This window comes from Pantanalinema rosaneae CENA516 (assembly GCF_050753385.1).
In the GTDB taxonomy this organism is placed as follows: domain Bacteria; phylum Cyanobacteriota; class Cyanobacteriia; order Leptolyngbyales; family Leptolyngbyaceae; genus Pantanalinema; species Pantanalinema rosaneae.
Window position 1 is genome coordinate 1 of the sequence record NZ_JBLZFZ010000029.1, and the last position, 88,109, is coordinate 88,109.

The following is an 88,109-nucleotide window of genomic DNA, read 5'->3' on the forward strand; positions in this document are numbered from 1 at the left end:
AGATGTGTATAAGAGACAGGGGGAAGATGAGGAGGCTGGGGAAGAGGGGGAGTCAAATGGTTCGAGATGAACTGCTAATCGGATAGAACCGGAATCGGGTGTGAATTTGACGGCGTTGCTGAGGAGGTTGATGAGAACCTGGCGTAAGCGCCGATCGTCTGCCTGAACAGCATGGAGATCATCAGGAATTTGGGTGGTGATTTGAATGTTTTTCTTCAGTGCCAACTCTTTGACAAACATCAGGCTGGCATCACATAGGCTCTTAACCGACACGGGACTCAGTTGTAATTCCAGTTTGCCGGATTCAATTTTGGCTAGATCTAAGATGTCGTTAATCAGTTCTAGTAGATGTCGTCCACTCCGCTCGATCGTGCCTAAGGCTTTAATTTGCTTGGCATTTAGATTACCGAATACCTGATCCTGAAGCCCTTCTGATAATCCCAAAATGGCGTTGAGCGGTGTCCGGAGTTCATGACTCATGTTGGCTAAAAACTCATCCTTCATCCGGGTGGCTCGGGCTAATTCCATATTGGTTTGCGCCAATTGTTCATTTGTGTGCCGGAGTTGGGCTTCTTTCTGTTTGCGATCGGTGATATCTAAAATGGTTCCGACCAGACGCACTAATTGTCCTTGGGAGTTCAACACCGGTTCACCCCGCCCCTGTAAGTAACGTAACGTCCCATCAGAGTGGTAAACCCGAAACTCAATCTCATAGGATTGTTGGCTGGCAACGGCGGCATGAACGGCTTGGTCATAGTGATGGCGATCGTCCGGGTGAACGGCTTGTTGTACCTCGGCAAATGTGGGATTGCCTGCGGCTAAATCTCGTCCGAACAGGCGAAACACTTCTTCTGACCAGAGCACTTCTTGAGTCTGTAGATCAAACTCCCAACTCCCAAGATGGGCAATGCGTTGAGCCGCCAACAGGTGGGCAGCATTCTTGCGGGCTTGGGCTTCTAGCTGTTTTTGGCGAGTAATGTCTTTGGCAATCCCGAGAAACCCAATAATTTGGGCTGTGGCATCGCGTAATGCGGTTACAGATAGCAACACCGGAAACCGAGAACCATCCTTGCGGATATATGTCCATTCTGCCTCGCTGGTGATCCCTCGCTGAGCTTGAGCCACAAACACCTCAAAGCCTGGTGGAATGGTTGTATTTAACTCGGCGGACAGTAGATCTGCCCGTTGCTCCACTTCCTGGGAATCATGGATGCGCTCCGGCGTGATTTGACCAATCACTTCATCGGCGGTATACCCCAACATTTTTTGAGCCGCCGCATTAAAGGTCTGAATGGTGCCGTTCGGATCAGTCGAGATAATTGAGTAATCCGTACCATCGAGAATTGCCTGTTGCAGACTGGTAATGGCTAGTAGTTGGGCTTGGCTCTCCTGTAGGGCGATCGTGCGCTGTTCAATGCGGGCTTCCAGGTCTTGATTTAATTCGTGAAGCGCCTGTTCGGCTCGAACTTGCTCCGTAATATCGATCGCGACTCCCCCGACTAAACACTGTCCAGATAACGTCTCGATCGGAAACTTGTAAACCAAAAATTGCCCGATCGTGCCAGCTTGAGTTGGGGCTAACTCGATCGCTTTTAGGACTGACCGACTTTGCACCACCTGTTGAATATTTTGCAGATATTGTTGCCTCAGGTCGCTGGGATAAAGCGTGACATCCGTTTTTTGGGGCACATAATCCGCCGGAATTTGAAACACCTGGGAGTAGGTCTGGCTGATATAAACCAGTTGCCCCATCTCATTAGTAATCCAGGATGCTGTGGGGCTATTGTCCATAAATGCCTGAAACCGGGCTTCACTCTCCCGTAACGCTGCTTCAGTTTTTCGCCGTTCCGCAATTTCCGCTTCCAGGACTTGATTTGTAACAGCTAAACCAGGTAGCACCAGAGCGTGAGGAATTAATGATACCAATGCGATCGCCGTATACACAGACACGAATGCTGTAACGGCTTTGCTTAATCCCGATAGCCAATAGGTAGGATGCCAAAGCGTCCAAATTTCCAAGACATGGGTGATGCCACAACTAATAATAAAGCTACTAAATAACAGAAGTATGCCGTTAAAAGGAACATCACGACGTTTATGGATGAAATAGAGCAGGCTGAGCGGAATCGAAAAGTAAGCCAGGGCGATCAGGCTATCCGCTAACAAATGCAGCCCAACTAAACCGGGCTTCCACAGGTAGCAATGTCCATGGGGAATAAATGCATCCGAATTAAACAGGATTTGCAAAAGCTCTAGCATATCTCTCTAGCCTGTTGTCCTGAGCAGGACACGCCAAATGAACTCCAGTCGATCGTAGATAGTTTGCTGATTAGCCACCAATAAAATTCCAGTTCAAGAACGATCGCCTCCAGCTCCGTAAAGTTGCTGAAATAGAAAATTCAGTGAAACTTCTAAGAAATTTCTAAATAGATATCTCTATAGTGCCCAGATTAACTAGAAGCTACGTGAGCAAAATTTTTCTTATAAGAAAATTTATATACACCATCTGTCCCAGTGGGGCATGACTCGATGGTATTGGGTCAGACAGGGGAACCTGTGGTCAACTTGGGGGAAGAGAAATCCGTTGAAAGGCTAAGATAGGGCATACACTCAACCATTTGCCTGATCAAACACGCATGGCTGCAAACCCTAACTCGCCGGAGCCAGGTTCTCCAGAATCGGCGGCAGCACATCAAGCGGCTGACCCTGTTGTCCCAGGAAACGACCTGACGAGTAACGATGGAAATGGACAATCCCGATCGCCATCGTTGGCATCCCGCCTCGCCGAGGCATCGGTTCTAACATCGGAAAAAACGGTTTCCCGCTTGCAAAGTCGCTTGTTGCGGCAAGCTTTGTCACCGAACAGTGATTTGGCTCGATCGACGGCGAATCAGTCTCCCCAATCCCTCATCCTGCTGGTTGCGATCGGGATTATGGTGGTCGGACTGGTGCTCAATAATGCTTGGCTGGGGCTGGCTGGGTCGATCGTGGCACTGCTGATCTCCTTACAATTGCTCTGGCTACCCTTTCGGCAGGTGCTAGAAACCATTCCTATCCAGGAACGCGGCATTCTCTTAGGCAGCACGTGTGGTCTGCTGGCAGCCTTAGGCTTACTCAGATTCCTGGGGTTTTATAGCTGGCTGGGACGAACACTAGGCCCACTCGATTGGGATGTGGTGGGAGCGTTGGGGGATGTTCTGGGTGCCCTGGGACAAATTTTGATCGCTGTTCTCGCCGTCTATATTGCCTGGAGACAATACGTGATCTCCAAAGATCTGACGATTCAACAAAATACGATTACTCAACAACAAACGATCGATACCTACTTCCAGGGAGTGTCTGACCTGGTACTGGATGAAGAGGGACTGCTGGAGGACTGGCCCCAGGAACGGGCGATCGCGGAAGCCCGAACGGCTGCCATTATGAGCAGTGTAGATGCGGGGGGCAAAGCCAAGATTATCCGGTTCCTCAGTCGGGCTCGGTTATTAAGTCCCCTCAAGCGCGATCGGCGGTTAGGACGGGCAATTTTTGATGGCACAGGTGGCTATGCGGAGGATCGGCTGTATGGGGTGCGGGTGATTGATTTGGGCGTGATGTTGGCAGGGGCTGACCTGTCGGGTACGGATCTGCGGTGGACAGACTTAAGTGATGCTAATCTAATCCGAGCCGATCTGAGTCGGTGTGATTTGGTTAAAGCCAATTTAGTTCGCACAATTCTGTGTGATGTCACTTTGCGGGGAGCTGATTTAAATGGAGCCAAGTTCTTCTATGGCAAAGCTCAGGATGCTACCCCCCGCAGCCGGACTGAACTACCAGATTATCAGCGTGGCATCCACACGGGAGCCGTGATCGAAGGCGCAGACTTTACCGGAGTCTTGCAACTCTCGGATGAACAACGGTATTACTGCTGTGCCTGGGGTGGTGCTAAAACCCGACGCACGATTCCCGGTGGGTGTGAAGGGATCCCCAACAAATTGGGACGTTAATCGACTCATGCAACTGCGAGAGAAGATTGGGTTTTATCTGAACGATATTGATACGCCGCGAGGTAGGGCAGTTGATATTACCATCACTGGGTTAGTCTTACTATCCTCCGCTATTTTTGTTGCCCAAACCTACAGTTTACCCGACTCAATTCGCCTGACGCTCGACTGGATCAATCAAGCGATTCTGTGCGTATTTGCGATCGAATATCTCCTCCGACTCTGGTGTGCTGACCACAAACTGCGTCATCTGGTTAGCTTATATTCAATTATTGATTTGCTGGCAGTGTTGCCCTTTTTCATTGGGGCATTAGATACCACGTTTATTCGAGTATTTCGCTGGTTTCGGATTCTCCGCCTACTGCGGTTTATTGAAGGTAAAACGATTGTCGGTTATGTCAGCCGCGAAGATAGCGCGATCGTTGCTCGGATTTTACTTACCCTATTTATCATCATCTTTGTGTTTTCGGGACTGATTTATCAGGTCGAACACCCTAAAAATGCCGCCGTTTTTGGCACGTTTCTGGATGCGGTCTACTTTTCGGTTGCCACCATGACCACTGTTGGGTTTGGGGATGTGACACCAATCTCGCAGGCTGGACGACTGCTGACGATTTTGATGATCCTGACGGGAATTGCCTTAATTCCCTGGCAGTTAGGTGATCTGATCAAACGGCTGGTAAAAACGGCAAACCAGGTAGAAATTACCTGTACTCAATGTGGTTTAGCGTTCCATGATGCCGATGCCCACTTCTGCAAAGCCTGTGGTCAGGCATTAGAAACCTCTCAATCTTCCCAGTGATGCTGGAACAGCAATCATATCGCTATACCACTGGACGGGCATCTGGTTCCCATACCCAAAGGCAATACCTCTGACTGGTTTGAGTCATCACCGCTGCATCCCCTCGGCGTTGCAGTTTGCTCCCAAGTTCCAGAGCGTGTTGGCGAGTTTCCGTGATTTTGAACAGACTATAGTACCGACCATTGTAATGGATCGCCTCTAGGCGATCGTCGAGATCTGCCACCCGAATATAGCAAGTTTGATATTGACCTGGAGGCACAAAACTGTCACTGCGTAATTCCGTCGCCGCCGATCGCGGGGCTTGTAAATGCTTCTGGGTGCGGGAGTCCACGATCGCATCGGGTTCATACATCCAGATCGCGACTCCTTTGGTGGTTTTAGTAACAACAAGCTGCCGACCTTTGGCAATCATCAAATTACAAATTTTCAGCGCCTTCTGTGGTTCTTTGACAATTTTCAGTAGGCTATAGAATTTGCCCTCGACCAAAACCGCTGCCATGCGGTGATCATCACCGGGTAAGCGAATATGGCAAGCCCGATATTGATCGCGAGATGCCAACACTTTCAGCATGGAAGGGGAGGAATTGCCGGTTGAAGATGGCACAGTGGAGAAGGACATGGCAGATCTCGGGACGATACTAAAAATTAATGTGACACATCTATGATTATTTCGGCAAAGAATCTGGGTTGCAGAACCCGCTGAGCAGCAAGACTGGATGAGGCAAGTCTACAGGTCAATACTGCCGCGATCGAACAGTTGCTCATCCGTCCCCACAGCCGTCACTTCGATGAAATCGGGATATACTTCCAGCACTGTAAATCCATATCGTGATGCTGCCCGTTCTGTCCAGGGCGATCGTCCCACAGACCGTAAGGCGGCTCCAGCATTCCCCACAATCAAATATGTTGTGCCATCAATGGCTTCAGTGCGTTCATAACTATGTTCATGTCCATTGATATAGAGTTGGACGCGATAGGTTTTGAACAGGGGCGTTAAGGCATCGATCAAGGCTGAATTGGAGCCATACCTGCCCGAGGAATAGAGGGGATGATGCCCAAATACAACCTTCCACGGAGCCTGACTCTGACGCAATTCCTGTTCTAACCAGGGAAGTTGATTGTGCCAATCGGCATTCGGGTTAGTATCCAGGGCAAAAAACTGGACTGTCCCGCGACGAAAGGTGTAGTATCGTCCCTGCATATTAAAGCCGGGATAGCGAATTTGGGGTTCTCCATTGGCAGTCCGGATGTCATGGTTGCCCAGACAGGCATGAACTTTCACACCCCGTTGCAATAACGCTTGATAGGGACGCTCAAACACCGCGTTGACTTTCTCAATTTCACCATTGGTATAAATATTGTCCCCCGCCAGCACCACTAAGGGAAACGGCTGTCGTTGATGAAAGCGGGTCATTGCCTCTGCTACCGCATACTGTTCGCTCCCACCCGTTCCGGTATCCGCGATCGCGACAAACCGCAGTAATGGTTTCGTAGTTGCTCTAGAAGGGGGCAGTGGGGTTGCCGCATCACTATTCATCTGATAGGTCGTCAACCATTTCCCTAACCCTGCCAAGCCTAAACCACTGGCCAGCCCCGTTAGCAGCAAAAATTCTCGTCGTCTCAGTCTCATGCATCCTCTCCCTTCAACCTACCGTGTATACACAATTCAAATCGGACTTCGTTTGAGTGCTCTTCGCCCCCTAAATCCCCCAATTCTGGGGGACTTTGAATCCTGAGTTCCCCCCAGAATTGGGGGGCTAGGGGGGCAAGATGCAGAATTTTCAGGTGGTCAAGAAGATGTGTATACACAGTAGCCCTTCAACGAATCCCCCACCGTCGTCGCCAACTTGAGGTTGATTCTAACGTTGACGTTTGTTGTTCCTGATCATGTCGTTCTAGAATCGTCGGGGCTGTATCCTGCAAGGTTGGGTCACGGTAGGGAATGGCCGCCCGTGTGTGTAAATGTTCCTGTTCCATTGGTGACAAGGGATGGAGAGAACTCGACTCAAACGCGGCTACAGTACCATCTGACCACTCATGGGATAGTAGGGTCTGGTCAGCCGATCGCTCGCTCAGTGGAATTGTGCCAATCTTGAATCCCGCCGCCAGCATGGCCGATCGCACACAGGCAGATCGGGAATAGGTTGCTAATTTTCCAGTCGGTGATAGACAACGGGCGACCTGCGTGAAAAATTCGACCGTCCATAACTGGGGACAACGGCGGGGCGAAAACGGATCAAAGAAAATCGCGTCAGCTAAAAACCCAGATGTCGCCAATGCTTGAATCGTTTGACGGGCATCCCCCAGGAATAACTGCGCCTGGAGGCGAGGAGTGGTGCAGTGATGTTCCAGGGCGATCGTCCTCAGAATGGCTTGAGTGGTTGGTGTCCAGGCATCGATTAACGGTGGCACGATCGCCGCTCGGGGAACGGTGGCATCTAACTCTAAGCCGACCACTTCTACCCGACAATCGGGATTAACGCTCCAAATGGTTTCTAGTGCGGCGGCAGTGTTATAACCCAAGCCATAACACACATCCAGTAAACGGAGGGAGTCCTGCTGTGATCGGTGGGCTAACTCAGTTGCCTGGGCAAATTTGAGTAAGGCTTCCGATCGTGCGCCCTGATCACTATGAAAGGTTTCGCCAAACTCGGTGGAGAACAGGGTAAACGAGCCGTCTTCGGTTGGCTGGGGTGTCCAGGTGAGTGTGTCTTCTATCGCCATGCCAACTATTGCAAAAATACAAACTTGCCATTCTTCCCATCCGGATTCATCCGAATTTGCGCCACATAGAATTTTTCCTGTACCACTTCACCCACTGACGTAAACGCAATTTTACCCAAGGGCGTATCGTAGCGACTCGCCAAAATTTGTTGATTTAAAGCCGTTCGCAGTTCTGGCAACGATAACTGACGCAGCGATCGCTGCTGATCAACTGCCTTTAAAGCTTCCACCATCACCTGAACGGCTGTAAATCCCTGGGCACTAAATTGAGGCGGATCTTTTTGATATTGCTTGACGTAAGCCTGCCGAAACGATCGATTGATCGCATTGTCATGTTCGGGACTGTATGCCTGGGCAACCAGCACACCATCACATAGCTGTTTGCATAAGGGAAAAATATTTGGCGTGTTGAAACCATTGCCCCCGACGATTAATCCGGCGTAACCCAATTCCCGGATTTGCCGCACTAAATTGCCGCTATCGGCGGCTAGACCAGAGATCACCAACAAATCTGGCTTCAGGTTGATCGCAGCCGTTGCCTGGGTTTGAAAGTCAGCATCCGTGGTTTGAAATTTCTGCACCGTAATAATTTCTAACCCTTGTTCCTGAATGGCTTGCTGGAAAATTGCTGTTTCCGATTGGCTAAACGCATCATTCTGCGCGTAAAACACAGCCACTCGACGAAGGTTAGGCTTGAGTTTAAGCGCTGCCTTGAGGGAATTGGGTGCCAACACCGTGACCGGGGAGGCAACCCGAGTAATGAACTCGCCAATTTCCGGCACTCCCTTCGCAGTATTCGTCGGTCCAACGACAGGAACTTGGGCACGATCGGCGATCGGATTAGCACTGAAGGCTTGCTGTGAGGAAGACGGCCCAACAATACCGACGACTCTATCTTTAGTAATTAAGGTTTGAAACGCATTAATGGCTCCGGCTTCATCGCCACCGGCATCCTGAAAAACTAGCTTAATCGGTGTACCCCGAATGCCACCCTGAGCATTAAAGTATTGCTCGGCTAACCTGGCTCCATTGACGGACTCCTGCCCTAACAATGCCAGATTACTCGTTTGCGCCAAAGCGACCCCGATCGGAATCACAATCATTCCCTGACGGGTCGGACTTTCAGTTTGGTTTCCTGGCAAGGAGGCTCGATCTCTACAGGCGGTGAGTAGCAGACCAGCCAGCGCCGATATCACTAAACGGTTCATGGTTGAGAGCAGAGATCTTCTGTATCCTACAGAAAAATCTGCCTAACAAAAATAATTCTCTACTCTCAAGCTTGGGATTGTCTGGTGGGGTAGCGATCGCTCAGCCAGGTAAAGATACGGTCTAGTTGAGATAGGGTGACTAGACGATGTTGCCAAAGCACTACCGGGAGGCGATGAGGAGTTTTAGCACAATGTTGTAAGACCAGGGGAATCGAATCAGCCGGAATTGCTAGTTCTTCTTTGAGAAAGTGTCTTAATTGCGAGTGGATAGCTTCTGATGCGATTGCCATAGTTCAGTCCAAATTATCTTTAAATTGCGATTATTGCGATTATTGCGTCGTTAGCGTGACAAAGCTGGGGACAGATCATGGATCAATGAATAGCTCTTTATGCGTAGTGTTTTTAACGATCGAGGCATCAGCAGTGAGGTGAATCAAGTTCATTGTGACAATTCGTAAACTCCATGTTAGTAATATCACCTGTTTCCTACCGAATTTCGGTCATCCCTAAGACCGATTTGCAGCCAATAGAAGTTAGATTTCTCAGTAATCCAGATCACAACCTTAAGAAAAAATAAAAGCCAAAGAAGGTCACTTCCCTGGCTTGAGGTGATTCAGTCGAGTTTTAGGCTAGATGTTGCAGCTACTACCCTCAGCTTGGCGAATTGCCCCTAACAGCGTTGCCACGATCGCACAACGCTTGGTGCCATCCCCCGGAGCATTTGCCCGCGAAATGGTGATGGTAAAGTTGGCAGGTTGACTGGCATTGACCGTTGGCGGTTGGGCGATCGAACCATCACTCTCAATCACTATCTGACTGGGGCTAGTGCTAGTCATTTGAATCGCTCCCCGCTTAATATCGCCATTGCCTAATATCCGCCAGTTACCAACGTTATTAAGGTTCAATGGTAAGGACGGACGGGGATCGGTGGTGGGAAATGGCACATGCGCCACGCGAGGCACACCATTCGGGTTAGGGTCAAACACGACTAATCGTGGGGTTTTGCTGGTTCGGGCTTCGCTCTGAGCCTGTCGAATGACCTGCACGACCTGTTCCCGCGCCGTAGATACGCGCTGACGGCTAATGATGGCATCCCAACCGGGAGCCGCGATCGCAAACAATACGCCAATAATGATCATTAACACCAGCATCTCAAGCAGGGTAAAACCTGCCGTTGATTGCCGCCGTTGCATCTTTCGCCACATTCGCTTGTTCATCGTCTCCTCTCCGGACAGCAACCTTACATCAGGCAAACCAACTTATCTCGGTGTTTTATTGATAATCCCTCGAACCAGGACTCGGGTTTGAATCGGAAATAGTCGGGCTTGATTGGTGGCGGTATTAAGCGGAAAACCCGCCCGTCCTGCCACATTGCCAGTCAGCACGAGTAATACTTCCTGGTTGGTTGGTTGAGCTTGCGCCGCAACACTTGCATTACTGACACAGCCATAGAAGGCTCGATTCGTAGCTGCACTAGGAGTGATTACCGTATTGCTGGGATTATCTGCAACACCTGTCGTATAACAGATTGGTACTGGTTGAGCCGGATCACCAGTGCGAGGGGCATCCACGAAATCGACCAGAGCTACAGGCGCTCCCGTTGGACGGGTTGATTGACCATTCGACACGGTGTTCGTGGAAGAATTTTGAATAAACGGCCATTGGGTAAACTTGGAAGTCGGACGCGACAGAGGATTGACCCAACCCGGTGTTTGGGCAGGATTGGTCGTACCGGTGGCGGGAGCCGAATTATCTGGATACTGGCTTAACTTATAGCGCACCAGTCTGGCTCGTCCCTGCCATTGATTACCTGCGTTCTCTGTATCGATCGCATAGACCACTAGCGAATAGCTATATCCAGCGATACAAGGCACTCCATTCTGAATCAGGGCATTAATTTGAGTCGTGTTATTCACACCGGCGGCTGTTCGGCACAGTCGAGCAATGCCATCGGGTAGGGGGTCAGCCCGCCAGAAGGCTAAGACAGGAGTTGTATCAGCATCACTCAGGGTCGCAGGGACATAGGAAAGTACCCCTGGACAGTTGCTGTTGAAGTTTGCGGTGGTTAAGCCAGAGCTATTTCCTTGTAAGCAGGTGCCATCATACACATAAACGGCTCCCCGCAAATCCTGGCTAATATAGTCCAGAGCCGCTTGCATATCGCGCTGAGTCTCAGTCCGTCCCGTGTCCTTCAGGTTAACATCCGTCAGATCAACCACCAGGGATAACAGTGCCACGGTAATTAGCCCACCAATGACAATGGCGACCAGTAACTCAATCAGAGTAAATCCAGCATTGCTTCGTCCTCTCAGGGTTGCCCAGAGTCGCCGCTTCAAATGGGATACGGAAAAATGTCTAGCCATCGGTTTTACCATCGGATGAGCAAAAAGGAGCAATTAGCGCAGCAAATCAAGGGTACGACTGGAATCATTCCGAGCCACTTTGGAGTACAGCACTGCTAACGGACGACGAAGATTGACTCCAGCATCCCGCCGTCCGGTGCCCATGACTAAACTGCTCCGTTGAGTTCCTAAGGTGGGTAGCGTTTCTCCGGGAGAATAGGCATAGACCCGTACCCCGATATCAAAGGAGAAGGGTGGGTCGGCGGCAGAGGGGGCTAACCCCGTTGTCCGAAACACCTGCATGACATACTCAGGAACGCAATCTCCATTTACATCCACCCGGATCAAGGTGGTGGTGGGTGTGGGAGTCGCCGTCGGATAGCGAGTTGCACAGTTTCCTGGGGAGAGGACTGGTCCACTCAGGGCAGTGGCAGGGCTGGCAGCCGCGATCGCTGTGATCGCTCCAGTCGCCGCCGCCGGGAGTTCGGTAGTGGTGTAATTTCCCCGTTCCACAATCACCCGGATGCGATCGATCTCTCCTTGGGCAATCTGATTCGCCTGCTCTGCCCGTCGGGACTGAATCCGAGTCGCTGTAGCCAGAAAGATTGGGGGAGTAATGGCAACCACCGTAATCGAGATAATAATGATCGCCACTAAACATTCAATCAGCGATAAGCCAGCCTCTGGAGCCTGGACGCGATCGCTGCCTCGGATACGTTGAGCCAGCAGCAGCAACCCGATCTTAGACAGAATCGGCGGTTGGCAAGAACGGGGGAGACGGGCAGACATTGAGACAGTTCCTCCAGAGGATGACGAGTTCAGTACGGACGAAGGCAGACAACACTAGGTAGGACATCTCAGATTCGCCAGGTTAGTTCCAGCCGGAGGATTACTCCGAATTGCCTGACACAGGTTCTTCATATATGGATCGCTGACGGCGGGTTCATTGTAGAACTCGTTGCGCTGCTTACTGGGGGTGACAAATCGGTTCGCCGCCGGACCTGCCGGAGCTAACTGCAACGCGACATCATACCCCCACAGCCGGTTGGGCGGAGCATAATACCCAATGATCTCATTATCAACCGTCGCTTCACCCGGTTCCCAAGCATCGGCATCAAAGGGAGAGGTGGCGTAGTTGCTGAAGTTCAATTGCAGGAAGGCTCCAGCAAACCACAGACGCGTCCAGGTTTCTAAGAAGCGTGGGAAGTTGTGCAGCCCACCGTAGGACTGCCGAGCCTGGGAGGGCACCGAACCACTGATGACAATACTGTTAACCCGAGTATCTTGGGCATTTTGGAGGGGGCGATTATTGTTGCCTGGATCTGAAGGACTGTTCCGAATGTTGTAGTAGGCAGTCGATGGATGCTCCGTCGGTCTGACGGGCTTCTGCCAGAACAGGGTGTCGGTTGCAGTTGATGGGGCGGTCGATCGCGGCGCTTGCTCAATAATCCCATTACCATTCCGAGACACCTGGATCGGCGTGAATTTATCGGTTGGGTTTTCCCGGAACCAGCGTGGGAAGTCAGCACCATTAGGTCGGGGATTCGTAGAGGGGCGATTCTGATTTAAGAACGAGGTGCGACCTGTGGTGGTGCAACCGGGACCAAATAGTGCAGCATTCGTATTGTTATAAACGGCACCGCCGCCAGTATTGCCAGTTGACGGTTGATACACCCCCCGGATGACATTGAGCGGTGCAGAAGCCGGACGACTTTCATTCGGATCCGTTGTAGTACTGAGTGAAGCACCAGAACCGTTCCCTGCCGTCATAAAGCCATCCATGATACTGCCATCACAGAAGGTATCCGACAGGATCGAGATCGCATCTGCCAGGATTTCGGAAGGTCGCCAACGATCCTGGGTCGGGTCGGCAAAGCGGTTATCGATCGTCGAGCGGTTATAAAACTGGGCTTCAGTGTAAGCCGCATTATCCGGCAGGGTTTCTAGAAACTCTTCTAACCGGGTTCCGACGACATCCTCACCACCCGTCTGATGCAGGTTGTAGTCACCCATAATGTAGACCGGGTTGTCTGTAAACAACGACAGACCGCGGACATTATCCGTATCGGGGATTGCCATATCACTATGGCGCTTTAACTGGGTGCCGTTGCGTAACCGGAACCCGTGGGGACGACGATCGGGGTCGGGAATAAAGTCTACCGACTTGGTGGAAATCCCGCGAGTTCCAGTGCTAGTCACGGCTGGATCGGTTTCGGAACCGGGGACTCTGGCGTTGGTAGCAGTGCCACTCGCCGGACGGGCGATCGCATCTTCGCGGGTGGCATCTTCCCGGAAGGCATAGACAATCCCACTTACGGGCAACCAAACATCATTCGGGGCGTAGTTATCGCCATCACCTGCCACCTGGTTGGCGGGACGGTTCCGCCGCAGCATCCCTAAATCAATATCCAGTACCCGAGTCGGTAGCCATTCGCGACCGTTAAACAGGACGCGATCGAGGAAGGGAATCACCGCCACTGTGCCTGTGACGTTAGCCCCGTTGGGTGCCATAATCCGGTTCGGTGGGGTGTTCTGCGCTGGGTAAGAGCCACTTAAGGTGGTGACAGGCAACTGCCAGGTGGGGTTACTATCCAGGAACAGCGGATTGTTGAAGGCTCCAGGTAGCTTGCGGGGGCGCAGTGCCACACCGGACAGAGAGCTTTCAGCCACCGGAGCCGTATCAAAGGTCTGATAGTTGAAGGTGATCAGATTGCCAGCGTTATTATTAAAGTTGGCGCTAACGCCTGAGGCGGGATAGCCTGTAGCGAGCAACGGGTCAGCGATCAATGGAGCCGCTGAGTTCACAGGCTCGTAGGTCACAGATCCGTTAGCCGTTGTGACATAGCTATCGGTGATGTAAGGTTCTGCCCAGGGCTGGAACGCCGCAATTTCAGTATTCCCCGATTCTGCACAGCCTGTGACTGCCCGTAAGCTGCCGTTGGGCTGACGATGATCGACACAGACTCCCCCAATAGTTTCAATAGTCCCAGCATGACGATGGGAAAAGTTGGGGAAGAGATAGTACAACGAGGGCCACTTCGGGGCGACGGTTGCCTGCACATAGGGACGCGCGTTGTAAGGTGCAACCGTGACATTCGTTGGACTCGTTTGCCGGAAAACCTGCAAAAAGCCAGCAGGTGCCTTGTCTGCATAGATATCTTGAGGGCGAGGTTCGTAGGTGTTGGGTGTAGGGGCGGTATTAATTGGAATAAAGGTGGTTCCGGTAGGATTGTTATTACTGCCAGCACCAGTGACATTATTAACGTTGTTGCTCCGAGCCGGAAGATTGAGATCGCCGGGGTACTCGCGGGTGGCACCGGGAGGAATCACCGTACCGCACAAACGGGAGAATGCTAACCGCATTCGATTGACGGTCTGATCGCCACCCGGTCTACCTGGGCTACCTGTCACCGCACCTGCCGCACCTGTTGTCCGCGCCGCCGCATCGACATTTAAGGCAAAGAGGTTGGGATCACATGCCGACGACCAGAGCTGCACCTTACCAAAGAAATTAGTAACATAGGGGTTATAGTTCCAGGTATTGGCAGCAGGAGAAGCCCGGAAACCATAGGTACGATCGCGCCGGATCTGGAAGTGGGTGTAGATTAACTCCGCCATCCGAATTTTAGGATCGTTGGGAGAACCGCCGTCAGCAATAATTTGTTCCCGCAGTGCCCCCAAATAAGCTTCCGCCGGAACGCGATCATAGTCCCGCGGCTCATAGTTACTGAACTGAAAAGTTCCACTATTACTGTAACCATAGGTTGCCAGACGGTCTCTAGTCAGCACTTCCCCATCACTGACATCCCCATTCATCAACCGGATCAAGGAATAGTACAGATCCGTCATGACATTGGAGCTATCATTGCGCCAGTTGCGCGGATCAAATTTATCGGCTTGCTCCACGTTGTATGCCAGCATCCCCAGGGTGCAGCCTGCCGTTTGCAGATAGGTTTTGTCGGCAATACTTAAATTGGTGTAGCCTGTGCTATTGAGCCGAGCCAGAGTCCGTCGGAGATTCGAGAAGTTCCCCCACATCGTCAGTTCTGGATCGGGGTGAATCTGTCCTGCTTCCTGGGTGGGGGGAAAGGCGCCTGTCCGCGCATCACTAATATGATCTCCAGCGAAGTTTGCCAGGTTTTGTAAGGCAATTCGCAGGGAACTGGTGGGACTACTGATCGCAGCTTCAAATCCAGCTTGCGTCAACCCTGGCGTTTCAAATTCCCAGCCATTGGTACCCCGACCATTAAAGAAGTCAACCAACAAGCCAGTGGTAGCAGCGCTATTAATGCCACTGCCGCCGGCGGTGGCTGGAGTGCTATCAATAAACCGAGTCGGCACAAAGTTGATCGATTGCCGCAGGGTAATGGGTGAACCAGGGTGAGTCGTGGAGGCAATACAGGCGATCGGGTAATCGCGATTCACGGCGGCATGATAAACCGCTGTCGCTTGCACCGCCGCCGGGTTATCCCGAAGCGCCCGTCGCTGCCGCGCCTCATGGGAAACCTGAGTAGTTCCATAGGGTGGATAGAGGGGATCACCTTCGTTGTCGCTGGCATCAATATCGATCGCGGCTCCAGTCGCCCCCGTAGCATAGACTCTGTTTCGTACAGTCGTGTACGTTTCCGTCGCCGTTGGGGCAGGTTGTGGATAAGCCTGCACAAAAGCAGCATTTGCGGCAGGGTTATTAAGTGGACCGGAGACGGGTGCTGGTTTGCCTGTACGGGATTGGGGGGTCACCCAGCCATAGCTATTACCCAGTTCCAGGCGTTGACCCACGAGAATTCGTAAGCCCTGGTTGCGGGCTCGTCGTTCCCAGTAGCCGTCTAACCCTAACTGCGAGGCATCTGCCCCCGCCGCCGTATTTGCGACCAACAGGGTGTTACTACTCGGAATCAGATCGCCGACCTGACCACTAGACGGAATTTCCCCGTCCGGCGTACCGTCCCCGTTATCATCCGTTGTGTTGTTCTTGTAGATTGGTTTTGGGCCGTAGCGATCGTCGGCTCGGTAGGTATCATCCACATACGGGGCTGGTTCATAACTCGCCCGGAACCGCCCCTGGAACGTTTGGTTAACCGTTAAATTACTGGAGTTATCCGGATCCGCATTTCTAGCCACATAGCCATCACGGGTAACAATCTGAACCGGATCCAGGGAAATACCCAGTGGAGTACTGCCTGTTGCCCAATCGTTTGCCGAGGTCATGGCAATCCCAGTCCCGATCGGGTTGTTCCGGTGGGGATAGATCAGAGCGCTACCACCATAAGCATTGTTATTCACCCGACCGGCGGCAATCACCCCATAAAATGGGTTGCCATTATTGGGCGGACTGGGATTCGACGGACTCGGTGCTGTCGGTTCTAGCTGAGTCACCGTAATCTCAGAGGCTGACTCAATATACAGACAGGAGGCAGGGGCACTGATCAGGTAAGCACTAAAGGCGGTGTTTCCCAGGATCAGGCTACCTTCTGTGTGCATCGCCCCATTCCACTGGAAGGCAGGACCCGGAAAGATTTCTAAGTCATTGCGGAACCAGGCTCCCCATTTGTTGCCCCGGTCTAACTGGCGGTCTTGCGCGAACTCCAGGGTGGTAAAGTTGCTGGCGGCTCCCGGATTGCCCGCCGTATTGGGAATTACCAGCGCATCGACCTGGAAGCGTTTCCGCAGAATAGCGGTGTTTGTGGCATCTTCGTACCAGCCCCCTTCCACGTTGGTCTGCCCTGTGGTGTTCCGACCGCAGGTGACGGCGTTGGCATTACTCAAAGGCCCGGTTCGGACTAGGGGAAATGACTGACTATCCGTTGCCCCAGCGACAGTGCTTCTCACCCCATTTGCTTTGGTGGTGTCAGTTGCCTCAATTAACTTTTGCCAACCTTTTTTCGCATTTGCCCCAGTATCATCCGGTGGGGTCATGAAGTTGACTGAGTAGATTACCGTGGAGTTGGTATTGGCATCCTGATACCGCCACGCATTATCAATTACCCCATCCCCGTTAATATCGACCCGAGTCTCATCCGCCAGGGTATAAGCATCTCGCCCACTAATTAGCAGTGGTGCCACCGATCGACCCCGGACTGTAGCCCCATTGTTTAGCATCATTGACGCTAAAACGTTCTCGGATGGCACACCACCGGGATAGCGGTTATCTTTTTTATCGTCAAACAGGAATTCTAGTTTTGCCCGCGCTCGATCGATCGCTGGAGTAGCGGCATTATAAATCACCCGATTCTGGGTTTCAGAAATGGTGCGGGTGCTGCTGTTGAAGGCTCGGAAGGTAATGGCTCCCGCCGTTAAAGCGACGACCAGAATCAGCAAGATGGTTGTGGGCAAGACAAAGCCTGCGATCGCCCGACGATCGCGGCGCTGAACGACTAGCATTGTCCGCAAAAGCCAGGTGATCACGCCTTTGCTTAAGCTTCGATAGAGCCTGCCGATTTGTCTAAATAGGATCTGAGCGGCTTTGGCAAGTTTGCGGTCTGACATGGCTGCTTCCTGATTCGATACGGGATGAGCGAGGAATCGCAAAGTGGCAACGGGACACACCTGAGAAACGGGACTCTCGGTTTCCCGCTTCTAGATGAATTATGATCCACAACCTCTAGAAAGGTTCACAAACTTCTAATAATGCGTGGATGCTCACAGTGCTAACAACTCAACCAACCAACCATCAACAGGGAAGTTACCAGTTCTGTCCGTCCAACCGTGAAAAGTATTCAGAAGATTAACGGATAGCCCAGATAAAGAAATGACGTAGACGGGTACCGGAATCTGTAAAAATACTCCCTAATAGAGGAAATCACGATCGCGCGGAGCATTTACGGATATTTTACTGATGGGTGTCTGCCGGATCACCGGACGCTAGCGATTTAACTGTAGCTTCACGTATCTTACGTTTTGTGTACCTTTCATGAAGTTGCTGCTCCAATCTTACCCACTTCCTTCATAAGACCTATCAAGGACGAAAAAAATTTCTTACTGGGTACAGAGGAACCCCGTAATTACAGAGGTGACTGGAGACAAGCACATCTATTTTAAGAGCGAATTTTTTTTCATTCCACAGCAGGTATGGCAACCACACAAAAGTTCTTATAAAACCTGAAGCCACAGCAAATAGGGGCGTTGCGAACAACGTCCCTACAAAGAGGTAAAACCTAGAAGGACAGAAAATATCTCGATCGCGCTTACAGGCGATTGAGGTCGATTCCAGCTTCCCGCGCAAAGGCTTCCAGGCTCTTTTGCTCCAGAGTTTTAATCGCTTTCGTGGAGAGCCGGAGTTTGACCCACCGTTTACCCTGTTCCCACCAAACCCGTTTCCATTGTAAGTTAGCTTCTTGCAGCTTTTTGGTGCGGCGGTGAGAGTGGGAAACCGCGAAGGCATTATTTGCCTGCTTCCCGGTTAATTGACACTTGCGAGCCATGATCGTCTCCAGATGGTATGCGGTTCTTTTTTCCAAACCCCTATTGTAAGCGAATCTGTCGTTTCTAGAAATACTATGTCTCTGCAAGTCTACGGCATTCCTAACTGCGGCACCTGTAAGAAAGCCTTCAAGTGGCTACAAGACCATCACATTGCCTACGAATTCATTAATACGAAAGAGGCTCCCCCCAGTCGGGAGCAGATCCAACAGTGGGTGACGGAGCTAGGCGCTAAACCGATGCGAAATACCTCTGGGCAATCCTATCGGGCATTAGGAGAGCAAAAACATACCTGGACAGAGGCAGAGTGGATTGAAGCGTTTAGTCAGGATGCGATGTTGCTGAAGCGACCCTTGTTTGTGCAGAACGGTACAGCCGTGATGGTGGGATTTAAAGAGGAGACAATTCGGCAGCAGTTAAATTTGTGATGGGGCTAAAACAGTTGCCATTCTGGCGATCGCAGCATTTTTAGGTGTTCAATGCGGGATTGAAAATAGCTCCCATCCAGGCGGCTATAGTCATAGCGCTGAGTGTTGTTTAAACAGATTGCCCATGCCCAAATATGAGCGACCTGGGTAAAGGCTTGCAAGGAGGCAAGTTCATCCTCCAGTAAGGGGGCAACGGTTTGATAACCACTAATAAACGCTTCCCGCACTTTTGCTCCCAAGCCTGAATGTAGTGCCACCTGAAGAAATTTAGCAATTTCAAAGATGCGCCAGCCATAACCACATTGATCAAAATCAAACAGGGTCATCTGTTGTTCGGGCGTGAAATGCACATTACCACTATGGGGATCGCCCCAACAAATTCCCCATAAGGGCGGTTCCATTGGGAAGGGATGCAATTGTGAATGAAGTTGTTCTACCACATCGGTCAAATAGGTCAAATCCGCCGATCGCTGCTGTAAAAAAGGGGCGATCGCATGGAACGAATCATGCAGTAAATAATCCAGAGTCAATGGTTGTCGATGGGCTTGGGTAGTAAAACCTGCCGCCGTTTGATGCAATTTAGCTACTGTTTCCCCCAGGCTAAAACTCTGGGTTGGGTTTAAATCTCCTACAGCGATATTGCCCGGTGCATACACAAATAGTGCAGCATATCGTTGACCTTCTAGGGCATTAATTGCGATCGCAAGTTGTCCGGTTTGAGTCCGGAGGGGATAGGCAACTGGAATATAGCGTTGATGTAAGAAATCCAGTAATTCTAATTCAAAATCAATCTCTGAGCGCGATCGCCAATGGGCATGGGAAACCCTCAAGACATATTGGCGATCGGCCGTCTCAACTAAATAGACATCACTTAAACCCCGATGCCAAAATTGGCAACTTGTCACCGTACCAATGGCATATTGATTAAGCACTTCGGTAATCAAAGCACTGCTGGCAAGAACGGAATAGACGACTGGAAACATCGTGTCAGCCATGAGTTCGCTCAATCACATGACTATTGCCAACAGCGTGATTAATCGATCGCCTAGACAACCTGCCTAAACCATCAACATGCCGTTAGGGGATCAAGTACACCATTCAATGCAATGGCATATATTGTTAAATCTACTACTAACTAATTGGCTTGCAAGCGATCGTCAGCTTTTGCTGATAATTATGGTGTTTTAACATTTAGTTCCCGTTGCAAATTAAACTAAATCCTCACCCCTACTGCTTAATAAACCGCGATCGTTTGAATGAGTAAGCGAAATTCACCGGGAGTGAAGTGAGGATTTAACGCTCCATCGTATTCAAATTTGCTCAACATCAGTTGTAACGATCGAATTTGAGCCGGGTTCAGCGATCGACCCGAATTGACGGTTTTGGCTCGAAACACCGGAGTCATTTGGGCAAACGGAACCTGGATTGTGATCCATTGCTCGGCAACCGTATCAAAGGAATAGGCGTAAGCTACACTATCCCAACTATCTTCATCTCGAATCAAAAACTTATATCGCTGCCCGTCGCCCTTAACCCGCAGTTCAATCCCCGTATGCCCCGATATATTCAGAGGTGGCTCAAAGTTACGGGTACGCACCGACGCGAATCCACCGGAATTGGCAGTAGAGACATTGCCAGTAAATAGAGCTACATTGCCCTGAGCTTGGAAGGAACTGGCACTAACACCGCCCATCACCACATCATCCAGGGCTCCCCAGGTTTGATCGAGTGTCGTTGTCGAGTCAGTAAAGTCAAAGAGAATCCCAGCTTGGGGTTGCGGAGGTGGCGGGGGAGGAGTAGAACCAAACATGATTTTCTGGAGCCAGCTAACAATCGGAATCGTTTCAAAATAGGTAAGGGTGTGGAAAAAGCGTCCCACATCCCAGGGCGAGCGATCGGATGAAGACATTGGAAATTTTCAGTAGAGTTTAGATAGGCATCAGCCAGGATGGTTTACCTTGATTCTAAGCAAATCCTATTGGCTTCGCTGGAGTTGGACGATACAGAGGCGCGATCGCTGTTACAACCAACTCTGCAAGAATCAAAGGGTCATATCACTTATGTAATCAGGTATACCTGTAGAAAACAGCCATGACAGAAGCGAGAAACGTATTGGGAACTCCGTTAGAAACCTGTTGTACGGAGCCTATGACGGGGTTTTACCGGGATGGTAAATGTAATACAGGCGCTGGAGACATGGGGGCTCATGTGGTTTGCGCTCAAGTCACCGCCGAGTTTTTGGCGTATACCCAAGCTCAAGGGAACGATCTATCTACGCCTGCCTTTGGGTTTCCAGGGTTGAAACCCGGCGATCGCTGGTGCCTATGTGCATCTCGCTGGAAAGAAGCGTTAGATGATGGCGTGGCTCCCCCGGTGGTACTAGCCGCGACCCATGCCTCCGCCGTGGAATATGTCACGTTGGCAGAACTAAAGCAACACGCGATCGACCATCCCACCTAATGCTATAACCCTGATTCTGACTTGGAGTGCCAGTCACCCTCGTTGCCTTTCTCATATTTATGTTTGACCGCACTCCAGGCAACCCGGAACGCCCGTTCCTCATCCTGATATTCCTGCTCAGCGCTATTAAAAGCCGCTTGAAAGATTTCCTGAGCATGTTTGGGTAAGTGATGCTTAACCGCATCCGGTAGATCTTGCAGATGTTGATAGGGCATAGGACAACTAAAGGCAAAAGTGTATTGCAGCTTACCCACGATCGTAGAAGCCTGGGCATTGGTGTGCCTCTTTCAAATGCAGGATCATAGGGGTTAAGTGCGAATCGAGTAACTATTATTTTATTTTTATATAAAAAGCCTCTAATTGCATGTAGCAAATAGCACCCTTTAGCGATCGGTAGCAGACTTGGTTTTTGTGTCCCTTGTAACTTAACTACCTATAGCAATAGAGGCAATTGTTATCCCCCTTCTCTCAGGTCGAGATGCTGTCTACTTCTAGAGGCACAATGCACTTAGAGCGATCGCTTCAATTACGGTCTTAAGTCAAAAAAAGTACTAACTTCATCTCAGGGTGCGGATAACCCTACCGTAAGAGGTAGAAACATCCACATTGACGAAAGTATTTCGTTTCATTAAATTTCCATCAAGCTTTCTAACTTAGTTCTCAAGCGAGATGAATTTCTAGAAAGTTTTCTGTACAAGGATATAGGCGGTCTAAACCCATTTAATCCGATCAGGAGGTTCGTTATGCGAATTGCTCAGATTGCCCCCTTGTGGGAAACAGTACCTCCCCCCGCCTATGGGGGAACTGAGCTAGTTGTCAGTCTATTGACTGATGAACTGGTTCGACGAGGTCATGAGGTAACTTTATTTGCATCGGGTGATTCCACTACCCTTGCCAATCTTCAAGCAGTTCATCCTCGGGCTCTGCGGCTTGATCAAAACATCAAGGAATACGGCATTTATGAAATGCTGCATTTAACGAATGCCTATGAACGAGCCGATGAATTTGACATTATTCATTCCCATGTTGGTTGTGCAGCATTGCCCTATGTCAAGCTAGTCAAAACGCCAACGGTTCACACGCTGCATGGCATCTTTACCCCCGATAACGAAAAACTATTTACTCACGCCAAAAATCAACCTTACATCAGCATTTCCAATTCCCAACGCAATACTACTTTAGGGCTGAATTATGTAGCTACCGTCTATAACGGGATTAATGTTGATAGCCATAAATTCTATCCTCAACCCTTAGATCCTCCCTATCTGGCATTCTTGGGTCGAATCTCGCCCGAGAAAGGAGCACACCTCGCGATCGAGATTGCCAAACGTTCCGGCTGGTGTTTGAAGATGGCTGGTAAGGTTGACGTGGTCGATCGCGACTACTATGAAACTGAAATTAAACCTCATATTGATGGTGAACAAATTCAGTATCTTGGTGAAGCCAATCATATTCAGAAGAATATGTTAATGGGGAATGCGGCAGTCACGCTATTTCCAATTACCTGGAAAGAACCCTTTGGCTTGGTGATGATTGAATCGATGGCGGCTGGAACTCCTGTAATTGCGATCGAATTAGGCTCTGCCTCTGAAGTCGTAGCCGATGGGCAATCTGGGTTCCTCTGTCATAGTGTGGATGAGTGTGTCGCTGCGATCGATCGGGCTACTCAACTCAGTCGTCAGGGCTGTCGGGAGTATGTGGTCAGTCGGTTTAGTGCCCAACGTATGGTGGATGGCTATGAAGCGGTCTATCAAGATATCCTAGCCCAGCGCTTTGCTCGGAATGGTCATCTCCGCAGTCCAGTGGCTAGCCACAATTAACCAGGGGGTGTCAAGGGTTCGGTGTTGCTGAATGAATCGCAGTGTGAATTGCCAGATCTGTCCTCACCCTAGCCCTCTAGCCAGAGAGCGGGAATAAAAGCTGGCTCGGTTCCTTTCTCCCCAGGGAGAAGGGTTGGGGATGAGGGCAAATTATACTTGTACTTGCATTCAGCAACACCAATTTGCTTTCGATCACAATTTAATCGAAGTAACAAATTTAAAGTTAATCATTAGAAACTGCGATCGAGGGGCAGATCTAAAATTAGCGAATTAAGATTAAACATAACAGCAAGGATGAAACAGAATTAAAAATTACCCGTAGTCGCTATGCCAGAGACAGTCAAACTGGATGGTAGAGTTTTTGTGCCTGTAGACCAGTTACCGATGCCGGAATGGGCATGTGTCACCAGCGAACGTCCTCAACCCACCCTGACCCTCAAAGATGATGATCTGTTTTTAATTACGGATACGTTAGGGAATATTTCCGGTTGTTCAGGAGACAGCGTTAACGCCAGTTTAGGATTATTCTGCCGTGATACTCGGTTCCTCAGTCGCTTAGAAGTTCAGATCGATGGACGATCGCCGATTCTCCTCAGTAGCAATGCTCAACGGGGCTTTGCCCTATCGGTGTTATGTGCCAATCCCCGGATCGACGATCGCATTCCGGCTGAAACGATCGGGATTCAGCGAGAGATGGTGTTAAATGGGGGACTATTTGAAGAGTTAACGCTCACCAACTACAGCACCAAACCCGTTCAGTTTGAACTTAGTCTCAGCTTTGATGCTGACTTTGTTGATTTGTTTGAAATTCGGGGATTTAATCGCAAGCAACAGGGACGCTTACTTCGACTCGTGCAACCGATCGCGCCACCAGATCCAGTCGAAGCTACCAGTGAAATAATCACAGATACCGACTCATCCACTCCCTATGGACTGCCAACGACGACAAATGAGCTAGTCATGGGTTATCAGGGGCTAGATGGGATCATTATGGAATCCCAGATTCAGTTTTTACATCATCCTCCCAGCCACCTCAAAGGCTATACCGCTCTCTGGGAAATTGAGCTAGAACCACATGAAACCCGCCAGTTAGGTTATCGCTTACACATGCTGGCAAATAATCAGCCGGTGTCAACGGTTCATGCACCCATGACTTTGATGCAGGCAAAAGCGGCGGAATTGATGGAGGAACGGGAATGGCAGTCGGCTATTACCCAAATTCGGACGGATAATAAAACCTTCAATCAGGTGATTGAACGGGCTGAACAGGATGTTTATTTGTTACGCCAAACCTTTGGCAAAGGCAAAGCCCTTTCGGCGGGGGTTCCCTGGTTTTCTACCCTGTTTGGTCGCGACTCCATTATTGCCGCGTCCCAAATTTTGATTCTCGATCCGACGATCGCCCGAGAAACCCTGACCATCCTGGCGCAATATCAGGGCAAGGTCGATGATGAATGGCGGGATGAAGAACCCGGAAAAATTCTGCATGAATTGCGGTTAGGGGAAATGGCGCGATGTAATGAAGTTCCCCATACTCCCTACTACGGCACTGTAGATGCCACACCCTTGTGGTTAATGTTGTATGCCGAATACTACGCCTGGACGCATGATCACGAAACCCTCGATCGTCTGTGGGACAATGCTTTAGCCGCAATGGCATGGATCGATCGCAGTTGTCGAGCAACGGGCTATCTCAGCTACGATCGACGCTCGGCTAGAGGCTTGGTGAATCAAGGCTGGAAGGATTCGGGAGATTGTATTGTCGATCGGCAGGGACACTTAGCCACCGGGGCGATCGCGCTCTGTGAAGTCCAGGCGTATGTCTATGCAGCCAAAATTCGGTTAAGCGAAATCGCGCGGATGAAGAAACGGATTGACCTGGCAGATCAATGGCAAGAGGAAGCGAGAGATCTGAAAAATCGGTTTAATCGCGATTTTTGGGTGGCGGATCAGGATTACTGCGCCCTGGCATTGGATGGGGATGGCAAACCTGTTGATAGTATTACCTCAAATCCCGGTCATTGCTTAAATTTAGGCATCTTGACCCCAGAAAAAGCCCGTTCCGTGGCTGAGCGCTTGCAGGCTCCAGATATGTTTAACGGTTGGGGGATTCGTACCCTCAGTAGTCAGTCGCCTGCCTATAATCCGATGGGCTACCATGTTGGCTCCGTGTGGCCCCATGATAATGGGCTAGTTGCCATGGGCTTACGATCGCTGGGCTTAGTCGATCAGGCATTAGAAGTCGCTGAAGGCATTATTGACATGACCCTGGAACAACCCTACCAACGACCACCTGAACTATTCTGTGGCTACTCGCGGGAAAGTGGCGATCGACCCATCCAATATCCGGTGGCGTGTTCACCTCAAGCCTGGGCAACGGGAACGATCTTTCAACTGCTGCAAATGATGGTGAATTTGGTGCCGGATGCGCCGGGTAACTATCTCCGGATCATTGATCCCGCTCTCCCCGAATCAATTCATGAATTATCACTGCATAACCTGCGAGTCGGTTCCACACTGCTGGATCTGGAGTTTGTGCGGGAATCATCACTATCGACCGATCGATCGGGGGCGACTACCGCTTGCCGAGTCACCCGGAAACGGGGCAACCTGCGAGTGGTGATTGAAGCCTAAAAGTAATCATCAGTGGAACATATTTTGCGATCGCGCGGTGACTTTTCTACCGCAAGGTTGGAGCAGAATTGCGTCAGGGCTTGTAAGGTGATTAATCGATCGCCATCACCAAGCGAATGGGAGAATGTATGGAAATTCAGACACCAGATTGGGTTAAACACGCGGTTTTTTATCAGATCTTTCCCGATCGCTTTGCCCATAGCCAATTCACGCAACGGCAATTTTTGAAAAACCACCAATGGGAACCCTGGGAGGCTCCACCCACCCTTCAGGGCTATAAGGGAGGGGATCTCTGGGGTGTGGCAGAGAAATTAGATTATCTGCAAGATTTAGGGATTAACGCGATCTATTTCACTCCCATTTTTCAATCGACGTGTAATCACCGTTACCATACCCATGATTATTATCGGATTGATCCGATTTTGGGGGGAAATGCGGCGTTTCGTGACCTACTAGATGAAGCCCATCGTCGCAATATCAAAGTGATTTTAGATGGTGTATTTAATCATGTCAGTCGCGGCTTTTTCTTCTTTAATGACATTCTGGAAAATGGACCGCATTCCCCCTGGTTAGATTGGTTTCGGATCGAAGGGTGGCCCCTCGCACCCTATACGGGTGATCAACCCGCCAATTATGTCGGGTGGTTTGATAATCGCGCTCTGCCCGTGTTCAATCATGACAATCCAGAAGTGCGGTCTTATTTAATGGAGATTGCCGAATTTTGGATCAATTTCGGCATTGATGGCTGGCGATTAGATGTGCCGTTTGAAATTAAAACTCCCGGCTTCTGGCAGGAATTTCGGCTGCGGGTCAAAGCTTTAAACCCAGAGGCGTATATTGTGGGAGAAGTCTGGCAGGATGCCCGCGAATGGCTGGATGGCACCCAATTTGATGGGGTGATGAATTACCTATTTGCCGCCCCAACGATCGCATTTACAGCCGGCGATCGCGTCATTTTAGACATGGTGGAAGATCGATCGTATGATCCCTATCCGGCACTATCCGCCGAAGGGTATGCTGAAAAAATGGATAATCTACTGAAGCTATATCCCTGGGAAATTCAACTGACGCAATTGAATTTGTTAGCCAGTCACGATACGGCGCGGCTCCTTAGTATTGCCAATGGAGATCAAGCCAGTGTAGAACTCGCGACCCTATTGTTGATGACCTTTCCTGGGGCTCCCAGTGTCTACTATGGGGACGAAGTCGGCTTACCAGGAGGGTTAGATCCAGACTCCCGCCGAGGCTTTCCCCGAGAGGAAGAGTGGGATCGCGAACTGTTAGAGTATCATCGGCAACTGATCGCCCTGCGTCATGCCCATGCTGCCCTGCGGATCGGCGATTATCGGACGGTATTCGCCAAAGGTGATCTGTATGTGTTTGCCCGGACGTTAGGCAACGAAGAACTACTAATTGCCGTCAATGTAGACACGGCTCCAGCCAGTGTGGCTTTGACTCAAGCGGAGATGGGATTACAGTCTCAGCCCGATCGCCTGTTGTTTGGCAAGGGCAGTCTGGAATGGAAAGACAACAGATTGGTACTCGATCTCGCTCCCCGCAGTGGTTATATCATTGGCTAAAGCGGACTCCCCGCGCCTCCAGTTGTTGCAAGAAAAATTCTTCTAAGGAGGGGCGGGATTGCTGGAGTGACACCAGTTGGGCACCCATTAGATCCAGGCTGGCAATCAAATCCTGGGGGCTACCTAACACCAGCCCCTGCCAGTAACCATCCCGAAATTCCATATTGGCGAGCCGATTTCTCAGCACATCGGGATTGCCGCCCTTAATTTTGACGCGGTAGCCCTCCGTTGTGCCCAACAGTTCGTCGAGCGCCCCTATACAAATCAGTTCGCCCTGTGCCAGAATCGCGACCCGATCGCAAATTAACTCGACATCCGACAAAATGTGGCTGTTAAAGAAGATGGTTTTGCCCTGAGCTTTTAGCGACAGGATAATCTCACGGATCTGGTAGCGTCCCATCGGATCTAACCCAGACATCGGTTCATCCAGAAACACCAACTCGGGATCGTTGATCAATGCCTGCGCCATGCCAATGCGCTGTAACATGCCTTTGGAATATTGCCGCAGTTGCTTCTTCCGGGCAGCCGACTGTGCTAATCCGACTAAATCCAGTAATTCGGGAATCCGCTTACGTTGCAGCGATCGGGGAATCCGAAATAAGCCTGCCGTAAACTGGAGAATTTCCCATCCCGTTAAATAATCATAAAAATAGGGATTTTCGGGCAAATACCCCACTCGTTGCTTCACCGCCCGATTGCCTAAGGGCTGTCCCAACAGTAATGCCCGTCCCCCATTCGGACGCACAATGCCCAATAATGTTTTTAATAACGTTGTTTTTCCGGCTCCATTCGGGCCAAGTAAGCCAAAGGTTTCCCCCTCAAAGACTTTCAAAGTGCAGTGTTTAAGCGAAACCACCTTTTGGTTTAACCAAAATCCAGTCCGGTAGACCTTTTGTAATTCGTAGGTTTCTACCACCACTGGACGACCAGCAGCAGGAGATTCAGATAGGGGGACGATCGCAGATTCCATAGACCAGAAGTGAAACAGGGCAAGAGCCTGAGGACAAAGCAGACGGCTACCTCTCCCTCAGTGTAAGGTTAAGAGAGGCGCTATCGTTTGCATTGTAAGGAGAAAATGATGAATCGGTCTAAACTGATTGCGGTAATTACTGGCGCAATTGCGATCGCCCTGAGTTTGGCTTACCTGATCATTGTCCAATTGCTGGACTTCCGGGGCGAAATGCTGCCTGCCCCCCCGATCGGTCTGCTGCTAAGTAATCTGACTAAATAATTATCTTTTTCTGAAGTTGGTGATGGACAGAACTACTGTAGAACGCGGGAAACTCATCGAAGTTGTTAGTACCCTCCCAGATGAGGCTTTGCTTGAACTGGCTAGTTTTCTTGACTACCTTCGGTATAAAGCAACCCAGCGCAAAGATATCGATCAGCATGTAGACACTAGTACAGGCAGTTTTCTACTGGCGGTGGCTGGCTTGGGCAATTCTGGTCAACAAGACGTTTCTGAACGTGACGAGGAAATTTTACGTCATGAAACTGATCCTATTTATGGCTGGAAACTACGGTCAAGTGATTCTGCATGACAGCTATACTTGACACCAGTTTTTTGTTTGCGTTAACTGATCAGAGCGATCGCAATCATCAGCGTGTATTGACGGTTGCCCAAAGTACCAACGAAGCATTAATTCTGCCTGAGGTAGTCCTACCAGAAATCTGTTACCTCATTGCCTCCAGACTAGGACACCAAGCAATGCGCCACTTTCTGGCTAGCTTAACCACGCAAACAGTGCAAATTGAGTCCATCCTTGCAGCAGATTTGGTACGAGTACGGCAAGTTCTCGATCAATATGCTGATAGCCAGCTTGATTTTACCGATGCCGCCATTGTTGCTATATCGGAAAGGCTAGCTATCACTCGTATTTACACCCTCGATCGACGCGATTTTTCGCTGATTCGCCCCAGTCACTGTGATTATTTCATGCTGTTACCCTGAATTCGCTAGCGGCTTTATCTACTTCAGGAATTTAGGTAGCGTGATGCCCTGTTTTTCTAGAGCGCGGCGGACTTCATCTGCTTTATCGATCGCCTGCCGCAGGGGTTCCTGATATTCCGCGAGTTGATTATAGGTTTTAATCGCCCGCTTCACATCCAGATGAATTTCGTTGGTTGGATAGTTTTGAATCACTTCCAGCAAGGTGAGGCGATTATCTTTCTCCGTCGATCGCAGCATGGCTGTGCGTAGCGCCTCTCGATTCCCGTTGTTATTAGGAGTTTGAATCATCCGACCTAACTCATCCAGCAGGCGATCGGCTGCCGGATTATTCAGGGCGGTATCTAACAGGTTGCGATTGATGTCGATCGGTTGGTTTAATACTCGTCGGATCGATTCTGGGTTGCCATTGGCTCGTTGCAGATAGCGTCCTAGCACTCTGGAGGTTTCGCCGGTTTCGGCAAAATCAGTCAGTTCTGGGACGGCAAGACGTTGCCGAAAAATGCCATAGCGAAACACCACCTGTTCAGCCGCCTGGGCTTGGGGGGCAAGGAACAAGACACTGAGCGTGGCGATCGCGAAACTGAAGGCTTGTGTGAGGCAGGTTTTAGAACGCAGCATAGTTCACTTGGGGGTAACTCTAGAGGATGTGACGGGAGCGGGGCAGAAATAGTTCGATCGTGCTGGGTTAATTCCAGTCCTAACTCTTTTATAAGCGAGGCGATCAGGACAGGGTGACTCTCCTGGGTAGGGTTTCCGATTTTGAGGGGGATGCGATCGCCCAAAACTATGCTATCTTGACTCGTCGAGCCTTGGAGTTTTGCCCTTGCCAGAACAACCGTCTCTATTTACTGCCAGCGATTTACAGGGGTGTTACACGGTTAACCTACCCAAATCGCCTCAGATGAGTGCAAAAACCTTACAAACCTGGAAACAACGGGTATTTCAGTATCAGCAACGTATTCAGGTGAGTCCTGCTGCACAACAGGGGAGTTTATTTGCCGTAGCCCCAACGGCAGCGGAAATTGCTGAAGCGATCGATCCCTTTAGCTTGCCGCAACAAAATACTGCCTTCTGGCGCTGGCAGGCTGAGGATGCTGGAGTTGCCGCCTTATATTTTGTTATCGATACCCAACTGCCCATTCTGTTATACGTCGGTGAAACGGTTCATTCCAATCAACGGTGGAAAGGCGAGCATGGTTGCAAGAGTTATATTCTCAATTATGTCTCTGTTCACCACGCTCACCAGCTTCCCGTTGCCGTCAATATCAGCTTCTACCACTGGGCACCTGAAATGACGCGCGATCGCCAGCAAATTGAGTCAGCCTTAATCAACCAGTGGCGATCGCCGTTTAATAAAGAAAATTGGGCGTTTTGGGGCACTCCCTTTACTAAGAGAAAATAAGGAGATGGCGTAAGGCTGGGTTTAATTTAAGCAACTTACCTATGATTTTCTGGACTTAGAAGGATTTTCCCGATCGGAGGAGGTAATCGGTTGTTGGCGTAATGGATCATTCTGTTCTGACAACAACTCTTGGGGATCGATCGCGGGATTGGCAACGAGATCCCGTTGGGCTTCTAACCGGGGGTCAGCCTGGGTTTTTGAAGATTCTGATTTATCACTACCATATAGACATAGGATTCTCCTATCAGTGCTGATTCCCTAGCTTAACGAGAATCTCTGATTAGAACGCCCTATCTACAGGCTGAGATTGCCTGCCCTAGGATTTTTGGCGCAATAAAAAACGGGAAAAGCGTTTACAACTCTCCTCACTCAACCATTTTGAACAGCAATCATGATGGATACTAAGAGATTGTTTGAAAGGTCATAATCATTACCTGAACTGCCCCCCCTAGCCCCCCTTTCTACGATGCCGTCAGGCTATATTCTGGGGGGACCGGATTCAAAGTCCCCCAGAATTGGGGGATTTAGGGGGCTAGTGCAATCGCTTTAATACCTTTAAAACATCCTCTAAGGAATGGGAAGGAAATAACTTGAACAACTTTAACCTTTTACCTGTACGGGCGCGGCATACCCTGCGGGAAGCCAGCTATGGCAAAGGCTGCTGAGGCGATCGCAAAGACTTTTTACCCAATGCCACGCCCCTACGCCAAGAACTACACTTTAATAAATCTCCGCTCCTAAGGACGCTTTGTTGCGATCGCCATTTTTACGCCTGGAATTTGTTTTACCTGATCCATCACTGCCACAACCTTACCGTGACTAACCTGCTCATCCGCATTGATTACCACAATTGGTTGTTGGTTGATTCGAACCAGTGATTCTACACCTGGTTTAATTTGGTCTAACTGCACCGATTGTTTGTTTAATGCCAGATTGCCATCAGGCTGAATCGTAATCGTAATTCGAGTCTGGGCTTGAGTTTTTGCCGTTGCCGCTTGGGGCAAACTTACAGGTAGTCCCTCTGTGCGGCTGAGAAATAACGTAGACACAATGAAAAACGTCAGGATGGCAAACACCACGTCAATCATTGGCACAATATTCACCTGTAAAGGCGTTTCGGGTTCGTTAGGAACGCGCATAATTTGGATAATTGCTAGCTAATTTAGACCTAGTGAGAACGACTGTTGCTTAACGCTAACTGTTGAATCGCGGCTGACAACTGTTGAATCACAGAGTTGTCCTGATAGACGCGATCGTATTGGTGGCGATACAACAACTCTAATTGCCCACCATACTCCTGAATTAACGCTAACTGACGCTGATATAACGCCCGAAAAATACTGGCAAACATCAGCACCACGGTTGCCACAATCAAACCTGCGGCAGTCGAAACCAGGGCTTCACTGATCCCAGAAGACACTCCGGCTGTCCGGGTGCCGCCAATGTCACCAATATTGAGGGAACCGAAGGCTGTAATCAGCCCTAATACCGTCCCTAACAGTCCCAATAAGGGCGATAGACCCACAATCAGTTCAAAAATGCTACCAAACCGTTTCAGGACGGGAATTTCTGCCTGAAGCTCACTCTCTAAAGCCAAACGAAATTCCTCTGGAGTCGGCTGATCTAGAGAGAGAGGAGCCATGAAAATCCGCGCTAAGGGCAAATCACGATTGCGATTTAGCTTATCCATCACGAGATCCGGTTGCTCTTGGTAGAGTGCCATGACTGATTTTGCCACTGCCTGGTGCCGTTGAATGATGCGGATCCAGAACCGAATGCGTTCAGCAATCAGCGCGATCGCTAGCACCGAAAACACCAACAGGGGAACCATAACCACCCCCCCGGCAGTGAATAGATAGACAACATTGTTCATGCACACACTCCAGAGCAATAAGTGAGAATCTGCTATAAGGCGACCGCTACAGTCATTGAACGCGGTTTAAACTACCTTCAAAGAGCGTAGAGCTAAATGAGAAATTAAGTCAAGTAAAGGCTTGAGATTTCTAAAATTTTACTTTTCAAATAAAAATTTATAGCAATAGAAAAGTTTTAGCTTTTCTTTAAAAGATAATAATCCTGATCTAATCTAAGCGATTTTCACCAAATTTCTAATTGAGAATTTTAGGCTTGACAGTGGTCACAAACTCAACATAATGTGACTGTTAAATGCAAAGTATTCTCATCTTTATATGAGCCTGTCTAAGATCGCTATCGCCCAACGAGATCAGGAATTATTGCTGCTGAAGCGCTTCTTGGCATTCAGCATTCCTGTTGCGATCGTGCTGCATCTGTTGGCGGCGATCGGTATAGCGTGGTTAGGGAAACCCACTCTAGAAGTAGCAGAAGTAGACGAAATTGAACTTATTGCGGCGGATCAACTCGAAGCTGAGCCAGTGGATGATGTTGGCGGTGGTGGGGGCGGTGGGAGTACACAGATTGCGATCGCAAATCCCGATCCGGTTGATCTAGATGCTGTCGAAGTTGCCACGATTCAGGAATTAGCCCCGATCCCGGTGGCAACACCTGTACCAGAACCAGTGGTGGAAGAACCTGAGGTGGTGGAATCACCTGAAGTTGCAGAATCACCAGAACCAGAGCCAACTCCTAGCCCTTCAGTCTCACCAACGCCAGAAGCGTCGCCTACTCCCAGTGCATCTCCAGCCGCTTCTACAGAACCAAATCCTGCGCCGTCTCCCAGTGCATCTCCGAGTCCCGGTAATCCGTCGGAAACAGCCGCTAACTCCAATGCAGAGAAACCAGCCGTGACCAGTTTTGGCACAGGGAATGGGGTGGGAGATGGTAGTGGTACGGGTAAAGGACCAGGGATTGGCTCCGGTTCAGGTCAGGGGGTTGGTGATGGCAAGGGGCCGGGAACCGGACGAGGAACGGGAGAGGGCAAAGATGGCACCCAACGTCCGACTCAACCTGCACCAAGCGCGACCCCACCTGTTGCGATCGTCAGACCACCCCAACGGGAACCTGCGGCTAGTCCCGGTCGCCGCGCCCCAAGATGTAAGAGTAACTGTGACTTGAATGAATACCTCGGCAAAGAGGGAACTGCCCGCTTCACGTTTGATATTGATCAGAATGGCAATGTCACCAATGTCAGGCTACGGCAATCGAGTGGGGATCCAGAAGTCGATCGCAAAGCCGCAGAGGCCGTTCTTCGCCGGAAATATGAAAGTACGGATGGTGGTTATTCCGGTCAACGACTGCGAGTTACCTCGGAAATGCGAGGTTCAGATTTCCAACGGCAAAATGAGGAACGCCGTTCCCAAGAACAGCAAGAACGGCAACAACGAGAAGCAGAACGGCAACAACTGGAAGCAGAACGCAACCGTCAACCAATTACATCCACGGGGGATGCTCCTCCAGCAGGGGCTGAAACTCCGGCTACCCCCACTCAACCAGTTAACCCAACGCCAGAGTCTGCTCCTATACCCGCCGAGACGGCTCCAGTTGCCCCTGTAGAGACAGCACCACCGGAACCGATTGAAGAGGCTCCACCGCCTGTTGAAGCAGCACCGCCACCGGAACCGATTGAAGAGGCTCCACCGCCGATCGAAGCAGCACCACCCCCAGAACCGTTTGAGGCTGCCCCGCCCCCCGTGGAAATAGCCCCACCGCCGGAACCGATCGAAGCGCCTCCTCCAGATGTTGATCCAGGGCAATAGCCCGCGATCGTCGATATATCAGTTGTTGTGGGTGTGAGCCAATCCATGGAGGTGGTTCACATCTATTTGAGAATATTGTTGTCAGTCGAAGGGTACAACCGTATTCGGTAGGTGGCAGGAAACTATTCCCCAGTGAGAGTAGCTAGCTAGTATTGGGCGATCTTCACTATGGAAAAATCAGGTTGAATCCGTGTTCAAAAAATTTTTGACAAATTATTCCTGCCACAAACACCATTAAACTTTACCAAATCTAATTTGTAAATTCTATAGTAAAGCCATCTATCTATAAAATTATTTTATATAATTATAAAGAAATCTAGTGTTAAATCGGCTACTGACCATAACTATATTTTCATCATAGTAATTTTTGCTTAGAGCGGCTCTGATCTCTGAAATTAGCTTATAGCCGTGTTTTAGAAGTCCTGGATCTCCGTCAGGGTATGTTCAGGATCTGAGCTAAAAATGGATCTGGGTTGCCTCAATTCTGCTGCTGTGATTGGGATCAGCTCCTATTCCGTTGAGATGCACAAAAATGGAACTTATGGTACAGTTCAGTTACAAATTCCCCTGGATTTTCTTTAGAAAATAAAATCAACTCATTCACTTTTTTACAATCTTTGTTTTTAACTACCTTCTTTAGGTGGATGGGTTGCTTTGAATCGTTTATCTAATGAGTCGTTTAGTTGATTGTGATTGATGGAAATGATTGCGTGTTTATTCGATGCCTTATCTAATAAGCGCTTTCAGTATTCAAGCCTCTTTCAAATCCTGATGGTTGATTTCCAAAAAGACATAACCTTGCAACCACGACTTGTAAGTTTGTTTCCTGGTGATCGTCACTGCACTGCTGACTAGAAGTTAAGCCTAAGCAAGTGGTAAACCTAGCATTCGGGTGGTGAAAATAACGTATGGAAAACCTAAATTTTTGTAGTAATCCGCTCTAAACCCCAAAATTTGTTTCTCCTGAGGGATGATCTTCATCTGGCAAATCCCTAGTTTGAAATAGATCGGATTCACTCAAGCGATCGCTAAATTTCATAGTCACTGTGTGCTGTTCTTCGCGAATTTAGTAGTAGGAAGGCGAATATCATTATGGTTCTCTCCAATCGAAAACCGATTGCTTTGATCTCGGTGCATGGTGATCCGGCGGCTGAGATTGGCAAAGAAGAAGCGGGTGGGCAAAACGTCTACGTGCGGCAAGTCGGTGAAGCGCTATCCCGGCAGGGGTGGCAGGTCGATATGTTTACCCGCCGATCGGAGCCTGAGCAAGCTGCGATCGTGCAGCATAATCCCTACTGCCGCACGATCCGACTCACGGCAGGTCCACACAAGTTTGTGCCACGGGACGAATTGTTCGAGTTTTTGCCTGCCTTTGTCCAGGCATGGCTGAAGTTTCAACGGCAGTCTGGCATCCGTTACCCGGTGGTGCATACCAATTACTGGCTGTCTTCCTGGGTGGGAATGCAATTGAAAAAAGTGCAATCGATCGCCCAGGTGCATACCTATCACTCGTTGGGTATTGTGAAGTATCAAGCAATCCCCACCATGCCACTGATTGCCAGCACCCGTCTGGATGTAGAAAAAACCTGCTTAAAAACGGCTGAACGGATTGTTGCTACCAGTCCACAGGAAAAAGACCACATGCGTACCTTGATGTCGAGTCAGGGCAAGATTGACATCATTCCTTGTGGTACGGATATTACTCATTTTGGCTCAGTGAATTATGCGGAAGCCCGCCAACAACTCGGCATTGCTGAGGACGAAAGAGTAGTGCTGTATGTCGGACGGTTTGATCCGCGTAAGGGGATTGAAACCCTGGTTCGCGCGATCGGGCGATCGACCTTACGGGGAACCACGAAACTCCGGTTAATCATTGGCGGTGGCAGTCGTCCAGGACAAAGTGATGGCTACGAACGAGAGCGAATTGAAGAAATTGTGGCGGAATTAGGGTTGACGGCTATCACCCACTTCCCCGGTCAATTAAGCCGATCGCAGTTGCCTACCTACTATGCGGCGGCTGATGTCTCTGTGGTTCCCAGTCATTACGAACCATTCGGACTGGTGACGATCGAGGCGATGGCGTGCGGTACTCCCGTTGTCGGTAGTAACGTGGGTGGGCTTCAGTTTACCGTTGACCCCGAGGTGACTGGCTTACTTGTTCCCCCCAAGGATGATGTGGCATTTGCTCAAGCCATCGATCGGATTTTGGCGAATCCTGAATGGCGGCATCAATTAGGCAAAGCGGCGAGAAAGCGGGTAGAAACGGTGTTTAGTTGGGATGGGGTTGCCACTCAACTGAGCCAACTCTATACTCAACTAGCCGTTGAACAAGTGGAAGATGAACTCACTGCATTAGGTGCTTAATTGATCGCTGTACTGCGATCGGCATTGCCATGCGTCTCTATTCCCGTTCTGCAAGGAATCAGGATAGATGAGCCTGTTCATCCATCCTGATTTTTGTTAAGTGGATTCAGGCGGCTTCCGACAGAGTCAGCAGAAACGCTAAATTGGCTTCTGTCTTTAACGCATGGGGAGCATTGGCTGGCATGAATACAAACACTCCCGGTTCTAAGCGGATTTCCTGTCCTTCTAGAATCAGTGTTCCCTGTCCTGCAATCACATTGACTGTGGCATTCCGAGTAGAAGTGTGTTCAGAAATTTCTGTGCCTGCGGCTAAACAAAATAGCGTGTATTGGCAAACGCGATCTTTCAGTAGCATTTTGCTCAATACTCCAGCTTCTGGATAGGTAATTTGGGTTTGCAATTGCAGCGTTGAGGATTGGTCAGAAAGCAATGTAGTGGTCATAATTATTCCTGCTAGACAATCAAATCAAATTGAACCTGTTGCTTGGGAAGACAGCCCGATCCCCTGCTCCCGATCGCTATTCAGACCGTTGGCTACAGAGAATGATGTAGCCTAAATCATGCCGATATTTTTCAAACACCTGGTGCATTGCCAACACGCGCTGCCGGATCGATCGCTGGGTGGCGACATTCCACAAAATGCGGCAGGTGCTAAACAGGCCCTCATCATGGATCATGCAGCGCAGATTCAGTAGTGCCATACCACCTGTGCGATGTTGTTGCACTGATAAGCCTGCTGTGGTCATGGCGGCAATCCAGTTCTGTGCCGATAGCGGGGTGGTATTAGACCGAATAATCTGTGCTAGATCACGATGAATTTCCGCTTCATGCTGTTGGGCAAGTAATTCATGGGATAACAGTTTGCCACCCGGTTTTAAGCGATCGCGCACCCCTGCCAAAATCTTGGCTTTACCCGCCGGAGATTGCATACTGAGGATGGCTTCTGCCAGAACGTAGTCAAACTGTTCGGATAATTGATCCAACTGGAAGATATCCCCTTCAAGGAAAGTAATTTGGTCGGTTAATCCGGCGGCGGCTACATTAGCGCGGGCCCGCGCCACACTATCCGGATTTTTTTCGATCCCAACCACTCGAACTTGATACCGTTGAGCCAGAGCGATCGCGCTATAACCAAAGCTAGAAGCTAATTCTAAAACCGTTTCACCCGGTTGAAAGTTTGCCCAGGCAAACAATTGTTCCGTTGCCGATCGCCCCCCAGGTCGCAGATATTTTTTCCCAGCCGCCGCGAGCACTTGATGCCCAGTTGCGGTTTGCCAATTCAGTGTAGCCTCGGTCATAGCTTCGACCTCTGAAACGATGGTTGCACCCTTCTACTCTGTCAAACTTAGCCTCAACTCTCCATGAGGTAGCTCATAGTGACATAAGTTTTCATGGGCAAAACGGGCAAGTTATGCACCAGTCGGGGGAGGTAAATATTAGGGTTTCTTTGTAGGTTAAATGAAAGCGATCGTGGTTTACTTGGGCTGTACGGATTGTCTGCGATCGCCTCTGTATTTAAGGACAACGGATTAACCTGCTTTAGTAGTTCCAGCAATGACATCACTTGTGTTCAAGTTATTCCAAGGGCTAGGCGGATCGGCATTCGCGATCGTACTCCTGTTCAGTGGGTTTGGGGTTTCCCCAGCGATCGCTAGCGCTCCGAAGCAATCACCTACAAGCCCATCGCCTTCCCTGTCTACATTGCTGCTGAATCCGCAACAGATCCAACAAGCGTTAGATCAAAACAATATTGTCGGGGCAATTCAACAGGTTGAACTAGGTTGGAAAACCCAGTTTGAGGAATATTACCAGGGCAAACTGACCGCTCAATTGGTGGAAGTGGCGGATATGAGCCGAGCTTTAGAGCGGTTGCATCGGGTCACGGGGCAGAAAACGGCTTTAGTCTATGCCATTCCTACTCCCAATCATCTGGAATTAGTGGTGGTGTTTCCGGGAATTCGACCCATTCACCAACGGGTGACAGCCGCGAATCGGGAGGCATTAGGACAACTCACGCGATCGTTCCGCTTAGGAATTGTTGATCCGAACTCCCCAGCCCAAAACTACTTAAAACCCTCCCAGCAATTATATGAATGGATGATTGCCCCGATCGCGGCGGAACTCCGGGCACAGGGGATCGATACCTTGCTTTTTTGTTTAGGCGGACGGTTACGGGGACTGCCGTTAGCGGCACTGCATGATGGCAAACAGTTTTTGGTTGAACACTATAATTTGGCAATTATCCCCGCCTTTAATCTCTTGGATAGTCGCCCCAGCCAATTACAGAACGCGAAAGTGTTAGCAATGGGGGCTTCCGAGTTTTCTCACCTACCGCCGCTTCCTGCTGTCCCGATCGAACTGGCAACGATTACCGAGCAACTCTGGCAGGGCAAGGCACTACTGAATCAAGATTTCACTCCAGAAAATCTCAAAGCAGAACGGGAGGCTCAGGCATTTAGCATTGTGCATCTAGCGACCCATGCAGAATTTTCTCCGGGTGCGATTCAAAATTCCTATATTCAGTTCTGGAATAGCCGCGTCAGTCCGGATCAGTTTCGTGACCTGGAATTACGGGTGCCGGAGGTGCAACTGCTGGTGTTAAGTGCCTGTCGAACTGCTCTGGATCCCCAGGCGGAGTTGGGCTTTGCGGGTTCTGCCGTCATGTCTGGCAGCAAGGCGACGTTAGCCAGTTTGTGGGCAGTCAGTGATGTCGGTACGTTGGTCTTGATGAGCGAATTTTATCGCCAGTTGCGATCGGCTCCCATTAAAGCGGCGGCTCTCCGCCAAGCCCAGATTGCCATGTTAAACCAGCAGGTGACTCTGACGAACAATCCAGCTATGCAGACTCGGGGCACCCCCTTGGCATCAACATTAGCCAGACAACGCAATACTGATCTATCGCATCCTTACTATTGGGCAGGGTTTACATTGGTGGGTAATCCCTGGTAGGAGATGGGGAGATGGGGGAGATGCTCAATAATTGTTAATTGAATATTGCTAATTGCTTATGCGTCCACGTCAGAGTCTGGTTGAAATCTTTTCTACTTTTCTGCAATTTGAAGCCGATTCTGTGCAGCATTGGGCGACGGATACCAAACTGCGTCGGAGTATGCAGAATTGTGTGCGGCAGGGCGTTCTAGTTGGGGAACCTGGGATCGTTGAACCTCCGGGGGATGAGGGAACCAGTTCCAGGGCAGCAGAGAATTTTTGGTCATTATATTGGCACCAGCAATGGCGGAATCACGCCAAGCCATCCCCCCATCTCCCCATCTCCTCACCTGCCCTCTCTCTAGCCCTGGGACATTTGTCAGCGTATTTACAGGAAACCTGTTATTGGAGTGTGCAGAGGGCAATGCCACGGCTGGAAAGTTCGCAGTATAAGCTATCGGACTGTTTCCAGGTGGCGATCGTGGAGATGCCGAGAATTCTTAATGCCTGCGATCCGAAGCAAAGTGCCAGTCTCAAGACCTATGCAATGTCGGCGTTTGGCAATATTGTGCGGGATCATTTGCGGCAACGCCAGGAAGTGAATTTGTGTAGCCATTGGGGGTTGTTGCTGAAGCTGAGTCGCAAGAAGTTAACGGAAGCCCTACACCATGCCGGATTAGCTCCCAATCAAGTTCAGCAATATCTCCTGGCATGGACCTGTTTTGAATCGACCTATTTACCCCGCAAATCACCCGGACTGCGGCAGTTAGCTGCCCCCGATCGCGCCACCTGGGGTGCGATCGCGCAATTGTATAACCGTCAACGGCATCAACTGACCGTTCCGGGAGCCGAATGTAGTCCTGAAACGTTAGAACAATGGCTGATCACCTGTGCCAATCGTGCTCGGGTCTATTTATATCCGGCGATCGGGTCACTCAACACCCCAAAGGTGGGGCAGGATTCTGGCGAGTTACAGGACGATCTACCGGATATCGCTCAGGAATCGTTGCTCACAGAGTTAATTGCCCAAGAAGAACTAGCGGCTCGGAATCACCAGCAGGCAGAAATGCAAACCATTTTGTTAGCCGCCTTGACACAACTCGATCCGGCTATGCAGGAGTTATTGCAGTTGTATTACCAACAGGGGTTAACCCAACAGCAAATTGCCCAGCATCTGAATGTGCAGCAGTACACGATCTCTCGGAAGTTGGCTAAAGCCAGAGAAGCGCTACTCATGGCACTGACCCGGTGGAGTCAATCGCAGCCGCCACTGGGAATGCATAATATTTCTCTTTCAACCGTGATTAAGTACATCAGCAGCCTTCTGGAGGAATGGTTGCAGGCTTACTATCAGGCGAACGATCGCTCCTTGGAGGAGTCCCTATGAGCTTCATGTTTGAACCCCTCACCCAGCTAATGTTAGACATTCCCACCCCGGTAGAGCAGGACTCCTGGCAGCAGAGTCAGTTAGCCTCTAGTGGGCGAGGACAATGGCAGACCTTTCTGAATCATCTCTGTGTCACGGTGTTTTTGCCCTGGCTGCAAACTGAATATGTGCCAACGGCAACCACGACCCTGACTGCCAGCACCTTACCCACAGTTTGGGATGTGGTGAATGGGACAGTGCTGTCCTGCGATCGCAAACGTCTGGTGCTAATTCCAGATAAAAGTGTAGATACCAGTGAATTGCGAGTGCCGCAGGAATGGGTGGATGTCCCTGGTTGGGCAGGGGATTATTTTCTGGCGGTGCAGGTGAATGCGGATGCCGGTTGGTTACGGGTTTGGGGATATACCACCCATGAAATGCTGAAAACAATGGGTACTTACGATCCTGGCGATCGCACCTATGGTTTAGATGCCCAGCAGGTGATTCAAGATGTTAGCGCCCTATGGGTTGTCCAGCAACTGGCGGCGGATGAACCCACTCAAGCCGCGATCGCCCCTTTGCCCACGGTTCCAGTAGTACAGGCGGATCACCTATTGCAACGACTAGCAAATCTGGAGCTTGATCAACCCCGATTAGAGATTCCGTTTGAGTTATGGGGAGCGTTGATCACGGATGATGGCTGGCGGCAACGCCTCTATCAGTACCGTCAGGGTCAATCAACGATCGTTCATCCAATTACCCAATTGGGACAATGGTTCCAGCATCAGTTTGAGGCAGGTTGGCAGGCACTCGAAACGTTGTTGGGAGAGGATGCTAATCTTGCCTATAGTTTTCGGCAAACGGCTGACTTAACCGATGTGCCAATTAAGGGAGCAAAACTGCTGCAATTGCCCACTCAAGCAGTGCTACTATTAGTCTCTGTAGAAGCGATGCCCAATGACGATCAGGTGGGGATTCGGGCTCAATTACGATCGCGCGATCGGCAAATCTCCTTACCGGAGGGTCTGAGTTTGCATCTGTTAGCGACGGATGGTGAGGTGATTCAGTCGGTACAGGCTCGACAACAGGATGAGGCGATTCAACTGAAGCGGTTCAGAATTCCCTCTGGCACTCCATTTACCCTTCAGATCACCTGGGAAAATGAAGTGTTTACAGAACCGTTTATCGCTTAGGAGATTGATCGAAACAAACGAGCGCAAGCCCCCATGAGCTATTTGATTATTCTAAATTTGGGCAAAGGTGATTGGCTGCATGGCTTTCCTAAAACGATCGCCCAACTCTGGGACGATCGTCATCCGAGTCCCATGCAATTTACGGGTAGTTTGCCACCGATGCCGGACTTAGCCAGCCTGTATCAAGAATGGCAAACGATGTATACGGCACTTTACTCTAATTTGGGTTGGCGACAGGGATTGCGGCATCCCGGCTTTGAAGTAGACGAAACGGATATTACCCATATCTCGCAAGCGGAGTTTGATCGTCTCTGTGAGCGACTGCGTTCTTGCCTCAATACCTGGCTGAGTGATCACGCCTTTCAGAATATCGATCGACAACTGCGTACTCACCTGAATCCCAGTGACACCATTCGGTTGATTATTGTGGCGGACGATGCCCGATTGCTGCAATTACCCTGGAGTTTATGGGAGTTTTTAGAAGATTATCCTCAGGCAGAAGTGGCATTGAGTTTACCGGAATATGCCCGATCGCTGAAACTGGCGACTAATCAAGCAAAACGGCGAGTCAAGATTCTGGCGATCTTAGGCAACTCGGAAGGCATTCAAGTCACACATGATCAACAAGTTCTCCAACAATTGCCCCAGGCTGAAGTGAAATTTTTAGTGGAGCCAACATCACAGGAATTAAATCAACAATTGTGGCAACCGGGTTGGGATATATTGTTTTTTGCTGGGCATAGTTCCAGTGTTAGTAAGGGCATGATTCAGTTAAATCAAACTGAACGTTTAACGATCGATCAATTAAAGTATGCTCTACGAACGGCGATCGCCCAAGGATTAAAGTTAGCAATTTTCAATTCCTGTGATGGCTTAGGACTGGCGCAAGATCTAGCTGACCTACAAATTCCCCAAGTGATTGTGATGCGGGAACCTGTCCCCGATCGAGTTGCCCAAGAATTTCTCAAACATTTTCTGGTAGCATTTGCGGGGGGACGATCGCTGTATCCCTCGGTACGGGAAGCCAGAGAACGTTTGCAAGCCTTAGAACCAGAGTTTCCCTGTGCCAGTTGGTTGCCTGTGATCTGTCAAAATCCGGCAGAAGTACCGCCAACCTGGGAAGATTGGTGTGGCAAACGTCGCGTCTGGCTACGTCGTCCCAGTCGTCAAGAGCTTCGTACCGTGGGGGTGAGTAGTCTGGCGATCGCGGGTGTGATCATGGGAGTACGCTGGCTTGGCGGCTGGCAATCCTTAGAACTGGCGGCATTTGATACCTTAATGCGACTACGTCCCCTTGAGAGCCGGGATGAACGCCTATTAGTCGTGACAGTCACCGAGCAGGATATTCAGGCGCAGGGAACCGATGCCCGTCGCAGTTCCCTATCCGATCGCACCCTCAAGCAACTGTTATCGGTGCTGGAACGCCATCAACCAGCGGCGATCGGCTTGGATATTTACCGCGACTTTCCGGCGAATGAACCGGGGTTAGCCCAACAAATGCAACAGAGCGATCGGCTGATTGCGGTGTGTAAACGGGCTTTATCCCCAGCCAATCCCACCGATATCCTGCCACCGCCGGAGGTTCCTACAGCCCAGCTAGGATTTAGTAACTTTGTTGCTGATCAGGATGGAGTGGTGCGACGACACCTGATGATCCTTTCGCCCAATACCACATCACGCTGTACTACCCCCTATGCTTTTAGTGTGCAACTGGCGGCTCGTTATTTAGAGCAACAGGGGATCACAGCCCAATTTACGCCTGATAAAGATTTACAGTTTGGCAATACGGTATTGAAACGGCTGCTTGGTAGAACGGGAGGCTATCAAGCCATTGATACGGGGGGCAGTCAACTTCTGTTGAATTACCGTAATCTCCAGACCGGTCAGGGATTATTTAATACCTCGCCGCGAGAGATTGCTCGTCAGGTGACGTTACAGGAAATGCTGACCGGACAGGTTAACCCCAGTGCAATTAATAATCGTGTTGTGCTAATTGGTGTCACCGCTCCCGGTAGTGGTGATTACTGGTCTACGCCCTATGGCAGGGGATTATCCGCCCAAATTCCCGGAGTCATGCTACAAGCTCAAATGGTCAGTCAAATTTTAAGTGCCGTGTTCGATCAGCGTCCTCTGCTCTGGGTATGGTCACAATTAGGCGAAAGCCTGTGGATTTTGGGCTGGTCGTTTACAGGAGGAATTTTAGGCTGGTATTTCCGCCGTTTAACTTTGTTAGGATTATCAGTCAGTATCACGATCGCGGTTCTGGGCGGAATCTGCTTACTTCTATTGATCCGGGGGGGATGGGTGCCCCTAGTTCCATCTACCCTGACTCTGGTAACGACGAGTAGTACCGTTGCCTATGCCCTCAGATGGAGAAAAATCGATGACTAGACCGAGCTTACTGACAACCATCCTTGGCTTCATGCTGATTGGTACTGTTTATTTACCGCAACCAATTGCGGCTCAAAGCATGCAACCAGATCACCATGCTCCTACTGCCAATACCATTCCCTTTCTCAGTCCAACGCCGCCCGATACCGGAGAACCCACAACAGGAGCCGATCGCGGTGGTTCGACTCGCGACCCGATCGTGGCATTAGTCCCCCTGGCAAAATCTGCTGGTACTCAAATTGATCAACGTTGGGGCTTGACTACCGTCGATCGTCCCACATTCTGGTTTCATTTACCGGATCAAATACTGGCGAACCAGGAAGCAACATTTACCCTACGGGATGGGACTGGAGCAATGGTGTATCAAACGAAATTTACCACTCCCGCCACCGCACCCGTCACTTTTAAAGTCGTTTTGCCTGCTACAGTTCCACCATTAGCGGTGCATCGATCGTACCGTTGGCAGTTAGCGATGGAGCTACCGGAAGTCGATGATCTACGGATGATTACCGGCTTAGTTCAACGCAGCCAACCTTCAGCCCAATTGCGACAACAACTGGCTACAGCCAAAACGCCCTTTGAACAAGCGGTGATCTATGCCCAACATGGAATTTGGTACGATGCTTTGACGATTGTGGGCAATGAGCAGCTAGCCGGACGGCACGATAGCGCGATCGCGGCTGCCTGGAGTGATCTGCTGAAACAAATCAAGTTACAAGGGATTGCGGCGGTACCAATTCGATCGCTCAAGCATAACAACTAAAGTCCCCGCCTTTACCTTTTCTGTCGTTTGTTAGAGGGAAATTCCTTACCAGTTCATTACCATGCAGGGGCCGATCGCTAAATTCAGCTCTGCATCATGCCTGATCGAGACTCCTCCAGAAATGAATCCAACCTTGATCTGTCCCCGAGACAGGAGCGCCCTTCCGATCGGGCATCGACCCTGCTCCAGGAGCGGGAATTAGAGACTCACCTAGAGATTGTTGAGCGGGGTGCCCAACCATTACAAACAACCCTGAAGCGATACTGGTGGGTGATTCCGATCGCGGCGATCGTTTTGACGATCGGTGGCATTACGGCTGTGCGCTTACAGGAAAATGCCCGGGAAGAAACCACCATTGCTACTCCTACCCGACTCTCGGTGCAAACGGCAATAGCCCAGCGCCAACCCATTCAAGCCTGGACTTCCAGTGAAGGAACGGTGCAGGCGGTCAAATTTCAACATCTTAGCTTTGAAGAAGCTGGGGATGTCACCTATCTGGCACAGCGGGATGGGCGACGGTTGCGGGCGGGCGATCGAGTCAGGACAGGCGAACTGCTAGCACGAATTGATGCACGAACCTTGCAAGCCGATGTGCAGCAGGCAGAAGCTAATGTCGCTGAAGTACGCCAACAGCAGGCTGCCGCCGGAGCAGAAGTTGCCGCCGCCCAACAACAGGTGGCACAGGCACAGGCACAGGTGCAACAGACCCAGGCGCAGGTACGGCAGGCGCAGGCCAGCCTGACTCTGGCACAGACAGAATTCCAGCGCTATCAATTGCTATTTGAACAGGGAGTCATCTCCGCCAGCGACCTGGATACACGGCGCAATGCAGTACAGGATGCGGCAGCCAATTTACAGGCTGTGCAGGCGCAGGTGAATGCGGCCCAGGCACAGGTGAGAACAGCCCAGGCTCAGGTACAGTCTGCCCAGGAACAACGGATTGCGGCGGCATCGCGGGTCACGACGGCTCAGGCTGCACTGTCCCAGACCCAGGTGGCGTTGGAAGGTACAAGCATTTATGCACCGTTTGATGGCGTGATTGCCTATCTCAATATCACGGAAGGGGAGTATTTTTCGCCTCAGATTGTCACCTCCCAACTGGCAGGCAATTACCAGGGGATTCTGGAGCGGATTCCGATGGTGATTATTGATCCTGCCCAGTTTGAAGTAATTGTGGATCTGCCGGGAGAACGGGCAGAGCGGGTGCGTTCGGGACAGACGGCAGTGGTGGCAGCGGAAACCGCCTCCCGTAACAGTTCCATCTCGACCTCAGCTTCAGCGAGTGACAATTTGCTTGCTAACGCCAGGGCAAGGGGTGAGGTTTTTTCGGTGAATCCGGCAATTAGTCCAGGGGGTCGGGCGGTCGCCGCTAGAGTCCGTCTGCAACCCGAAACTACCCAGATGTTACAGCATGGGGAGCGGGTCACCACCTGGATTGCCACGGCAACAGATCCCAATGCCGTAGTCGTGCCCTTAAACACGGTGGTACAACGCAATCAACAATCCTATGTGTTTGTGGTGAATCAAGCTGGAACCGTCGAGCAACGCCCGGTGGAATTGGGGATTACGGGGATCGATCAGCAGGCGATCGCCCGTGGCGTGAATCCAGGGGAAGCGATTGTGATCCAGGGGCAGAATCAATTGGTGGATGGGGTCCCGGTTCAGGTGGTGGAGTAGGGCGCAATGAGTCAGTCCCCGCCACCGCAATCTCGTCCAGATCGCCCCCCGTCCGCGATCGCCCGCTTCTTTATCCTCAACACCCTGTTTGCCATCCTGGTGAGTCTGCTGCTGGTGGTTGGCGGTGTTCTGGGCTACTTTTCCCTGGTGAAACAGGCGAATCCTGATATTGACATTGCTGTTGCCACCATTACCACCACCTGGGCGGGAGCCGATCCCCAGACGATTGAACAGCAGGTGACGAATGAAATTGAGACGGGAATCAGTTCGGTAGAAAATGTGCGGCAAATCCGCAGTGCTTCCTACACGGGATTTTCGGTGATTAATGTGGAGTTCACTTCGGAAGCTGATGTGAATCGCTCGATTCAAGACCTGCGAGATGCCGTATCCCAAACGATCGCGGATTTGCCGCAGGATGCGGAACAGCCAATCGTGCAGCAGGTTTCCGTGGATGATGCGCCGATTCTGACTCTGGCATTATTCGGTAACATTGATCCGATCGTCATCAGTCGTGCCGCCGATCGCATTGAGGATCGGCTGGAACAGGTAGCTGGGGTGAGTGAGGTGAATCTGGGCGGAGCCAGGGAAGAAGTGGTGCAGGTGCAGATGAACCCGTATCAGTTGGCGAATCTGGGCATTTCTCCCACCACCGTTGCCAACCAGATCCGCAGTGCCAACCAGGATGTGCCGTTGAATGAAATTGAAAGTGATGTGATTGGCACCCAGGTCCGCTTTTTTGGGCGGTTTCGACGACTGGAAGACCTGCGCCAGCTCCCGATCGCCCGGTTGAATAATCGCGTGGTACGCCTGGAGGAAATTGCCACGGTGCGCCGAGAACTGGAACAGGAGGCAACCCGCGCCTTTATTAGTGTCGATGGCAGCGAGTACGAACCCGTGGTCAGCGTCGGTGTGACCAAAGTGCCAGGACAGGATTCGATCGCGGTGATCGATCGCGTCCTCAACACGATGGAACAGTTGAGACAGGATCCCAATCTCTGGGTCTACGGCATGGATTACCGGGTGATTGCCAATGAGGCGGACATTATTTGGGGAGAGTTAGGCAATTTGTTCGTCAACGGGTTACAGGCAATGGCAGCGGTGTTTGCGGTGCTGTTTGTTGCCCTCTCCTGGCGGGAGGCACTGATTGCCGGATTGTCCATTCCCCTCACCTTTCTCGGCACGCTGGCGGTGTTGTGGCTGACCGGACAGACCCTCAATATCATGGTGCTGATTGGCATGGTGCTGGCGCTGGGGATTCTGGTGGATGTGTTCATCCTGATGATGGAAGGAATGCACGATGCCATTTTTGTCAAAGGCTTACCCTTCAATCAGGCAGCTCTCAGTACGGTCAAAACCTATGCCCCGCCTGCCTTTGCTGGACAGTTGACCACCATTCTCGCCCTCGCTCCCCTGCTGGCGATTACGGGAACGTTGGGTCGATTTATTCGACTGCTGCCGTTTACTGCCATTACCTGTCTGCTGCTTAGCTTCGCGATCGCTATTCTGATCGACATTCCCCTCTCCCGCTATCTGTTGCAGGGAGTGCGGGGAACGGAGCAGAAGTCGCGGGTCGATCGCTTCAGTGAGCAGGTTTCTCGGCGGTTTGCCACCTGGAGCCTGAACCATACGGTGAAAACGAAAAAAACAGCCCTCGCCTGGACTCTGGGAACGTTAGTCCTGTTTATCTTCGCCGTTTTGAGCTTTACCCAGATTCCCACAGAATTTTTCCCCGAATCCGACCAGCGCAACTTCAGCGTTAACGTGGAACTGCCCCCGACAACGACCCTGGCGACCTCCCAAACCGTGGCGGATAATCTGGGCAGACTATTGCAGGAGCAAACCACCCTCAGTAGCGTGATCAAATATGTCGGGCAACGCAGTGCCCTGGTCGCTTCTGGGGAACTGCAACCCGCAGAAGGCAGCTATCTGGTGGGTTTTTCTGGGGTGTTTAAGCCAGAAGAGGAGCGGCAGCAAACGTCGATCCAATACCTAGATCAACTGCGACCACAACTGGAAGCGGCGTTGAACCAGTATCCCGGTGCCACGTTGGTGGTGAATGCCCAGCAGGCGGCAAGCACAGGCGATCCGATTCAAGTGGAACTCCAGGGCAGTGACATCAACCGTCTGCGCCAGATTTCCCAAGCGGTGCAGGCAGAGTTACGCCAGGTTCCCGGTGCGATCGACGTGCGCGACAATTTGGGTGCCCTCCAGCCCGATTTACAACTCATCCCCAGACGGGAGGAACTGAGTTTTTATGGATTGACTGCGAATGAGTTAGCAGCCCAGGCAGGGTATTACACACGGGCGATCGACGTGGGCAATTTTGTCCTGGGAGGCAATGAGGACGACCTGGAAATTCGTCTCAGCACTGCCTGGTCATCTCGCGATGGAGCCGTGGGAGGCCCGACCCGCCGGGATGAACTGCTGGCAGTCCGATTCTTCACAGACAATGCTGATCAGCCTGTGGTAGCCGCCAGTGCGGTGATTGATGCCGTACAGAGCGAAGCTCCCCTCTCTATTACCCGGCGGAACGGACAGCGGACAGTGACGGTGCTTGCCAAGAATGAAGGGCGCACCGTGGGGCAAATTTTAAGTGCCTTAGAACCGTCGCTGAATCAACTGCAACAGTCCTGGGAACCGGGATACTCCTACAGCTTCGGCGGGGAAACGGAAGATCAGGCAGAAACCTTTGGTTCGGCGGGGCAGGCATTGGGACTGGCCGTTTTCCTGGTGTTTGCGGTGCTGGTGTTGCAACTGGGTTCCTTCCGCCAACCCCTGATTGTGCTGCTGGCGATTCCCCTGGGGTTGATTGGTACGTTAGGGGGCTTCTTCCTGGTGGGGCTGCGCTTTTCCTTCACAGCCTTCATCGGCATCATTGCTCTGGTGGGTATCGTAGTGAATGATGCGATCGTCATGGTCGATACCATGAATAGTTATCAGAAGGAAGGCAGAAAGGTACGTCAGGCCGCCGCCAATGGAGTCAGCGATCGCCTGCGTCCCATTATCACCACCACCGTTACCACTATTATTGGGCTGATCCCCCTTGCCCTCAGCGATCCCACCTGGTTGCCCCTGTGTAGCGCGATTATTTTTGGATTAATTACAGGCAGTCTGGGAGCCTTACTGATTGTACCGGCGGTTTACCTGCTGCTGACTCCCAAAACAACACAACCTACAGAAGCAATTACTATTTCAACTGAAGGAGAGAAGCTGAAGGTAGGATGAATTTCTACAGTAGCAGGGCAATGATCTGGAAACCCTTAGCCAAAGAAAATCTCTCCTGGGTTAGAGCCTGAGAGCCAGCTACCCTCTGTAAGATTTCTGTTTAGTGAATGATTTAGTTAGCGAGCGATCGCTTACAGTTAACCTTACAGAAATCATCTAACAATGGTCACTACTCCTCCGTCTCAAGTTTCTGCTGCCCAATATCAGGTTACAGACCCACAAGTAGAATTAGAAGCGCTCGTTTCGGAGCCAAAACAGGATACGGAAATTGATCTGGACTTCCTCTATACCCGAGACATCGAGTTTCGTCAGGAAACGATTTACTTTATTGTCGTCGATCGCTTTTATGACGGTGATCCCAGTAATAGTGAAGGCCCCAATCCGGATCTGTATGATCCCGAAGGGCAGGATTGGGGCAAGTATTGGGGCGGTGATTTACAAGGCATTATCGACAAACTCGATTACTTAAAAAATATGGGGGTAACGGCAATTTGGTTAACCCCACTGTTTGAACAGGTAGAAGCCTTATTTGTGGAACAGGCGGCGATTCATGGCTATTGGACAAAGGATTTTAAGCGGATTAACCCCCGGTTTATTGGTGAGAATGAAGAACCCTCATTAAATAAAACCCAGGAGACTCGCAATACCGTTTTCGATCGCCTGATTGAAGAACTACATGCACGCAACATGAAACTGATTTTGGATATTGTGTGTAACCACAGTAATCCAGATTTCAGTGGTAAGAAAGGGGAATTGTACGACGACGGCGTGAAGATTGCCGACTTTAATGACGATAAAAATGGATGGTATCACCACTATGGCGAAGTGACAAATTGGGAAGATGATTGGCAAGTCCAAAACTGCGAATTAGCTGGTTTAGCCACTTTCAACGAAAACAATAACGACTATCGGGAATATATTAAATCTGCCATCAAACAATGGCTCGATCGTGGGGTAGATGCCCTACGCGTGGATACCGTGAAACACATGCCAATCTGGTTCTGGCAGGAGTTCACGGGAGATATGTATAAACATCGCCCGGATGTCTTTATCTTTGGTGAATGGATCTACAGCAGTCCGTTTGACGATCGCTCGGTAGAGTTTGCCAATGAGTCGGGGATGTCACTACTGGATTTTGGTTTGTGTGTAGCGATGCGATCGGCGTTAGCTCAAGGATCGGCAGGTGGCTTCCACGATATTCAAAATGTATTGGATTTAGATCACCGCTATAAAAGTGCGAATGAACTGATTACCTTCATTGATAATCATGACATGCCGCGCTTCCAGAGCTTTAATCCTGATCCAGCCATGTTAAAAGTGGCGATCGCTTTAATCATGACCTGTCGGGGTATTCCCTGCATTTACTATGGCACCGAACAATACCTGCATGATGATACCAATGGTGGTGATGATCCCTACAACCGTCCGATGATGACGAATTGGGACACTGATACCGAAATCTATCGCACCATTCGCTTATTATCTGGTTTACGACGACTGAATCCTGCCGTGGCAATGGGAGGGCACTGGCAACAATACATCACACCGGATGTCTATTGTTATGCGCGTAAATATCGCGATTCCGTCTGTTTTGTGGCGCTTAATCGGGGTGGTGATACAACGATTCCTGAAGTGGTCACTTGTTTACCCGATGGTGAACATAAGTGTGTCCTGACCCATCAGAAATTTACCGTGGTGAATGGCAAAATTCACGATTTACATTTAGCTGAACGGGATGCGATCGTCCTTAGTCATGTGGGGGAACGTGTCAAAGGTCAAACCATTATTCGGGCGCAGTTAAATGGGGTGCATACCCAACCAGGAGAGCGGATTGTCGTGATCGGCGATTGTCCAGAATTAGGTAATTGGGATATTGCGAAAGCGTTTCCACTGGAGTACATCAACAGTAGTACCTGGTTTGGTGAAATTCCCTTCAATGAGAGTGCAGGAACATTGATTACTTACCGCTATGCCTTGTTACGGGAAGGTACATCCCCCTTACGGGAAAATCTAGTGCCCCGTCGTTGGTTTGTTGCCAGTGAAGGCACCGTCAAATGGCGGGATATGTGGGCAAGTGGACGGGAATCGTAGGCACAAAAAGAAACTATCTGTGGGATGGTGCGCCACTTTCTAGAGCATGGTAGGATGCCCATCCCACAATAATGATTCATGAGTTAGTTCGCCTGCGTTATGCCTACACCATTACTGGTCGTTGATGTTCAATCTGGGTTTCTGAATGACTTTACGCATCACATTCCCGATCGAGTGGCTCGATTGATTCAACGCGATCATCATGACCCGATTTTATTTACTCGCTTTGTCAATCTGCCCGACAGTCCCTATACTCGCTTATTGAGTTGGGATAGTTGCAGTGAGGAGCCCGAAACCGATCTAGCCAAGCTGATTGCTGCCTATGCCAAGCCAGAACTGATTTTTAGCAAACCGGGGTTATGTGGTTTACCGAATGAATTAATTGATTATTTAACCCAACATCACATGACCCAAATTGATGTCGTTGGCATTGACACTGATATGTGCGTGCTAAAGATCGCGATGGATTTATTCGATCGCGGCATTGAACCGATCGTCTTAACCGATTGCTGTGCCAGTACTGCCGGACTTCAGGCACACCTGGCTGGCTTAGCCGTCCTCAGTCGCAATATCGGTGCCCAACGGTTGCGAGAAGCCGGGTTAGGGGATGGTTCCCTCGCTGCACCGATGCCGAAAACGGACTTACAGCCGTTGTCGGATGAATAAACCATAGTGAAGATGGGGAATGGGGAATGGGGAGTGGGGAGTAGGGAGTAGGGAGTAGGGAGTGGTGTGGTTTAACCAAGCGAAAATTGCTGTAGATCGATCGACAGGCTGAGGATTGATTAGCCTCCTCAATTCCCCAATACACCGTTAGGAGTTCTGCTCCGGCAGGTTACGGGGCGGAATTTCTCGTCCTTGATTGAGCTGGTATTCTAGACGACCTAGCCATAACCATGCCCCTCCCATAAGCAACGGGACGATCGAGGCAACAACCGCTAGTAGCAGCGATGGTTCACCGATTACCCAGATCAGCAGCGGCAGAAGTGCCCACGCGATCGCCCCGATCATCGCCAACCCTAACCGAATTTGCTGAATCCGTTTAAGGGCAGTACGGCAACTTCCACAGTGACGGGTATGGGAATGATAGCGATCGAGCAAGGCTGCTGTCGGTAACGTTGGTGGTAATGTTTCACCGGGAAACGGATCTGCCTCATACTCATTTACCCATTTGCGTAAGGCGGAGACAAAGGCATCGGCACGAGTCGGTAAATAAAAGGCTTTGGCAAAATTAGCTCCGCCGCCGTGAGCCGCTAAATAACGTTCCTGGTAGTGTAGAAAAATCTGATCATCTTCCAGAATGTTGTTCTGGCTAATATGGGAATACCAACGTGGTGTTAGTTTAATCAAAAATCCCGGCAGTTTAGAGGCAAACTTAAATGGAAACCGAGCAAAGACTCGACATTGACCTTTAGAGATTGGGGTGGCATACACTACCGTTAACGTGCGACCAAACTGTTTAGAGGTCAGATCATGCCACATCAGATTCGGGGCAATAAACTGCGTCTCCTGCCGTCCTAATGTGCCTTTGCGAGGACCTTCTTCCCACACACCCTGAAATCCAGTTTTGCCGAACTCCACCACCTCTAATTCTACGGGAGCCGCATTCGATCGATTCCCAACGGATTTGTGATGTGTAAACGGTACATGGCTGGAATCCAGCACATTTTCCAACAGTGTCAACGCATCGTAGGGTAGATCTCGGAAGGTATTGAGACAGATCCACTCATCTGGAGATTCTGTCATCGGCTCAATAATCGGGACTTTCACCTTTGCCGCATTCTCCGGTTGCCCCGGATAGACAAATAGAAGTCCCTGTTCTACTGCCGTCGGTAAGGCGATCGCACACGCCCGTTTGGAGGTATGAGCATTCGTCTCGGCGGTCTGTTGGGGAATGCGATCGCACCCACCATCGCCGCGAAATGCCCAACCATGATACGGACATTCCAATAAACCATCCTCAGCAATTCGACCTTCGGACAGGGGCACTAACCGATGGGGACATTGATCGATAAAGGTTCGCCATTGTTCGGCTTGTCGATCCCACCAAATCACCAAATCCTGCTCCAGTAAGGTAAATCGGGTAGGTTTCGCTGGGTCTAAGTCCTCAATGTAGTGAACTGGATACCAGGCTTCTTTGACATCAAACCGATCGGGATCGCGACCACCCGCCGGTAATGTATGGGTTTGGGGGATTGAGATCGGCGCTTCCGTTAACATGCCTGCAAGGAATGGATGGGTTAAGGGTTATTTACATATCTTAACATGCAGCTACTAGAGCGGAGTTGATCCAAAGGCTGACTAGACAGCGACGATCGAGGCTGTTGCTATCCCGGATAATAAAACAATTGTTGCGATAATATTGCTGATCATGCCGGGACTTCCTATCGATCCGATCGTGTACCTGATGTTGAATCTCCATTGTTTGCTCGGTGGCGTTGCGGCGGTGGTGGCAGCCCGGAAAGGCTATCGTCTGGGACTCTGGTTGGGGTTGGGATTAGTTGGGGGAACAGCCGCCTTAATTGCCGCGATCGTTTTGCAACCCAGGCAGCAGCCCTAGTCGAAGCCTGAAGCAGTGAGCTTATACCCTGGGAGGGATTGGGTTAAATGGAGTTAGCCCGATAAAATCCGAAAGCATCCTGTTTCTGAGAGAGAATAATCTCCAGACTGAAGCCAGTACCCTGAATTAGTTGGCTTCTAGAACAGTCAAAACTTGCTTGGCTCAACGATCGACCAGGGTTGAGCCGTCGTACACACTCAAGCATGGTCTGCTGCCATCTGGAAGGTGGGCTAGATTGGGTTAAGTGATGCTTCAAGTTTAAAGTAGCCTCTTAGAAAATATTTTTCTCTAAAAACCCTTTAAACTATTGGCTTTAACCCCTACTGCTTTCCTCCTACGAGACTAGGTATTTGGTATGGTGACTCACCGGACTGTGCTTGTAATTGCTGGCTCTAATCAACCAGAGTACGATTATGAACAGCAGCTACGGCAAGATAGCCGTTGGGTATATCGGGTGATTATAGAGCGGGATTATGCTGCCATTTTGGCATTGTCTCACGCTCAACAGATTGACGGGATGCTTTTGGAATTGTCTTCCCAGCCCGATCGCTGGCATTTACTCAAGCACCTGAAGCAAGACATGGGCGATCGCTGTCCGGCGATCGTGGTGGTGGGTGGCAATGATGCAGAAATCGCTGTGCAAGCATTGAAACATGGGGCGGCAGATTATTTGGTCAAAGACCGAATGACGGCTGCTGATTTATGCTTTGCTATGCGAGATGCAATCGCAAATGCCGAATTACAGTACAACCAACGATCTATTCAGGAGGTGTTCCAGCGCTCGATCGAGAATATGCTGGATTGCTTTGGCATCTTCTCCGCGATTCGCAATGCCTCAGGGCAGATTATTGATTTTCGGGTTGATTACCTGAATGCCATGGCCTGTGAAAGCAACCGCCTGCCCAGAGAGATGCAAATTGGGCGGAGGCTATGTGAGGTGTTACCTGCCCATCGGGAGTCCGGGTTGTTGGATCAGTATTGTCGATTAGTCGAAACTGGAGAGCCGTTAATCCAAGATTCCCTGGTTTACGAAGATGTGTATGGTCAGCAACGGTTAGTCCGAGCATTTGATATTCGGGCAACCAAGTTGAATGATGGTTTTGTTGCCTCCTGGCGTGACATTACCGATCGCAAACAGTTGGAAGTGGAATTAAATCAAACCGTGGCAGATTTGCAAACGTTGTTAGAGATGATTCCGGTAGGGATTGCGATCGCCACCGATGCCACCTGTACTCAAATGCAGCACAATGCTTACCTGCGACAGTTACTCGGGGTGAGTCCCGGCAATAATATTTCAAAAAGTGCCCCGGCGGATCAACAACCTCCCTATCGAGTCTTGCAGAACGGCGAGGAAGTTTCTACCGAGCAGTTGCCGATGCAAGTGGCGGTCAGGTTGGGGGTAGAGGTGCGAGATATCGAGTTTGATATTTTGCTGCCAGATGGCACAGTACGGCAAATTTTGTCCTATGCCACTCCCTTGTATAACAACCAGCAGCAGATTCGGGGAGTGATCGGGGCGTTCTTAGATATTACAGAGCGCAACCGGGCGGCGGCGGCTTTGCAAGCGAGTCAACAACAACTTCAGCGACAACTGGCGGAAATTGAGGCGATTTATCAATCGGCGCCGATCGGGTTGAATATTCTGGATACCGATCTGCGGTTTGTCCGGATTAATCAACGGCTAGCCGATATCAATGGCTTGCCAGTCGCGGCCCATTTAGGACATACCATTCAGGAGTTATTCCCCGCTTTAGCGGATACTGCTGAACAGCTTTTGCGCCCGGTACTGGAAACCGGAGAACCCCTGTTGAATGTAGAAATTCATGGCGAAACTCCTGCCCAACCTGGAGTGAAACGGGTCTGGTTAGAACACTTTTTGCCCTTAAAGGAGGGCGATCGGGTGGTTGGCATCAGTACCGTATGCGAAGAAATCACGGAGCGAATTCAGATTGAAGCGGCTCTGCGCCAGAGGGAAGAACAATTCCGTAATATGGCAGATCATGCCCCCATGATGGTTTGGGTGACGGATTCTACGGGATACTGCACTTACTTGAGCAAAAGTTGGTATGAATTCACGGGGCAAACTGAAGCGACAGGATTAGGGAGTGGTTGGTTGGATGCGGTGCATCCGGACGATCGGGAATTTTCCAGAAATGTGTTTCTCAAGGCAAATGCTGACTGTGAAGCCTTTCGCCTGGAATATCGGTTACGGCATCGGCATGGCAGCTATCACTGGGCGATCGATGTAGCAAATCCCTGGTTTGGAGAAGCGGGAGAATTCAAAGGCTATATCGGCTCGGTGATTGATATTAGCGATCGCAAACAAGCGGAAGAAGCCCTGCGTTCCTCTGAGGAGCGCTATCGGACTCTGTTTGAGTCCATGAATGAAGGGTTTTGTGTGGTGGAAATGCTGTTTGATGCAGACAACCACCCGCTTGATTATCGCTTTTTAGAAGTGAATCCGGTATTTGAACAACAAACGGGGCTGCGTCAGGCCTCCGGGAAAACCGCCCGTCAACTGCTCCCCAATTTGGAACCGCATTGGTTTGAAACCTATGGCAATGTGGCTTTGACGGGAAACCCAACTCGGTTTGAAAGTGGCTCTGATGTAATGGGTCGCTGGTTTGAGGTTGCCGCCTTTCGGATTGGGACAGCCGACAGCCGCAAAGTCGCGATTCTGTTCAAAGATATTAGCGATCGCAAACAGATAGAGAAGGCGTTACGCCAAAGTGAGGAACGCTACCGTTACTTAGCCGAAGCAATTCCCCAATTGGTATGGACGTGTGATGCTAACGGGTTGTGTGATTATGTCAACCAGCGATTATGTGATTATATTGGCTTAACGGTGGAACAAATTATTGGCAATGGTTGGTTTTCTGCGGTTCATCCCGATGATCAACCAACGATTCAAACTCGCTGGCTCCATGCCCTGCATCAGGGTAGCTTCTATCGCGATGAATACCGGGTTAAACGCGCATCGGATCACAGCTATCGCTGGCATTTGGTATTGGGGTTGCCCCTCAAAGATCCGCAGGGCCAGGTCGTAAAGTGGTTTGGTACGTGTACGGATATTCATGACCAAAAGGAATTGGATATCGAGCGCGATCGGTTGCTACAACTGGAACGAGACTCTCGGGAAGCGGCTGAACGGGCGAACCGGATTAAAGATGAGTTTCTTGCTGTCCTGTCCCATGAGTTGCGATCGCCGTTAAATCCCATTTTGGGTTGGTCAAAGCTGTTACAAACTCGTAAATTAGATGTTGTCAAAACGGCTGACGCTCTGGCGACGATCGAGCGGAATGCCAAAATCCAAATGCAGTTGATTGATGATTTGCTAGATATTGCCAAAATTCTCCGGGGTAAACTAACGCTGACCATGACCTCTGTCAATCTTGCCTCGGTCGTGGAAGCGGCGATCGAAACTGTGGCAACAACAGCCGCCGCTAAATCGATCTCCCTTGATGCCGAATTACCTAACATTGGACAGGTATCTGGTGATGCTGCCCGTCTCCAACAAATCGTCTGGAATTTGTTATCCAATGCGATTAAATTTACACCCAGTCACGGGCGAGTGACGATTCATTTAGAGCGCCGAGAGGCAGATCGGCAAGGATCGTCTTCCCTGGGCAGCGATGCTTATATTATTGTGACTGACACTGGCAAAGGCATCAGTCCAGACTTCATTCCCTACATTTTTGAATCCTTTCGGCAGGAAGATGCTTCTATCACTCGTCGCTATGGTGGATTGGGATTAGGCTTGGCGATCGTGCGTCAATTGGTTGAAGCTCATGGTGGCACTATTATGGCGAAAAGCCCAGGTGAGGGATTAGGGGCTATTTTTACGGTGCGATTACCATTGCTGAATCTGGAACCAGGGACTCAGCCACCGAAGGAGTTACCCCAGTCAACCCTGAATTTGACGGGTGTTCGAGTTCTAATTGTGGATGATGATGTGGATGCTCGTGAGTTGTTATTTGTACTATTGACCCAATATGGCGCAGAGGTGTTAGCAACGGCTTCAGCCAAAGAAGCTCTAGCGAATCTAGAATTATTTCAACCCAATGTATTAGTCAGTGATATTGGGATGCCTGACGTAGATGGCTATTCCCTGATCCGACAAATCCGCACCTTACCCCCAGAACAGGGTGGCATGATTCCCGCGATCGCGTTGACGGCCTATGCAAAGGAGGATGATCAGCACCGGGCAATTATGAGTGGCTATCAACAACATATTACGAAGCCCCTTGATCCGGAACAGTTGGTGCAGGCGATCGTGGCGATCGTTCACAATCACCCGTCCTCGCCCTACGTCCAAGTCGATTTGTCTGGAACTTAGGCGATCGGAGCCAAGGCTGGAGCTGATAAAATTTTGAAAAGTTAATATCATCTAGCCGAATTTTATTACTTCTCAACAACTCTTAGGGAATCCTAAGGATTGAATGGCACTGACTCAAGGACACGCTTCACTCTAGTCGCCCCCTAAATCCCCCAATTCTGGGGGACTTTGAGGTTCGGCTCCCCCAGAATATAGCCTGACGGCATCGTAGAAAGGGGGTTGGGGGCGTTCGGATTGTTATTTCAGTGACATTCTCCTAAGGATTCATTCAGTTGGGACGAACTCAGGAGCGATTTATGCACCAGTCTTCTTCTGCTTCTAAACCTTGTGCTTGTCGAAATGTTGCACAATGTCAGGCGAAGGAAGCAGGACGGCTCTTTCTATGGTTTCCAGTTCCTCATACGTTGGCAAAAGTTACTGCCTATCTGAAGCAGGCAACCCTGGAGTATGAGGTGATGCAAGAGCGACCTGGTTTAAGCTTGATCTGCAAACCTGGACAAGCGAAGGAGATTGCTTGCAGTATTGCCCCGCTTTTAGCCCCGATGGAATTAAGGGAAACTCAGGCTTTATTTATTCGAGGTGCGGTGCAGCCTCAACTGCAAGATTTTAGTGATATTGCCTCCCTGCAACGTTTTATTAAGTTTAGTCAGTCCGACTGGCTGGTGGATATGCTGGCTACCGAACGCTTTACTAGCTACTTCCAGCCGATCGTGGCAATCCAAGACACAACCCAAATTTATGGCTATGAATCCCTCCTGCGGGGATTGGATGAACAGGGCAATCTGGTTATGCCGGGGACAATTCTGGAGCAGGCAGCAGAATCGGGATTGTTGCCCCAACTGGATCGGATCGCCCGCCTCAGTGCGATTTCCCAGGTGAGTCGGCATCAACTGGGTGGTCACATTTTCATCAATTTCACGCCCACGGCGTTGTACGATCCGGTGTCCTGTTTGCGGAGTACCGTAGAAGCGATCGATCGGGCGGGAATTCCCCATGAGCGGATTGTATTTGAAGTGGTGGAGTCAGATAATCCGCAGAATTTAGATCATTTGAGAACAGTGCTGAGGTTTTATCGGGATGCCGGGTTTCTCATTGCCCTGGATGATTTAGGGTCTGGCTACTCCGGTCTAAACTTACTCCATCAACTCCGTCCTGACTTCATTAAATTGGATATGGAGTTGATTCGGGATGTGCACCAGGATCTGTATAAAGCGTCAATCACGGAAAAATTGCTGGAAATTGCGCAAAAGCTGGACATTCAGACGGTTGCTGAAGGCATTGAATGTATTGAGGAACTGAACTGGTTACGCGATCGCGGAGCCACGCTGGCTCAAGGGTATTTGATTGCTAAACCCAGTGCTGTACCGGTGACGATTACACCCCATTTCGATGTGAATCAACCCAGTAAAACGGCTGTTAGCCCGATACAACTGGCTCAACACCAAAGCGAAGCGGAACGTATCGTGGCATCGGTGACGCAACGAATTCGGCAGTCATTAGATCTGAATGAAATTCTGCAAACTACGGCAGATGAGGTTCGGCAACTGTTTAATGTAGATCGAGTGGTGATTTATCAGTTTGAACTGGACTGGAGCGGCTTGGTGGCGGTCGAGTCACTGGCGGAGGGCGGTCTGTCGATCCTGGGGATTCAAGTGATGGATACCTGCTTTCAGTCAACCCATGCTGCGTATTATCAAGAAGGTAATACGCGAGCGATCGCCGATATTGAAACAGCAGATTTATCTCCCTGTCATGTAGAGTTGCTTCGCAGTTTGCATATCCGAGCCAACCTGGTTGTACCAATCTTGCAGCAAGAGAAGTTGTGGGGGCTCCTGATTGCCCATCAATGTACTAACACCCGTCGATGGCAGCAGTCGGAGGTGAGTTTATTTAATCAACTGGCAAGTCAAGCCGCGATCGCAATTCAGCAATCGGAACTGTATCTCAAACTGCAACAAGCGAATCAGGAACTCCAGCGATTGGCGGCTTCCGATGGGTTGACCAAAGTCGCGAATCGTCGCTGTTTTGATGATACGTTAAATGCTGAATGGCAGCGATTGGCACAGGAACAAGCTCCCCTGTCCCTGATCCTGTGTGATATTGATTGCTTCAAGCTTTATAACGATACGCATGGACATCTAGCGGGAGATGATGCCCTCCGGCAAATCGCTAAGGCGATCGCTCAAACTCTCCAACGGCCGATTGACCTCCTGGCTCGATACGGCGGGGAAGAGTTTGCTATTATCTTACCGAACACCGAGGCGGAAGGCGCGATCGCGCTGGCTAAGCTGATTCAAACGAATGTTAGTGCCCTACAACTGCCGCATCCCAGTTCTCAGGTCAACCAATTTATGACCCTGAGTTTAGGGGTCGCCACCCTGATTCCTCAGCCCCAGTCTTCTCCGGCAACCTTAATTGCGATCGCGGATCAGGGTCTTTATCAGGCAAAAGCCCAGGGCAAGAACTGTGCGGTGCAATTATCTGGCTAAAGGGCTGTTGCTCCATCAAGCGCTAATGGATTAACTTCACTCAGGCGGCCACAAATCAATTTTTCTTGTTGAAATTCTTTTGTGACAGAGCGTTAAACTCTCAGACAACTGAATACACTGTCAACAGGGATAAATGAATAAAATTTTTGGGTAAATTTTTCTTTACAAGTGTTGTAGAACACCTGCTACAATCAACCTTTTTTGAAATGATGGAATTACTTCCTTGTTGCCGGAGAACTGAAGCCATCGCCAGTTGGCGATCGCGGTTCTACCTCCAGCAGTTCGATGGACAGGGGAGTGCAATGCTTCACATCCTCTTTGAAAGGCAGATGACTCTATGGTAGTGGGTACAAATAGACTCTCCAGGCTGTTAAACCTGTTCTTGGCGATCGCGTCACCCTTTGCTTTATCCGCCTGTGCCCCCTCAACCCAAGTTGAAGAAACGCCCCTTGTTGCGCCTGCGGCTGGGAAGATCGTAGCGGATGGTTCCAGTACGGTGTACCCGGTCACGGAGGCTGTGGCAAAAGCCTTCCGGACTACGACCGCAGGCACCAACGCCGAGATTGACGTGCGATTTGCTGGCTCTACGGCAGGATTTCGCCGATTCTGTGCCGGTGAAACGGACATTAGTAATGCCTCTCGCCCGATCTCAAAGGCCGAATTGTCAACCTGTGTGAAAAATGGCGTTGCCTTTATTGAATTGCCCGTTGCCTTCGATGCTTTGACGATCGCGGTCAATCCCCAAAACTCCTGGGCAAAGGAGATTACGGTTGCTGAACTGAAGCAAGTTTGGGAACGAGCCGCTCAAGGCAAAATCACCCACTGGAATCAAATTCGCGCTTCCTATCCTAAGCAACCGCTGATGTTATTTGGAGCTGGAGCCGATTCCGGTACATTCGATTACTTCAATGAGGTGATCATCGGCAGCACAAATGCCAGCCGCGCCGACTATGTTGGCAGTGAAGACGACAATGTTCTGGTACGAGGGATTAATCAATCAGTGGGGGCTCTGGGATATATTCCCCACGCTTACTACAAAGCCAATCAAGCGACTGTGAAAGCGCTACCTGTCAATAATGGGAATGGCCCCGTTTCACCGGATGATCAGAATATTAAAAACGCCACCTATCAACCGCTATCGCGTCCTCTGTTTATCTATGTCAACTCGAAGGCAGCCCAGGATAAACCAGAATTGCGGGCATTCATCGAGTTCTATCTGCAACGTGCGCCCAGCTTAGTCGAAACGGTAGGCTATTTGCCCTTGCCCGAGGAGGCGTATCGTTTGGCAGAGATTCAGTTCACGCGGGGCAAAATTGGCACTGCCTTTCAGGGCACTCCAGAACCTAACCTTACGGTGGCTGAACTGCTGCGTCGGCAAACGACTTTCCAGGCGGAACAGGCAAGCAGACCCTAATCAGGCGGAATCAATCAGAACCAGTCATGACAGATGGCAGAAAATGGGTTAAGATGAACTGCATCAAAAAAAATTGATAGGTAAGGTTGAACTTGATGGTCAAGGCTGTTTCGTTACCTTCTGAGACGGTGATTGCTGGCTTCCAGGCGTTATCGGATCCTCTCCGAGTCAAAGTTGTGGAGCTGTTACGGGAGAACGAACTTTGTGTTTGTGATCTCTGTAAAGTGCTGAAGGTGGCTCAGTCTAAACTGTCATTTCACCTGAAAGCCCTCAAGGATGCAGATTTGGTGCGATCGCGCCAGGAGGGACGTTGGATTTACTATCGGCTGAATTTGTCTCAATTTGTGGTCTTGGAGCAATACCTGTCGGAGTTCCGGCGATACAGTCCCATTTTGCCTGCCCGTCCCTGTACTGATGCGGATGATATGCCTTAAAGTACCCCCCCTTTGATCTTCCCTAACCCTGCTTAAACAGGAGGGAACCGAACCGTTCAAAGTCCCGAATTTCGGGATGGGAATGAGTAGGTATCGTTTTAGTTAATCCATCAATAAAATTTGATGGAACAAAATATCAACTTAATTTGAAATGGAGGAGCAATGGCAATTCGGGTTGGAATTAATGGTTTCGGTCGGATTGGGCGGTTAGATCTAAGAGCTGCCTGGGGTTGGTCAGAATTAGAGTTTGTTCACATCAATGAAGTCAAAGGTGGGGCTGAAGCGGCGGCGCACCTGCTAAAGTTTGACTCGGTGCATGGACGCTGGACTCCGGAAGTAACGGCGGGAGTAGACCGGATTTATATTGATGGGCAACCGCTCACCTTTTCTGACCATACCCAACCTGGTGATGTGCCCTGGGAGGATCTGGGGATTGATCTGGTGCTGGAATGTTCTGGTAAGTTTCGTACTCCTGAAACCCTCGATCCCTACTTTAAGCGGGGAGTGCGTAAGGTAATTGTGGCGGCTCCAGTCAAACAGGGGGCATTAAATGTGGTGATGGGAGTGAATGACCACCTGTATGAGCCGACTCAACACCACCTGCTGACAGCGGCTTCCTGCACAACGAATTGTTTGGCTCCGGTGGTGAAAGTAATTCATCAGGGCATTGGCATCAAACATGGCGTTGTCACGACGATTCATGACAATACCAATACCCAAACGCTAGTGGATGCTCCCCACAAAGATCTCCGACGGGCACGGGCTTCGGCATTGTCATTGATTCCCACCAGTACAGGGTCAGCCACGGCGATCGGGCTAATTTATCCCGAACTGAATGGCAAACTAAATGGACTAGCAGTACGAGTCCCATTGCTGAATGCATCGCTGACAGATTGTGTGTTTGAAGTCGCTCGTCCAACCTCAGTAGCAGAGGTGAATCAACTGCTCAAACAAGCGTCAGAACAGGAGCCACTCAAGGGAATTTTAGGCTATGAGGAACGACCTCTGGTGTCGATCGACTATCTCAATGATCCGCGATCGTCTATTGTAGATGCCCTGTCAACGATGGTGGTGGATGACACTCAGGTCAAAATTTATGCCTGGTATGACAATGAGTGGGGCTATGCCAACCGCATGGTGGAACTGGCGCGGAAAGTGGCTGTAAGTCTAAGTTGAGAGGGATTCTACAATGACTTCAGTCTCTAATGGCAATCTAAAAAACTATGCCCTTGTCACCCTGGCATATTGGGGATTTACGCTGACGGATGGGGCGTTACGAATGCTGGTGCTGCTGTATTTCAATGAAATTGGCTACACCCCGATTCAGATTGCCTTTCTGTTTCTGTTCTACGAAATTTTTGGCATTGTCACCAACTTTTTGGGAGGGTGGATTGGCTCGCAGTTGGGCTTAAAAGTCACGCTCTATAGTGGTATCGGGCTTCAGATCTTCGCTTTAGTGATGCTGTCATTGCTCAATCGTGACTGGGCACAGTGGCTAGCCGTGTTATATGTCATGACCTCCCAAGCCTTCTCCGGGATTGCCAAAGATCTGACTAAAATGAGTTCCAAGAGTGCGATTCGTCTGGTTGTCCCGCAGGAGGCGCAATCGTCTTTATTTAAATGGGTGGCTGTCCTGACGGGATCGAAAAATGCCTTGAAGGGGGTCGGCTTCTTTCTGGGAGCCGCCTTATTAGGCACATTTGGCTTTGTGCCTTCGTTGTGGATCATGGCGATCGGGCTACTGTTGATCCTGTTCACCGGGGCAATGCTGCCCAAGGGCATGGGCAAGATCAAGACGAAGGTTAAGTTTACTCAACTATTCTCCAAAAGCCGTGAAATTAATATTCTTTCAGCCGCCCGCTTTTTCCTGTTTGGCTCCAGGGATGTTTGGTTTGTGGTCGGTCTACCTGTCTTCCTCCGTAGCGGATTGGGCTGGTCATTCTACCAGGCAGGCGGATTTTTAGCCTGTTGGGTGATTGGCTATGGCATCATCCAGTTTCTTGCCCCGACCTTGCTTCGGCGGTTTGGCAACGGTGAGCCACCAAAGGCAAAAACCATTCAATTTTGGACTGGGATGCTGACGGCGATTCCTGCTAGTATCGCTCTAGCCATGCAACTCAATGCTCCACTGAATGTGACGATCGTCGTGGGATTGATGATTTTTGGGATTGTATTTGCGTTTAATTCGGCAGTGCATTCTTACCTGGTGTTGGCATTCACGGATGACGACAAAGTTGCCCTCAATGTCGGGTTCTATTACATGGCGAACTCTGGTGGGCGACTGATGGGTACAGTGTTGTCAGGGGTGATTTATCAACTCTATGGATTAGTAGGTTGCCTGTGGATTGCATCATTATTTGTGCTGGCCGCCTGGATCATCTCACTCAAACTTCCTGATCCACAACCCACTCAAGCGATCGCCTGGAAAGCGGGCGATGGGGATTAATGTATTGTTTTCTTCCCTCTGATTATGAATCTAAAACGTTCGACCCAAAATTCAGGAGCAGTGCCAGCAGGTGGTTCACTCAGCTTGTTTGAACGCTATCTTTCCCTGTGGGTCTGTCTATGCATTGGAGTAGGGGTTGCATTGGGGCGGATCTTTCCAGGGGTTGCCGTTGCCCTGGATGCTATGAGCCTTTACCAGATATCAATTCCGATCGCGATCTGCCTATTTTTCATGATGTATCCCATCATGGTGAAGATCGACTTTTCTCAGGCAAAGCGAGCGGTACGTGCTCCCAAACCTGTTGGCTTGACATTAGTGGTGAACTGGTTCATCAAGCCATTCACAATGCTTATATTTGCACAATTCTTTCTCGGTTGGCTGTTTCGCCCTCTAATCACAGGTACGGAGTTAATTCGGGGCATAGAAGTACCGCTAGCCAATTCCTACATTGCTGGAGCAATTTTGCTAGGGATTGCTCCCTGTACGGCAATGGTGCTGATGTGGGGCTATCTCTGTTATGGCAATCAGGGACATACGCTGGTGATGGTGGCAGTGAACTCGCTAGTGATGCTGTTTCTCTATGCCCCTCTTGGTCGTTGGTTACTGGCGGCGAATGACTTGACCGTACCCTGGCAAACAATCGCCCTCTCAGTTCTGATTTATGTAGGATTCCCTCTCATTGCAGGCATGTACTCCCGCTACTGGATTTTTCAGCATAAAGGACGGGAATGGTTTGAACAGCGATTTTTGCATTATTTAAGTCCAGTTGCGATTGTGGCTTTGTTAATCACTTTGATCCTGTTATTTGCCTTCAAAGGGGAACTGATAGTTAATCATCCACTCCATATTTTCCTGATTGCTGTACCGCTATTTCTACAAACGAATTTCATCTTCTTGATTTCTTATGTTGCTGCCTTCAAGTTAAAACTTTCCTATGAAGATGCGGCTCCGGCAGCATTAATTGGAGCCAGCAATCATTTTGAGGTCGCGATCGCTACGGCAGTCATGCTATTTGGATTAAACTCGGGTGCCGCATTGGCAACAGTTGTTGGTATGTTAATTGAAGTCCCGGTGATGTTAATACTAGTGGAATTTTGTAAGTGTACAGCAATGTGGTTTCCCAGGGAACCAGAAAAGGCAACGCTCTATGATCCTCGCTGTCTTAGCTCTAATCGATAGCGAATGGCGCTCAACTAACGCCATCGTTGACATAGCGAGGGCGGTTTATCGATTGGATAGGTTCTGTTTACAGAAGTTAAAGCCAAGCCCATCGCTTTCAAGGGTGGAATAGAGCGTTAGCGGCTTTAGCTAAGGGGGTAGGCAGTTCGGAACAAACGTTGCTCCGGTAGAGCCTTACGCCCCTAGGATGACCTCTGGCTATAACCGCTGCCATGCCTGAATAACCGCTTGTAACGATAGGGGAAGATCGGCTTGTTCAAGATCAATATAAGCCACCGTACTGCCCATCGCCTGGAACACGGTGGTGGGATAATCTGCAAAGGCGGCAGGGGTTAAATACCTCATGCCATCAAGATTGGGAAACTGCTGTTGCTGAAGTTGCTGTTGAAACTGCTGCAACTGGGCTGGGGACAGACGCTTAATGATTGTCGGCTCCGATATCGCAGAGGCTTGCATACTGTTACTCTTACGGTACAGAATGCCATCAGTGGTTAGAATCGTTTCCGTGACCCTGCCATCCATGCCACCTGAAACCGTCATTTTGAACACGATGTCGGTCGTTGGGTTCTCAGGTTGGGACTCGGCAGGAAAGAATGAAGGCATAATCTGGTCGCCACTACCACTGGCGATCGGGTTTTGCACTATCTGCGAACCATCCTGGCTGGTATGGTAAACCCAACTTTGGCGATCGCCCCGGACAATCACACGATACCCAGCAATAGCAATTCGAGTACACATTTGTCCAGGTTTATAGATACCCATGCAACCATCCCAGGTTTTGGGTTGAGCTTCTACGACTTTGAGGGTATTTGCGGGCACTTTTTCCTGACGGGCGATCGTGGCAAATAACAAATCGACGATCGGCGGCGGTAGTTCAGCCGTGTCCCGAGTTTCTAACTTGATCACTTGTGCTCTTAAATCTGTGCGGTAAACCCAGGTTTGTTGACCATCCGTGAGTTCAAGCCGCCATCCTTCCACCATTGCCATTGCACAGCGTTCGTTGGGTGCGGCTAACCCCAGGCAACTATCTGACCAGGTTTCCCGACTTGAACCAACAACCTGAAAGCGACGTTCCGGTAGGTTCAGACGTTGCGCCAGATCTCGCCTGACCTTCAGGGCAACTCGTTGGGGTAAGCGATTAACAACCCGAGGGGACGGCTTTAGTTGGGTCGTGGTGAATCGATGGGGTAGGGTAGCCTCGATCGCCTTCGCTGGAGTCGCCAGTTGGCAAGCTGCCCCAAACAGGAGCAGAGTTGTCAGGACAACGCATCCCGTTTGACGAATGAGCGTGTAGGGTTGAAGTTGCACGTTACGAACCATTATAGGAATCCTTGATCACCAAAGCGGTAGGAATTGACTATTTCAGCCTAGTCGTTGCACTACCGTAGTCCGCTCGCGTTACCAAATTAGTTACAACAAACCGCATGGTTTGCCGGCAGTCGGGGATGCTGCTGGTTGACTGACAAAACTACTTTCGCCCTCATCCCCAGCCCTTCTCCCAGAGGGAGAAAGGAGCCGATCCAATATTTTGTTCCCTCTCCTGTGGGAGAGGGCTAGGGTGAGGGTGGTTCTGGCAATAACTCAAAAGATTTGTCAGTCAATCAGGGGGATGCTGTTAGCCTCAATCCCCAATTGCTTAAAGCAGTTCCGAGTCCATTTCATAATCAGGCATCAGCGTCTCGGCATTCCAGAAGGCTTTTACTCTGCCACTCCCCAGCCCGATGCCGATGATGCCAATGGCATTGATGATGTAGAGAAGAGCAATGCCGCTTCCCGCTTCTGTTCCTACCAGGGTTCCAAAGGTTGTAGCCAGCCAGCCCCCCGATCGCAGGGCAGGTTCAAAGACGCGATCGGCAAGTAATCCGGCACTTAATCCGGCGGTGGCTTCAATCACAATGCCAATCAGATAATCAGCCGCAAAAACTCGTCCCTGAAGGGTTGGCACAACTTTGGCATACCATATAGCAGTGTAGGAGCTAAAAATCAGGGGACTGTGCAGAGATGCGCCAAAGCGGGCGATCGCCCATAATCCAGAGCCTTGACCCATGCCCAAAACCAGGTTACTGAATCCGATGCCAATAAAACCAACCACCATTCCCAGCACACGACGGTGAAACCCACCCCAGAGACTCAGGGCGATCGCGCCGACTACGCCTCCTACGCCGGACATTGCCACAACAATCCCTAAAATTTGGGTATTATCTCCTGTCCTTGCCAAAATCAGAGGTTGGTAAAGTACCTCACTGATTTGATGGAGAAACGCGAAGGATGCCATGACGATCACCATTGCCCGGAGGCTGGGCTGGGAAGCAATATAGCGAAACCCCAGGGTTGTATCTCGCCAAAGTTTTTGACCTCGCGCTATCTCATCCTCGCTTTCCTGAGAGTTAGGTTGCAATACGCGGTGGGGAATAGGTACTAGGAGGACGGTGAACAGAGCGATCGTAAAAGTTACCATGTCAACCGCTGTAATTCCCAACAGCCCCACTGTGGGATATAACACACCCGCTAAGGCTGGGGAAAAGATGCCAGCCGCATAGGCAACTATTCCACCCATACTGCTGGCGCGAGTGTGATGTTGTTTGGGAACAATCAGTGGAATCAAGGTTGAATAGGTGAGGGATTGGAGATTGCCAAAGCAGCCAATCACCGCTGCAATTAAATAGATATGCCAGAGTTGCAGAACTTGCAATGCGGCTAAAATACCGACCGAAATGGTGCAACCCGCCGAAGCGGTATCGCTCAGAATCAGCAAATGTTTGCGAGAAACGCGATCGACCAGAAGACCAGAAAATAGCGATACGGCGATCTGTGGCAGTTGGTAGAACACAAGAATCAGAGCGATCGCGGTGGCAGACTGGGTTTGCTGCCAGACCCACAGTGTTAATGCAAAGTAGGTCATGTTGCTGCCAATGGCGGAGGCAATCTGCCCCAACCAGAGCACAATGAAGGTTCGCATTGAATTTGACCACTATTGATTACAAAGAGCAAAATTCATTGACTTGGCAGTAACTGCTGCTGAAGTTCATTGAGATAAAGATTCGTTCCAATAGGACCAGGTAAGCCTAAACAAAGATACGCGGGGATGAAGTAGACCTGATCCCGTTTGCTGGCATTTAGAGTCTGGGCGATCGCATTTTTTGCCCATGCCTGCTTGAGTTGCGATAGTTGGTGTTTCTCAAACATATCTGTACCACTGAGGTGATTCATGCCCTTGAAATTATTGCCCAGTAAAACAATCAGATTGGCATGATTAAGCTGGGGCAAAGCTTCTAGAGTAATCGGGATGAGGGTGGTCTGTTGAGATGGTTGAACTCCGGGGGGAACAACCAGTTGAAAGCCTAACTCCTTAAGCAGGGAACTACACATCCCATGAGTATTAACCCCTAGATAAATCTCCCTTAATTCGGTGGAACTGAGCAATAACAGCCTGGGAGCAGTTTCCACTAGAGGAGCAAAGGCTTGGCGGGCTGTAGCAATTTGCTGTCTGGTTTGGGTTAATAGTTGCTCGGCTTGCTTCGATCGATTGACTGCTTGCGCGATGACCTGGAGATTTTTTTCGGGCTCAGTCCACTTCAGCATTAATGTTGGAGCAATGCCAGTTAACGTCTGATACTGTCTGGCATTATTGCCATCAATGCCCAAAATTAAATCCGGTTGAGCTTTCAGAATTGCTTCGATCGACGGAGTGTAGGCGATACCCACATTCACCAGTGGTTGGGAAACCCATTGCCCAAGATAGGGGATCTGTTCAGCAGGTTTCGTATAGTCCCCCTGGTGAAAGGCGATGTGGTCGCCAAAGGCAATAGGCTGAATCCCTAAAGCCAGCAGGGGTTCCAGTAAATAGGGCCCCAACACCACAATCCGTTGGGGTTGACCACACACTTGAGTTTCTCCCATTGCATGGGCGATCGTGCGACAGTTGGCGGGAACTGCGGATGGGGTAGAAACGGCATTGTGCTGTACAAGGGAGGGGGTTCCCTGGCAGGCAACGATCGCTCCCATCATGATCATGGCCAGCCCCACCCACCGAATCCAATTTACCCATCTCGTATCACTTTGAGCCATTGCAACAGGATGGATACGCCGTATGAAAAACATGAGCTAATTCAGCAAGGTTGATTAGAACTCTACAGCAATAGTGCCAATGACCGTTAGCGGGGCTCCTGGGGCATTGCCAAAGTTACGGGAATTGTTGGTGCTGCTGATGTAGGAAACATTAAATAAATTATTAATGTTTAACCCCAATCGCCAGTTATTTCGTTTGTAGAATAAAGCTAGATTCGTCAAAAAATAATCCCCTACTTTAAAGCTATTTGCTAAGTCTCCATAGCGATTGCCAACATAATTGATGCCAACGCCGAAACCCAGTCCCTGCAAGTCGCCCTGCTGAATTTCGTAGGTTGTCCACAGACCCGCACTGTGATAGGGTGCGTTGAACAAACGATTTCCAATGGGTATATCGTTGTCTTCGGTGATTCTGGCATCGGTATAGGCGTAGTTGGCAATGATATTCCAACCGGGCAAAATTTCCCCAGCAATATCCAGTTCCACGCCCTGACTCCGTTGCTTCCCTGCCAATACGGAGAAAAAGGGATTATTGGGATCGGTCGTTGCGACATTTCGCTTGGTGATATTAAAGTAAGCGAGGGTAACGAACAGTTTTCGGTTCAAAAGTTCTGCTTTGGCACCGACTTCAAACCCCCTGGCTTTTTCTGGCTCTAGTGGGCTACCGCTGACATTTGTGCTGAGGTTTGGCTTGAATGACTGGGAATAATTGGCATAGAGCGATACCGTTTCCACAGGTTTATAGATCAAACCAATGCGGGGACTCCAGGACTGATACGATGCATTCGTTTGAGATGGATCGTAATCTGGAGCAATCCGAAAATTGATGGTGTCATAGCGCAAACTACCGACCAGGATGAATTGATCTCCAAAGTTGACTTGATCTTGAAGGAAAACCCCGACGCGATCGTACTCGGTATCATAGGGGGCAAACGGCTCGAAACCACTCAGATCAGGTCTGGGGACAGTCCCATACACTGGGTTAAAAACGTTGATCACCAGTAGATTACTAAAATCAGCCCGGGTAAACCGCTCATCGAGTCGGTTGAAGTTTAAATCCACTCCAGCCAGGAGAGTATGCCGCACCGATCCGGTGTTAAATTTACCCACCACATTCGTTTGAATGGTGTAATCATCCGAGCGATACTCCCGGTCAGCAAAAAACAGATTCACATCTCCCGTCGTTTGATCGACAAACGCTGGCAAGGTGACAAGAACGCTATAGTCCTGAGTCACGTAGCGAAACCCATGATTTAAGCTCCAGTTATCGTTGAATTGATGCTTCAGGTCATACCCTAGAGTCAAGGCTCGGCTTTCAGAAGAATCATCTAGAGCACCCACAACCCGATCGCGGGGTACATCTGCTACGCGATCGCCAATGGCAGGAAGACCTAGATCATACGGGCTTTTCTCATTGATGTATTCCATGACGATCGTCAGGTTAGTGCGATCGCCAATATCCCAACTCAAAACCGGAGCAATAAAAAATCGATTCGTATCAATCTCCAGATCTCGGAAGCCATCTTCATGCTGATACGCCACATTTAAGCGGTAGCGCAGCGAGCGATCGGCGGTTAAGGGCCCGGAGAAATCGATACTGGGACGGATTAAGCCATAACTACCAGCCTGGAATTGCAGTTCGTAGAACGGATTGGACAAAGGGCGCTTCGTCACCAGATTGATAATTCCACCGGGGTCGTTTTGCCCATACAAAACGGATGCCGGACCTTTAATTACCTCAATTTGTTCAATATTGGCGGTTTCTTGAGTACTAAAATTGTCATTCAGCCGATAACCATCCCGCAAAAAGGCTCCCGCCGTGAAGTTATCCGTTGTAAAGCCCCGGATCGTGATGTTTGTGCTGGAACCAAAGGGATTGAGCCGCCCTACTACACCGCTGACATTTCGCAGGGCATCATCTACCCGCAGCGTTTGCTGGTCTTGCAACACCTGCTGCGGAATCACCTGAATCGATTGGGGTGTATCGAGAATGGGAGTATTGGTGCGTGTCCCAGTCGTCGCATTGGGGGTAAAGTAGGAGCTACCTGGAAGATCCCCAGTCACTACCACTTCCTCTTCGGGCACTTCATCGTCTGGGTTGAGGCTATAGGCAAAATCCCCCGTTCTCAGGATGACTTCTTGTTGAGGCGGGCTATCGTTACCCGTTACCGTCACCTGAATGGTACTGCTATCTACCTGAGTCACCTGAACACGGGCAACATCTGGGGTTGGCGTTTCGGCAATGAATGCCGAGTCATCGGGTAGTACCAGCATTGCATTGGTGATTTCCGCAATCAGGCTATTTCCCTCAGTACGGAACTTGGTTGCATCCACCTGAAGCAGTTGCCCCTCAGCCGTTTGCAGCACAATTTCTAACCCAGTATCGATCGAGTTCAGTTGCACTCCTGTAACCTGCACCCTGGCGGCCTCAACTTGGGCTTGCCACTCCTTCAGGGTTGTTGCCGGTCGTGGGAACTCACGAATCTGGGGAATGGCGGATTGCTGTACCGACCTGGATTGGTCTACCGCTCCCTTTGCCACAGGAACTTCTGAAGGCTTGCCTGTTTCCGGGTGAGGCAGGTGTTCCTTTGCCTGAACTGGCAGAACCATTAACCCAACTAATAATCCAGAAATCCAAAAATGACGACTCACCTGACTATTCACACACTATCCTCACACAAACCCATTTAATGCAAGTCTCTATTGAGAAAAACTCTTGATAGATCTGGGTTAGATAGTAGGACGATCGCATTGTGTTTGTCTTATCCCAGACGGACTTTCTGTTATCCCAAACGGACTTTTTGGGTATTGTGCCGGGTCATGTAGGCAAGAGGACTATGCCCAAACTTCTTCCGAAAGGCTTTGCTAAATGATGGTAGGCTGGCATAACCAACCGTATGGGCAACTTCGGTGACGCTCATTTCACCGGATTCCAGGAGTTGCTGCGATCGCGCCAGCCGATAGTCCTGTAAGTAGCCAAATACTGTCGTGCCAAATACCTGGAGAAAGCCTTGCTTGAGCTTGCGATCGTTCAACCCAACCTGCCGAGCCAGTTCTAGCAGTGAAGGCGGATTGTTTGCCCGTTGAATGAGAATCTTACTGGCAAAATGCAGACACTCTATATCATCGGGTTTCAAAGAAATCATGGGATTTGCAGCTTGCTGTGGCTCTTCCCATTGCGCAAATTGGAGGGCTAGTAGTTCCAGAGCTTTTCCTTCCAAAAATAGCTGTTGGACTAACCCTTGATAGGGACAGTCTATGATTTGTTGCAGCACCTTCACCATGCCCGGTGTGGTTTGACCCAGGTTGTGATGAAAGGGCTGAATTGAACCTGCGTCAATTAACTGTTTCAGCGACCGGGGCAGCATGGTATGCTCCTGTTCCAACTGCCGAAAATAATCGGGATGGGCATAGATCATAACCATCTGAATCGGTTCTTTTGCCTGCCATTGCTCGACTTCAGTCAATTCTGGCAAACAATATAAGTAATAGTATCCATCGACTTCTTCATACTCACCCATAACACTCGGAACATTTGCCGTGTGAACTCTAGAACACCCTGATAGCAGAAATTTTAGGACAAGTGGAAACGCTGATTCATGCTGTCGCTTCAAGTGGAGATCCTGCCAGAGTTGCCCCTTCCGAATGCTCAGGGTTAAGCCATGATGCAGGCAAATGATTTGCTCCCCACCCATGCCAAACTGGTGAGGCAGATGGAACCAGGAGCCTGCCGTGGTCTTCTGATAGACATTCTCCCCTTGCAGTTGAGCCGTGTTACAGATTTCAGACCAATCTGTTTCATTGAATGCGATCGCCATGCCTACCTGAGCCTTAAACTATTGCAAATTATTCCTAATTAATACAGTAGTAATTAGGAAACTGACAAGACTCAGGCTAATTTTTGCTGGAGTCACACGTCGCAGGACAGTTCACTACACATCCAAATGAGGGCTGACTCAGCCTAATCGGTTTAGGTGCGATTACCACGGGCTCCTAATCTGGAGGAAGGCATCATTGTTGCAATTTGTGGCATCATCAGCCAACTGTGGGACTTAACGCGACAATAGAAGTATAGGGGAAGGCGTGAGGAGTGTTCCCTTAGAGGTAAATGGTGGCTGGATATCTCTATCAGTAACCAGGGAGGGAGGTATGTTCTCTACAACGATGGCCTCAAACGACCTGCTTTATATTGTTACCAAACTGTTAGTTCTGGCGATTTCGGTTCTAGTCTGGTGGGTGGTTGTTTCCCATTCATCGTCTCCAGTTGTTTGAATGATTAGTTAGGTTCGCATCGGAATACTCACGATCAATTCCGTACCTTGCTCCGGAGTTGATTTTACTCTGAGTGTTCCTCGATGTTGCTCGACAATAATTTGATGAACGATCGCCAGCCCTAACCCAGTCCCACGACCGATCGCTTTTGTTGTAAAGAATGGGTCGAATAGTTTTTGCTGCACCGTTTCCGACATGCCGATGCCATTGTCAGCAATCCGAATCGCGATCTGCTGTTGCTCCGGCAGCACCACCGTTTGGAGATGAATATTCGGGATGTAATACGGTAGTTCAGGATGTGGCATAGCTCGCCAGAGTTTGAGCTTATCTTCGATCGCATCGATCGCATTCGTGAGTAAATTCATAAACACCTGATTCATTTCCCCGGCATAACATTCGACTAATGGCAACTCAGTATACTCGCGGGTCACGGTAATTGCTGAATCAGGAGCTTTCGCCTCTAATTGGCTACTCAACAGCATTAACGTACTCTCTAACCCTTCATGTAAATCCACTGCCTTGTAATCGGCTTCATCCAGGCGGGAGAAGATCCGCAGCGATCGTACCAATTCTTGAATCCGGCGGGTGCCTAATTCGATCGAGGTCAGCAGTTTTGGCAAATCGATTTGAATAAAGCTTAAGTCAACCTGCTCTGAAAAGGCTTGAATTTCAGGCGTTGGTATAGAACATTGAGACTGATACAGCTTCACTGCCTCTAGTAACTCGTGGCTATAACGCTGGACATACGCCAGGTTGCCATGAATAAAGTTCACTGGATTATTAATCTCATGGGCAAGTCCAGCCACCAATTGCCCCAAGGATGCTAGTTTTTCCTCCCGTACCAGCCTCAGGCGTGCCCGCCGTAAGTCCAGATGCACATTAATCCTGGCTAATACTTCCTCCTGATGAATTGGCTTAGTGACATAGTCTACTGCTCCTAACTGCAAGCCCTTGATCTTATCCACCGGATCGGATAGTGCCGTCATAAAAATAATCGGAATTTCTTTCGTCCTGGCATCGGCTTTTAAGCGTTTACAGGTTTCAAAACCGTCAATCCCCGGCATCATCACATCTAAGAGAATTAGATCTGGAGCAACTTTATGGACTTTCTCTAGCGCACTTTCACCGTTTTTTGCCACCGCAATATTTAATCCCGATTCATCTAATAAATTGACTAATACTTTGATGTTAGTGGGGACATCATCGACAATTAAAATGGTTTCTTTTAATTTAGGTTGCATCATTCGTTGCCTCAGCCAATATGGGAAGCAATCAACTGAATGATTGCCTCCTCATCAAACTCTTCCGCTAATGCCAACACCCGATCCGCAAAAACACCATAGTCAGGATTAAGTTGCTTAAGGTGAGTTGCCTCGGCTTGAATGCGGTTAATATATCCCGCCTGGGCTGCTTCATAAAGTGCCGCAAGTTCTGCTGCCGTTGGCACGAGCATTGTCGTTGCTAGTTGGGCAGATGCCACCTCTGTTTCTGACTCATAACGCCATTGCAGGTTTAAATAGAGTTGCAATTGCTCAAATAACTCGATCGCTTGCACTGGTTTCGGCAAGAAATCTGTACACCCTGCTGCATGACTTTGTTGGCGATTGAAATTAAACACCGATGCCGACGAGGCAATGATCACTGCCTGTTGAAATGCTGGCAGGGCACGTAATTGTTGCGTCATGACAAATCCATCCATTACTGGCATTGCCAAATCGGTAATGATAGCATCCGGTTGATACTGTTGGGCTTTCTCTAACCCTTCTTGCCCATTTGCGGCTTCAATCACCGTAAATCCCAACGGCTCTAGTAAATTGACGATGACCACCCGGTTTTCCCATAAATCATCCACGACCAAAACCAGCCGACGATCGCCCTCATAACCCATGATTGAATGCAGCGATCGATCTGGATCTGGCTCAGTCCAATCGATCGCCTCTGGTAAATCCAAATCAAACCAGAAGCGACTGCCTTGCCCATAGGTGCTTTCTACCTGAATCTCACTATCCATCAGTTGAATAAACCGTTGGGTGATGGCTAACCCTAATCCAGTGCCCTCAGCTTTACGGAACTGTTCTCCGACCTGTTCAAATGGGAGAAAGATTTTTTCTAATTGTTCTGGCGGTATGCCTACTCCCGTGTCGGTAATCTGAAACCGTACTCGGTGAACTGGTTGAGATGGGCTTGCATCGACTCTGGCAACTACTCCAACTGTGAGAGTAACACTACCTACATCCGTAAATTTAATAGCATTTCCTAATAAATTGAGAAGAATTTGACGTAAGCGTTTGACATCTGCTTCTACAGCCATTGGTAAATGATTCAGCACCTCATAGTGAAACTGAACTTCTTTTTGTTCTGCCCGTACCTGACAAATATCTCGCACACCTATCAGAAGTTCAGCCAAACTGAAGCTGGTTGGTTGTAATTCCAATTTACGGGCTTCTACTTTTGCTAAATCCAGAATGTCATTAATCAACGTCAGCAAATGAGAGCCACATTGGTAAATAATATCCAGTCCATCCCGTTGCTTGGGACTAAACAATTTATCCCGTTGAAAGATTTGCACATATCCCAAAATGCCATTTAACGGAGTTCGTAACTCATGGCTCATATTCGCTAAAAACTCACTTTTGGCATGATTTGCGGCATCTGCTGCTTCCTTCGCTGCTTGCAGTTCAGTTGTCCGCTCTTCCACCCGTTGTTCTAATCGTTCATTGGTCTGTTCCAACTCGGTAAACGAGGCTTTGAGCTGGGCTGCCATGCTATTGAACGATCGCGCTAAATCGTTCAGTTCCCGGACTCCCTGTACCGTCACCGTTTGCTCTAGATCTCCTGCCGCGATCGCACTACTGGCGCTACTCAGACGGGCGATCGGTCGGGTAATCCAGCGTGATGTATACAACCCCACGAGAATTGCTACCGCTAACGCCACTACACACAGCAATATTGTATTTCGGGTATTGGCATTAATTTGTGCCATAAAATCCGCTTCGGGTACAGTGACAACGACCAGCCAATCCAAACCCAACTCATCTTTCCAGGGTGTGACATAGGCAAAGGCTTGTTCACCTGTGTCTAGCGTAAAGTGTAATTCCTGCCGCGTTGCGATGTTGTCGAAGCTCTGAAACTGCTGTTGTAACTGCTGCACTGTTGTTTGGATTAGCGGTTCGGTGATTTCAAAGATAGCCATCCGGCGAGGCTGACCTTGCCGTAGATGATATGGCTGACCAGCACTGGAACTGGCGACGATCGAGCCATCTCGTTCCATAATGAATACCTGACCAGAGGGACTAATCTTTAGCTGCTTCAGAAAATCACTGATTTGCGACAGAATCAAGTCCACCCCAATCACGCCAATAATCTGCTGAGCCTGGTTCCGCACTGGAAAGCTGGATGAAATTGACAGGATCTCCGGTTTATCTTCCCACTGATAAATTTGGCTCCAGACTGGGCGCTGCGCTTTAATGGCGGCACTGTACCAATCCTCCTGGCGTGGATCGTACTCCTTCTGTTCTAGTAACTGAATTCGCTTGCCCTTGGTATCACTGGCGTATACCTGCAATTTCCCTTGCGCGATCGTATTGGTGCGATCGTTAATTAATAACTCTCCCGTATTAGTTCGCTCAATCCCAATAAATTCACCCTGTTGATTGGCATAGTTGATATAGCCAATGTTGTGAACCTGCATTTGTTTCCAAAAATACTGCCCGACGCGGTTAAAGTCCGCCAGATTCAGCAACCCCAATTCATAGGCGCGGAGGTTGATTTCATTCAGTTGCCGGGGGGTAGACAGGTAGGTATCGAGATGCTGATCGACGCGATCGCTGACCTGACTACCTAGCTGAGTCGCCAAGTCACTAATTGCCTTTTGCCCATTGCGAAACGACAAATAACCCACCAACCCGACAGCCGCTACAGTCTGCACGACGAAGGGCACGATCAACAGTAACCGTAAAGGGATTTGGTGACGGCTGATAGGGGAGTGGGGCATGACTGATGATTCTGAATGATGCTATTAACGTACCCTGATGGTTGACTAACGCTACAAACACCCCGATTCGATCGTCATTCGCGATCGACTACTCTCTCATCCTAGATTAAAAATGTGACAATTATGTGGCAAATTTTTTGCACCTAAAACAAATTATTTCATAACCTGCCAAGTGTCCTGAATCATCAGGGTCAGGGGCGATCGCATTCCCTTCAATGGGAATTCTATTAATCAGGTGCATTGGTAGAATTTTGTGAAATATAACCCCGATAACCATCACAGGCGATCGATCCGCCTAAAAGGATATGACTATTCATCTCCTGGTGCATATTTCATCACCATTTGTACTCATCAACGACAGTGCTTATTCGGTGAAATTGTTGATGGTGAGATGCGATTAAATCGATTGGGGCAGATTGCGCGATCGCAATGGCTAAAAATCCCACACCATCATACCCAGGTAGAATTGGATGCCTGGGTGATTATGCCCAATCACATTCACGGCATCCTGATATTAAACAACCCTGGTAGGGGCGCGGCATTGGGGCAAAATTTAGAAGACCCCACCGACAGTTCTAATCCCAATGCCACGCCCAATTCGGCAGGTAATCAACCAAAATCTGTCTATCCTCGATCGCATGAGGGCGTGGCATTCGGGAGGAAACCCTTGTCTTTGCCTACAAATGGTTTGCCGAATGCCGCGCCCCTACCGCCGCGTTTGGGGGCAGGGACGGTGGGGGCAATTGTGCTCAACTTTAAATCGGTGACAACCCGATCGTTGAATCGGATTCAGCGATCGCCAGGAAACTCAATCTGGCAGCGCAATTACTATGAACACATTGTCCGCAGCGAAGAATCCCTACAACAAATACGGCAATACATTCAGAACAATCCCCTATCCTGGCAACAAGAGCAGTTACATCCCAATAATCCCTCAAAATGGTAATGCATTGGAAATCGGAATAACGATGAATAGCTGGTTAGAGCAATTGGTTTTTTGTTTTTACCTGTTCATATACTGTTTCGATCGCTTCTAGAAACGAATTATCTCGATGCCAGAATGCGGGAAAATCGCCTTGTTTCTTGACGGGAATGCCAGCGACTAAGGTTTGGGGTAATGGATCGATCGTGGCGGGTAGCCGTTTTGTCCCATGCCAGAAGTCGCGTAAACTTGCCTCTGCGATCGCATGAGTTTTGGGTAGGGTGTAGTAGGATGTTGCTGATTCGGGTGGTCGCTGTTGTAGCTGGAGTTCTGCTGAAAGGGCTTGTCCTAACGGGGATTTTGCTAGTTCTGTCAGCAGATTTTCTCGGGATAACCCGCGTAGTTCAAACAACAGAAATGGATCGCGATCGAGTTCGGCGGCGACCAAATAGTAAACGCCAGCAATATGCTTACAGGGATTCTCCCAATCGGGGCAGGAACAATTAGAATCGAAATCCTTTTTACTACGAGGAAGTAGGTTTAAACCCAATGTCTTAAAGGAATCCTCAATATTATCAGGGATTTCATTTAGGAGTAATCGTGAAATCAAACTGGCTCTAGAAGCAATCAACGCGATCGCGGCTGCCCATTTGGCGGCACTAATCGGTTGAAAATCGATCGTGGTGATATAAAGGGGTTCTTTGTAAACGCCAAAATAAGGATTGACTGAGCCGCGTACCTGGGCAATGACTTTGCCATCCTGAATTTCAAAGCTTCTGACTTTGTCATTGCGGGCATACGATCGCCCCCGACTTAACCGTCCGGAGTCCGTAAATTGTTCCAGTGCCGCAATGAACTTTTGTCCCCACCAGGTTCGGCTAAATTGACTCATTTCCCTACTCCATAATCGCAGTTTTATTTAAGGCAATTAGCTGTTTGAACGCATCGTTGTCTAATTCCGTCAACCAGGATTCATCTGCACCGACGATCGACCCTGCCAGTTTTTTCTTATCTTCGATCATTTCGTCAATCCGTTCTTCCAACGTCCCGATCGCCACAAACTTGTGGACAAACACATTCTTTTTCTGCCCAATCCGAAAGGCGCGATCGGTGGCTTGATCTTCTACGGCGGGATTCCACCAGCGATCGAAGTGAAACACATGATTGGCTTTAGTCAGGGTAATACCTACGCCACCCGCTTTCAGCGACAACACAAACACAGAGGGTTCTGTCTCGGGGTCTTGAAATTCGCTAATCATTTGCTGGCGTTTGGTGCGGGATGTGCCGCCATGTAAGTAATAAGTATTCAAATGGCAGGAATGCCGCAAATATTTCTCTAATGCCTCTCCCAGTTCATTAAATTGGGTGAAAATCAGCATACTTTCACCTTCCTCGATCGCTTCCTGCACCATTTCACTGAGTCGAGTTAATTTGTGCGATCGCTCGGGAGTAAAATCACTGCCATCTTGTAGAAATTGCCGGGGATGATTGCATACCTGTTTTAGTTTAGTCAGGGTTGCTAGAATTAACCCTTTCCGCTTCATTCCTTCAACCGTAGTCAGTTGTTCTTCTACATCTTTAACAACGGCTTCGTAGAGAGAAGCTTGCTCCTTGGTTAAATTACAAAATAGTTTCTGTTCGACTTTATCTGGTAAGTCTTTAATAATGGCTTGATCGGTTTTAACCCGTCGTAAAATAAATGGCTCTACCAGTTTCTTCAGGGTAGTTGCTTGACGGGGATTGTTGTGTTTTTGGATCGGGAGTTCAAAGTTCCGACGAAATTGCGTTTGATTGCCTAAATAGCCGGGATTGAGGAAATTGAAGATTGACCACAGATCCAATAATCGGTTTTCGACTGGAGTTCCTGTTAATGCTAAGCGATGGGGCGCGGATAGTTTCAATACGGCTTTCGTCAGATCCGCTTTCGGATTCTTAATATTCTGTGCTTCATCCAAAACAATGCGATGCCACTGCACATCACTGAATAATTTCAGATCCCTGCGTGCCAGAGCAAACGAAGTAATCACAATATCGTGTTCCCGGCAGGCTTGCTTAAACTCCTTGCTATCCTTCGATCGCTGATTACCATGATGCACGATCGCCTTAAGATCGGGGGCAAACTTATGGATTTCGTGTTCCCAGTTCCCCACGACAGAGGTGGGTGCGATCAATAGCGTGGGTGGAACCTGTTTAATCTTTCGTTGTTTGGCTAATTCTCGTTCTTGCAACAATCGGGCAATTACCTGAATGGTTTTTCCCAGCCCCATGTCATCTGCCAGACAACCGTTTAAGCCAATCTGTTCCAGGTATTGCAGCCAGGACACTCCCCGTTTTTGATATTCCCGTAAGTTGCCCTGAAGTGTTTTTGGATCTGCGATCGGCTGAAGTTGGCTCTTATCTCCCAGTTTCGCCAACATGTCAGACAGCACATCCTTGCGATCGACCTGGATTTCTAGCTCATCTTCCTCTCCCGCCGTTAACTTGAGAAAGTCCAGCAGACTCAGTTCCGGTTGCTCCTGCTGTTGGTTCTTCCAGAACTCCAGCATTTGCCGCATTTTGTCCTGATCTAACTCCAGCCATTGCCCACGAAATTTAACTAAGGGAGTTTTGGCGTTAACTAATTGATGCCATTCCTGCTCACTAACCTTCTTACCCCCGATCGCCAGCTCATACTGATATTCCACCAAACTTTCAAACGAAAAATATTTCTTCGTTTTATCCTCACCCCCCGAAAGTGACTTGCCCGTTGCCTTCAGCCGCACCTTCGCCCGTTGCCGTCCCTGCGGAGTCCACCAGGCAGGCACAATCACCTTATAGCCCGCATTCTCCAACACCCATGCCGACTCCTTCAAGAAATCAAACGCGGCATCCAAATCCAGGTGAATGCCTACAGGCTGATCTGTTTCTAACCCTTGCCATAGGGCGGGATAAATTCGAGCGGCATAGCCCAAATTCATTAATAAATGCTGTTCAAAGTCCTGCCCTAACTGCTTTTGTAGCTGTTGCTGCTGCTTGGGACGCATGCGCCAATAGTCCTGCAATGATAGCTTCAGCGACGGGTCACTTTTGGGAGCCACCTGAAACTGCAACTCCCACGACTCCTCGGCTTTAGTGGGATCATGCAACTGAAAATATAGGTGAAATGGCAGCTCCGACTGGGTTTTGACGATGCGATCGCGCCATGCCTGCCATTGTTTGTATTGCTCTAGCCGGGTGACTGTCTGCCAGGGCATGCCACTTTGTCTGGGATGCAGACAATCGGACAAGAGTGAATCTGCGATCGTTTTTTCAAAGGCTTGGGTGGTGTAGGTATGGGTGACAATCTCGGTCAGTAAGCATTCTGAGAAATGCCGGAGTAATGTTTCGCGATCGTAAAATTCCGGTGTCTCTGGTGGTTCGGCAAATCCTGCCACACAAACTAACGGCATATACTCTACATACTGCTGAATTAACGCTTCATACTCCTCACCAATGAATTCCCAACCTGGATAAATCTCAAATTCATCTGATACCACACCTACATCGATCGTCTGTGTTGCTGCCGCCTGTTTCGTCTTGCCTGCCGATCGTTTTTTCCGAGTTTCTTGAGTTGTGGTTTGAGTCCGGCGAGTCGTTTTTGTTGAAGTTGCGGTTTTCGCCGTCGATTTTGTTGTCTTCCCTGTTTTTTTTCCGGTTGCTTTGGGTACGATTAATTCTCGATATTTTAGTGCCGGAATGTACTGGTCTTTAAATAGTAACCGCTTCAGAGCTTGAGTATAGTGAAACCAAAACAATAGATCCGACCCTAACTGCACGTCTGCCAGATTATGCATGGCGATGAAATGCAGATCGTTCAGCAAATTCACGACATTGTTGGCTCTAGCCGTTCCAGCAGCACCCGTTTTCACCATCGTCAGGGTGGGATAACAATCGACCTGCCAGGATTGCCATTCAAAGGTTTCCGGTAATTCTGTCTCCAAATACCGGGATAATTCCAGCGAGGGTAATGGCTGATGATCTACAGTGGGCAATAGAAAATATTGTGGTGTAATCAACTCTTCCGGTTTCCGGTGCGGTAACAGTTGCACCCCTAGTTCCTGACTCAGCAATGTGACCAACTCTGCGGCAGCGACCTGTCGCGGATGTTGTTGGCTTGGTTTCCGCGATCGCGTGAGTTCTGTTGTTTCCACCCACAGATAAAATGTCCCTGGTTGGACAAATTCCGCTTCCGCCTGGGGAATCCAAGTGCCATGAAGAATCCGCATCGGCAAACCGCCTTAACCCGATCATGTTTGCCTTTCAGCCTACCGAGAAGTGCCAGCAAATGCAATAATCCTCGCTGTTGGCTGACAACGTGATACTCTGTCCATACTGCATGAACCAAAGTAACTGAGAAACGAACCTCACTCACTCATGTTCAAACCTAAGCTAGAAAGATTTGAATCCGAGTGACTGAGATTTAATCCGTGATAAGAAAGGCTTAAGTTTTAAGCTTGAGGTATAAGCAGTGCTAGAAAAGCTTAAAGCTTCTTAACAAATTATCGAGCATTGACAAGAAACATTTAAAGCTTTGCAGCTAATGTGGCAGTTTACCGATAAATGGCGCGATTGTACTTAAAGTCGATTATGCTACTCGCCGATAGAATTGGCAGGAAACGTCTGATTGGCTGACAAAACGATCGCAAGGTTCATGCCGTTACCATCCTGCCTAAACATGAGGGCAAATTATCAATTAACCAGGAGAACAGCATTGCTGGGGAAATGAAACACTACTTTGCCCAGGACTATCGTGGAGAACCATTTCAACTATTTAGCTCTCCCCACCTAATTGCATTGGGCATCCTTGTCCTACTAAATTTCCTGTTCATCAGGATGGGTATGCAAACTGCCAAGCGTAAACACTACCGTCTTCGACACGGTCTAGCGATTGTCATTTTACTCAATGAGGTGGTCTGGCATCTTTGGAATCTGCTGACTGGTGGTTGGTCAATCCAAACCATGCTGCCTTTCCATTTATGTAGCATCATGAACTATGTCAGTATCGCAACGCTCCTGACAAAGTCCTCTAACTTATATCAACTGTGCTATTTTTTGGGGATTGGCGGGGCGCTGCAAGCTCTACTCACTCCGGATCTGGGTTCCTACGGCTATCCCCACTTTCTGTTTTTTCAGACCTTCCTGAGTCATAGCCTGATTATCACCACAGCACTGTATATGACTATTGTGGAAGGCTATCGTCCCACATTGAGAATCTTACCTGCACTAATCGTCGGCTTCAATCTTTACCTGCTGGTTGTCGCCATTATTAATAGCTTAATTGGCAGTAATTATCTGTTTATTGCCCATAAACCCAACGTTCCAACCATCCTGGATGCGATGCCGCCTTGGCCCTGGTATATCTTCGGCATGGAAGGGGTAGGAATCCTTGTGGTTTTGCTACTCTATCTTGCTTTTGTCATCGTGAGGGCAAGGTGAGAAATCCTGTTTACAAAACAGGGAGGACTTCCCTATTCTTGGTCACTGACACTCTTTACGATCGACACGAGTATTATTTACTCCCCTTAAAATATCTTATCTGGGTAAAAGTTCTTGACTTTCTTGGTCGAAAGTTCTAACCAAACAGAATTTCAGGATTTATGCCTTTCAACGAATTTAGACCATAGGCAGTTCGCTATAGTTGTAGTTGCCATCTGGTTGAATTGATACAGGGTAGAGCGCCATAGCCTGGGTTATGAACACAGAATCTATATTCCAAAAAACCTGGCTATCTCTCACGTTGATGGGGATATCCTATATACTTTTAGGCTGGTATTTATCGGCTCATCAAATCATCTGGTTGTTGGGGGCTTGTGTTCTAATCGCTACCTTAGTTCTGGCTTGGAAAAATGCTCCTATGATTGAATTTTTGGACTGGTTGAGACATCAACGGTTATTTACTGTCATTGGCATCAGTCTGCTCACAAGTGTGATCGTTATTGCTTTGCTCGTTAAACCCTTCTTCCTCAACCTATTTTTTCTCCCGGTTCTAACGATCCTGTTTGCTGACATGGAACTCCGAGTAGCAGGGTTTCCCGAAAAAGATATTCTGTTATCCCTCGTTACCATTGCCGGACTCAGCCTGGGACTGGGTGAGGCGATCGATCTATTTATCTCTCCCAGCCTCAGATATTAACGCTACTGGCAACAGAAATCTCGGCTTGAGCGTCAGGTAAAACACCCGCTCCCCTTTCAGTTCAGCCTGCATCGATCGCATCATTCAGCTTCACTCAAAACCTCATCCTGAGATATAGAACAAAGCTGATCCTAAAGCAGACTGCGAGCGAAAACCGAATCGTTAGCATGAAGTCGCAACCAAGAACGATCAGGAATTACGCTCATGACCACTGGAACCAACAGAGCCAATCAAGTCCCTACCGTTACTCCCGCCTACAATGGCTCTGATCGCAATGCCTGGATCTTCGGCTGGAATCCTCAACAGGAACTCTGGAATGGTCGGTTAGCCATGCTAGGGTTTGTCGCTTATCTCCTGTGGGATATAGCTGGATATAGCGTCCTACGCCATGTGCTGCATCTGATTCGGTAAAACATTCCAGCGATCGTAGCATTCAATTGCGCCATGAACGACCCGAGTAGAGCCATCCTTTTCAGCCTCGGACTACTCGGCAACAGAGAGTTTTGACCTAACACGAGACATCACTATGCAAACATCGCCAACCTCATCCCCTGCATCCATTGCATCCATTCGCTATTGTGCCCTAAGTTTAGGCATCTTCTTCTTCCTTTTGGGTTTGGCTGGTTTCGTTCCTGCTTTCGTTGCTAGCCCTGCCAATGCCTATCCCATCAGTGGCTACGGCTACCTATTTGGAATTTTTCCCACGAACTATTTTCACAATGCGATCGGAATTTTAGTGGGTCTTTGGGGGATTGCCGCCTTTACTAGCCTCAGTGGAGCCATTGTCTTCAACCGTATCTTTACTATCGTTTACGCCCTTAGTGCCCTGCTCGGTATCCTGCCAGTCACCAATACGTTGTTCGGCACGATGCCCCTATATGGCAACAATGTTTGGTTAAATATCCTGGTTGCCGCGATCGCCTATTACTACGGCTTTATCAAACCGGCAGAAATCACCACTCCTGGGTCTTCATCCAGTGTGCAATCTGGTGTGTAATCCAACGAACTGAGCCTCTATCGCGATCGCGGCTGAATAGATTTGGATCAATGCCGTTGCATCGTGGCCTCACCTCAATTCTCTTGCTACTCCAGCAGTCCTCTATGGGCTGCTTTTTTGCATTATGATCTCGATCGCTATCCTGTTAATGGCTCATGATTAACCCTGCATCCTACTCCGCCTTACCTGATCATTCTGTTCTTTGGCTCGACACCTTAAAGTGGCAACCTCACCCCACCCAGACCGAGCAATTTCAACAACTCTACGCCGGAATTCTGGCGGGTAATCAACAGTTCAACCTCACTCGTATCACTGAACCGGATGATTTTTGGGAGAAACATCTCTGGGATTCATTACGGGGAATTAAAGGGTTTCTGGTGGGGGAGAGTGGGGAAGGTAAGGGCTGTCTCTTATACACATCT

Annotated in this window: 66 protein-coding genes; 36 read left to right on the forward strand and 30 right to left on the reverse strand. The window is 49.6% G+C overall.

Annotation, left to right across the window (positions count from 1 at the left end; translation table 11 throughout):
* Nucleotides 1–2,259, reverse strand: a 2,259-nt coding sequence (locus ACN4EK_RS17270; RefSeq protein ID WP_431659296.1) for a PAS domain-containing sensor histidine kinase, incomplete at its 3' end; no start/stop codon positions are given.
* Nucleotides 2,260–2,636: 377 nt separating this feature from the next.
* Between ACN4EK_RS17270 and ACN4EK_RS17275 the strand changes: the two genes are divergently transcribed.
* Both ACN4EK_RS17275 and ACN4EK_RS17280 read left to right on the forward strand, forming a co-directional pair.
* Nucleotides 2,637–3,986, forward strand: coding sequence for a pentapeptide repeat-containing protein (locus ACN4EK_RS17275; protein WP_431659297.1), 1,350 nt, complete (start codon nt 2,637–2,639; stop codon nt 3,984–3,986).
* A 7-nt stretch (nt 3,987–3,993) separates the two neighbouring features.
* Nucleotides 3,994–4,785: an ion transporter gene (locus ACN4EK_RS17280; RefSeq protein ID WP_431659298.1), complete on the forward strand. Its 792-nt coding sequence runs from the start codon at nt 3,994–3,996 to the stop codon at nt 4,783–4,785.
* Between the two features lie 22 nt (nt 4,786–4,807).
* On the opposite strand, the gene ACN4EK_RS17285 is transcribed toward ACN4EK_RS17280, so the two are convergent.
* The 10 genes from ACN4EK_RS17285 to rpmB all read right to left on the reverse strand — a co-directional run bounded on the left by ACN4EK_RS17285 (nt 4,808) and on the right by rpmB (nt 18,480).
* Nucleotides 4,808–5,404, reverse strand: a complete 597-nt coding sequence (locus ACN4EK_RS17285) for a hypothetical protein (protein ID WP_431659299.1) — start codon at nt 5,402–5,404, stop codon at nt 4,808–4,810.
* 108 nt (nt 5,405–5,512) lie between these two features.
* The gene (locus ACN4EK_RS17290) at nt 5,513–6,415 is read right to left on the reverse strand and encodes a metallophosphoesterase family protein (protein WP_431659301.1); all 903 of its coding nucleotides are present in this window, start codon (nt 6,413–6,415) and stop codon (nt 5,513–5,515) included.
* Between the two features lie 188 nt (nt 6,416–6,603).
* Complete coding sequence (locus tag ACN4EK_RS17295) at nt 6,604–7,509, reverse strand: tRNA (5-methylaminomethyl-2-thiouridine)(34)-methyltransferase MnmD (RefSeq protein WP_431659302.1); 906 nt, start codon at nt 7,507–7,509, stop codon at nt 6,604–6,606.
* A gap of 5 nt (nt 7,510–7,514) precedes the next feature.
* Entirely contained in the window at nt 7,515–8,717 is a 1,203-nt protein-coding gene (locus ACN4EK_RS17300; RefSeq protein WP_431659303.1) for an ABC transporter substrate-binding protein, read from the reverse strand.
* A gap of 65 nt (nt 8,718–8,782) precedes the next feature.
* Nucleotides 8,783–9,007, reverse strand: coding sequence for a DUF2949 domain-containing protein (locus ACN4EK_RS17305; protein WP_431659304.1), 225 nt, complete (start codon nt 9,005–9,007; stop codon nt 8,783–8,785).
* Between the two features lie 339 nt (nt 9,008–9,346).
* Nucleotides 9,347–9,934 (reverse strand): prepilin-type N-terminal cleavage/methylation domain-containing protein, encoded by a 588-nt coding sequence (locus ACN4EK_RS17310; protein ID WP_431659305.1) that lies wholly within the window; start codon nt 9,932–9,934, stop codon nt 9,347–9,349.
* Between the two features lie 42 nt (nt 9,935–9,976).
* Complete coding sequence (locus tag ACN4EK_RS17315; protein ID WP_431659306.1) at nt 9,977–11,080, reverse strand: PulJ/GspJ family protein; 1,104 nt, start codon at nt 11,078–11,080, stop codon at nt 9,977–9,979.
* Between the two features lie 33 nt (nt 11,081–11,113).
* Entirely contained in the window at nt 11,114–11,848 is a 735-nt protein-coding gene (locus ACN4EK_RS17320; protein ID WP_431659307.1) for a type IV pilus modification PilV family protein, read from the reverse strand.
* Between the two features lie 54 nt (nt 11,849–11,902).
* A complete protein-coding gene (gene hpsA / locus ACN4EK_RS17325) occupies nt 11,903–17,545 on the reverse strand; it encodes a hormogonium polysaccharide biosynthesis protein HpsA (RefSeq protein WP_431659308.1) in 5,643 nt (1,880 codons plus the stop codon).
* Nucleotides 17,546–18,243: 698 nt separating this feature from the next.
* Nucleotides 18,244–18,480: a 50S ribosomal protein L28 gene (rpmB, locus tag ACN4EK_RS17330; protein ID WP_431659309.1), complete on the reverse strand. Its 237-nt coding sequence runs from the start codon at nt 18,478–18,480 to the stop codon at nt 18,244–18,246.
* A gap of 75 nt (nt 18,481–18,555) precedes the next feature.
* On the opposite strand from rpmB, the gene ACN4EK_RS17335 reads away from it, so the two are divergent.
* Nucleotides 18,556–18,906 (forward strand): Spx/MgsR family RNA polymerase-binding regulatory protein, encoded by a 351-nt coding sequence (locus ACN4EK_RS17335; RefSeq protein ID WP_431659311.1) that lies wholly within the window; start codon nt 18,556–18,558, stop codon nt 18,904–18,906.
* A 5-nt stretch (nt 18,907–18,911) separates the two neighbouring features.
* On the opposite strand, the gene ACN4EK_RS17340 is transcribed toward ACN4EK_RS17335, so the two are convergent.
* Together ACN4EK_RS17340 and ACN4EK_RS17345 are read right to left on the reverse strand one after the other, a co-directional pair.
* Nucleotides 18,912–19,901: a homoserine kinase gene (locus ACN4EK_RS17340; RefSeq protein ID WP_431659312.1), complete on the reverse strand. Its 990-nt coding sequence runs from the start codon at nt 19,899–19,901 to the stop codon at nt 18,912–18,914.
* A gap of 239 nt (nt 19,902–20,140) precedes the next feature.
* Nucleotides 20,141–20,815 carry a CIA30 family protein gene (locus ACN4EK_RS17345; protein ID WP_431659313.1) on the reverse strand — a complete coding sequence of 225 codons (675 nt, stop codon included), beginning with the start codon at nt 20,813–20,815 and terminating at the stop codon, nt 20,141–20,143.
* Between the two features lie 182 nt (nt 20,816–20,997).
* Between ACN4EK_RS17345 and ACN4EK_RS17350 the strand changes: the two genes are divergently transcribed.
* The gene (locus tag ACN4EK_RS17350; RefSeq protein WP_431659315.1) at nt 20,998–21,366 is read left to right on the forward strand and encodes a DUF2237 family protein; all 369 of its coding nucleotides are present in this window, start codon (nt 20,998–21,000) and stop codon (nt 21,364–21,366) included.
* A gap of 2 nt (nt 21,367–21,368) precedes the next feature.
* Here ACN4EK_RS17350 and ACN4EK_RS17355 read toward each other — a convergent pair whose 3' ends face one another.
* Complete coding sequence (locus ACN4EK_RS17355; RefSeq protein ID WP_431659316.1) at nt 21,369–21,581, reverse strand: ChaB family protein; 213 nt, start codon at nt 21,579–21,581, stop codon at nt 21,369–21,371.
* A 528-nt stretch (nt 21,582–22,109) separates the two neighbouring features.
* Between ACN4EK_RS17355 and ACN4EK_RS17360 the strand changes: the two genes are divergently transcribed.
* The 3 genes from ACN4EK_RS17360 (at nt 22,110) to ACN4EK_RS17370 (ending at nt 27,400) form a co-directional block, all read left to right on the forward strand.
* Nucleotides 22,110–23,186 carry a glycosyltransferase family 4 protein gene (locus tag ACN4EK_RS17360; protein WP_431659317.1) on the forward strand — a complete coding sequence of 359 codons (1,077 nt, stop codon included), beginning with the start codon at nt 22,110–22,112 and terminating at the stop codon, nt 23,184–23,186.
* A gap of 327 nt (nt 23,187–23,513) precedes the next feature.
* Nucleotides 23,514–25,820, forward strand: a complete 2,307-nt coding sequence (locus ACN4EK_RS17365) for an amylo-alpha-1,6-glucosidase (RefSeq protein WP_431659318.1) — start codon at nt 23,514–23,516, stop codon at nt 25,818–25,820.
* Nucleotides 25,821–25,948: 128 nt separating this feature from the next.
* A complete protein-coding gene (locus tag ACN4EK_RS17370; RefSeq protein WP_431659319.1) occupies nt 25,949–27,400 on the forward strand; it encodes a glycoside hydrolase family 13 protein in 1,452 nt (483 codons plus the stop codon).
* On the opposite strand, the gene ACN4EK_RS17375 is transcribed toward ACN4EK_RS17370, so the two are convergent.
* Nucleotides 27,390–28,370 carry an ABC transporter ATP-binding protein gene (locus ACN4EK_RS17375; protein ID WP_431659320.1) on the reverse strand — a complete coding sequence of 327 codons (981 nt, stop codon included), beginning with the start codon at nt 28,368–28,370 and terminating at the stop codon, nt 27,390–27,392. The two genes, ACN4EK_RS17370 and ACN4EK_RS17375, sit on opposite strands and share 11 nt — an antisense overlap.
* Before the next feature lie 108 nt (nt 28,371–28,478).
* Here ACN4EK_RS17375 and ACN4EK_RS17380 point away from each other — a divergent pair, with 108 nt between their 5' ends.
* Genes ACN4EK_RS17380 through ACN4EK_RS17390 form a run of 3 tightly spaced genes read left to right on the forward strand, consistent with a single transcriptional unit; the run spans nt 28,479 to nt 29,351 of the window.
* Nucleotides 28,479–28,631: a hypothetical protein gene (locus ACN4EK_RS17380; protein ID WP_431659321.1), complete on the forward strand. Its 153-nt coding sequence runs from the start codon at nt 28,479–28,481 to the stop codon at nt 28,629–28,631.
* A gap of 22 nt (nt 28,632–28,653) precedes the next feature.
* On the forward strand, nt 28,654–28,941 hold the full coding sequence (locus ACN4EK_RS17385) for a hypothetical protein (RefSeq protein WP_431659322.1): 288 nt from the start codon (nt 28,654–28,656) through the stop codon (nt 28,939–28,941).
* Nucleotides 28,938–29,351, forward strand: a complete 414-nt coding sequence (locus tag ACN4EK_RS17390; RefSeq protein WP_431659324.1) for a type II toxin-antitoxin system VapC family toxin — start codon at nt 28,938–28,940, stop codon at nt 29,349–29,351. The genes ACN4EK_RS17385 and ACN4EK_RS17390 overlap by 4 nt, the downstream gene beginning before the upstream one ends.
* Nucleotides 29,352–29,369: 18 nt before the next feature.
* Here the strand turns inward: ACN4EK_RS17390 and ACN4EK_RS17395 are convergent, their stop codons facing one another.
* Nucleotides 29,370–29,969, reverse strand: a complete 600-nt coding sequence (locus ACN4EK_RS17395; RefSeq protein ID WP_431659325.1) for an alpha/beta hydrolase — start codon at nt 29,967–29,969, stop codon at nt 29,370–29,372.
* Between the two features lie 205 nt (nt 29,970–30,174).
* On the opposite strand from ACN4EK_RS17395, the gene ACN4EK_RS17400 reads away from it, so the two are divergent.
* Entirely contained in the window at nt 30,175–30,753 is a 579-nt protein-coding gene (locus tag ACN4EK_RS17400) for a GIY-YIG nuclease family protein (RefSeq protein ID WP_431659326.1), read from the forward strand.
* A gap of 737 nt (nt 30,754–31,490) precedes the next feature.
* On the opposite strand, the gene ACN4EK_RS17405 is transcribed toward ACN4EK_RS17400, so the two are convergent.
* On the reverse strand, nt 31,491–31,892 hold the full coding sequence (locus ACN4EK_RS17405) for an ExbD/TolR family protein (protein ID WP_431659327.1): 402 nt from the start codon (nt 31,890–31,892) through the stop codon (nt 31,491–31,493).
* 29 nt (nt 31,893–31,921) lie between these two features.
* The gene (locus tag ACN4EK_RS17410) at nt 31,922–32,626 is read right to left on the reverse strand and encodes a MotA/TolQ/ExbB proton channel family protein (RefSeq protein WP_431659328.1); all 705 of its coding nucleotides are present in this window, start codon (nt 32,624–32,626) and stop codon (nt 31,922–31,924) included.
* Nucleotides 32,627–32,942: 316 nt separating this feature from the next.
* Between ACN4EK_RS17410 and ACN4EK_RS17415 the strand changes: the two genes are divergently transcribed.
* Nucleotides 32,943–34,427, forward strand: coding sequence for an energy transducer TonB family protein (locus ACN4EK_RS17415; RefSeq protein WP_431659330.1), 1,485 nt, complete (start codon nt 32,943–32,945; stop codon nt 34,425–34,427).
* Nucleotides 34,428–35,519: 1,092 nt separating this feature from the next.
* Nucleotides 35,520–36,791 carry a glycosyltransferase family 4 protein gene (locus ACN4EK_RS17420; RefSeq protein ID WP_431659331.1) on the forward strand — a complete coding sequence of 424 codons (1,272 nt, stop codon included), beginning with the start codon at nt 35,520–35,522 and terminating at the stop codon, nt 36,789–36,791.
* A gap of 106 nt (nt 36,792–36,897) precedes the next feature.
* Here the strand turns inward: ACN4EK_RS17420 and ACN4EK_RS17425 are convergent, their stop codons facing one another.
* Nucleotides 36,898–37,233, reverse strand: a complete 336-nt coding sequence (locus tag ACN4EK_RS17425; RefSeq protein WP_431659332.1) for a cupin domain-containing protein — start codon at nt 37,231–37,233, stop codon at nt 36,898–36,900.
* Between the two features lie 76 nt (nt 37,234–37,309).
* Entirely contained in the window at nt 37,310–38,089 is a 780-nt protein-coding gene (locus ACN4EK_RS17430) for an SAM-dependent methyltransferase (protein WP_431659333.1), read from the reverse strand.
* A gap of 256 nt (nt 38,090–38,345) precedes the next feature.
* On the opposite strand from ACN4EK_RS17430, the gene ACN4EK_RS17435 reads away from it, so the two are divergent.
* From ACN4EK_RS17435 to ACN4EK_RS17475, 9 genes are all read left to right on the forward strand, one after another.
* On the forward strand, nt 38,346–39,740 hold the full coding sequence (locus ACN4EK_RS17435; RefSeq protein WP_431659334.1) for a CHAT domain-containing protein: 1,395 nt from the start codon (nt 38,346–38,348) through the stop codon (nt 39,738–39,740).
* Nucleotides 39,741–39,798: 58 nt separating this feature from the next.
* On the forward strand, nt 39,799–41,106 hold the full coding sequence (locus tag ACN4EK_RS17440; protein ID WP_431659335.1) for a sigma-70 family RNA polymerase sigma factor: 1,308 nt from the start codon (nt 39,799–39,801) through the stop codon (nt 41,104–41,106).
* Nucleotides 41,103–42,278 carry a DUF1822 family protein gene (locus ACN4EK_RS17445; RefSeq protein ID WP_431659336.1) on the forward strand — a complete coding sequence of 392 codons (1,176 nt, stop codon included), beginning with the start codon at nt 41,103–41,105 and terminating at the stop codon, nt 42,276–42,278. The genes ACN4EK_RS17440 and ACN4EK_RS17445 overlap by 4 nt, the downstream gene beginning before the upstream one ends.
* Before the next feature lie 33 nt (nt 42,279–42,311).
* Entirely contained in the window at nt 42,312–44,669 is a 2,358-nt protein-coding gene (locus ACN4EK_RS17450; RefSeq protein WP_431659338.1) for a CHASE2 domain-containing protein, read from the forward strand.
* Nucleotides 44,662–45,432 carry a DUF928 domain-containing protein gene (locus tag ACN4EK_RS17455; RefSeq protein ID WP_431659339.1) on the forward strand — a complete coding sequence of 257 codons (771 nt, stop codon included), beginning with the start codon at nt 44,662–44,664 and terminating at the stop codon, nt 45,430–45,432. Before ACN4EK_RS17450 ends, ACN4EK_RS17455 begins: the two co-directional genes overlap by 8 nt.
* Nucleotides 45,433–45,528: 96 nt before the next feature.
* Entirely contained in the window at nt 45,529–47,109 is a 1,581-nt protein-coding gene (locus ACN4EK_RS17460) for an efflux RND transporter periplasmic adaptor subunit (protein WP_431659340.1), read from the forward strand.
* A gap of 6 nt (nt 47,110–47,115) precedes the next feature.
* Nucleotides 47,116–50,334, forward strand: coding sequence for an efflux RND transporter permease subunit (locus tag ACN4EK_RS17465; RefSeq protein WP_431659342.1), 3,219 nt, complete (start codon nt 47,116–47,118; stop codon nt 50,332–50,334).
* A gap of 162 nt (nt 50,335–50,496) precedes the next feature.
* Nucleotides 50,497–52,425, forward strand: a complete 1,929-nt coding sequence (locus tag ACN4EK_RS17470) for an alpha-amylase family glycosyl hydrolase (RefSeq protein ID WP_431659343.1) — start codon at nt 50,497–50,499, stop codon at nt 52,423–52,425.
* A 99-nt stretch (nt 52,426–52,524) separates the two neighbouring features.
* A complete protein-coding gene (locus ACN4EK_RS17475; RefSeq protein ID WP_431659344.1) occupies nt 52,525–53,091 on the forward strand; it encodes a cysteine hydrolase family protein in 567 nt (188 codons plus the stop codon).
* Between the two features lie 147 nt (nt 53,092–53,238).
* Here ACN4EK_RS17475 and ACN4EK_RS17480 read toward each other — a convergent pair whose 3' ends face one another.
* A complete protein-coding gene (locus ACN4EK_RS17480) occupies nt 53,239–54,645 on the reverse strand; it encodes an aromatic ring-hydroxylating dioxygenase subunit alpha (protein ID WP_431659345.1) in 1,407 nt (468 codons plus the stop codon).
* Nucleotides 54,646–54,796: 151 nt separating this feature from the next.
* On the opposite strand from ACN4EK_RS17480, the gene ACN4EK_RS17485 reads away from it, so the two are divergent.
* The 8 genes from ACN4EK_RS17485 to arsB all read left to right on the forward strand — a co-directional run bounded on the left by ACN4EK_RS17485 (nt 54,797) and on the right by arsB (nt 67,283).
* Complete coding sequence (locus tag ACN4EK_RS17485; protein ID WP_431659346.1) at nt 54,797–54,985, forward strand: hypothetical protein; 189 nt, start codon at nt 54,797–54,799, stop codon at nt 54,983–54,985.
* Nucleotides 54,986–55,340: 355 nt separating this feature from the next.
* Complete coding sequence (locus ACN4EK_RS17490) at nt 55,341–59,321, forward strand: hybrid sensor histidine kinase/response regulator (RefSeq protein WP_431659348.1); 3,981 nt, start codon at nt 55,341–55,343, stop codon at nt 59,319–59,321.
* Nucleotides 59,322–59,617: 296 nt separating this feature from the next.
* Entirely contained in the window at nt 59,618–61,810 is a 2,193-nt protein-coding gene (locus ACN4EK_RS17495; protein WP_431659349.1) for an EAL domain-containing protein, read from the forward strand.
* A 337-nt stretch (nt 61,811–62,147) separates the two neighbouring features.
* A complete protein-coding gene (locus ACN4EK_RS17500) occupies nt 62,148–63,224 on the forward strand; it encodes a PstS family phosphate ABC transporter substrate-binding protein (RefSeq protein ID WP_431659350.1) in 1,077 nt (358 codons plus the stop codon).
* 95 nt (nt 63,225–63,319) lie between these two features.
* Nucleotides 63,320–63,658 carry an ArsR/SmtB family transcription factor gene (locus tag ACN4EK_RS17505; protein ID WP_431659351.1) on the forward strand — a complete coding sequence of 113 codons (339 nt, stop codon included), beginning with the start codon at nt 63,320–63,322 and terminating at the stop codon, nt 63,656–63,658.
* A 162-nt stretch (nt 63,659–63,820) separates the two neighbouring features.
* A complete protein-coding gene (locus ACN4EK_RS17510; RefSeq protein ID WP_431659353.1) occupies nt 63,821–64,834 on the forward strand; it encodes an ArsJ-associated glyceraldehyde-3-phosphate dehydrogenase in 1,014 nt (337 codons plus the stop codon).
* A 13-nt stretch (nt 64,835–64,847) separates the two neighbouring features.
* Complete coding sequence (gene arsJ / locus ACN4EK_RS17515) at nt 64,848–66,104, forward strand: organoarsenical effux MFS transporter ArsJ (RefSeq protein ID WP_431659354.1); 1,257 nt, start codon at nt 64,848–64,850, stop codon at nt 66,102–66,104.
* Between the two features lie 24 nt (nt 66,105–66,128).
* Nucleotides 66,129–67,283, forward strand: coding sequence for an ACR3 family arsenite efflux transporter (arsB, locus tag ACN4EK_RS17520; protein ID WP_431659355.1), 1,155 nt, complete (start codon nt 66,129–66,131; stop codon nt 67,281–67,283).
* Nucleotides 67,284–67,481: 198 nt separating this feature from the next.
* On the opposite strand, the gene ACN4EK_RS17525 is transcribed toward arsB, so the two are convergent.
* The 7 genes from ACN4EK_RS17525 to ACN4EK_RS17555 all read right to left on the reverse strand — a co-directional run bounded on the left by ACN4EK_RS17525 (nt 67,482) and on the right by ACN4EK_RS17555 (nt 79,617).
* Nucleotides 67,482–68,603, reverse strand: a complete 1,122-nt coding sequence (locus ACN4EK_RS17525; RefSeq protein ID WP_431659356.1) for a hypothetical protein — start codon at nt 68,601–68,603, stop codon at nt 67,482–67,484.
* A 316-nt stretch (nt 68,604–68,919) separates the two neighbouring features.
* Nucleotides 68,920–70,242, reverse strand: coding sequence for an MFS transporter (locus ACN4EK_RS17530; protein WP_431659357.1), 1,323 nt, complete (start codon nt 70,240–70,242; stop codon nt 68,920–68,922).
* Nucleotides 70,243–70,277: 35 nt separating this feature from the next.
* Nucleotides 70,278–71,351, reverse strand: a complete 1,074-nt coding sequence (locus ACN4EK_RS17535; protein ID WP_431659358.1) for an iron-siderophore ABC transporter substrate-binding protein — start codon at nt 71,349–71,351, stop codon at nt 70,278–70,280.
* Between the two features lie 54 nt (nt 71,352–71,405).
* Nucleotides 71,406–74,015, reverse strand: a complete 2,610-nt coding sequence (locus tag ACN4EK_RS17540; protein WP_431659359.1) for a TonB-dependent siderophore receptor — start codon at nt 74,013–74,015, stop codon at nt 71,406–71,408.
* 119 nt (nt 74,016–74,134) lie between these two features.
* Nucleotides 74,135–75,169 (reverse strand): helix-turn-helix transcriptional regulator, encoded by a 1,035-nt coding sequence (locus tag ACN4EK_RS17545; RefSeq protein ID WP_431659360.1) that lies wholly within the window; start codon nt 75,167–75,169, stop codon nt 74,135–74,137.
* Between the two features lie 462 nt (nt 75,170–75,631).
* The gene (locus ACN4EK_RS17550; protein ID WP_431659361.1) at nt 75,632–76,867 is read right to left on the reverse strand and encodes a hybrid sensor histidine kinase/response regulator; all 1,236 of its coding nucleotides are present in this window, start codon (nt 76,865–76,867) and stop codon (nt 75,632–75,634) included.
* Nucleotides 76,868–76,875: 8 nt separating this feature from the next.
* Nucleotides 76,876–79,617: an ATP-binding protein gene (locus tag ACN4EK_RS17555; RefSeq protein WP_431659362.1), complete on the reverse strand. Its 2,742-nt coding sequence runs from the start codon at nt 79,615–79,617 to the stop codon at nt 76,876–76,878.
* Nucleotides 79,618–79,870: 253 nt separating this feature from the next.
* Between ACN4EK_RS17555 and ACN4EK_RS17560 the strand changes: the two genes are divergently transcribed.
* The gene (locus tag ACN4EK_RS17560; protein WP_431659364.1) at nt 79,871–80,563 is read left to right on the forward strand and encodes a transposase; all 693 of its coding nucleotides are present in this window, start codon (nt 79,871–79,873) and stop codon (nt 80,561–80,563) included.
* Nucleotides 80,564–80,597: 34 nt separating this feature from the next.
* On the opposite strand, the gene ACN4EK_RS17565 is transcribed toward ACN4EK_RS17560, so the two are convergent.
* Complete coding sequence (locus ACN4EK_RS17565) at nt 80,598–81,431, reverse strand: SWIM zinc finger family protein (protein ID WP_431659365.1); 834 nt, start codon at nt 81,429–81,431, stop codon at nt 80,598–80,600.
* Between the two features lie 4 nt (nt 81,432–81,435).
* Nucleotides 81,436–84,783, reverse strand: coding sequence for a DEAD/DEAH box helicase (locus tag ACN4EK_RS17570; RefSeq protein ID WP_431659366.1), 3,348 nt, complete (start codon nt 84,781–84,783; stop codon nt 81,436–81,438).
* 496 nt (nt 84,784–85,279) lie between these two features.
* Here ACN4EK_RS17570 and ACN4EK_RS17575 point away from each other — a divergent pair, with 496 nt between their 5' ends.
* The 5 genes from ACN4EK_RS17575 to ACN4EK_RS17595 form a co-directional block, all read left to right on the forward strand.
* Nucleotides 85,280–85,993 (forward strand): YwaF family protein, encoded by a 714-nt coding sequence (locus ACN4EK_RS17575; protein WP_431659367.1) that lies wholly within the window; start codon nt 85,280–85,282, stop codon nt 85,991–85,993.
* Between the two features lie 418 nt (nt 85,994–86,411).
* Nucleotides 86,412–86,690 carry a hypothetical protein gene (locus tag ACN4EK_RS17580; RefSeq protein ID WP_431659368.1) on the forward strand — a complete coding sequence of 93 codons (279 nt, stop codon included), beginning with the start codon at nt 86,412–86,414 and terminating at the stop codon, nt 86,688–86,690.
* Nucleotides 86,691–86,894: 204 nt separating this feature from the next.
* Nucleotides 86,895–87,101 carry a chlorophyll a/b-binding protein gene (locus tag ACN4EK_RS17585; RefSeq protein ID WP_431659369.1) on the forward strand — a complete coding sequence of 69 codons (207 nt, stop codon included), beginning with the start codon at nt 86,895–86,897 and terminating at the stop codon, nt 87,099–87,101.
* A gap of 115 nt (nt 87,102–87,216) precedes the next feature.
* Nucleotides 87,217–87,687 (forward strand): DUF4383 domain-containing protein, encoded by a 471-nt coding sequence (locus ACN4EK_RS17590; RefSeq protein ID WP_431659370.1) that lies wholly within the window; start codon nt 87,217–87,219, stop codon nt 87,685–87,687.
* A 155-nt stretch (nt 87,688–87,842) separates the two neighbouring features.
* Nucleotides 87,843–88,109: RsmG family class I SAM-dependent methyltransferase (locus ACN4EK_RS17595; RefSeq protein ID WP_431659372.1), on the forward strand; the 267-nt coding region annotated here is incomplete at its 3' end.

Bases quoted from the DNA above. Each gene is read 5' to 3' on its own strand.
- ACN4EK_RS17390 (WP_431659324.1), top strand. From the start codon at position 28,938: ATGACAGCTATACTTGACACCAGTTTTTTGTTTGCGTTAACTGATCAG.
- ACN4EK_RS17360 (WP_431659317.1), top strand. From the start codon at position 22,110: ATGCGAATTGCTCAGATTGCCCCCTTGTGGGAAACAGTACCTCCCCCC.
- ACN4EK_RS17345 (WP_431659313.1), bottom strand. From the start codon at position 20,815: ATGTCTTCATCCGATCGCTCGCCCTGGGATGTGGGACGCTTTTTCCAC.
- arsB (WP_431659355.1), top strand. From the start codon at position 66,129: ATGAATCTAAAACGTTCGACCCAAAATTCAGGAGCAGTGCCAGCAGGT.
- ACN4EK_RS17470 (WP_431659343.1), top strand. From the start codon at position 50,497: ATGGTCACTACTCCTCCGTCTCAAGTTTCTGCTGCCCAATATCAGGTT.
- ACN4EK_RS17415 (WP_431659330.1), top strand. From the start codon at position 32,943: ATGAGCCTGTCTAAGATCGCTATCGCCCAACGAGATCAGGAATTATTG.
- ACN4EK_RS17315 (WP_431659306.1), bottom strand. From the start codon at position 11,080: ATGGCTAGACATTTTTCCGTATCCCATTTGAAGCGGCGACTCTGGGCA.
- ACN4EK_RS17405 (WP_431659327.1), bottom strand. From the start codon at position 31,892: ATGCGCGTTCCTAACGAACCCGAAACGCCTTTACAGGTGAATATTGTG.
- ACN4EK_RS17365 (WP_431659318.1), top strand. From the start codon at position 23,514: ATGCCAGAGACAGTCAAACTGGATGGTAGAGTTTTTGTGCCTGTAGAC.
- ACN4EK_RS17565 (WP_431659365.1), bottom strand. From the start codon at position 81,431: ATGAGTCAATTTAGCCGAACCTGGTGGGGACAAAAGTTCATTGCGGCA.
- ACN4EK_RS17385 (WP_431659322.1), top strand. From the start codon at position 28,654: ATGGACAGAACTACTGTAGAACGCGGGAAACTCATCGAAGTTGTTAGT.
- ACN4EK_RS17305 (WP_431659304.1), bottom strand. From the start codon at position 9,007: ATGGCAATCGCATCAGAAGCTATCCACTCGCAATTAAGACACTTTCTC.
- ACN4EK_RS17335 (WP_431659311.1), top strand. From the start codon at position 18,556: ATGTCTCTGCAAGTCTACGGCATTCCTAACTGCGGCACCTGTAAGAAA.
- ACN4EK_RS17450 (WP_431659338.1), top strand. From the start codon at position 42,312: ATGAGCTATTTGATTATTCTAAATTTGGGCAAAGGTGATTGGCTGCAT.
- ACN4EK_RS17440 (WP_431659335.1), top strand. From the start codon at position 39,799: ATGCGTCCACGTCAGAGTCTGGTTGAAATCTTTTCTACTTTTCTGCAA.
- ACN4EK_RS17490 (WP_431659348.1), top strand. From the start codon at position 55,341: ATGGTGACTCACCGGACTGTGCTTGTAATTGCTGGCTCTAATCAACCA.
- ACN4EK_RS17570 (WP_431659366.1), bottom strand. From the start codon at position 84,783: ATGCGGATTCTTCATGGCACTTGGATTCCCCAGGCGGAAGCGGAATTT.
- ACN4EK_RS17555 (WP_431659362.1), bottom strand. From the start codon at position 79,617: ATGCCCCACTCCCCTATCAGCCGTCACCAAATCCCTTTACGGTTACTG.
- arsJ (WP_431659354.1), top strand. From the start codon at position 64,848: ATGACTTCAGTCTCTAATGGCAATCTAAAAAACTATGCCCTTGTCACC.
- ACN4EK_RS17550 (WP_431659361.1), bottom strand. From the start codon at position 76,867: ATGATGCAACCTAAATTAAAAGAAACCATTTTAATTGTCGATGATGTC.
- ACN4EK_RS17500 (WP_431659350.1), top strand. From the start codon at position 62,148: ATGGTAGTGGGTACAAATAGACTCTCCAGGCTGTTAAACCTGTTCTTG.
- ACN4EK_RS17280 (WP_431659298.1), top strand. From the start codon at position 3,994: ATGCAACTGCGAGAGAAGATTGGGTTTTATCTGAACGATATTGATACG.
- ACN4EK_RS17370 (WP_431659319.1), top strand. From the start codon at position 25,949: ATGGAAATTCAGACACCAGATTGGGTTAAACACGCGGTTTTTTATCAG.
- ACN4EK_RS17455 (WP_431659339.1), top strand. From the start codon at position 44,662: ATGACTAGACCGAGCTTACTGACAACCATCCTTGGCTTCATGCTGATT.
- ACN4EK_RS17285 (WP_431659299.1), bottom strand. From the start codon at position 5,404: ATGTCCTTCTCCACTGTGCCATCTTCAACCGGCAATTCCTCCCCTTCC.
- ACN4EK_RS17395 (WP_431659325.1), bottom strand. From the start codon at position 29,969: ATGCTGCGTTCTAAAACCTGCCTCACACAAGCCTTCAGTTTCGCGATC.
- ACN4EK_RS17575 (WP_431659367.1), top strand. From the start codon at position 85,280: ATGAAACACTACTTTGCCCAGGACTATCGTGGAGAACCATTTCAACTA.
- ACN4EK_RS17545 (WP_431659360.1), bottom strand. From the start codon at position 75,169: ATGGCGATCGCATTCAATGAAACAGATTGGTCTGAAATCTGTAACACG.
- ACN4EK_RS17340 (WP_431659312.1), bottom strand. From the start codon at position 19,901: ATGGCTGACACGATGTTTCCAGTCGTCTATTCCGTTCTTGCCAGCAGT.
- ACN4EK_RS17375 (WP_431659320.1), bottom strand. From the start codon at position 28,370: ATGGAATCTGCGATCGTCCCCCTATCTGAATCTCCTGCTGCTGGTCGT.
- ACN4EK_RS17465 (WP_431659342.1), top strand. From the start codon at position 47,116: ATGAGTCAGTCCCCGCCACCGCAATCTCGTCCAGATCGCCCCCCGTCC.
- ACN4EK_RS17410 (WP_431659328.1), bottom strand. From the start codon at position 32,626: ATGAACAATGTTGTCTATCTATTCACTGCCGGGGGGGTGGTTATGGTT.
- ACN4EK_RS17420 (WP_431659331.1), top strand. From the start codon at position 35,520: ATGGTTCTCTCCAATCGAAAACCGATTGCTTTGATCTCGGTGCATGGT.
- ACN4EK_RS17310 (WP_431659305.1), bottom strand. From the start codon at position 9,934: ATGAACAAGCGAATGTGGCGAAAGATGCAACGGCGGCAATCAACGGCA.
- ACN4EK_RS17475 (WP_431659344.1), top strand. From the start codon at position 52,525: ATGCCTACACCATTACTGGTCGTTGATGTTCAATCTGGGTTTCTGAAT.
- ACN4EK_RS17510 (WP_431659353.1), top strand. From the start codon at position 63,821: ATGGCAATTCGGGTTGGAATTAATGGTTTCGGTCGGATTGGGCGGTTA.
- ACN4EK_RS17300 (WP_431659303.1), bottom strand. From the start codon at position 8,717: ATGAACCGTTTAGTGATATCGGCGCTGGCTGGTCTGCTACTCACCGCC.
- ACN4EK_RS17350 (WP_431659315.1), top strand. From the start codon at position 20,998: ATGACAGAAGCGAGAAACGTATTGGGAACTCCGTTAGAAACCTGTTGT.
- ACN4EK_RS17485 (WP_431659346.1), top strand. From the start codon at position 54,797: ATGCCGGGACTTCCTATCGATCCGATCGTGTACCTGATGTTGAATCTC.
- ACN4EK_RS17535 (WP_431659358.1), bottom strand. From the start codon at position 71,351: ATGGCTCAAAGTGATACGAGATGGGTAAATTGGATTCGGTGGGTGGGG.
- ACN4EK_RS17320 (WP_431659307.1), bottom strand. From the start codon at position 11,848: ATGTCTGCCCGTCTCCCCCGTTCTTGCCAACCGCCGATTCTGTCTAAG.
- ACN4EK_RS17525 (WP_431659356.1), bottom strand. From the start codon at position 68,603: ATGGTTCGTAACGTGCAACTTCAACCCTACACGCTCATTCGTCAAACG.
- ACN4EK_RS17585 (WP_431659369.1), top strand. From the start codon at position 86,895: ATGACCACTGGAACCAACAGAGCCAATCAAGTCCCTACCGTTACTCCC.
- ACN4EK_RS17530 (WP_431659357.1), bottom strand. From the start codon at position 70,242: ATGCGAACCTTCATTGTGCTCTGGTTGGGGCAGATTGCCTCCGCCATT.
- ACN4EK_RS17505 (WP_431659351.1), top strand. From the start codon at position 63,320: ATGGTCAAGGCTGTTTCGTTACCTTCTGAGACGGTGATTGCTGGCTTC.
- hpsA (WP_431659308.1), bottom strand. From the start codon at position 17,545: ATGTCAGACCGCAAACTTGCCAAAGCCGCTCAGATCCTATTTAGACAA.
- ACN4EK_RS17355 (WP_431659316.1), bottom strand. From the start codon at position 21,581: ATGCCCTATCAACATCTGCAAGATCTACCGGATGCGGTTAAGCATCAC.
- ACN4EK_RS17445 (WP_431659336.1), top strand. From the start codon at position 41,103: ATGAGCTTCATGTTTGAACCCCTCACCCAGCTAATGTTAGACATTCCC.
- ACN4EK_RS17580 (WP_431659368.1), top strand. From the start codon at position 86,412: ATGATTGAATTTTTGGACTGGTTGAGACATCAACGGTTATTTACTGTC.
- ACN4EK_RS17430 (WP_431659333.1), bottom strand. From the start codon at position 38,089: ATGACCGAGGCTACACTGAATTGGCAAACCGCAACTGGGCATCAAGTG.
- ACN4EK_RS17425 (WP_431659332.1), bottom strand. From the start codon at position 37,233: ATGACCACTACATTGCTTTCTGACCAATCCTCAACGCTGCAATTGCAA.
- ACN4EK_RS17275 (WP_431659297.1), top strand. From the start codon at position 2,637: ATGGCTGCAAACCCTAACTCGCCGGAGCCAGGTTCTCCAGAATCGGCG.
- ACN4EK_RS17495 (WP_431659349.1), top strand. From the start codon at position 59,618: ATGCACCAGTCTTCTTCTGCTTCTAAACCTTGTGCTTGTCGAAATGTT.
- ACN4EK_RS17435 (WP_431659334.1), top strand. From the start codon at position 38,346: ATGACATCACTTGTGTTCAAGTTATTCCAAGGGCTAGGCGGATCGGCA.
- ACN4EK_RS17480 (WP_431659345.1), bottom strand. From the start codon at position 54,645: ATGTTAACGGAAGCGCCGATCTCAATCCCCCAAACCCATACATTACCG.
- ACN4EK_RS17460 (WP_431659340.1), top strand. From the start codon at position 45,529: ATGCCTGATCGAGACTCCTCCAGAAATGAATCCAACCTTGATCTGTCC.
- ACN4EK_RS17590 (WP_431659370.1), top strand. From the start codon at position 87,217: ATGCAAACATCGCCAACCTCATCCCCTGCATCCATTGCATCCATTCGC.
- ACN4EK_RS17290 (WP_431659301.1), bottom strand. From the start codon at position 6,415: ATGAGACTGAGACGACGAGAATTTTTGCTGCTAACGGGGCTGGCCAGT.
- ACN4EK_RS17380 (WP_431659321.1), top strand. From the start codon at position 28,479: ATGAATCGGTCTAAACTGATTGCGGTAATTACTGGCGCAATTGCGATC.
- ACN4EK_RS17295 (WP_431659302.1), bottom strand. From the start codon at position 7,509: ATGGCGATAGAAGACACACTCACCTGGACACCCCAGCCAACCGAAGAC.
- rpmB (WP_431659309.1), bottom strand. From the start codon at position 18,480: ATGGCTCGCAAGTGTCAATTAACCGGGAAGCAGGCAAATAATGCCTTC.